The organism is Variovorax stachyos, from assembly GCF_051400855.1.
In the GTDB taxonomy this organism is placed as follows: domain Bacteria; phylum Pseudomonadota; class Gammaproteobacteria; order Burkholderiales; family Burkholderiaceae_C; genus Variovorax.
On sequence record NZ_JBLFFN010000008.1, the window covers coordinates 1 to 109144 of the forward strand.

General features: G+C 68.8%; 107 protein-coding genes and 2 pseudogenes (1 of these 109 cut by a window edge). 40 read left to right on the top strand and 69 right to left on the bottom strand.

The window, feature by feature from the left end:
• The 9 genes and pseudogenes from ACMGEZ_RS16190 to ACMGEZ_RS16230 all read right to left on the bottom strand — a co-directional run.
• Window positions 1–74: pseudogene (locus ACMGEZ_RS16190) on the bottom strand (GTP-binding protein); the annotation flags it as partial.
• A 151-nt stretch (window positions 75–225) separates the two neighbouring features.
• Entirely contained in the window at window positions 226–2325 is a 2100-nt protein-coding gene (fusA, locus tag ACMGEZ_RS16195; RefSeq protein ID WP_436823295.1) for an elongation factor G, read from the bottom strand.
• 84 nt (window positions 2326–2409) lie between these two features.
• Window positions 2410–2883, bottom strand: a complete 474-nt coding sequence (gene rpsG / locus ACMGEZ_RS16200) for a 30S ribosomal protein S7 (protein ID WP_028249583.1) — start codon at window positions 2881–2883, stop codon at window positions 2410–2412.
• Between the two features lie 145 nt (window positions 2884–3028).
• Window positions 3029–3406 carry a 30S ribosomal protein S12 gene (rpsL, locus tag ACMGEZ_RS16205; RefSeq protein WP_028249584.1) on the bottom strand — a complete coding sequence of 126 codons (378 nt, stop codon included), beginning with the start codon at window positions 3404–3406 and terminating at the stop codon, window positions 3029–3031.
• Window positions 3407–3665: 259 nt separating this feature from the next.
• The gene (locus ACMGEZ_RS16210) at window positions 3666–4835 is read right to left on the bottom strand and encodes a D-alanyl-D-alanine carboxypeptidase family protein (protein WP_436823296.1); all 1170 of its coding nucleotides are present in this window, start codon (window positions 4833–4835) and stop codon (window positions 3666–3668) included.
• Window positions 4836–4858: 23 nt separating this feature from the next.
• Window positions 4859–5491 carry an alpha/beta hydrolase gene (locus ACMGEZ_RS16215; protein WP_436823297.1) on the bottom strand — a complete coding sequence of 211 codons (633 nt, stop codon included), beginning with the start codon at window positions 5489–5491 and terminating at the stop codon, window positions 4859–4861.
• 5 nt (window positions 5492–5496) lie between these two features.
• Window positions 5497–5850, bottom strand: a complete 354-nt coding sequence (locus ACMGEZ_RS16220; protein WP_436823298.1) for a (2Fe-2S) ferredoxin domain-containing protein — start codon at window positions 5848–5850, stop codon at window positions 5497–5499.
• Window positions 5851–5895: 45 nt separating this feature from the next.
• Complete coding sequence (locus tag ACMGEZ_RS16225) at window positions 5896–7008, bottom strand: VanZ family protein (RefSeq protein WP_436823299.1); 1113 nt, start codon at window positions 7006–7008, stop codon at window positions 5896–5898.
• 3 nt (window positions 7009–7011) lie between these two features.
• The gene (locus ACMGEZ_RS16230; protein ID WP_436823300.1) at window positions 7012–7440 is read right to left on the bottom strand and encodes a CopD family protein; all 429 of its coding nucleotides are present in this window, start codon (window positions 7438–7440) and stop codon (window positions 7012–7014) included.
• Window positions 7441–7745: 305 nt separating this feature from the next.
• Here ACMGEZ_RS16230 and hemB point away from each other — a divergent pair, with 305 nt between their 5' ends.
• Complete coding sequence (gene hemB / locus ACMGEZ_RS16235) at window positions 7746–8750, top strand: porphobilinogen synthase (RefSeq protein WP_436823301.1); 1005 nt, start codon at window positions 7746–7748, stop codon at window positions 8748–8750.
• Window positions 8751–8793: 43 nt separating this feature from the next.
• A complete protein-coding gene (locus ACMGEZ_RS16240) occupies window positions 8794–9927 on the top strand; it encodes a magnesium transporter CorA family protein (RefSeq protein ID WP_436823302.1) in 1134 nt (377 codons plus the stop codon).
• 64 nt (window positions 9928–9991) lie between these two features.
• Here the strand turns inward: ACMGEZ_RS16240 and ACMGEZ_RS16245 are convergent, their stop codons facing one another.
• Entirely contained in the window at window positions 9992–10360 is a 369-nt protein-coding gene (locus ACMGEZ_RS16245; protein ID WP_436823303.1) for a DUF4148 domain-containing protein, read from the bottom strand.
• 234 nt (window positions 10361–10594) lie between these two features.
• Here ACMGEZ_RS16245 and ACMGEZ_RS16250 point away from each other — a divergent pair, with 234 nt between their 5' ends.
• Window positions 10595–11581 carry a LysR family transcriptional regulator gene (locus ACMGEZ_RS16250; protein ID WP_436823304.1) on the top strand — a complete coding sequence of 329 codons (987 nt, stop codon included), beginning with the start codon at window positions 10595–10597 and terminating at the stop codon, window positions 11579–11581.
• Between the two features lie 21 nt (window positions 11582–11602).
• On the opposite strand, the gene ACMGEZ_RS16255 is transcribed toward ACMGEZ_RS16250, so the two are convergent.
• From ACMGEZ_RS16255 to ACMGEZ_RS16265, 3 genes are read right to left on the bottom strand one after another with little or no spacing between them, the layout of a single operon-like run.
• Window positions 11603–12478: an amidohydrolase family protein gene (locus ACMGEZ_RS16255; protein WP_436823305.1), complete on the bottom strand. Its 876-nt coding sequence runs from the start codon at window positions 12476–12478 to the stop codon at window positions 11603–11605.
• A gap of 29 nt (window positions 12479–12507) precedes the next feature.
• Window positions 12508–13191, bottom strand: coding sequence for a dienelactone hydrolase family protein (locus ACMGEZ_RS16260; protein ID WP_436823306.1), 684 nt, complete (start codon window positions 13189–13191; stop codon window positions 12508–12510).
• Window positions 13192–13225: 34 nt separating this feature from the next.
• Window positions 13226–13828 (bottom strand): 2-hydroxychromene-2-carboxylate isomerase, encoded by a 603-nt coding sequence (locus ACMGEZ_RS16265; RefSeq protein ID WP_436823307.1) that lies wholly within the window; start codon window positions 13826–13828, stop codon window positions 13226–13228.
• Window positions 13829–13901: 73 nt separating this feature from the next.
• Between ACMGEZ_RS16265 and ACMGEZ_RS16270 the strand changes: the two genes are divergently transcribed.
• Window positions 13902–14648, top strand: coding sequence for an SDR family oxidoreductase (locus tag ACMGEZ_RS16270; protein WP_436823308.1), 747 nt, complete (start codon window positions 13902–13904; stop codon window positions 14646–14648).
• 15 nt (window positions 14649–14663) lie between these two features.
• Window positions 14664–15305 (top strand): MarC family protein, encoded by a 642-nt coding sequence (locus ACMGEZ_RS16275; RefSeq protein WP_436823525.1) that lies wholly within the window; start codon window positions 14664–14666, stop codon window positions 15303–15305.
• A 4-nt stretch (window positions 15306–15309) separates the two neighbouring features.
• Here the strand turns inward: ACMGEZ_RS16275 and ACMGEZ_RS16280 are convergent, their stop codons facing one another.
• Genes ACMGEZ_RS16280 through ACMGEZ_RS16300 form a run of 5 tightly spaced genes read right to left on the bottom strand, consistent with a single transcriptional unit; the run spans window position 15310 to window position 19494 of the window.
• Window positions 15310–15774: a metallophosphoesterase family protein gene (locus ACMGEZ_RS16280; protein WP_436823309.1), complete on the bottom strand. Its 465-nt coding sequence runs from the start codon at window positions 15772–15774 to the stop codon at window positions 15310–15312.
• A 12-nt stretch (window positions 15775–15786) separates the two neighbouring features.
• Entirely contained in the window at window positions 15787–16476 is a 690-nt protein-coding gene (locus ACMGEZ_RS16285; protein WP_436823310.1) for an ABC-type transport auxiliary lipoprotein family protein, read from the bottom strand.
• An 11-nt stretch (window positions 16477–16487) separates the two neighbouring features.
• Complete coding sequence (locus ACMGEZ_RS16290) at window positions 16488–17465, bottom strand: MlaD family protein (RefSeq protein WP_436823311.1); 978 nt, start codon at window positions 17463–17465, stop codon at window positions 16488–16490.
• A gap of 5 nt (window positions 17466–17470) precedes the next feature.
• Window positions 17471–18328 (bottom strand): ABC transporter ATP-binding protein, encoded by an 858-nt coding sequence (locus ACMGEZ_RS16295; protein WP_436823312.1) that lies wholly within the window; start codon window positions 18326–18328, stop codon window positions 17471–17473.
• Window positions 18325–19494, bottom strand: a complete 1170-nt coding sequence (locus tag ACMGEZ_RS16300) for an MlaE family ABC transporter permease (RefSeq protein WP_436823313.1) — start codon at window positions 19492–19494, stop codon at window positions 18325–18327. Before ACMGEZ_RS16300 ends, ACMGEZ_RS16295 begins: the two co-directional genes overlap by 4 nt.
• A gap of 218 nt (window positions 19495–19712) precedes the next feature.
• Here ACMGEZ_RS16300 and ACMGEZ_RS16305 point away from each other — a divergent pair, with 218 nt between their 5' ends.
• The gene (locus ACMGEZ_RS16305) at window positions 19713–21347 is read left to right on the top strand and encodes a GMC family oxidoreductase (RefSeq protein ID WP_436823526.1); all 1635 of its coding nucleotides are present in this window, start codon (window positions 19713–19715) and stop codon (window positions 21345–21347) included.
• Window positions 21348–21672: 325 nt separating this feature from the next.
• On the opposite strand, the gene mrdA is transcribed toward ACMGEZ_RS16305, so the two are convergent.
• The 4 genes from mrdA to ACMGEZ_RS16325 all read right to left on the bottom strand — a co-directional run bounded on the left by mrdA (window position 21673) and on the right by ACMGEZ_RS16325 (window position 26370).
• Entirely contained in the window at window positions 21673–23640 is a 1968-nt protein-coding gene (gene mrdA / locus ACMGEZ_RS16310) for a penicillin-binding protein 2 (RefSeq protein WP_436823314.1), read from the bottom strand.
• Window positions 23641–23695: 55 nt separating this feature from the next.
• The gene (gene mreD / locus ACMGEZ_RS16315; RefSeq protein ID WP_436823315.1) at window positions 23696–24217 is read right to left on the bottom strand and encodes a rod shape-determining protein MreD; all 522 of its coding nucleotides are present in this window, start codon (window positions 24215–24217) and stop codon (window positions 23696–23698) included.
• Window positions 24214–25197, bottom strand: a complete 984-nt coding sequence (gene mreC / locus ACMGEZ_RS16320; RefSeq protein ID WP_436823316.1) for a rod shape-determining protein MreC — start codon at window positions 25195–25197, stop codon at window positions 24214–24216. The genes mreD and mreC overlap by 4 nt, the downstream gene beginning before the upstream one ends.
• A 129-nt stretch (window positions 25198–25326) precedes the next feature.
• Window positions 25327–26370, bottom strand: coding sequence for a rod shape-determining protein (locus tag ACMGEZ_RS16325; protein WP_028249609.1), 1044 nt, complete (start codon window positions 26368–26370; stop codon window positions 25327–25329).
• Window positions 26371–26607: 237 nt separating this feature from the next.
• On the opposite strand from ACMGEZ_RS16325, the gene gatC reads away from it, so the two are divergent.
• From gatC to gatB, 3 genes are read left to right on the top strand one after another with little or no spacing between them, the layout of a single operon-like run.
• On the top strand, window positions 26608–26907 hold the full coding sequence (gene gatC, locus ACMGEZ_RS16330; protein WP_436823317.1) for an Asp-tRNA(Asn)/Glu-tRNA(Gln) amidotransferase subunit GatC: 300 nt from the start codon (window positions 26608–26610) through the stop codon (window positions 26905–26907).
• Window positions 26904–28391 carry an Asp-tRNA(Asn)/Glu-tRNA(Gln) amidotransferase subunit GatA gene (gatA, locus tag ACMGEZ_RS16335; RefSeq protein WP_436823318.1) on the top strand — a complete coding sequence of 496 codons (1488 nt, stop codon included), beginning with the start codon at window positions 26904–26906 and terminating at the stop codon, window positions 28389–28391. The genes gatC and gatA overlap by 4 nt, the downstream gene beginning before the upstream one ends.
• 1 nt (window position 28392) lies before the next feature.
• Window positions 28393–29871 carry an Asp-tRNA(Asn)/Glu-tRNA(Gln) amidotransferase subunit GatB gene (gene gatB, locus ACMGEZ_RS16340; protein WP_436823319.1) on the top strand — a complete coding sequence of 493 codons (1479 nt, stop codon included), beginning with the start codon at window positions 28393–28395 and terminating at the stop codon, window positions 29869–29871.
• A 6-nt stretch (window positions 29872–29877) separates the two neighbouring features.
• Here gatB and ACMGEZ_RS16345 read toward each other — a convergent pair whose 3' ends face one another.
• Complete coding sequence (locus ACMGEZ_RS16345) at window positions 29878–30546, bottom strand: DUF4124 domain-containing protein (protein WP_436823320.1); 669 nt, start codon at window positions 30544–30546, stop codon at window positions 29878–29880.
• A 21-nt stretch (window positions 30547–30567) separates the two neighbouring features.
• On the bottom strand, window positions 30568–31260 hold the full coding sequence (pyrE, locus tag ACMGEZ_RS16350; protein WP_436823321.1) for an orotate phosphoribosyltransferase: 693 nt from the start codon (window positions 31258–31260) through the stop codon (window positions 30568–30570).
• Window positions 31261–31273: 13 nt separating this feature from the next.
• On the opposite strand from pyrE, the gene ACMGEZ_RS16355 reads away from it, so the two are divergent.
• Window positions 31274–32077 (top strand): exodeoxyribonuclease III, encoded by an 804-nt coding sequence (locus tag ACMGEZ_RS16355; protein WP_436823322.1) that lies wholly within the window; start codon window positions 31274–31276, stop codon window positions 32075–32077.
• Window positions 32078–32089: 12 nt separating this feature from the next.
• Here the strand turns inward: ACMGEZ_RS16355 and ACMGEZ_RS16360 are convergent, their stop codons facing one another.
• The gene (locus tag ACMGEZ_RS16360; protein ID WP_436823323.1) at window positions 32090–32992 is read right to left on the bottom strand and encodes a LysR family transcriptional regulator; all 903 of its coding nucleotides are present in this window, start codon (window positions 32990–32992) and stop codon (window positions 32090–32092) included.
• 96 nt (window positions 32993–33088) lie between these two features.
• On the opposite strand from ACMGEZ_RS16360, the gene ACMGEZ_RS16365 reads away from it, so the two are divergent.
• Both ACMGEZ_RS16365 and ACMGEZ_RS16370 read left to right on the top strand, forming a co-directional pair.
• The gene (locus tag ACMGEZ_RS16365; protein ID WP_436823324.1) at window positions 33089–34345 is read left to right on the top strand and encodes a flavin-dependent oxidoreductase; all 1257 of its coding nucleotides are present in this window, start codon (window positions 33089–33091) and stop codon (window positions 34343–34345) included.
• Between the two features lie 25 nt (window positions 34346–34370).
• Entirely contained in the window at window positions 34371–35333 is a 963-nt protein-coding gene (locus tag ACMGEZ_RS16370; RefSeq protein WP_436823325.1) for a tripartite tricarboxylate transporter substrate binding protein, read from the top strand.
• A gap of 17 nt (window positions 35334–35350) precedes the next feature.
• Here the strand turns inward: ACMGEZ_RS16370 and ACMGEZ_RS16375 are convergent, their stop codons facing one another.
• The 14 genes from ACMGEZ_RS16375 to ACMGEZ_RS16440 form a co-directional block, all read right to left on the bottom strand.
• Complete coding sequence (locus tag ACMGEZ_RS16375) at window positions 35351–36085, bottom strand: GntR family transcriptional regulator (protein WP_436823326.1); 735 nt, start codon at window positions 36083–36085, stop codon at window positions 35351–35353.
• Window positions 36086–36095: 10 nt separating this feature from the next.
• Window positions 36096–36776: a cysteine hydrolase family protein gene (locus tag ACMGEZ_RS16380; protein WP_436823327.1), complete on the bottom strand. Its 681-nt coding sequence runs from the start codon at window positions 36774–36776 to the stop codon at window positions 36096–36098.
• Window positions 36777–36986: 210 nt separating this feature from the next.
• Window positions 36987–38585, bottom strand: coding sequence for an ABC transporter ATP-binding protein (locus ACMGEZ_RS16385; protein ID WP_436823328.1), 1599 nt, complete (start codon window positions 38583–38585; stop codon window positions 36987–36989).
• 15 nt (window positions 38586–38600) lie between these two features.
• Entirely contained in the window at window positions 38601–39317 is a 717-nt protein-coding gene (gene biuH / locus ACMGEZ_RS16390) for a biuret amidohydrolase (protein WP_436823329.1), read from the bottom strand.
• On the bottom strand, window positions 39314–40321 hold the full coding sequence (locus ACMGEZ_RS16395) for a formamidase (RefSeq protein ID WP_436823330.1): 1008 nt from the start codon (window positions 40319–40321) through the stop codon (window positions 39314–39316). Before ACMGEZ_RS16395 ends, biuH begins: the two co-directional genes overlap by 4 nt.
• Before the next feature lie 14 nt (window positions 40322–40335).
• Complete coding sequence (locus ACMGEZ_RS16400) at window positions 40336–41256, bottom strand: ABC transporter permease (protein WP_436823331.1); 921 nt, start codon at window positions 41254–41256, stop codon at window positions 40336–40338.
• Window positions 41253–42332, bottom strand: coding sequence for an ABC transporter permease (locus ACMGEZ_RS16405; RefSeq protein WP_436823332.1), 1080 nt, complete (start codon window positions 42330–42332; stop codon window positions 41253–41255). The genes ACMGEZ_RS16400 and ACMGEZ_RS16405 overlap by 4 nt, the downstream gene beginning before the upstream one ends.
• A 20-nt stretch (window positions 42333–42352) precedes the next feature.
• Window positions 42353–43468 carry a BMP family ABC transporter substrate-binding protein gene (locus ACMGEZ_RS16410; RefSeq protein ID WP_436823333.1) on the bottom strand — a complete coding sequence of 372 codons (1116 nt, stop codon included), beginning with the start codon at window positions 43466–43468 and terminating at the stop codon, window positions 42353–42355.
• A gap of 54 nt (window positions 43469–43522) precedes the next feature.
• Window positions 43523–43918, bottom strand: a complete 396-nt coding sequence (gene hpxZ / locus ACMGEZ_RS16415) for an oxalurate catabolism protein HpxZ (RefSeq protein ID WP_436823334.1) — start codon at window positions 43916–43918, stop codon at window positions 43523–43525.
• Between the two features lie 56 nt (window positions 43919–43974).
• Window positions 43975–45402, bottom strand: coding sequence for an AtzE family amidohydrolase (locus ACMGEZ_RS16420; protein ID WP_436823335.1), 1428 nt, complete (start codon window positions 45400–45402; stop codon window positions 43975–43977).
• Complete coding sequence (locus ACMGEZ_RS16425; RefSeq protein WP_436823336.1) at window positions 45399–45602, bottom strand: AtzG-like protein; 204 nt, start codon at window positions 45600–45602, stop codon at window positions 45399–45401. The genes ACMGEZ_RS16420 and ACMGEZ_RS16425 overlap by 4 nt, the downstream gene beginning before the upstream one ends.
• A gap of 188 nt (window positions 45603–45790) precedes the next feature.
• Entirely contained in the window at window positions 45791–47509 is a 1719-nt protein-coding gene (atzF, locus tag ACMGEZ_RS16430; RefSeq protein ID WP_436823337.1) for an allophanate hydrolase, read from the bottom strand.
• A 155-nt stretch (window positions 47510–47664) separates the two neighbouring features.
• A complete protein-coding gene (locus ACMGEZ_RS16435; RefSeq protein ID WP_436823338.1) occupies window positions 47665–48093 on the bottom strand; it encodes an SDR family oxidoreductase in 429 nt (142 codons plus the stop codon).
• 142 nt (window positions 48094–48235) lie between these two features.
• Entirely contained in the window at window positions 48236–49063 is an 828-nt protein-coding gene (locus ACMGEZ_RS16440; RefSeq protein ID WP_436823339.1) for a M48 family metallopeptidase, read from the bottom strand.
• Between the two features lie 36 nt (window positions 49064–49099).
• Here ACMGEZ_RS16440 and ACMGEZ_RS16445 point away from each other — a divergent pair, with 36 nt between their 5' ends.
• The 8 genes from ACMGEZ_RS16445 (at window position 49100) to ACMGEZ_RS16480 (ending at window position 57135) form a co-directional block, all read left to right on the top strand.
• Window positions 49100–50458, top strand: a complete 1359-nt coding sequence (locus ACMGEZ_RS16445; RefSeq protein WP_436823340.1) for an AmpG family muropeptide MFS transporter — start codon at window positions 49100–49102, stop codon at window positions 50456–50458.
• 22 nt (window positions 50459–50480) lie between these two features.
• The gene (locus ACMGEZ_RS16450) at window positions 50481–50792 is read left to right on the top strand and encodes a FitA-like ribbon-helix-helix domain-containing protein (protein WP_436823341.1); all 312 of its coding nucleotides are present in this window, start codon (window positions 50481–50483) and stop codon (window positions 50790–50792) included.
• A 58-nt stretch (window positions 50793–50850) separates the two neighbouring features.
• Complete coding sequence (locus tag ACMGEZ_RS16455; RefSeq protein ID WP_436823342.1) at window positions 50851–51291, top strand: type II toxin-antitoxin system VapC family toxin; 441 nt, start codon at window positions 50851–50853, stop codon at window positions 51289–51291.
• Between the two features lie 84 nt (window positions 51292–51375).
• A complete protein-coding gene (locus tag ACMGEZ_RS16460; protein WP_436823343.1) occupies window positions 51376–52572 on the top strand; it encodes a beta-ketoacyl-[acyl-carrier-protein] synthase family protein in 1197 nt (398 codons plus the stop codon).
• A complete protein-coding gene (locus ACMGEZ_RS16465) occupies window positions 52569–53438 on the top strand; it encodes a beta-ketoacyl synthase chain length factor (RefSeq protein WP_436823344.1) in 870 nt (289 codons plus the stop codon). Before ACMGEZ_RS16460 ends, ACMGEZ_RS16465 begins: the two co-directional genes overlap by 4 nt.
• Before the next feature lie 6 nt (window positions 53439–53444).
• Window positions 53445–55076 (top strand): NAD(P)/FAD-dependent oxidoreductase, encoded by a 1632-nt coding sequence (locus ACMGEZ_RS16470; protein WP_436823345.1) that lies wholly within the window; start codon window positions 53445–53447, stop codon window positions 55074–55076.
• Between the two features lie 148 nt (window positions 55077–55224).
• The gene (locus ACMGEZ_RS16475; protein ID WP_436823346.1) at window positions 55225–55941 is read left to right on the top strand and encodes a response regulator; all 717 of its coding nucleotides are present in this window, start codon (window positions 55225–55227) and stop codon (window positions 55939–55941) included.
• Window positions 55942–55950: 9 nt separating this feature from the next.
• Entirely contained in the window at window positions 55951–57135 is a 1185-nt protein-coding gene (locus ACMGEZ_RS16480; RefSeq protein WP_436823347.1) for a sensor histidine kinase, read from the top strand.
• A gap of 313 nt (window positions 57136–57448) precedes the next feature.
• Here the strand turns inward: ACMGEZ_RS16480 and ACMGEZ_RS16485 are convergent, their stop codons facing one another.
• Entirely contained in the window at window positions 57449–57790 is a 342-nt protein-coding gene (locus tag ACMGEZ_RS16485) for a hypothetical protein (protein ID WP_436823348.1), read from the bottom strand.
• A 75-nt stretch (window positions 57791–57865) separates the two neighbouring features.
• Here ACMGEZ_RS16485 and ACMGEZ_RS16490 point away from each other — a divergent pair, with 75 nt between their 5' ends.
• A complete protein-coding gene (locus tag ACMGEZ_RS16490; protein ID WP_436823349.1) occupies window positions 57866–59140 on the top strand; it encodes an O-antigen ligase family protein in 1275 nt (424 codons plus the stop codon).
• Here the strand turns inward: ACMGEZ_RS16490 and ACMGEZ_RS16495 are convergent.
• Both ACMGEZ_RS16495 and ACMGEZ_RS16500 read right to left on the bottom strand, forming a co-directional pair.
• Entirely contained in the window at window positions 59106–59315 is a 210-nt protein-coding gene (locus ACMGEZ_RS16495; RefSeq protein ID WP_436823350.1) for a zinc-finger domain-containing protein, read from the bottom strand. The genes ACMGEZ_RS16490 and ACMGEZ_RS16495 overlap by 35 nt on opposite strands.
• 8 nt (window positions 59316–59323) lie before the next feature.
• Complete coding sequence (locus ACMGEZ_RS16500) at window positions 59324–60262, bottom strand: branched-chain amino acid transaminase (RefSeq protein ID WP_162578097.1); 939 nt, start codon at window positions 60260–60262, stop codon at window positions 59324–59326.
• Window positions 60263–60381: 119 nt separating this feature from the next.
• Between ACMGEZ_RS16500 and ACMGEZ_RS16505 the strand changes: the two genes are divergently transcribed.
• Complete coding sequence (locus ACMGEZ_RS16505) at window positions 60382–61359, top strand: recombination-associated protein RdgC (protein ID WP_436823351.1); 978 nt, start codon at window positions 60382–60384, stop codon at window positions 61357–61359.
• A gap of 6 nt (window positions 61360–61365) precedes the next feature.
• Here ACMGEZ_RS16505 and ACMGEZ_RS16510 read toward each other — a convergent pair whose 3' ends face one another.
• Together ACMGEZ_RS16510 and radA are read right to left on the bottom strand one after the other, a co-directional pair.
• Entirely contained in the window at window positions 61366–61854 is a 489-nt protein-coding gene (locus ACMGEZ_RS16510; RefSeq protein WP_436823352.1) for a glycerate kinase, read from the bottom strand.
• Window positions 61855–61886: 32 nt separating this feature from the next.
• Window positions 61887–63275, bottom strand: coding sequence for a DNA repair protein RadA (gene radA / locus ACMGEZ_RS16515; RefSeq protein ID WP_436823353.1), 1389 nt, complete (start codon window positions 63273–63275; stop codon window positions 61887–61889).
• A gap of 117 nt (window positions 63276–63392) precedes the next feature.
• Between radA and hpaR the strand changes: the two genes are divergently transcribed.
• From hpaR to ACMGEZ_RS16580, 13 genes are all read left to right on the top strand, one after another.
• Window positions 63393–63824: a homoprotocatechuate degradation operon regulator HpaR gene (gene hpaR, locus ACMGEZ_RS16520; RefSeq protein ID WP_436823354.1), complete on the top strand. Its 432-nt coding sequence runs from the start codon at window positions 63393–63395 to the stop codon at window positions 63822–63824.
• A complete protein-coding gene (locus ACMGEZ_RS16525; RefSeq protein ID WP_436823355.1) occupies window positions 63821–64444 on the top strand; it encodes a fumarylacetoacetate hydrolase family protein in 624 nt (207 codons plus the stop codon). Before hpaR ends, ACMGEZ_RS16525 begins: the two co-directional genes overlap by 4 nt.
• Before the next feature lie 118 nt (window positions 64445–64562).
• Entirely contained in the window at window positions 64563–65315 is a 753-nt protein-coding gene (locus ACMGEZ_RS16530) for a fumarylacetoacetate hydrolase family protein (protein WP_436823356.1), read from the top strand.
• A 42-nt stretch (window positions 65316–65357) separates the two neighbouring features.
• Window positions 65358–66335 (top strand): Bug family tripartite tricarboxylate transporter substrate binding protein, encoded by a 978-nt coding sequence (locus ACMGEZ_RS16535; RefSeq protein WP_436823357.1) that lies wholly within the window; start codon window positions 65358–65360, stop codon window positions 66333–66335.
• Between the two features lie 6 nt (window positions 66336–66341).
• Window positions 66342–67799, top strand: coding sequence for a 5-carboxymethyl-2-hydroxymuconate semialdehyde dehydrogenase (gene hpaE / locus ACMGEZ_RS16540; RefSeq protein ID WP_436823358.1), 1458 nt, complete (start codon window positions 66342–66344; stop codon window positions 67797–67799).
• Between the two features lie 2 nt (window positions 67800–67801).
• Window positions 67802–68677, top strand: coding sequence for a 3,4-dihydroxyphenylacetate 2,3-dioxygenase (hpaD, locus tag ACMGEZ_RS16545; RefSeq protein WP_436823359.1), 876 nt, complete (start codon window positions 67802–67804; stop codon window positions 68675–68677).
• 10 nt (window positions 68678–68687) lie between these two features.
• Window positions 68688–69092: a 5-carboxymethyl-2-hydroxymuconate Delta-isomerase gene (locus ACMGEZ_RS16550; RefSeq protein WP_436823360.1), complete on the top strand. Its 405-nt coding sequence runs from the start codon at window positions 68688–68690 to the stop codon at window positions 69090–69092.
• 1 nt (window position 69093) lies between these two features.
• On the top strand, window positions 69094–69897 hold the full coding sequence (gene hpaH, locus ACMGEZ_RS16555) for a 2-oxo-hept-4-ene-1,7-dioate hydratase (protein WP_436823361.1): 804 nt from the start codon (window positions 69094–69096) through the stop codon (window positions 69895–69897).
• A gap of 11 nt (window positions 69898–69908) precedes the next feature.
• Window positions 69909–70718: an aldolase/citrate lyase family protein gene (locus ACMGEZ_RS16560; protein ID WP_436823362.1), complete on the top strand. Its 810-nt coding sequence runs from the start codon at window positions 69909–69911 to the stop codon at window positions 70716–70718.
• A gap of 61 nt (window positions 70719–70779) precedes the next feature.
• The gene (gene ilvD / locus ACMGEZ_RS16565) at window positions 70780–72501 is read left to right on the top strand and encodes a dihydroxy-acid dehydratase (RefSeq protein ID WP_436823363.1); all 1722 of its coding nucleotides are present in this window, start codon (window positions 70780–70782) and stop codon (window positions 72499–72501) included.
• A gap of 28 nt (window positions 72502–72529) precedes the next feature.
• Complete coding sequence (locus tag ACMGEZ_RS16570) at window positions 72530–73522, top strand: Bug family tripartite tricarboxylate transporter substrate binding protein (protein ID WP_436823364.1); 993 nt, start codon at window positions 72530–72532, stop codon at window positions 73520–73522.
• Window positions 73523–73541: 19 nt separating this feature from the next.
• On the top strand, window positions 73542–74333 hold the full coding sequence (locus ACMGEZ_RS16575; RefSeq protein ID WP_436823365.1) for a class II aldolase/adducin family protein: 792 nt from the start codon (window positions 73542–73544) through the stop codon (window positions 74331–74333).
• A 10-nt stretch (window positions 74334–74343) separates the two neighbouring features.
• Window positions 74344–75321 (top strand): 2-dehydropantoate 2-reductase, encoded by a 978-nt coding sequence (locus tag ACMGEZ_RS16580; protein ID WP_436823366.1) that lies wholly within the window; start codon window positions 74344–74346, stop codon window positions 75319–75321.
• Window positions 75322–75387: 66 nt separating this feature from the next.
• On the opposite strand, the gene alr is transcribed toward ACMGEZ_RS16580, so the two are convergent.
• Window positions 75388–76476: an alanine racemase gene (gene alr, locus ACMGEZ_RS16585; protein ID WP_436823367.1), complete on the bottom strand. Its 1089-nt coding sequence runs from the start codon at window positions 76474–76476 to the stop codon at window positions 75388–75390.
• Window positions 76477–76633: 157 nt separating this feature from the next.
• Between alr and lplT the strand changes: the two genes are divergently transcribed.
• The 3 genes from lplT to ACMGEZ_RS16600 are packed head-to-tail and all read left to right on the top strand — an operon-like array spanning window position 76634 to window position 79348.
• The gene (gene lplT, locus ACMGEZ_RS16590) at window positions 76634–77938 is read left to right on the top strand and encodes a lysophospholipid transporter LplT (RefSeq protein ID WP_436823368.1); all 1305 of its coding nucleotides are present in this window, start codon (window positions 76634–76636) and stop codon (window positions 77936–77938) included.
• Window positions 77939–77951: 13 nt separating this feature from the next.
• Complete coding sequence (locus ACMGEZ_RS16595; protein ID WP_436823369.1) at window positions 77952–78866, top strand: DMT family transporter; 915 nt, start codon at window positions 77952–77954, stop codon at window positions 78864–78866.
• On the top strand, window positions 78863–79348 hold the full coding sequence (locus ACMGEZ_RS16600; protein WP_436823370.1) for a glutathione peroxidase: 486 nt from the start codon (window positions 78863–78865) through the stop codon (window positions 79346–79348). The genes ACMGEZ_RS16595 and ACMGEZ_RS16600 overlap by 4 nt, the downstream gene beginning before the upstream one ends.
• Window positions 79349–79360: 12 nt before the next feature.
• On the opposite strand, the gene ACMGEZ_RS16605 is transcribed toward ACMGEZ_RS16600, so the two are convergent.
• Window positions 79361–79798: a carboxypeptidase-like regulatory domain-containing protein gene (locus ACMGEZ_RS16605; protein WP_436823371.1), complete on the bottom strand. Its 438-nt coding sequence runs from the start codon at window positions 79796–79798 to the stop codon at window positions 79361–79363.
• Window positions 79799–80367: 569 nt separating this feature from the next.
• Between ACMGEZ_RS16605 and ACMGEZ_RS16610 the strand changes: the two genes are divergently transcribed.
• Entirely contained in the window at window positions 80368–81399 is a 1032-nt protein-coding gene (locus ACMGEZ_RS16610; protein WP_436823372.1) for an NHL domain-containing protein, read from the top strand.
• A gap of 46 nt (window positions 81400–81445) precedes the next feature.
• On the opposite strand, the gene glcF is transcribed toward ACMGEZ_RS16610, so the two are convergent.
• The 6 genes from glcF to ACMGEZ_RS16640 all read right to left on the bottom strand — a co-directional run bounded on the left by glcF (window position 81446) and on the right by ACMGEZ_RS16640 (window position 87689).
• On the bottom strand, window positions 81446–82672 hold the full coding sequence (gene glcF / locus ACMGEZ_RS16615) for a glycolate oxidase subunit GlcF (RefSeq protein ID WP_436823373.1): 1227 nt from the start codon (window positions 82670–82672) through the stop codon (window positions 81446–81448).
• Window position 82673: 1 nt separating this feature from the next.
• Window positions 82674–83768, bottom strand: a complete 1095-nt coding sequence (gene glcE, locus ACMGEZ_RS16620) for a glycolate oxidase subunit GlcE (RefSeq protein ID WP_436823527.1) — start codon at window positions 83766–83768, stop codon at window positions 82674–82676.
• Between the two features lie 69 nt (window positions 83769–83837).
• Entirely contained in the window at window positions 83838–84764 is a 927-nt protein-coding gene (locus ACMGEZ_RS16625; RefSeq protein ID WP_436823374.1) for an SMP-30/gluconolactonase/LRE family protein, read from the bottom strand.
• Window positions 84765–84900: 136 nt separating this feature from the next.
• Window positions 84901–86436, bottom strand: a complete 1536-nt coding sequence (locus ACMGEZ_RS16630) for an ammonium transporter (RefSeq protein WP_436823375.1) — start codon at window positions 86434–86436, stop codon at window positions 84901–84903.
• Window positions 86437–86462: 26 nt separating this feature from the next.
• Window positions 86463–86801, bottom strand: a complete 339-nt coding sequence (glnK, locus tag ACMGEZ_RS16635; RefSeq protein ID WP_436823376.1) for a P-II family nitrogen regulator — start codon at window positions 86799–86801, stop codon at window positions 86463–86465.
• A gap of 66 nt (window positions 86802–86867) precedes the next feature.
• Window positions 86868–87689 carry a TorF family putative porin gene (locus ACMGEZ_RS16640; RefSeq protein WP_436823528.1) on the bottom strand — a complete coding sequence of 274 codons (822 nt, stop codon included), beginning with the start codon at window positions 87687–87689 and terminating at the stop codon, window positions 86868–86870.
• A 160-nt stretch (window positions 87690–87849) separates the two neighbouring features.
• Here ACMGEZ_RS16640 and ACMGEZ_RS16645 point away from each other — a divergent pair.
• Window positions 87850–89384, top strand: a pseudogene (locus ACMGEZ_RS16645) (YifB family Mg chelatase-like AAA ATPase).
• Here ACMGEZ_RS16645 and ACMGEZ_RS16650 read toward each other — a convergent pair.
• The 17 genes from ACMGEZ_RS16650 to ACMGEZ_RS16730 all read right to left on the bottom strand — a co-directional run.
• Window positions 89385–90494, bottom strand: a complete 1110-nt coding sequence (locus ACMGEZ_RS16650; protein WP_436823377.1) for an ABC transporter substrate-binding protein — start codon at window positions 90492–90494, stop codon at window positions 89385–89387. It lies immediately after the preceding pseudogene.
• A 129-nt stretch (window positions 90495–90623) separates the two neighbouring features.
• Window positions 90624–91610: a Bug family tripartite tricarboxylate transporter substrate binding protein gene (locus ACMGEZ_RS16655; RefSeq protein WP_436823378.1), complete on the bottom strand. Its 987-nt coding sequence runs from the start codon at window positions 91608–91610 to the stop codon at window positions 90624–90626.
• Between the two features lie 49 nt (window positions 91611–91659).
• Window positions 91660–92679, bottom strand: a complete 1020-nt coding sequence (locus tag ACMGEZ_RS16660) for an aromatic ring-hydroxylating dioxygenase subunit alpha (protein WP_436823379.1) — start codon at window positions 92677–92679, stop codon at window positions 91660–91662.
• A gap of 92 nt (window positions 92680–92771) precedes the next feature.
• Window positions 92772–93581 carry a helix-turn-helix transcriptional regulator gene (locus ACMGEZ_RS16665; protein ID WP_436823380.1) on the bottom strand — a complete coding sequence of 270 codons (810 nt, stop codon included), beginning with the start codon at window positions 93579–93581 and terminating at the stop codon, window positions 92772–92774.
• Window positions 93582–93703: 122 nt separating this feature from the next.
• Entirely contained in the window at window positions 93704–94891 is a 1188-nt protein-coding gene (locus tag ACMGEZ_RS16670; protein ID WP_436823381.1) for a fumarylacetoacetate hydrolase family protein, read from the bottom strand.
• A 143-nt stretch (window positions 94892–95034) separates the two neighbouring features.
• Window positions 95035–98781 (bottom strand): molybdopterin cofactor-binding domain-containing protein, encoded by a 3747-nt coding sequence (locus ACMGEZ_RS16675; protein ID WP_436823382.1) that lies wholly within the window; start codon window positions 98779–98781, stop codon window positions 95035–95037.
• Window positions 98778–99257, bottom strand: a complete 480-nt coding sequence (locus ACMGEZ_RS16680) for a (2Fe-2S)-binding protein (RefSeq protein ID WP_436823383.1) — start codon at window positions 99255–99257, stop codon at window positions 98778–98780. The genes ACMGEZ_RS16675 and ACMGEZ_RS16680 overlap by 4 nt, the downstream gene beginning before the upstream one ends.
• 16 nt (window positions 99258–99273) lie before the next feature.
• Entirely contained in the window at window positions 99274–99999 is a 726-nt protein-coding gene (gene pncA / locus ACMGEZ_RS16685) for a bifunctional nicotinamidase/pyrazinamidase (RefSeq protein ID WP_436823384.1), read from the bottom strand.
• 35 nt (window positions 100000–100034) lie between these two features.
• Window positions 100035–100769 (bottom strand): ABC transporter ATP-binding protein, encoded by a 735-nt coding sequence (locus ACMGEZ_RS16690; protein WP_436823385.1) that lies wholly within the window; start codon window positions 100767–100769, stop codon window positions 100035–100037.
• Window positions 100770–100800: 31 nt separating this feature from the next.
• Entirely contained in the window at window positions 100801–101607 is an 807-nt protein-coding gene (locus ACMGEZ_RS16695; protein WP_436823386.1) for an ABC transporter ATP-binding protein, read from the bottom strand.
• An 871-nt stretch (window positions 101608–102478) separates the two neighbouring features.
• Window positions 102479–104395 carry an ABC transporter permease gene (locus tag ACMGEZ_RS16700; RefSeq protein ID WP_436823387.1) on the bottom strand — a complete coding sequence of 639 codons (1917 nt, stop codon included), beginning with the start codon at window positions 104393–104395 and terminating at the stop codon, window positions 102479–102481.
• Window positions 104396–104412: 17 nt separating this feature from the next.
• The gene (locus tag ACMGEZ_RS16705; protein WP_436823388.1) at window positions 104413–105624 is read right to left on the bottom strand and encodes an ABC transporter substrate-binding protein; all 1212 of its coding nucleotides are present in this window, start codon (window positions 105622–105624) and stop codon (window positions 104413–104415) included.
• 53 nt (window positions 105625–105677) lie between these two features.
• Window positions 105678–106262, bottom strand: a complete 585-nt coding sequence (locus tag ACMGEZ_RS16710) for an amino acid synthesis family protein (RefSeq protein ID WP_436823389.1) — start codon at window positions 106260–106262, stop codon at window positions 105678–105680.
• A 40-nt stretch (window positions 106263–106302) separates the two neighbouring features.
• Entirely contained in the window at window positions 106303–106947 is a 645-nt protein-coding gene (locus ACMGEZ_RS16715) for an amino acid synthesis family protein (protein ID WP_436823390.1), read from the bottom strand.
• 21 nt (window positions 106948–106968) lie between these two features.
• Complete coding sequence (locus ACMGEZ_RS16720) at window positions 106969–107892, bottom strand: UPF0280 family protein (protein ID WP_436823391.1); 924 nt, start codon at window positions 107890–107892, stop codon at window positions 106969–106971.
• A complete protein-coding gene (locus ACMGEZ_RS16725) occupies window positions 107889–108425 on the bottom strand; it encodes a tetratricopeptide repeat protein (RefSeq protein ID WP_436823392.1) in 537 nt (178 codons plus the stop codon). The genes ACMGEZ_RS16720 and ACMGEZ_RS16725 overlap by 4 nt, the downstream gene beginning before the upstream one ends.
• A gap of 7 nt (window positions 108426–108432) precedes the next feature.
• Window positions 108433–109144, bottom strand: partial view of a 6-hydroxynicotinate reductase gene (locus tag ACMGEZ_RS16730; RefSeq protein WP_436823393.1) — the 3' end only. The gene runs 896 nt beyond the window's last position; only the last 712 of its 1608 coding nucleotides appear in the window; its start codon lies off the right edge, out of view; its stop codon occupies window positions 108433–108435.

Genomic DNA, 109144 nt, shown 5'->3' on the forward strand with positions numbered 1-109144 from the left:
TTGCCGTGGTCCACGTGACCGATCGTGCCCACGTTCACGTGCGGCTTCGTGCGGGTGAATTTTCCTTTTGCCATTTTTCAATCCTTGAAAGAGCAGGCCCGTGTGTTGGTTTTACGTCTGCACCTTGTTGCTGATTCCTCCGCCACGGGCAACGAAGGGCACAAGATCGCAGACAGAACTGGGAAGAACAAGGACGGCCGGGCCGCCCTCGTTCGATGCGCACGCTTACTTGGTGCGCGCAGCGACGATGGCTTCGGCAACGTTTCGCGGAGCTTCCGCGTACTGCTTGAATTCCATCGTGTAGGTGGCGCGGCCTTGGGACATAGAGCGCAGCGTCGTCGAGTAGCCGAACATCTCCGACAGCGGGACTTCGGCCTTGATCGCCTTGCCGCCGCCGACCATGTCTTCCATGCCCTGGACCATGCCGCGGCGGGAGGACAGGTCGCCCATCACGTTGCCGGCGTACTCTTCAGGTGTCTCGACTTCCACGGCCATCATTGGCTCGAGAATCACGGGGTTGGCCTTGCGGGCACCTTCCTTGAAACCGAAGATGGCGGCCATCTTGAAGGCCATTTCGTTCGAGTCCACATCGTGGTACGAACCGAAGTGCAGCGTCACCTTGACGTCCACGACCGGATAGCCGGCCAGCACGCCTTGCGTCAGTGCTTCCTGCACGCCCTTTTCGACCGCCGGGATGTACTCGCGCGGCACCACGCCGCCCTTGATGGCGTCGACGAACTCGAAGCCCTTGCCGGCTTCCTGCGGCTCGATCTTGAGCACGACATGGCCGTACTGGCCCTTGCCGCCCGACTGGCGCACGAACTTGCCTTCAGCCTCCTCGACGGTCTTGCGGATGGTTTCGCGGTAGGCCACTTGCGGCTTGCCCACGTTGGCTTCCACACCGAACTCGCGCTTCATCCGGTCCACGATGATTTCGAGGTGCAGTTCGCCCATGCCCGAGATGATGGTCTGGCCCGATTCCTCGTCGGTCTTGACGCGGAACGACGGGTCTTCCTGCGCGAGACGCTGCAGGGCGATGCCCATCTTTTCCTGGTCGGCCTTGGTCTTGGGCTCGACGGCCTGCGAGATCACCGACTCGGGGAACACCATGCGCTCGAGGGTGACGATGGCATTCGGATCGCACAGGGTTTCGCCCGTAGTCACTTCCTTCAGGCCCACGCACGCGGCGATGTCGCCGGCGCGGATCTCGCTTACTTCCTCGCGGTTGTTGGCGTGCATCTGCACGATCCGGCCGATGCGCTCCTTCTTGCCGCGCACCGGGTTGTAGACGCTGTCGCCCTTGGACAGCACGCCCGAGTACACGCGCACGAAGGTCAGCTGGCCCACGAAGGGGTCGGTCATCAGCTTGAACGCGAGGGCCGAGAACTTCTCTTCGTCGTCGGCCTTGCGCACCACCGGCGCATCGTCTTCGTCGGTGCCGGCCACCGGGGGAATGTCGGTCGGCGCGGGCATGTACTCGATGACAGCGTCGAGCATCGCCTGCACGCCCTTGTTCTTGAAGGCCGAGCCGCACAGCATCGGCTGGATCTCGCCGGCGATGGTGCGCTGGCGGATGGCCTTCTTGATCTCTTCCTCGGACAGCGTTTCGCCTTCGAGGTACTTGTTCATCAGCTCTTCGCTGGCTTCGGCAGCGGCTTCCACGAGCTTCTCGTGGTATTCGTTGCAGACATCGACCAGGTCGGCCGGGATCTCACCATAGGTGAAGGTCACGCCCTTGTCCTCGTCCCAGATGATGGCCTTCATCTTCACGAGGTCGACGACGCCGCGGAACTTGTCCTCGGCGCCGATCGGGATCTGGATCACGACCGGATTGGCCTTCAGGCGATCGATCATCATTTGGCGAACGCGCAGAAAGTTGGCGCCGGTGCGGTCCATCTTGTTGACGAACGCAAGACGGGGCACCTTGTACTTGTTGGCCTGGCGCCAAACGGTTTCCGACTGGGGCTGAACGCCACCGACGGCGTCATAGACCATCACGGCGCCGTCGAGCACGCGCATGGAGCGCTCCACCTCGATGGTGAAGTCCACGTGGCCGGGGGTGTCGATGATGTTGATGCGGTGCTCGGGGAAGTTCTGCGCCATGCCCTTCCAGAAGCAAGTGGTGGCAGCCGAGGTGATGGTGATGCCGCGCTCTTGCTCCTGCTCCATCCAGTCCATCGTGGCGGCACCGTCGTGCACCTCACCGATCTTGTGATTCACACCGGTGTAGAACAGGATGCGCTCGGTCGTGGTCGTCTTGCCGGCGTCGATGTGCGCAGAGATACCGATGTTGCGGTAGCGCTCGATGGGGGTCTTGCGGGACATGAAATTACTCCATTAACGGATGAAAGCCCGCCCACCACACGGTGGGTCGGGCTTCCAGCCAGTGCTCTTGTTGAGGGCGGTTTCTTAGAAGCGGAAGTGACTGAAAGCCTTGTTGGCCTCGGCCATGCGGTGCACTTCGTCGCGCTTCTTCATGGCGCCGCCACGGCCTTCCGTGGCTTCCATGAGCTCGTTGGCCAGGCGCAGGGCCATCGACTTCTCGCCACGCTTGCGGGCGGCTTCCTTGATCCAGCGCATCGACAGCGCCAGGCGGCGCACCGGGCGCACTTCCACAGGCACCTGGTAGTTCGCGCCGCCGACGCGACGCGACTTCACTTCGACCATCGGCTTGACGTTGTTGATGGCCATGGTGAAGGCCTCGAGCGGGTCCTTGCCCGGGTTCTTCTTCTCGATCTGGTCGAGGGCACCGTAGATGATGCGCTCGGCCACGGCCTTCTTGCCGCCTTCCATGATCACGTTCATGAATTTGGACAGCTCGACATTGCCGTACTTGGGATCCGGCAGGATTTCACGTTTGGGGACTTCGCGACGACGTGGCATTTCTCTAACCTCTTTGCTTCAGTTGGCGCCTCTTTCAGAGACACCGCGAGAACCGACGGGAGTTCTCACTTACTCGACCCGACAGTGGGTCACTTCGTTCGATGCACCGCCAGGCGCGCCGAACACCGATTGAATGTTCGAAGGCTCAAGCCTTCTTGGGACGCTTGGCGCCGTACTTGGAACGCGACTGCTTGCGATCCTTCACGCCCTGCAGGTCCAGCGAGCCACGCACGATGTGGTAGCGCACACCGGGCAGATCCTTGACACGACCGCCACGAACCAGCACCACGCTGTGCTCCTGGAGATTGTGGCCTTCACCGCCGATATAGGAAATGACTTCGAAGCCGTTGGTCAGGCGCACCTTGGCGACCTTGCGCAGCGCCGAGTTCGGCTTCTTGGGGGTCGTGGTGTAGACCCGGGTGCAGACACCGCGTCGTTGCGGCGAGTTCTGCATGGCAGGGCTCTTCGACTTGATCTTTTCGACCTCGCGACCCTGACGCACCAGTTGATTGATGGTTGGCATGAATGAATAAGTCCCAAAACACCCCGGTCGAAACCCTCACCGTGACATGAGGCAACCGAGAGATGACGAAAACGTGAAGCCCTTCGGAAATTTCCGAAAAGCCCGCGAGTATAGCACTCACCTCCGGGCTCGCCCACTCCTCGGGGGCTGGCTCCTACCGAGGTCGCGGCGAACGAGCCGCGAAGCCGGGCCGGCGAAGCTGTTCCGCGGCGCCAGCGAACGGGCGTGCTGCGCGGCAAGGGAGCGCCGCAGGCGAGCTCTACTTGATCCAGAGGCGAATGGCGTCCCAGGCGCGGCCCAGGACGCCGGCCTGCTCCACCGGCTCGAGCGCAACCAGGGGGACGTCGGCGACCGGCTGGTCGGCCAGCGTGATCTTGAGCGAACCGATCGGCTGGTTGCGGGTGAAGGGGGCGACCAGGGGATCGGGCCGCGCCACTTGCGTCTTGATCTTGCTTGCAGAGCCCGCCGGCACCGCCACCACGATCGGCTCGGCGCGGCCGAGCTTGACCGTGTTCTCCTTGCCCTTCCAGACCGGCGGCGTGGCAACCGGCTGGTTCGCGTCGAACAGGCGGACCGCGTCATACGCGGTATAGCCCCAGTTCAGCAGCTTCTGCGATTCGTTGGCGCGCGCATTCTCGCTGGCCGCCCCGAGCACGATCGACAGCAGGCGCCGGCCACCGGCGAGGTTGGGAAAGTCGCGCTTGGAGGTGACGATCATGCAGTAGCCCGCTGCATCGGTATGGCCAGTCTTGAGGCCGTCGACCGTCGGGTCGCGGAACAGCAGCAGGTTGCGGTTGGTGTCGTTGGTCGAGGGGGTGCCGGGGTAGCGGTACTTCTTGATCGAGTAGTAGTGCACATACTCGGGGAAGTCGCGCATCAGCCGCATCGCGAGAATGCTCAGGTCGCGCGCCGTGGTCGTATGACCCGGTGCGGTCAGGCCCTCGGGGTTCCTGTAGCTGGTGTTCTTCATGCCAAGCGCCTTGGCCTGGTCGTTCATGAGCTCGACGAAATGCTCCACCGTGCCGCCCACGCCCTCGGCCAGTGCAACAGTGGCATCGTTGCCCGACTGCACGATCAGGCCCTTGATCAGGTCCTCGACCGGCACCTGCATCTTCGGGTCGATGAACATGCGCGAGCCGGGCATCTTCCAGGCGCGGGTGCTGACCGGCAGGGCCTGCTGCAGGGTGATCTTCCTGGCCTTGAGCGCGTCGAAGACGAGGTAGGCCGACATCAGCTTGGTGAGCGAGGCGGGCTCGACGGGGGTGTCGACGTCTTTCTGCGCCAGCATCTGGTTGGCAGTCACGTCGAGCAGCAGGTAGCTGCGCGCAGCGACTTCCGGCGGTTGCGGCACCTGGGCCGCGGCGATCAGGCAGAAGGATGCGGCCGCGGCCGCTGCGAAGGCGCGCAGCGCGCCGAGAAGACGATTCATGGAGATGCGAAGAGAGACGAACACTAGCCCGCGCGCAGATGGCGAACGACCAGACTTTTGAGCAGCGGCAATTGTCCGTGAAAGAAATGGCCGCCCCCGGGAACGACCGTAACAGGAAGTGACTGCGGCCGCGCCCAATCCAGCACCGCAGCCAGCGGAACGGTGTCGTCCTGCTCGCCGTGCACGACCAGCGTGCGCTCGTGCACCTCGGCCGGCAGAGTCGCCACCGAGAAGCGGGCGGCGGCAGTGCCCACCAGCACCATTTGGCGGATGTCCCGCCGCGCCCACAGCGGCTCGGCCGCGCGGCTCGCCACGAAGGCCCCGAAGGAAAAACCTGCGATGGCCAGCGGCCCCTCCGGCGCTACCTGTTCGATGACCTGGAGCATGTCCTCGCGCTCGCCGCGCCCCTCGTCGTGCACGCCCTCGGTGCCGCCAACGCCGCGGAAATTGAAGCGCACCGCGGTCCAGCCGCAGGCGACGAAGGCCCGCGCCAGCGTCTGCACCACCTTGTTGTCCATAGTGCCGCCGAAGAGCGGATGAGGATGCGCGATCACGGCGACGCCGCGCGGCGCAACGTCCCCGGCAGCGGCATCGCGCAAGGCAGCGATCGCGCCCGTGGCGCCCTGGAGCCGAATCTTTTCCGTTTGCGAATTCATGACCTTCAACGCCCTACGTCCGGCGGCAGAAGCAAGCGCTCGACCACCTCGCCGTCGCGCAGGTGCGAATCGACGATTTCGTCGATGTCCTGCTCGTCGACGAAGGTGTACCAGACGGCTTCCGGGTAGACCACCGCGACGGGCCCGCCGGCGCAGCGGTCGAGGCAACCGGCCTTGTTGACCCGCACCTTGCCGGGCCCCGCCAGCCCCGCTGCCTTGACGCGCGCCTTGCAGTGGTCGAAGCCCTGCTGCGCGTTGTGCTTCGAGCAGGAATCCTCCCCGTTCTTGCGTTCGTTCAGGCAGAAGAAGATGTGGCGGCCGTAGTAGCCGCGCGGCGGCGCAGTGCTGGACGTGGACATCGGCTCATTCTATTGAGCGTGCACGGCCAGTGCGCCGCAAAGGGCCTAGGGGCGCGCCCGGCGCGACAAGGCCGCCAGCACATAAAGCAGCGTGGCGAAGGGCCACAGCCAGCCCAGCCACTGCGCCAGCCCGTGGAAGCGAATGAAGCGCCCCTGCTCCCAGGTCGCCAGGGTTTGGGCGAAGTAGGCGCTTTCGGGTGCCTGGTTGAGCAGGCTCAGATGCACCACGAGCGCGACCAGCAGCAGCGCCGCGCACAGGCGGCGCGGCGCGGGCAGCAGCAGCACGCCCAGAAAGAAGGCCGCCGCGATGCCGACCTGCACCGGAAGGCTGAGCCATGCCCAGGCATGCTCGGGCCCATAGCTCAGGGCCGCCGACAGCGCGGAGGCCGCCACGCCGCTGAACAGCACCAGTGGCAGCAGCATGGCCCGGCGCGCCACGGACCGTGTCACCAGAAAGCCCAGCAGGCAGGGCACGAGTGCACCCAGGGCGACGCACAGGAGTTCGACCCCCGGCACCAGCGGTTCCAGTTCGAACTGGCGTACGGGCATCCAGTCGATGAACGGCGTGTCCAGCAGCCACTCGGAGATGGCCGCCTCGAGACGCTCGAACACCTGGCCGAGCCCGAAAGTGACCGCCGCCGGAAACAGCAGCGCCAACGGCCACAGCGCCAGCAGCACCAGCGCGCCGCGCGAATCCTCGACGAACCAGTTCGAACGAGTGCGGTGCCAGTGCGCCACCGCGCCCAGACGCTCGAGCGCCGCCGCCAGCACCGCGCCCGCCAGCGCGCCCAGGCTGTTGAGGCCCAGATCCACGTTGGACGGAATGCGCGCCGGCAGGTAGCTCTGCAGCGTCTCCATGATGAAAGCGATGGCGGCGCCGATCAGCGTCGCGGCCAGCACCGCGCGCACCGACCCGATCCCGGGCTGCGTGCGCAGCACGGCAAGCGCCGTCAGGAAGCCCAGCGGCATGTAGCCGGCCACGTTGACGCCGAAGTCGAACCCCGTCCAGTACCTGGGCCAGGGCGCCGCCAGGTAGGACCAGGGGGCGATGCCCTGGTCGCGCCAGTCCGCGAAGGGGTATAGGCTCGCGTAGACGATCAGCGCCGCATAGGCGAGCGCCAGTGGCAGGGCTGCGGACTTGTGTTGCTGCGTGGCCACCGCTCAGAACGGCTTGACCACGACCAGCACCACGATGGCCAGCAGCAACAGCACCGGCGCCTCGTTGAACCAGCGGTACCAGCGCTCGCTGCGCCGGTCCTGGCCCGCCACGAACCTGCGCAGCAGCACCCCGCAACCGTGGTGGTAGCCGATGACCCCCAGGACCAGTGCCAGCTTTGCATGCATCCAGCCATTGCCCGGACCGCGCCCGATGCCGTAGCCCAACCAGAGCCAGAGGCCGAAGCCGATCGCCGGGACGGCCAGGAGGGTGGTGAAGCGGAACAGCTTGCGCGCCATCAGGATCAGCCTGGCGCGCTCTGCCACCGACTCCGGCGCGACCATGGCCAGGTTCACGAAGATGCGCGGTAGATAGAACAGTCCCGCGAACCAGCTGGCGACGAAGACGATGTGCAGCGATTTGACCCAGAGCATGCCGGCAGTTTAGTGGGGCCCTCTTTCGCAGACGGGGGGCGATCGCCGGGGCAAAAAAAAGCCCGGCGCCAAAACGCCGGGCTGGGAAGCCCTTTTGCTGTCACACATCAAGGCACCCGCTCAGGGAGGAAAAGCGGGGAGCGGCAAGCCGCCCACCGCGGAATTTAGCAAAGGCATTACGTGCGATCAAGCGAGTTCTAATTTTCTGTCGACTTTTTGCAGATTAGGTAGTTCTAACGTATTACCAAACGGAGCAATCCTGGCCTGCCCCGTGGCTCGGAAGCACTTGGGGCACAATTTTCGTCATGACCCTCCACGCCTCCTTCCCGTCGGGCCGGCCGCGCCGGCTCCGCCGAGACGCCTTCACGCGCGATCTTGTACGTGAGCACACGCTCAGCGTTCATGACCTGATTTATCCGGTGTTCGTGCAGGAAGGGCACAAGCGGCGTGATGCCGTGGCGTCGATGCCCGGGGTCGAGCGGCTCAGCCTGGACCTGCTGCTGCCGGTGGCCGAGCAATGCCTTTCGCTGGGCATTCCCGTCATGGCGCTGTTCCCGGTGATCGACGCCAGCCTGAAGACGCCGGCCGGCGACGAGGCCTTCAACCCCGAGGGCCTGATCCCGCGCGTGGTCGCAGGGCTCAAGTCGCGCTTCCCCGAACTGGGCGTGATGACCGACGTCGCGCTGGACCCCTACACCAGCCACGGCCAGGACGGCCTGCTCGACGAAACAGGCTACATCCTCAACGACCCGACCGTCGAGGTGCTGGTCCGGCAGGCGCTGGTGCAGGCCGAGGCCGGCGTGGACATCGTGGCGCCCAGCGACATGATGGACGGCCGCATCGGCGCGATCCGTGGCGCCCTCGAATCGGCTGGCCGGGTCCACACCCGGATCATGGCCTACAGCGCCAAGTATGCGAGCGCCTTCTACGGTCCCTTCCGCGACGCCGTGGGCTCGGCCGCCAACCTCGGCAAGAGCGACAAGAAGGTCTACCAGATGGACCCGGGCAACAGCGACGAGGCGCTGCGCGAGGTCGCCATCGACATCGCGGAAGGCGCCGACATGGTGATGGTGAAGCCCGGCATGCCCTACCTGGACATCGTGCGCCGGGTGAAGGACGAATTCCACGTGCCGACCTTCGCCTACCAGGTCAGCGGCGAGTACGCCATGCTCAAGGCCGCGGCGCAGAACGGCTGGCTGAACCACGACGCGGTGATGCTCGAGAGCCTGCTGGCCTTCAAGCGCGCCGGCGCCGACGGCGTACTCACCTACTTCGCGCTCGACGCCGCGCGGCTGCTGCAGAAGCGCTAGCCCGGGACCACCCGGGGGCCGGCACAACAACAGCACCGCACGAATGCGCATCTTCGAGATCAGCGGCTCTCGCGTCACCGAGCACCCCGCGCTGGCACCGATGGCTGCGCCCGGCGCCTGCGCGGGCTATCTCTGGCTGTCGCTCACGCGCGATGAGCTCCGCGGCGCTCTCGCCGAGGTGCAGGGCATCCTGCAGTCCCTGTGCGGCACGCACCTGGTCGATCTCCACGTCGCAGACCTTCTCAACGACCAGTTGCCGTCCCGCTACGACTTCACGTCGCAGTACGATGTGCTGGTGTTTCGCCGGCTCGCCGCCAGCAACGGCCTTGCCGCAGCAAGCGCAGACGCCGGCCCGCCGCGCGGCGGGCCGCCGGTGCTGCGGCGCATCGACACGCGGCCGGTGGGCTTCGCCATCTTCGACCGGGTGCTGCTGTCCGTGCACCCGGAAGACGGCACGGTGCGCGACGCCTTCGCGGCCCGCCTGCTGAACGCGGCAGCGCCCGACGCACGCGGCGGCGCGGCGACGCCCGCGCTCGACGTGCGCGCCGTCTCCACCCGCGTGCCGACCGGTCCGGCCGACCTGATGCTGCGCGTCATCAACCTGATCGTCGACACCTACCTGGATCTGCGCCGCGACCTGACCCGGCAGCTGGACCATTGGCAGGCCGAGCTGATCGATCCCCGCAGCCGCTTCATGAACTGGAGCGCGCTGATGCAGGCGCGGCAATCGCTCCATCATCTGGACGAGATCTGCGAAGACCAGCGCGGCGCGGTGCAGGACTGGATCGACGCCCTCGAAACCCTGCCCCAGCCCGAGAGCGCGGCCGAATCGCGCGACCGCGAGCTGATCATGGTGCGCAGCCGCGACGTGCTCGAGCACATCCAGCGCGTGGTGCATCACGTCCGGCGGCTGGAGCAGAACGCCGAGACCGCGGTGCAGTTGCACTTCAGCGTGCAGAGCCACCGCACCAACGACATCATGCGGGTGCTCACCGTGCTCACCGCGGTGTTCCTGCCGCTGAACCTCATTGCCGGAATCTTCGGCATGAACTTCGAGTTCGTGCCGCTCGTGCACAAGGCCGGCGGCTTCTGGATTGCCATGGCGGCGATGGCCACGATCGCACTGCTGCTGGTGCTCGTGTTCTGGCGCAAGCGCTATCTGGAGAGAAACAGGTAGCGGCACACAAAGAAAGACCGGGCAGCACTGGCGCGCTGCCCGGTCTTTGTTGGGAGCCGGCGGATTACTTGGCCGCGGGCGCGCCCTGCTTCTGTGCCTGCTGCAGCGTGTCGGCGCGGTTCGGCATCGTGGAGATCACGCGGCTGTTGACGCGCGAGCCGCCGGTCACGTTCTGGTCCGGCGCGTTGGCGGTCGCGACGGCTTGGGCGTACACGGCCTCGGGGTTGGCAACCGACTTGAACGGCTCGGCGCCGCGCGAGCCGCGCACCACGTTCTGGTTGGGGGCGGCAGCCGTGCGAGCGGCTTCTGCTTCGACGTCGGCGCGGCTCATTGCGGAGACCGGCGCTGCCACGCCATGGTAGGTTTCTGCGTGCGCGCCGGCGGCGGCAAGAAGGGAGAGTGCGGCGGCGGCGAGTATGTGAGAGGTCTTCATGTCAGGTCCTTGATTCGTCGGAGGTGGCTTCAAAACCAGGCTCGCAGTAGGGCTGGCCTGTGCGAGCGAGTGTGCTGTCGAACATCCCCGGGGAAATACCTAGAAAGGAGACACGGCGTTTCCCTAATCGAAACAATCCGGCGGCGATTCCGGCTAGGCGCATGGCGAGAATGCGGATGCAAAAACCGGCGCGTCGACCCGGCGCATTCACGAGATTGAAACAATGGAAGCTCAATGGACGGCCTCGACCTGCTGAAAGCCTTTCGCGAGGTTGCCGAGCGCGGCAGCTTCTCCCGTGCGGCCAAGGCGCTCGGCACCTCGAAAGCCACCGTCAGCAAGTACGTCGCGCAACTGGAGGAGCGCTTCGGCGTGCGGCTGCTCAATCGCTCCACACGCTCGGTCAGCCTGACGGACGCCGGCCAATTGCTGCTGGAGCGCAGCAAGCCACTGATCGAGATGATCGAGCTGACGCAGAACGAACTGCAGGAACATGCGGGGCATCCGCGAGGACGCCTGCGCATCACGGCGCCGCACGGTTTTGCCCAGAGCGCCTTCCCCAGCGTGCTGGGCGAGTTCATGAAGACCTACCCGGATGTCCACGTGAGTCTGCACCTCAGCAACCGCGTGATCGACCTGGTGGAAGAAGGCGTGGACATCGCCTTGCGGCTGGGCCGAATCCGCGACGAGAACCTGATCGTGCGGCGCCTGCGGCAGATGGAGCTGGTGCTGTGCGCGAGCCCAGCCTATTGGTCCCGGCGCGGCCTGCCGAAGAAGCCCGACGACATGCGGCGCCATGATGTGCTGACCTACTCGCTGACCGAAGGCCCGCCGCAGTTGCCCTTCGAGGTCGACGGCAAGCCCTATGCCGTGCCGGTGCACAGCCGCATGGACGCCAACGATGCCGCGCCGCTGATCGCCGCCGCGCTCGCCGGCCTCGGCGCGATCTGCGTGCCCGCGATGATGGCGCAGGCGCATGTGGAGCGCGGCGCGCTGGTGCCGGTGCTCAAGGACTACATGCCGCGCGACATGTGGCTCTATGCGGCCTACGCGCAGCGCCGCCACAACAGCGCAGCGATGCGAGCCCTGCTGGACTTTCTCGAGACGCACGGGAAGATGCAGGAGCCGACGGGGCTGGTGCCGCCGCCCTCTTCCACCGTTGTCGAGCCGGTCGAGCCAGGCAAGGCAGCCAAGCGCGCGCGGCAGCCGGTCGCGGTGGCTTGAATCTCCCTCGAAGGCTGCCGCTCAGCGCAACCCGAACAGCCCAGCCGCGTTGCCCCAGGCGATGCGCTGCGCCACCTCCGGCGGCAGCTCGCCGAGCCAGCGGCGGTAGCCGCCCATGATCTCGTCGTAGGCGCTCCAGCGCTGGTTGACCCAGGTGTCGGAGCCGACCAGGAAGCGGCCGGGATACTTGAGGATCAAGGCCCGCCACTCGGGGCAGAGCGTGCCGCCCTCGCAGGTCAGGCCCGGCCGATAGGAGAGCTCGCCCATCAGCAGCGGATAGCGCTCCAGCAGCGCCTGCACCCGCTGCACCGGCGGCCCGCCGATGCCGGTATGCGCCCAGATCAGCCGCAGCGACTGCCCGCCGGAAGGCGCATGCGCCATCAGCAGATCGATGGCCACATCGTCCACATGCGCAAGCACGGCCAGCTTCTTCTCTTCGGCGAGCATGATCAGCTTGCGGGCCACCGGTCCGTTGGCGTTCGCGCTGTCGTAGAGGTGGAACTCGCCCAACCCACGGTACGGCCCGCTGGCGGTGCCGCGGGCGAGCTCGGACTGCACCATGTCGTAGATGCTCTCGTCGCGAAACCAGTTGCCGTAGTCGTCGCGGTTGCGGTAGAGCCGCACGAAGGGCACCACAGCGACACCGGCCTCGCGCGTCTCGCGCGCCGCCGCCAGCGTCTGCGTGCCTGCATTCGGCCGCGAGTTGGCGATGATCGCCTTCACGCCATTGCGCTGCATCCGCGCCAGCGCCTGGGCCGGCGGGTAGGGGCCGGCGTTGCCGTCCCACGCTTCCTGGTTGTAGTGCAGGTGGGTGTCGAACAAGGGACCTGCGTAGTCCGCCGCGTGCGCCGTCGAGAACAGCGCGGTGGCCACCAGCATGGCGGCCGCCATGGCCATCGAATGCCGCAGGCCCATGCCCTGCCCGATCAGCCGAGGTGCTTGGCGAAGAAAGCCAGCGTGCGCTCGCGCGCCAGCTTGGCGGCCTCGGCGTTGTACGAGCCGCGCTGGTCGCAGTTGAAGCCGTGGCCCGATTCATAGACATGCACCTCGACTTCGGGGTGCGCCTTCTTGAAGGCCTCGATGGTGTCGAGCGGAATCCAGTGGTCGTTGTTGCCGAAATGCGCCAGCACCGGCACCTTGGGCGTGATCGCGCTTTCCTCGGGCGTGGTCATGCCGCCGCCGTAGTAGGGCACCGCGGCCGACAGGCCCTGCACCTTGGCCGAGGCACGCCAGGTCAGGAGGCCGCCCCAGCAATAGCCGACGATGCCGACCTTGCCGCCACGCGCCGCGTACTCGACCGCTGCCTGCAGATCCTGCAGAACGCCCGGCGCCGGCAGGGCCTCGACGGCCGTCTTGAGCGCGAAGCCGGCCTTCATGTCCTCCTCGCTGTAGCCGAGCTCGACGCCGGGCTTGACGCGGTGGAAGGTCGAGGGCGCGACGGCAAGATAGCCGTCGGCCGCGTAGCCGTCGGCCACCGAGCGGATGTGCGAGTTGACGCCGAAGATCTCCGGCACGACGACCACCGCGCCCTTCGGCTTGCCCGAGGGCTCTGCCACGTAGGCGGGAAAGCTGAAGCCATCCTTGGCGGTGAGATCGATGAACTGGCCCATGGTCATGCTCCTGTGTTGGTGAGGGGGTTGCTGTTCAATGCGCGTTCAATGCGCGGGCGACGAAATCCAGCCGGTCCTGGCCCCAGAAGATCTCGCCGTCGATCACATAGCTGGGAGCGCCGAAGACCTTGGCGTCGATCGCCTGCTGCGTGTAGTCCTCGTAGCGCTCCTGCACGGTCTGGCTCAACGACTGTTCGATGCGCTTGGCAGGCAGACCGCATTCGGCGGCCAGCGCCTCCAGCACCTTCGGGTCCGCGATGTTGCGCTCCTGGGCCCACACCGCGGCGAATACCGCGCCGCACAGCTTCATCGCGGCCTCGCAGCCGTCGTGCAGGTCGACCGCGATGATGAGCTTGGCGGCGTCGTCGCCCGCGACCGGAAAGAACTTCGGCGTGGGGTTGAGCGGGATGTCCAGGTGCCGCGAGAAGCGCGCCAGGTCGACCAGCCGGTAGGCCTGGCGCTGCGGGGCACGCTTGCCGAGCGGCAGGCCGCCGGAGACGGGGAAGATGGCGCCGAAATCGACGGGTCGCACGCGCACGGTGGCGCCGGCCGCCTTGGCAAGCGCGGTGAAGCGCGCATGGCCCAGGTAGGTCCAGGGGCTCTGGGGTGTGAAGTAGTAGTCGACGCTGCGGGTCACAAGCCTCTCCTCGATGATGTAATCGACGCGATCGGTTTTAACTGAGGCACGGCTTTCGTGCAGGAGGCGGGATTTGGACCAGGTACTCTTGATCACGGGCGGCAGCCGCGGCATCGGTGCCGCCACCGCCCTGCTCGCGGCTCAGCGCGGCTTCGCGGTGGCCGTCAACTATGCCAGCAATTCGCTGGCCGCCGACGAGGTGGTTCGCACCATCCGCGAGCGCGGCGGCCGCGCCATCAGCGTGCAGGCCGACGTGGGCGACGAGGCGCAGGTGAAGGCGATGTTCGACAAGCTCGATGCCAAGTTCGGCCGCCTCGGCGCGCTGGTCAACAACGCCGGCGTTGTCGACGTGCAGGCGCGGGTCGATGGCATGAGCGTCGAGCGGCTCGAGCGCATGTTTCGCGTCAACGTGATCGGCAGCTTTCTCTGCGCGCGCGAGGCGGTGCGCCGCATGAGCACGAAACACGGCGGCAGCGGCGGCGCCATCGTCAACCTCTCCAGCGCCGCGGCGCGCCTGGGCTCGCCCGGCCAGTATGTCGACTATGCGGCCAGCAAGGGCGCGATCGAGAGCTTCACCATCGGCCTGGCCAAGGAGGTCGCGGAGGAAGGCATCCGCGTCAACGCGGTCCGCCCGGGCCTCATCGACACCGAGATCCATGCCTCCGGCGGCATGCCCGATCGCGCCTTCCAGCTCGCTTCCACCGTGCCGATGAAGCGCACCGGCAGTGCGCAGGAGGTGGCCACCGGCATCGTGTGGCTGTTGAGCGAAGAGGCCAGCTACGTCACCGGCACCTTCCTGGACATCACCGGGGGACGCTGAGTGCCCACCCCCGCCATGGACCTGGTCAAGCCGCTCATCACGCTGCTGGCCATCGTCAACCCGCTGGCGATCGTGCCCTTCTTCATCCACTACACGCAGGGCTATACCGAGGCGCAGCGCAAGCGAACGGCCTGGGTGTCGGCCTTCAGCGCTTTCGTGGTGATCGCGATCAGCGCGCTGCTCGGGCTGCAGCTTCTGTCCTTCTTCGGCATCTCGATCGCGAGCTTCCAGGTCGGCGGCGGCATGCTGCTGCTGATCAGCTCGCTCAGCATGCTGAACGCGCAGCCGGCGGAGGCGAAGACCAGCCAGGAGGAAATCCGGGCCACGGAGATCAAGGCCTCGCTGGGCGCATCGATCGCCGTGGTGCCGCTCACCATCCCGCTGCTGACTGGACCGGCCACGATGTCGACCGTCGTGATCTACGCCGACAAGACTCAGCACATCTGGGAGCTCGCGGTGCTGGTGGGCTACGGCATGGTGATCGGCGCGGTGACCGGCGTCATCTTTTCCCTGGCCGACCCGATCGCGCGCGTGCTCGGCAAGACCGGCATCAACGTGATGACCCGCCTCATGGGCCTGATCCTCGCGGCGCTGGCCGTCGAAGTGATGGCCGACGGGCTGTCCACGCTGTTCCCGGCGCTGGCGCGGGCGCACTGAGCGATCAGCGCTTCACCAGCTCGACGATGCGAGGCGTGACGATGCCGTCGTCCAGCTTCAGTTCCGCCGCGGAGATCGGCAGCCGGAAGCGCGGCGGGCCCGCGCTTCCGGGGTTGACGTACCAGACGCCCCCGCGCTCCTCGGCCTTGGGCCGGTGCGAATGGCCGCTCACCACCACGCGCACCCCCTCTGCGGCCGGATCGATCGCCAGCTCGGCGAGATCGTGGATCACATAGAGCCGCAGCCCTTGCAGCTCCACGCGCGCCGTGTCGGGCACGCTGTCGGCCCAGCCATCCCGGTCGTTGTTGCCGCGCACCGCCGTCACCGGCGCAAGCGCCGCCAACTGCTCGAGGATGCGCGGATCCCCGATGTCGCCGCCGTGCACGATGTGCTCGCAGCCCCGCAGGAAGGCCAGCGCCTCGGGCCGCAGCAGCCCGTGCGTGTCGGAGATCAGGCCGATGCGGTACATGGCCGGCCTGCCTCAGCGCAGTTGCTCGACCCAAGCTACGAGCTCGGCCACCGCGGCATCGCTCGCCGCCGCCAGGCCCTTGACCCCGCCGGCCGCGTCGGCGCTCGGCGCCGGCCGCTGCACTGCAAAGCTGCGCTGCGCCAGCACGCGGTCGCCGCCGCTGCCGCCGCGGATCAGCGTGGCGCGCAGCCGCACCAGGCCCACGCTCGTGGCGGGCGACTCGAAGTAGTGGCTGAATTCGTCGAGCGAGACCCGCAGCGTGTCCGGCACCCGCCCCTCGGCCCGTGAGAGCGTTGCGCTTTCCTCCGGGCCCAGCACGGTGCGGCGCGCGGCCAACGCGTCGCGCAGCCGCTGGTGCAGCAACTGCGCCGGCGCCAGGCTCCAGCGCGCTTGGCCATAAGGCCGCAGCTCGTTGGCGTCGGCATAGCCCAGGCGGTAGAGCAGCTGGGTGCCTTCGAGGCGCGTGCTGGCGTCGATCTCGGCCAGCGCGATCGGCGGCAGCACCGAAGGGTTCGCCGATGTCGGCGCGGCCACCGCAGCCGCCGCGAGATTGGGCCCGAAGTCGTAGAGCGTCGCGCGGGCAGGCTTGTCGGGCAGCGCGCCACAGCCCGCGACGAGCAGCGCTGCGCCAGCGGCGAGCACGGCAAGGTTCGGAAGGCGCCGGGCGGGCGCAGGCGTGTGCAGGTGTGCGTCGTTCTTCATGTTCGTCACGGTCAGGGGCGCGCGGCCGGGGCGGAGAAGCCGGGCTCGCCCGGCCCCGCCACCACGCCGCCATTGCCGAAGAGCAGCGATTGCGGGTTGTCGTTGATGCTGTCGGCCGTCCGGCCCAGCCGGCGCACGGCGCGCGAGGTGTCGTCGGCCACGCGGTTCACGCGCGGCAGGGTGGCGGCGTTGAAGGAGTCGACCGCCTGCGCCAGCGCCCGGGTGCCCTCGCTCAGGCGCTCGACCGGCCCATCCTTGGCGTTCAGGCGGGTCACCGTGGTGTTCGCGTTGTTGGCCACGCGCGAGACGTCGGAGGCTGCCGTCTTCACCGTGCCCATCGTGTCCTTGGTCCGCTCGATCAGCGGCGGCAACGCCGCCAGCGCCGGGTTGAGCCCGTTCTTGACCGTGTTGTCGAGCGAGCGCGTGAGCTGGTTGGCACTGGCCGTGGCCTGCGCGATGCTCTCCAGCGCGTCGGCGATGCGCTTCTGGTTGGGGTCGCCCAGCAGGACGTTGGCACGCTTGGTCACCTCCTCGATCTGGCCGATGATCGCTTCGCCGCGGTCCTGCAGCTGGGCCAGCACCGAGGGCCTGAGCGGGATGCGCGGCGGGTCGTCGTTGTCGGGCGCCAGCGCCGTCTGCGATTCGCCCTTGTCGTCCAGTGCGATGAAGGCCAGGCCGGTCACGCCCTGGTAGGCCAGGGTGGCATAGCTCGAGGTGGTGAGCGGCACCCGCTGGTCGACCGTGATGCGCACCCGCACATTGCCCCTGACCTTCGGATCGAAGTCGATCGACGTCACCTTGCCGACCGCAATGCCGCGGTAGCGCACCATGGCCTGCGGCTGCAGGCCGCTGACGGCGTCGCGCGTGGACAGCTCGTAGACGTTGCGCACCGTGTTGTCGCGCGTGAGCCAGAGCACCAGCGCGATCAGCGCAGCGACCAGGCCGAGCACGAAGGCACCGGCGGCGATGGCATGGGCCTTGTTTTCCATGGCAGCTACCTTTCAGTGGATGGGACCGCGCCCGCGCCGGTGCGCCCCGCGACGAGCGCCGAGGGCGCGCCTTCGTGCAGGGCCTCCATGGCGCGCTGGCCGCGGCCGCCGAGGAAATACTCGTGGATGAAGGGATGCGGATAGGCGATCACGTCGCGCGCCGTGCCCGCGACGATCACGCGCTGGTCGGCCAGCACGGCAATGCGGGTGCTCAGGTCGAACAGCGTGTCGAGGTCGTGCGTGACCATGACCACCGTGAGCCCCAATTCGCGGTGCAGGCCGCGCAGCAGGTCGCAGAAGCCGTCGGCGCTCTCGGGATCCAGCCCCGCGGTAGGCTCGTCCAGCAGGAGCAGCGGCGGATCCATGATCAGCGCCCGCGCCAGCGCCACCCGCTTGATCATGCCGCCGGAGAGGTCCGACGGGCTCTTGGTGGCGTGCTGCGGCTCGAGGCCGACCATCTGCAGCTTGACGAGTGCGGCATCGCGGATCAGGTCATCCGGCAGCAGCTTGAGCTCGCGCAGCGGGAACGCGATGTTGTCGAGCACGCTGAAGGCCGAGAACAGGGCGCCGTGCTGGAACAGCATGCCGACGTTGGCGGCCCCGGTCGCGCTCAACCGCCCGGGCGGATGACCGAGCACCGAGACCTCGCCCTTGTCGGGATGCTCCAGGCCGAGGATCTGGCGCAGCAGCACGGTCTTGCCGGTCCCCGAGCCGCCCACCAGCGACAGCACCTCGCCGCGGTAGATCGTCAGGTCGAGGTCGCGGTGCACCACCTGGTCGCCGTCCGGCGACTCGAAGACAGTCCAGAGCTTGCGGATCTCGACGACCGCGGGTGTTTCGCCGGCGTTGTTCCCGTTGCTCATGCCCTGAACCCCACGCCCTTGAACAGCACCGCGAACAGCGCATCGACCAGGATCACGACGGTGATCGAGGCCACGACGGAAGATGTGGTGCCGCGGCCCAGGCTCTCGGTGTTGGGCTTGACCTTCATGCCGAAGTAGCAGGCGATCAGCGCGATCATCACGCCGAAAACAGCCGACTTGCCCATCGCCAGCCACAGGTTGGTCAGCGGCACCGCGCGCGGCAGCGCCGTCATGAAATAGGCCGGCCCGATGTCCAGCGTGAGATCGGCCGCGATCATGCCCCCGAACAGCGCCGCCATCGAGGTCCACATGCTGATCAGCGGCATCGCGATGGCGAGCGCCAGCACCCGCGGCATGACCAGGCGAAAGCCGTGCGGGATCCCCATCACGCGCATCGCGTCGAGTTCCTCGGTCACGCGCATCACACCGATCTGCGCGGTGATGGCCGAGCCCGAGCGGCCGGCGATCAGCACCGCCGCCAGCACCGGGCCCAGCTCCCGGATCAGCGACAGCCCGAGGATGTTGACGATGAAGGCCTCGCCCCCGTACTGGCGCAGCTGCTGCGAGGTCAGGTAGGCCAGCACCACGCCGATCAGCAGGCCCACCAGCGCGGTGATCGGCAGCGCGGTGGCGCCGAAGTGGTAGAGGTGGCCCGAGAAATCGCGCCAGGGCGCGCGGTGCGGTGCGCGCAGGAGCTTGCCGATGTCGAGGGTGAGCTGCCCGATCAGGCGCAGGAAGTCGCGCGCGACGAACAGGGTGCGGGGGCCGATGTGGGCGAAGTCGCGCAGGCGCTCGGCCAGGGTCTTGCCCGGCTCGGCCGGCGCGCGGCAGGTGTACTGCGCGACCTGGTCGAGCACCGCCTTGTGCTGCGGCTCCATCTCCAGCCGCGCCGGCCATTGGTGCTGCCAGTGGTTCCACAACAGCTGGGCGCCGATGTGGTCGAGCTGATCGATGGGGCGCAGGTCCCAGGCCCGGCCGTCCTGCGCGGGCGTGCCCTTGAGGCTCTTCTCGAGCGCTTCCCAGCTGGTCCGGGAGGACATCGCCAGCGCGGTCCAGCAGCCGCTGGCGACCGCCCAGCGGGCGCCAGCCTCCTCGCGCTGCTCGACGCGGGGACGCACGCTATCGGCGTCTTGCGCGGCGGCGGTCGGCAGCGGGACAGTCGACATGGAGGGTGGGCGCTTCTGCAGAACGGAGATCGCGACATCGTAACCGCCGCACTTGACAGCTCCCCACCCTTTCGCCGCGCCCGGGCGTAGGCAGTCGCGCAATGCCCGGGCCTTTGACACAATGCCGATCCGGCCCGCGGCCCGCAGCGGGCAAGCCGGACCACAACGACAACGACAACGACAACGACAACGAGATCGAGATCGAGACAGGCCCAGGCATGAGCGACGACACCACCTTCGACTACATCATCGTCGGCGCCGGCACCGCCGGGGCCCTGATGGCCAACCGCCTGAGCGCCGACAGGAACCGCCGCGTGCTGCTGATCGAGGCCGGCCGCAAGGACGACTACCACTGGATCCACATCCCGGTGGGCTACCTCTACTGCATCGGCAACCCGCGCACCGACTGGCTCTACACGACCGAGCCGGACGCCGGCCTCAACGGCCGCACGCTGCGCTATCCGCGTGGCAAGACGCTGGGCGGCTCCTCCTCCATCAACGGCATGATCTACATGCGCGGCCAGTCACGCGACTACGACCAATGGGCGCAGATCACCGGCGACGACGCCTGGCGCTGGGACCAGGTGCTGCCCGCCTTCAAGCAGCACGAGGACTACTACCTGGGCCCCGACGAGATGCACGGCGTCGGCGGCGAGTGGCGGGTCGAGCGCCAGCGCCTGCGCTGGGACATCCTGGACGCCTTCGCCGAGGCCGCGCAGCAGGCCGGCATCCCGCATTCGACCGACTTCAACCGCGGCAACAACGAAGGCGTGGGCTATTTCCAGGTCAACCAGAAGAACGGCTGGCGCTGGAACACCGCCAAGGCCTTCCTGCGGCCCACCTGCTACGGCCGCCCCAATTTCGAGCTGTGGACCGGTGCGCAGGTCTCCCGCCTGCTGCTCGATACCGCAGCCGACGGCCGGCGGCATTGCAGCGGCGTGCAGGTCTGGGACGGCCACGAGATGGTCTTGGCCCACGCGACGCGCGAGGTGATCCTGTGCGCCGGCAGCATCGGCTCGCCCCAGCTCCTGCAGCTCTCGGGCATCGGGCCGGCCGAGCTGCTGCGCCGGCATGGCATCGAAGTCGCGCTCGACGCGCCGGGCGTCGGCGCCAACCTGCAGGACCATCTGCAGATCCGCGCGGTCTACAAGGTCAAGGACGCCGCCACGCTCAATGTGCTGGCTTCCTCCTACTACGGCAAGGCGAAGATCGGCTTCGAGTACCTGATGAAGCGCAGCGGTCCGATGAGCATGGCCCCCTCGCAGCTCGGCGCCTTCACCCGCAGCGGGCCCGAACACGCATGGCCGAACCTCGAATACCACGTGCAGCCGCTCTCGCTCGATGCATTCGGCGAGCCGCTGCACAGCTTCCCTGCCTTCACCGCGAGCGTGTGCAACCTGAACCCGACCAGCCGCGGCACGGTGCAGATCAAGAGCCATCGCTTCTCGGATGCGCCGGCGATCGCCCCCTGCTACCTGAGCACCGAGGAAGACCGCAAGGTGGCCGCCGACTCGCTGCGGGTGACGCGCCGCATCGTGGCGCAGCCCGCGCTGGCGAAGTACCGCCCGGAGGAATGGAGGCCCGGCCCCGAGTACCAGAGCGACGAGGAACTGGCCCGGCTGGCCGGCGACATCGCGACCACCATCTTCCATCCGGTGGGCACCACGCGGATGGGTGCCGACGGCGATCCGATGGCCGTGCTGGATTCGCGGCTGCGGGTGCGCGGCATTGCGGGCCTGCGGGTGGTCGATGCCGGCGCGATGCCCACGATCACCAGCGGCAACACCAACAGCCCCACGCTGATGATCGCGGAGAAGGCCGCCAGCTGGATTCGCGAGACGGATGGCAGCTGAGTGCCCCGGGTGGCGCTTCTTGTTTCGAGTTGTTGCGCAGTGGCGGGTAATCCCCGATGCACTGGCACGGTGCGTCCGCCTAAAGTCTCGCCACTCGCAAACGGGCCTGCCCGCAGCGCGGGGGACCGAGGAGACAACTAGGAGAAGAACTAGAACAGGCTTCAGACAAGGCATCCGCACGAGATGCCGGCTTTTTGACAAGGCGCCGCTGGTCGGCGCCTTTTTCTTTTGCGATCGATCAACGCCGGTTCGGCATCGGCCGCGCGCCCGCACCAACAAGCGAGCAGAGCGCCTCCATCTGGGGCCGCCGCCGAAAGGAGAATGTTCAGGGCGCCGTTGCTGCGCCGCTGACGATAGGCCAGGGCATCTCGCTCGCCACCCGCGGCTTGCCCAACGGCGCGGCGGCCTTGCCAGCCTGCACCGCCGCCAGGTCCTGCTCATTGGGGTACTGGTCGGCCAGCCAGTAGTCGAACACGCGGCGCACGATGGGCGCCGCCGCCGCGGCGCCGAAGCCGGCGTTCTCCACGATGATCGCGACCGCGATCTTCGGCGCTTCGGCCGGGGCGAAGGCCGCGAACAGCGAGTGGTCGCGCTGGTGCTCCTCCAGCGCCTTGGCGTTGTACTTCGTGTTCTGGCCCCATGCCACCGCCTGTGCGGTGCCGGTCTTGCCGGCCGAGCTGTAGGGCGCGCCGGCGAAGACGCGCGTGCCGGTGCCGCCCTTGTTCACCGCCACCAGCGCGTTGCGCACCACGTCCACATGCTTGGGCTGGTAGCCGAGGTTCTCGCCGGGCGGCTGCGGGAGTTCGGTGACCTCACCGGTGACCGTGTCCTTGATGGCCTTCACCACGTGCGGGCGGTGCCTGATGCCGCCGTTGGCCAGCGTGGCCTGGGCCACCGCGAGCTGCAGCATGGTGAAGCTGTTGTAGCCCTGGCCGATGCCCAGCGAGACGGTCTCGCCCGGGTACCACTTCTTCATCTCGGGACGCTTGTAGGCCTCGCGCTTCCAGCTGGTGCTGGGCAGCAGGCCGCGCACCTCGCCCTGCAGGTCGATGCCGGTGATCTGGCCGAAGCCCAGCGGCTTCATGAAGTCGTGGATGGCGTCCACGCCCATCTCGACGGCGAGCGAATAGAAGTAGGTGTTGCTCGACATCTGGATGGCGCGGTGCATGTCCACGCCGCCCAACCCGCCCTCGTGGCTTCGAAAGGTGTGGCCGCCGAAGGTGTAGAAGCCAGGATCGCTGACCACCACGTTGGGTGCACGCTTGTTGAGCTGCAGCGCGGCCATCGCCATGAAAGGCTTGTAGGTGGAGCCCGGTGGATAGGTGCCGCGCAGCGCCCGGTTCAGCAGCGGCTTGTCGATCGACTCGTTGAGCGCCTGCCAGCTCTCGCTGTCGATGCCCTCGACGAACAGGTTCGGGTCGAAGGTGGGCTTGGAGACGAAGGCCAGGACCTCGCCGTTGCTGGGGTCGATCGCCACCAGGGCGCCGCGGCGCTCGCCGAACATGTCCTCCACCAGCTTCTGGAGCTTGATGTCCAGCGAGAGCTGGACCGTGTTGCCGGGCGTCGCCGGATGGCTGCCCAGGCGGCGCACCGCGCGGCCGCCGGCCGAGGTTTCCATCTGCTCGACACCGGTCTGGCCGTGCAGCGTCTTTTCGTAGCTCTGCTCGATGCCCAGCTTGCCGATGTAGTCGGTGCCCTTGTAATTGGCCTGGTCTTCCTCGCTCCACTCCTCCATCGCCGCCTTCTCGCGCTGGTTGATGCGGCCGATGTAGCCGAGCACGTGGGCGGCGAGCTCGCCGTTGGGATAGTTGCGGAACAGCCGCGCCTTGATCTCGACGCCCGGAAAGCGATAGCGCTGGGCCGCGAAGCGGGCGACTTCCTCGTCGCTCAGGCGGGTGCGGATCGGGATCGAGTCGAAGCTGCGCGAGTCTTCGCGCAGGCGCTTGAAACGGCGGCGGTCGCGGTGCGAGACCTCCACCACCTCGCCCAGGCTGTCGATGGTCTCCTCCAGGCTGTCGACCTTGGAAGGCGTGATCTCCAGCGTGTACGCCGAGTAGTTGGAGGCCAGCACGATGCCGTTGCGGTCGAGGATGAGGCCGCGGTTCGGCACCACCGGCACCACCGCCGTGCGGTTGCTCTCGGCCTGCTCCGCCAGGTCGTCGTGGCGCACCACCTGCAGGAAGAAGAGCCGCGCGCACAGCAGCCCGAAAGCCACCAGCACGACCAGGCCGATCACCAGCACGCGACGCCTGAAGCGTGCGAGATCGGCGGCGACGTTGCGCAGTTCGGTCATGGCGCGCGAAGCCTACGCTGCCGGCGGCCGCGGGGCAAGACGGCCTCGGGGTCTGTTACAGCGGCCGGTTGGCATCGGGTTCGGGGGCGCGGCGTTGCGGCGCCAGCAGCAGCAGGGTCACGAAAGGCCACAGGGCCGCCTCCACGGCAGGCGCGATCAGGAAGCCCCAGCCCGGGAAGATCCCGCCGCCGAGCATGCGGATCGCCACCTCGATCAAATGCGAGATGGCGAACAGCGGCAGCACCTGCAGCGCCTGCGAGAGCAGCGGATACCAGAGCAGCCGCCGGTGGACCATGATCGCGAAGAAGCCCAGCGTGGTGTACGACAGCGCATGCTGGCCCAGGAGTGCGGTCTGGTGCACGTCCATCAGCAGCCCGAACACGAAGGCCGCGCCGATGCCGATGCGTGCCGGCTGGTGCACGCTCCAGAACACGATAGCCAGCGCCAGCAGGTCGGGCAGCCAGGCGGCGCGGCCGATCGGCACCATGTTGATCAGCAGTGCCACGATCAGGCTGGTCCAGATGAACAAGGGGTTGACCGGCAGCAGCAGCTGCTGATGGCCGGGACGCATGATCATGGGGTGCGGCCCTCCTTCTTCTCTGCCTTGCCGGCCCTGTCCGCCTTGGAGCCGGCCCGGTCGGTCTTCTTCTTCGCCGCTGGACTGGCGTCGGCGGCTGCCGGGGGCGCCGGCTTGGGCATCTGGTTGCCCGTGGGCGACAGCACCAGCACGTAGCGCGCGGCCGCCACATGGGCCATGGGCAGGCAGTGGATGCGGGCGAAGGCGGAATCGGCCCGGCGATCGATGCGGTCGATCTTCGCGACCGGCAGGCCCGGCGGGTAGACGCCGTCGACCCCGCTGGTGGTGAGCAGGTCGCCCTCCTGCACATCGGCGTTGGCGGCCGTGAAGCGCAACTCCAGTCCGCCGCCATGGGCGCTGGCATCGCCGAAGGCCACGCTGCGTGCACCGGTGCGCACGTTCTGCACCGGGATCGACAGGTCGCGGTCGATCACGAGCGTGATCTCGCTGGTGAAGGGCTGGACCTGCGTGACCTGCCCCACCACGCCGTGCTCGTCGATCACCGGCGAGCCGGCCGCGATGCCGTTGGCCAGGCCCTGGTCGATCACCAGCTTGCGGGTGTAGGGGTCGGCCGCGTCGTAGAGCACCTCGGCGGCGCGGCCCGGCGTCTGCGTGGTCTGGCGCAACTCGAGCAGCGAACGCAGCCGGGCGTTTTCCTGCGCCAGGGTGTCGGCCTGGCCGGCGCGTTCGGACTGCAGTGCCAGCGCCTTGCGCGCATCGGCCTCCCTGGCCTGCGCGGTCTGGAGGTCTTCCAGGTAGCGGCCGCCGCCAACCGCCAGCTGCACCGGCTTCAGGGCGAGCCACTGCACCGGATAGAGGACCGCGCCGATGGCCGCGCGCAGCGGCTGGACGATGTTGAAGCGGGCGTCGGCCACCATCAGGAACAGCGCCAGCGCGCTGAAGAAGATCAGCTTGCTGAGTGCCGACGGGCCCTGGTTGAACAGGGGCGGCGCGGTACGGTCAAGGGTGCCGAGCGGCATGCTGCTTTATGCCACGAGCAGGACTGTTCAGGGGGCGCCGCGGGGCCGGCGTGCCGGACCGCAGGCGCCGCCCCCGGTCGGGGGTGGGAGCGCAACACGAAGTGCGCGCGACCTGGGGGCGAGCAACATTTATTCGCTGGTGAAGATGCTGCCCAGGCGGTCCATGCGCTCGAGGGCGATGCCGCAGCCGCGCACCACGCAGGTCAAGGGGTCTTCGGCCACCAGGACCGGCAGGCCGGTTTCCTCGGCCAGCAGGCGATCCAGGTCGCGCAGCAAGGCGCCGCCGCCGGTCAGCATCATGCCGCGCTCGGCGATGTCGGCGCCCAGCTCGGGCGGGGTCTGCTCCAGGGCATTCTTGACGGCCGAGACGATGTTGTTGAGCGGATCGGTCAGCGCCTCCAGCACCTCGTTGCTGCTGATGGTGAAGCTGCGCGGCACGCCCTCGCTGAGGTTGCGGCCCTTGACTTCCATCTCCTTGACTTCGGAGCCGGGGAAGGCCGAGCCGATGCTCTTCTTGATGACCTCGGCCGTCGGCTCGCCGATCAGCATGCCGTAGTTGCGGCGGATGTAGTTGATGATGGCCTCGTCGAAGCGGTCGCCGCCGACGCGCACGCTGCCCTTGTAGACCATGCCGCCCAGCGAGATCACCCCCACCTCGGTGGTGCCGCCGCCGATGTCCACCACCATCGAGCCGCTGGCTTCCGACACCGGCAGGCCGGCGCCGATCGCAGCGGCCATGGGTTCTTCGATCAGGTAGACGGAGGTGGCGCCCGCCGCCTCGGCCGCATCCTTGATGGCGCGGCGCTCGACCTGGGTCGAGCCGCAGGGCACGCAGATGATGATGCGCGGGCTGGGCGTGAGCAGCGATCGCGGGTGCACCATCTTGATGAACTGCTTGATCATCTGCTCGGTGATCACGAAATCGGCGATCACGCCGTCCTTCATGGGACGGATGGCCTCGATGTTCCCTGGCACCTTGCCGAGCATGGCCTTGGCTTCGCGGCCCACCGCCTGGATCACCTTCTTGCCGTGCGGCCCGCCCTCGTGGCGGATGGCAACGACCGACGGCTCATCGAGCACGATGCCCTTGTTCCGGGCAAAGATCAAAGTGTTGGCGGTGCCGAGGTCGATCGCGAGGTCGGTCGAGAAGTACCGACGGAAAGCTCCGAACATTCTGGAATCCTCTGGAGCACGGCATGCGCGTCGGCATGTCGTCGCCCTCTTGCTGGGTCGTTTTTGGACGGGATGGATGGACGTTTTTGCAGCAAATGCCGGCGCGTTCGCGGGGGTTGCGGCAAAGGCGGGATAATACCCGAATCCCCCCCGCATCCCGCTCCCGGCGCACCCTCCCAAGGTGCAAAGTACGACGTTTGACCGCTCCGGGGGCTCTGCCCTTTCTCGTTGTTTCCGATGTCCCTCACTTCTTCAGATATCGCGCGCATCGCATCGCTCGCCCGATTGGAGCTCGCGCCCGACGAGAGCGAACGCATGCTCGGCCAGATCAACGGCTTCTTCGAACTCGTGGAGCGCATGCGCGCCGTCGACACCACCGGCCTCGAGCCGCTGTCCCATCCGGTGGCGGCCGTTCAGGACGTGACGCTGCGCCTGGCGGAGGACGTGGCCAGCGAGCCGAACCAGCGCGAGCTCAACCAGCGCAGCGCGCCCGCAGTCGAGAACGGGCTGTTCCTGGTCCCGAAGGTGATCGAATGAGCGGAGAACTCCACCAGATGGGCGCGGCCGAGCTCGCCCGCGCCCTGCGCGAGCGCAAGGTCTCGGCCGTGGAAGCCGCCCAGCACCAGCTGGCCCGCATCCGCCAGCACCAGGACCTTGGCGCCTTCGTGGCCCTGGACGAGGGCCTCGCCCTGTCGCAGGCCCGTTCCGCCGATGCGCAACTGGCGGCCGGCAGCGCGCGGCCCCTGACCGGCGTGCCGATCGCGCACAAGGACATCTTCGTCACCGCCGACCTGCCGACGACCGCCGGCTCGCGCATGCTGGCCGGGTACCGCTCGCCCTTCGATGCGACCGTCGTGCGCAAGCTGGCCGAAGCCGGCGCCGTCACCCTGGGTAAGCTGAGCTGCGACGAGTTCGCCATGGGTTCGTCCAACGAGAACGTGGCCGTGCCGGCCATGGGCTTCGAGCACGCGGTCCCGGTGCGCAACCCCTGGGACCGCGCGCGCATTCCCGGCGGCTCCTCCGGCGGCAGCGCCGTCGCGGTGGCCGCGCGCCTGGTGCCGGCTGCCACCGGCACCGACACCGGCGGCTCGATCCGGCAGCCGGCCTCCTTCTGCGGCGTGACCGGCATCAAGCCCACCTACGGACGCGCCTCGCGCTACGGCATGGTGGCCTTCGCCTCCAGCCTGGACCAGGCCGGCCCCTTCGCCCGCTCGGCCGAGGACTGCGCCCTGATGCTGTCCGCCATCTGCGGACCGGATCCGGAGCGCGACTCGACTTCGCTCGACACCCCGGCCGAGGATTTCACCCGCGGCCTGGGCGATTCGCTCGAGGGCCTGCGCATCGGCGTGCCGCGCGAGTTCCTGGGCGACGGCGTGGCCCCCGGCGTGCGCGCCGCCGTCGAGTCGGCGCTGGCCGAGTACGAGAAGCTGGGCGCGAAGCGGGTCGAGGTCACGCTGCCGCGCACCGAGCTTTCGATCCCGGTCTACTACATCATCGCGGCGGCCGAGGCGAGCTCGAACCTGAGCCGCTTCGACGGCGTGAAGTTCGGCCATCGCGCCGAGAACTACCGGGATCTGGCCGACATGTACGCCAGGACGCGCGAGGAAGGCTTCGGCGACGAGGTCAAGCGCCGCATCATGATCGGCACCTACGTGCTCTCGCACGGCTACTACGACGCCTACTACCTGCAGGCGCAGAAGGTGCGCCGCATGATTGCCGACGACTTCCAGCAGGCCTTCGCGCAGTGCGACCTGATCGCCGGCCCGGCCGCGCCCACGGTCGCCTGGAAACTGGGCGAGCATGGCGACGATCCGGTGGCCGACTACCTCGCCGACATCTTCACGCTGCCCGGTTCGCTGGCGGGGCTGCCCGGCATGAGCGTGCCGGCCGGTTTCGACGGCGGCATGCCAGTGGGCCTGCAGCTCATCGGCAACTACTTCGGCGAAGCGAAGCTGCTGAACGCCGCGCACCGCTTCCAGCAGGCCACCGACTGGCACCAGCGCACGCCGGAGGGCTTTTGACATGAACTCCTTCGAACAGATGCAGGAAGGCCGCCCTACCGGCCCGCTGGTGCAGGGCTACGAGGTCATCATCGGCTTCGAGACCCATGCCCAGCTCTCGACCGCAAGCAAGATCTTCAGCCGCGCCTCCACGGCCTTCGGCGCCGAGCCCAACACGCAGGCCTGCGCCGTCGACCTGGCCCTGCCCGGCACGCTGCCGGTGATGAACAAGGGCGCGGTCGAGCGCGCCATCCAGCTCGGGCTGGCGCTCGGCTCGCAGATCGCGCCGCGCAGCGTGTTCGCGCGCAAGAACTACTTCTACCCCGACCTGCCCAAGGGCTACCAGATCAGCCAGTACGAGATCCCGGTCGTGCAGGGCGGCTCGGTGAGCTTCTTTCTCGGCGACGAGAAGAAGACCGTGCGCCTGGTGCGCGCCCACCTGGAGGAAGACGCGGGCAAGTCGCTGCACGAGGACTTCGTCGGCCAGTCGGGCATCGACCTGAACCGCGCCGGCACGCCGCTGCTGGAGATCGTGACCGAGCCCGACATGCGCTCCACCGCCGAGGCCGTTGCCTACGCGCGTGAGCTGCACAAGATCGTGACCTGGATCGGCATCTGCGACGGCAACATGCAGGAAGGCAGCTTCCGCTGCGACGCCAACGTCTCGGTGCGGCGGCCCGGCGCGCCGCTGGGCACGCGGCGCGAGATCAAGAACCTCAACAGCTTCAAGTTCATGCAGCAGGCGATCGACTACGAGATCCGCTGGCAGATCGGCGAGCTGGAGGACGGCCGCGCCATCCAGCAGGCCACCGTGCTGTTCGACCCCGAGACCGGCGAGACCCGCGCCATGCGCACCAAGGAAGACGCGGCCGACTACCGCTACTTCCCCGACCCCGACCTGCCGCCGCTGGCGATCGCACCCGAGTGGATCGAGCGCGTGCGCGCCGAGATGCCCGAGTTGCCGCGTGCCATGGCCGAACGCTACGTCCGTGAGCACGGACTGTCGGACTACGACGCCGCGCAGCTCACCCAGAGCCCGGCCCTGGCCCGCTACTTCGACGAGGCCGTGCGCGCGGGCGCCGCGCCCAAGCTCGCGAGCAACTGGATCACCGGCGAGATCGCGCGCCGGCTGAACCTGCAGGACATCGACATTGCCCAGGCCCCCGTCACCGCCACCCAGCTCGCCGCGCTGATCGGGCGCATCGGCGACGGCACCGTGTCGAACAACGCCGCACGCCAGGTCTTCGACGCGCTGTGGACCGGCGAGGGCCAGGAGGTCGACGCCATCATCGACGCCAAGGGCCTGAAGCAGATGAGCGACACCGGCGCGCTCGAGAAGATCGTCGACACCGTGCTGGCCGCCAACCCGAAGAACATCGACGAATACCGCGCCGGCAAGGACAAGGCCTTCAACGCGCTGGTCGGCCAGGTCATGAAGGCCAGCCAGGGCAAGGCCAACCCGGCGCAGGTCAATGCGCTGCTGAAGGCGAAGCTGGGATAGGGGTCGTCAGCGCGTGGTGACGGCCGGCGCGGTGCCGGCCCACAGCGGCCGCAGGCGCGCGCGCTCCTCGTCGAAGCGCGCGTTCACGCGCTTCTTCTCGTCGTCCTGGTCGGCAATGAAGCGGTTCTGCACCGTCATGCTCTTGGTGTTGTCGTCCACCTTCCGCCGCAGCGAGTCGGGCGCCTTGCTCACATCCCTGGCGTAGAACTCGAGTTCGTCGTCAATCTTGCGGCGCTCCTCGGCCAGCTCGCTCAGGCGCTTGCGCGCAGCGGTGATCACCGCATCGATCTGGACCAGCGCCTCGGCGCGCTCGCGATCGTGCGCCGCGGGGTTGGGGTAGCGGATCAGCAGTGCGCGCTCGCGCCGTCGTTCCTCGAGCAGGCGCGCGGCCTGCAGCTGCGCCTGGCGCTCGCGCTCCTCGCGCTCGGCCTGCTCGCGCGCCGTGTAGGTGGGTTCGAGCTTGCGCCGCACGCCACCGCTGGGGCTGAGCTCGCGCTGCTCGCGGTCGGCGCAATCGGGGATCGGCCGGTCGGCCGTGATGGTGCGGCCGCGGGCGTCGGTGCAGGTATAGATGCCGGGGCCGGCGGCGGTCTGCTGCGCGTGGACCACGCCCACTGCGGCCAGCGGCAGCAGCGCCAGCAATCCGATGCGTATGTACTGCGTGGGCGCCAACATCGATCCTTCAAGCGGTTGAGGTCAACCCGCGCCGTAGCGGGCCCGATAGTCCAGCACTCCCTGCCGGTGGGCGCTCAGCTCGTCGTCCGCGCGCCCTGACAGATACTGTAACAAGTCGTCAAGCGTGGCGATCGCCACCACCTGCATTCCGAGCTGCTGGCGGACATATTGCACGGCGCTGTGGTCGACGTCGACACCGTTCTCGGTCGCCTTCTCCTGGCGATCCAGCGCGATGGCCACCGCATGCGGCGTGGCGCCCGCACTGCGGATGGCGGCGATCGACTCACGCACTGCGGTGCCGGCTGACATCACGTCGTCGACGATCAGCACCCGGCCGGACAGCGGCGCACCGACCAGCGTGCCGCCCTCGCCGTGGTCCTTGGCTTCCTTGCGGTTATAGGCAAAGGGCACGTTGCGCCCGCGCCGGGCCAGCTCGGCCGCGACCGTTGCGCCCAGCGGGATGCCCTTGTACGCGGGGCCGAAGATCATGTCGAATTCGAGCCCGCTGGCGATCAGGCGGTCTGCATAGAATGCCGCCAGCCGCGCGAGCTTGGCGCCGTCGTCGAACAGCCCTGCGTTGAAGAAGTAGGGGCTCATCCGGCCGGCCTTGGTCTTGAACTGACCGAAGCGCAGCACCCCGGATTCGAGCGCGAATTGCACGAAAGCCTGGGCCAGCGCGCCTTCTTCTCCTGTCATTGCCATCTCTTCAGCCATCGGGAACGTCCTCGTGTTCAAACTCACCAGCCTCAACCTCAATGGCCTGCGCTCGGCCGCGACCAAGGGCGTCGCCGACTGGGTGGCCGAACTGGCGCCGGATTGTATTTGCATGCAGGAAATCCGCGTCCAGGCGAGCGACATCGAGGGCCGCTTCGAGGCCATGGCCGGCCTCAAGGGCTACTTCCATTTTGCGGAGAAGAAGGGCTACGCGGGCACTGCGATCTACACCAGGCACGAGCCCGGCGACGTCGTGACGGGCTGGGGCGACAGGGAGTTCGACGCCGAGGGACGCTACCTCGAGCTGCGCTTCGACACGCCGCAGCGCAAGTTCTCGGTGATCAGCTGCTATTTCCCGAGCGGCTCCTCGGGCGAGGAGCGACAGGCGGCGAAGTACCGCTTCCTCAAGGGCTTCTTCCCGCATCTCATCGCCCTGAAGCGCGAGCGGGAGTTCGTGCTGTGCGGCGACATCAACATCGCGCACAAGGAGATCGACCTCAAGAACTGGCGCGGCAACCAGAAGAACAGCGGCTTCCTGCCCGAGGAGCGGGCCTGGATGACGAGGCTGCTCGACGAGGGCGCCGAGGGCGCGGGCCTGGTCGACGTCTACCGCATGCTCAAGCCCGACACCACCGAAGAGGCCTACACCTGGTGGAGCAACCGCGGCCAGGCCTACGCGAAGAACGTGGGCTGGCGGCTGGACTATCACCTGGCCACCCCGGCCATCGCCAGGCTCGCGCGCAACGAGCAGATCTTCAAGACCATCAAGTTCAGCGACCACGCGCCGATCACGGTCGACTACGACTTCACGCTCTGACTGCGAGGCGAGCTATCGCGACAGGGCCGGCAATGCCTTGGCCAAGGTCTTGCAGAAGGCCTGCATGGCCTCCGTCTCCTGCACCCCGCGCTTGGTGATGCGATAGAAGTCCAGCTCGACCTTCGGCTTGACCAGCAGGTCGGTGCGCACCCTGTGGCGCCGGCAGGCCGCGAGTGCGAAGGTCGGCATCACGGCGCTGCCGAAGCCCGCCTCGACCATCGAGATCAGGGTGCCGAAGAAGTTGAAGGCCGGGCGGCTCGGATCGGCCTGGCCGATGCTTGCCAGGTGGCCGTCGATGAGCTTCTGGATCGGGTTGCCCGGGGGCAGGCCCAGCAGTTGCACGCCGCGCAGCGAAGACCACGGGGCGCTGCCGATGAGCGTCGTCTGATCGTCCTCGGCCGGTGTCACGCGCATCAGCTGGAAACGTCCGACCGGCGTGCGATCCAGCCCCGGCGCGGCCTTGAAGAAGAAGCCCAGGCCCATGTCGGCCTCGCCCTCGACCACCATCGCCTCCACGGTGCGCAGATCGGCATCGAAGAGCCTGAGCCGGATGCGCGGATGGCTTTCGCGGAAGCGGGCGAAGACCTGCGGCAGCAGGTTCGAGGACACCAGCGGGGTGGCCGCGACACGCAGCGTCTGCCGAGCCTCGTCGCCCTCGGCGCCCAGGCGGCCCGTCACTTCGTCGAGCTCGCCCAGCACGCGCTCGACCACCGGCAGCAGGCGCCGCCCCGCTGCCGTCAGGCCGACCATGCGCGTGGTGCGATCGAACAGGCGCACGCCGAGTTGGCGCTCCATCTCGCGCACCAGCGTGCTGAGGCCCGCCTGCGTCATGTGGGCCTGCTCGGCCGCTCGGGTGAAGTTGCCGATCCGCGCCACGTGCAGGAAGGCGCGCATCTGGCGCATGGAAAGATTCATACCTGTTCATGATAAATCCATACAACATCTAAATTTCACCGATGAACGCCGGGCCTGTCTAATCCTGCTATCCCCATTGCGAAGAGATCCGGAGACATGAACGAGACTCAAGTGATCGTGCTGGGCGCCGGCATCGGCGGCCTGACCTTGGCACTGAGCCTGCACCAGGCCGGCATCCCCTGCCGCATCCATGAAGCCGTGCCGGAGCTGAAGCCCCTGGGCGTCGGCATCAACCTGCTGCCGCATGCGGCCCGCGAGCTCGGCGAACTCGGGCTGCTGCCAGCGCTGGATGCCGTGGGCGTGCGCACGCAGGAGGCGGTGTTCTTCAATTCCCATGGCCAGCTTGTGTTCCGCGAAGCCGCCGGGACAGCGGCGGGCTACGACTGGCCCCAGTACTCCATCCACCGCGGCGACCTGCATACCGTGCTTCTGAATGCGGTGCGCGAACGCCTCGGAGCGGACAGCGTGGTCTGCGGGCACCGATGCGCTGGCGTCGAGCAGGACGAGCACGGCGTCACCGCCCGCTTCACCGCGCCCGATGGCACCGCGCTGCCTCCCGTGCGCGCCGCGCTCGCGGTGGGCTGCGACGGCATCCACTCGGTGTTGCGCAAGCAGCTCTATCCGAACGAGGGCGCGCCGCGCTATTCCGGCGTCAACATGTGGCGCGGGACCGCGAAGCACAAGCCCTTCCTGTCGGGCGCGAGCATGGTGCGCGCGGGCTGGCTGGACGAAGGCAAGATGGTGATCTACCCGATCCGCAACAACATCGACGCCGAAGGCAACCAGCTGATCAACTGGGTGGCCGAGATCCACGCGCCCCAGCCCGCGCTGCAGGACTGGAGCCGTCCGGGCCGGCTGGACGACTTCATGCCCGCCTTCGAGGACTGGCATTTCGACTGGCTGGACGTGCCGGCGCTGATCCGTTCTTCGGACGCGATCCTCGAATACCCGATGGTCGACCAGGACCCGCTGCCGCGCTGGACCCATGGCCGCCTCACGCTGCTCGGAGACGCGGCGCACCCGATGGTGCCCCGCGGCTCCAACGGCGCCGGCCAGGCCATCATCGATGCCCGTTACCTCGCGGGCGCACTGAAGCGGCTCGGCGTCGGCACGGAGGCGCTGGAGGACTACGACCGGGTGCGCGTCCAGGCCACGACCAACGTGGTGCTGACCAACCGCAGCAACCCGCCCGACACCATCCTGCGCGAGGTGTTCGAGCGCTCCGGCGGCAAGCGCTTCGAGCGGCTGGAAGACATCGTCAGCACCGCGGAGCTGCAGGCCATCTCTGACAACTACAAGCGCGTCGCCGGCTACGACCCGGCGGCGCTGAAGGCGCGGCCTTCCTACCTCTGAACACAAGACCGACGGAGACGACACCATGCTTCCATTCAAGAAGATCCTCGCCACCCTGCTGCTGGCGGCCGGCGCCGCGGCCGCCCACGCCTGGCCCGACCAGCCGATCACGCTGGTGGTGCCCTACACGCCCGGCACCGGCATCGACCTGATCGCACGCCAGCTGTCGGCCCGCTTGCCGGCCGTGCTGGGCCAACCCGTGGTCGTCGACAACGTGGCCGGCGCCAGCGGCAACATCGGCAGCGAGAAAGTCGCGCGCGCCAAGCCCGACGGCTACACGCTGCTGGTGCAGGTCAATACGCTGGTGATGAACAAGAGCCTCTACAAGTCGCTCGCCTACGACCCGCTGAACGCCTTCACGCCGGTCTCGCTCACCTCCTGGGGCACGCTGCTGCTGGTGACCAACCCGAACGTGCAGAAGACCACCTCGGTGGCGCAGGTGGTGGCCGCGGCCAAGGCCAGTCCCGGCAAGCTCACCTATGCCACGCCGGGCGTGGGCACGCCGCATCACCTGTCGATGGCGCTGCTGCTGCAGAGCACCGGCACGGAGATGCTGCACGTGCCCTACAAGGGCACGGCCGGTGCGGTGACCGACCTGCTCGGCGGACGCATCGACTACATGTTCCTGCCCGTGCACGTGGCGCTGCAGCACATCCAGGCCGGCAAGCTGAAGGCCATCGCGACCGGCAGCGACAGGCGGCTCGCGCCGCTGCCCGAGGTTCCGACCCTGGCCGAGGCCGGCATCAAGGGCGGCAACGTCGACATGTGGTACGGCGTGCTGGCGCCCAAGGGAACGCCCAGCGCGGTGGTGACACGGCTCAACAAGGAGATCGCCGCAGTGTTGAAGCAGCCCGAGGTCGCGACCGCCTTCGAGTCGCAGGGCATGGTGCCGGCGAGCTCGACGCCCGACGAGTTCAAGGCGCTGATGGCCAAGGACGCACAGCGCTGGGCCGGCGTGGTGCAGCGCGGCAACATCACCGCAGAATAAGCGCCCCCAGGCGGGGGTTATCGGCGGCCGGCGGTCCTCGCCATGTGGACCTGGTGCAGCGTGATCTTGCGCACCTCGGCCTGGCTGGTCTCGATGTGGGCGCGCAGCAGCATCGCGGCCTGGTCGCCGCGGTTGGCGCGGATGGCCTTGAGGATCTTGGCGTGCTCCTCGTAGGTGGCTGCAATGCGCGACTGCTGCGTGAAGTCGAGCCGGCGGATGATGCGGATGCGCTCCGTCACGTCGCGGTGCACGCGCGCCATCTCGGCATTGCCGGCGGCGGCGACCAGTGCGCAGTGGAATTCCTCGTCCCATTGCGCGACCTGCACCGTGTCGGCGCTGCGCTGCGCCACGGGCACCAGCCAGATGCCTGCCAGGCTGTCGAGCAGGCTGCGGTCGACCCGATGGTCGCTCTCGCAGAGCCGGTGCACGGCGGTGGTCTCCAGCACCATGCGCAGGTCGTAGAGCTGCTCGAACTGGTCGAAGTCGAAGGGCAGCACGCGCCAGCCGCTGCGAAACAGCACCTCGACATAGCCCTCCTGCTGCAGCCGGAACAGCGCCTGGCGCACTGGCGTGCGCGAGACGCCCAGGCGCTCGCTGATCTCGCTCTCGGTGAAGCGGTCGCCCGGCACCAGGCTGAACTCGGCGACGTCGCGCTTGAGCTGGGCGTAGACCTCGTCGGCGCGGGTGCGGAACGCCGGGTCTTCGGGCGCGGGGCGGGCGGACGGGGGGCGGGTCTTGACGGAGGTGGGCACGGGGAAGATGTTAGGGCCTGTCAACCCATGAATCACCCAATGCGGCGAGCAATTGCCAGCTCGGCGCCGTCCAGCCGACGATCGCGCCCTGGGCGCGGATCATTTCCAGCGCCGCGGCCTTGAACGCGGGGAAGTAGCTCTCGGTGCAGTCTTCCAGCAGCAGGCTGTCGTAGCCGCGGTCGTTGGCCTCGCGCATGCTGGTCTGCACGCAGACCTCGGTGGTGACGCCCATGAAGACCAGGCTGCGGATGCCGCGCTGCTGCAGCAGGGACTGCAGGCCGGTGGCGTAGAAGGCGCCCTTGCCGGGCTTGTCGATCACGATCTCGCCGTCGATCGGCGCGAGGGCGTCGATGATGCGGTTGCCGGGTTCGCCGGCGATCAGGATGCGGCCCATCGGGCCCGGGTCGCCGATGCGCAATGTGGGCTTTCCGCGGTTGCGCTTGGCAGGCGGGCAGTCGGCGAGGTCGGGGCGGTGGGCTTCCCTCGTATGGACCACGAGGCCGCCCCTGCTTCGCCATGCTTGGAGCACCGACTGCGTGGCGGGGACGATGGCCTGGAGCAGCGAGACGTCGTTGCCCAGGGTTTCGCCGAAGCCGCCGGGTTCGATGAAATCGCGTTGCATGTCGATGATGACGAGGGCTGTGCGAGGGAAGTCGAATTCGAAGGTGAAGGGGTTGGCATCGAGCTGCATGCTGGCTTCAGGTATTTCTCCGTCTCCCTTGGGAGAGGGTTGGGATGAGGGCACTCGTTTCGTTTGATTCGTACGTTGCTGTTGTGTTGAGTGCGGAGCCGGGAATTCGCCCCGGCTCCGGCCTCAAGCCAAGCACACGGTACGACTCGACAGCCCGCGTGCCCCCACCCCAACCCTCCCCCGGCAGGGGAGGGAGGAAATCGGGAACCGTCATGCGTGATGCCCTCCACCCATATGCGCCCCCAGCACATGCCGCTCCGCAGACGCAGCAGAGGTCTCGAACACGATCCGCCCCTCGCTCATCACCACGATCCGGTCCGCCATCTCCATCAGCTCATCCAGATCCTCGCTGATCAGCAGCACCGCGCCGCCCCGCGCCCGCACCTGCCGGATGCGACCATGAATCTCGGCCACCGCCGCAAAGTCCAGCCCGAAAACAGGATTGGCCGCGATCAGCACATTGATCTCCCCCGCAAGCTCGCGCGCCAGCACCGCCCGCTGCACGTTGCCGCCCGAGAGGCTGCGGATCGGCGCGCCCTCGCCCCGGGTCTTCACGCCGTACTCGGCGATCCATTCGCGGGCACGGCTGCGCCAGGCCGCGAAGCTCAACACGCCGGCGCGCGCCAGCGGGGGCTGGTCGAAGTCGCGCAGTGCCATGTTTTCCGCGACGCTGAGATCACCCACGCAGGCGTTGCGCAGCGGCTCCTCGGGCAGGCTGCGCACCTTGAGGCGCCGGTTCTCCTCGCGGCGCGCCGCATAAGGCTCGCCCATCACCCGCACCTCCCCGGCCAGCCGCGCGCGCTGGCCGACGAGCGCCTCGACCAGCTCGCGCTGCCCGTTGCCCGAGACGCCAGCCACGCCGAGGATCTCGCCCGCGCGCACCGCGAGGCTCAGGTCGTGCACCGCCAGGGTCCCGCGATCGCCCTGTGCGCGCAGGGCGTCGACCTGCAAGGCCACGCAGGCATCGGCGCGCGCCGCAGGCCGTGCCTCGCCCGATGCCGCGGCAGCCGCGGTTTCGCCTTCGGGCGGCGGCGCCGCGCCTTCGCCCATCATCGAGGCGGCCAGGCGCGCCGGATCGGTGTCGGCGACGCGGCAGTGATGCACCGCCTTGCCTCGACGCAGCACGGTCACGCTATCGGCATAGGCCATCACCTCGCGAAACTTGTGCGTGATGATGAGCACGGTGCACCGCCCGCTCTGCGCGATGGCGCGCACATGGCCCAGCACCTCGTCGGCCTCCTGCGGCGTGAGCACGGAGGTCGGCTCGTCGAGGATCAGCAGGCGCGGCTTCAGGTACAGCTGCTTGAGCAGCTCCAGCTTCTGCTTCTCGCCGGCGGCCAGCTCCGAGGGCCGCAGGTCGAGGTCCAGGCGGAAGGGCGTGGTCGCCAGAAAGGCCTCGAGCTCGGCGCGCTTGCGCTTCCAGTCGATCACCGCCGGCGTCCGGCCGCCGGCCAGCAGCAGGTTCTCGGCCACGGTCATGCCGGGGGCCAGCGTGAAATGCTGGTAGACCATGCCGATGCCGAGGGCCCGCGCCACCACGGGATTGGCGATCTCCTGCTCGCGCCCGTCGATCAGGATGCTGCCCTCCTCCGCGCGCTGGTAGCCGGCCACGCACTTGACGAGCGTGCTCTTGCCCGCGCCGTTTTCGCCGAGCAGCGCGTGCACGCTGCCGGGCTCGACGCACATGCTCACGCTGTCCATGGCGGTGAAGTCGCCGAAACGCTTGGTCAGGCGGTAGGTGTCGAGCGCGAGCGCGCCGGTGGCGACGGGCAAGGCGCCGATGGGCTGCTGCTGGAGTGGGTCGGGCATGAGCAAGGCTCCCTGCTACATGTCGGCCAGCGCATCGAGGAGCGCGGCCGAGCCGGCGTGGGCACCGAACACGCCGCCCTGCATGGTGATCATCTTCAGCGCCGCGAGGTGGTTGCCATGGTCGGTCGCGGCGGTGCAATCCGACAGCAGCAGGCACTCGAAGCCGCGGTCGTTGGCATCGCGCATGGTGGTGTGCACGCAGACGTCGGTGGTGATGCCGGCGAGGATCAGGTTCTCGATGCCGCGCGTGCGCAGGACCAGCTCGAGATCGGTGGCATAGAAGGAGCCCTTGCCGGGCTTGTCGATCACCACCTCGCCTGGCAGCGGCGCGAGCGCGGGAATGATCTCCCAGCCCGGCTCGCCGCGCACCAGGATGCGTCCGCAAGGGCCCGCGTCGCCGATGCCCACGCCGCCGGCGCCGATCTGGCGCGAGCGCCAGCGCTTGTTGGCCGGCAGGTCGGCCAGGTCCGGGCGGTGGCCTTCGCGCGTGTGGATGACGTGGAAGCCCAGCGCGCGCATCCGCGCCATCGTCCGCGCGATCGGCTCGATCGGCGCCTGCACCAGCGACAGGTCGTAGCCCATCACGTCGACGTAGCCGCCCTTGCCGCAGAAGTCGGTCTGCATGTCGATCACGATCAGCGCGGTGTTGTCCGGCTGAAGCGCGCCGTTGTAGGGCCAGCGGTAGGGGTCGGCATGGACGAAGCGCCCGATGCCCTGCGTCGGATTGCTCATGCCGTGTTCTCCGGTCCCTTGTAGGCGCGCACCGGGGGCTCGAAGCCGAAGCCGCTGCCGTCCTTCACCTTCACTTCCTCGCTCCACGGCAGGCGATAGCGGCCGGCAGCCATGTCCTGCATGTAGGTGTACGGGCAGTCCTGCGCGCCGCCCTTCACCGCGACGTAGCCGCGGTGATAGAGCTGGTAGATGTTGTTCTCCACGCCCCAGCCGATGCGCGCCTCGCGCAAAAGGTCGGGCCGCAGCTCGGCGGTGACGATCTCGTCGGGCCGGCCGCCGCCCTCGACCAGCACCGTGCCGTCGAAGTTGCAGAACATGCCTTCGCCCATCGAATCGAAGGTGCCGTCGCTGCCGCACATGCACACGCTCGCGGTGTACGCCAGGTTGCAGAAGGCATTGGCCTGGTTGGTGATGCGCCAGGCATGGCGGATCGGCGCGGTGTAGCCGGCCGTGCGGATGATGATCTCGGCGCCCTTGTATGCGGCCTCGCGCGCCATCTCGGGCAGCATGCCGTCGTGGCAGATGATCAATGCGAGCTTGCTGCCGTTGGGGCCGTCGCATACGGGCACGCCGATGTTGCCGGGCTCCCACGGCTCGACCGGCACCCACGGATGCATCTTGCGGTAGTAGAGCCGGATCGCCCCCTGGTCGTCGATGACCAGCCCGCTGTTGTACGGGTTGCCGCCAGGGTTGGCCTCCATGATCGAGAAGCAGCCCCAGATCGCGTTGTCGATACACGCCTGCCTGAAGGCCGCCACTTCGGGACCGTCCAGCGTGCACATGATCTCGGGCGTGGTGTCCATCGACAGGCCGTGCAGCGAATACTCCGGGAAAACCACGAGATCCATCGTGCCCTGGTTGCGCCGCGCCTTGGCCACGAGCGCGCAGATGCGCTGCGTCTGCGCCGCCAGGTCGGCAGGCGTCTTCACGACCGGCAACTGCAGCTGCACCAGCCCGAGGACCACGCCATGGGCCGACTTGTTCAAACCACCCAGACCGCTCATCGTTGTCTCTCCTTTCAACGGGTCGATGAAAGCTCGCCGGGGCTTCCGGCGGCCACGCTGCCCGGCTTGCAGGTCAGCACCAGGATCACCAGCGTCAGCACATAAGGCACCGTGTTGAAGAGGTGGTAGCCCCATCCCACCCCGATGGACTGCAGCGCCGGCCCGATCGCGCCGGCACCTCCGAAGAGCAGCGCAGCGCCGATGCAGCGCAGCGGGCTCCAGCGCGCGAAGATCACCAGCGCCACCGCGATCAGCCCCTGCCCGCTCGAGATGCCCTCGTTCCAGCTGCCCGGGTAGAAGAGCGTCAGCGATGCGCCGCCCAGCCCCGCGATGAAGCCCCCGGCCGTGGTGGCCGCGATGCGCAGGCCTGCCACCGAATAGCCCAGCGCCCGCGTCGCGTTGGCCGAGTCGCCCGCCATGCGCACCAGCAGCCCGATGCGCGTGCGCGCGAAGGCCCACCACAACACCAGCGCCAGCACGATGCCCAGCGGCACCAGCGCATTGACCTGCAGGGCAGAGCGCACCACCGGGTTATCGCTCCAGTTGCCGAGCGGAATGGCCGGCAGCTGCGGCGCCTGCGGCTGGATCAGCGGCTTGCCGAGATAGAAGGCGAGCCCGGTGCCGAACAGCATCAGCGCGATGCCGGTCGCCACGTCGTTGACGCGATCGAGCGAGCACAGCAGGCCATGCAGCAGCGCCAGCAGCGCGCCGGCGGTGGCGCCGATCAGCACGCCGAGCCAGGCCGACTCCGTGAGCCACGCTCCCCCGAAGGACGCCATGGCGGAAAGCACCAGCACGCCTTCGAGGCCGAGGTTGATGCGGCCCGATTTCTCGGTGAGGCATTCGCCGAGGCTCACGAACAGGAAGGGCGCGCCGACGCGCAGGGCGCCGCCGACGATACCCGCGACGAGCGCGATCCACTGGTCCGGCGTCATACGGGCTCCTTGCGCATCCGGGGCTCGGCGACTTGCGGCATGCGATTGCGCAGCAAGGTCTTCCAGTCGACCATGCGCAGGCCCTCACTCGCCAGGATCAACACGAAGGCCAGGCCCTGCAGCACCAGCACCGAGGCATCGGGCAGGCCCACGCGCCGCTGCAGCAGGCTGCCCGCGGCGCCGAAGCCGCCGAACAGGATCGCCACCGGGATGACGGCCACAGGGTTGTGCCGCGCGATGAAGGACACCAGGATGCCGGCATAGCCGTAGCCCGCGATCAGCGAGGCGTTGGCATTGGTATGGACCGCCGCCACCTCCACCGCACCGGCCACGCCGGCGCAGGCGCCGCCGAGGCCGCAGGCCGCGAGGATCAGCCGGCTGGCGGGCAGGCCTACCAGCTGCGCGGCGCGCGGGTTGCCGCCGACCACGCGCACCGCGAAGCCCGAGGCGGTGGCGCGCAGCCACAGCCCCGAGGCCAGGCAGGCCACGATGCCGATCGCCAGGCCCCAGTGCACATCGGAGCCGCCGATGCCGCCGATCGCCAGCCCCTCGGCGAGCGAGCGCGTGGCCGGCTTGTTGAGGCTGGCCGGATCGCGCAGCACGCCCTCGACCAGGTGCTTGAAGAGGCCGATCGCCACATAGGCCAGCAGCAGGCTGCTGATGGTCTCGTTGATGCCGCGGTACTGCCGCAGCCAGCCCGCCAGCATGATCCACAGCGCGCCGGCCAACGCGCCGGCGATGCACAGCGCGAGCGAACCGAAGACGTCGGCCGGCAGCGGCAGCACATAAGGCAGGGCCGCGCAGGCCAGCCCGCCCAGCACCACCGCGCCCTCGCCGCCGATGACGACCAGGCCGGCGCGCGCCGGAATGGCGACGCACAGCGCGGTGAGCATCAGCGGCGCCGCGCGCTGCAAGGTGTTCTGCCACGAGAACCAGTCGCCGAAGGCGCCCTTGAAAAGGATCACCCACACCTCCAGCGGGCTGGCGCCGGCGAACCACACGAAGACGCCGAACAGCAGCAGCGCCGCCGCGATGGCGAACGCCGGCAGGGCCGCTTCTCTCAATGCGCCGCGCATGGTCGGACTCGCGATGAAGATCAGCCGATCGAGCCGACGACGCCCTCGACCAGGTAGTTCATCTTCTCGAGCTCGAGGTCGGTCTGCTTCAGCGCCTTGCCGGCCGGGATGACCACCACGCCCTTGTTGTCCTTCAAGCCACCCTGGAAGATGTCGAAGGTGCCGGCCAGCATCTTCGCCTTGATGTCGTCGGCGTTCTTCTTCGCCGCATCGCTCACCATCGGCCCGTAGGCGGACATCTTCACGTAGCCTTCCTTCAGTCCGCCGCGCAGGAAGTTGGGATGCGGCTTGCCGGTCTGCGCCGCCTCGACCGCGGTCTTGTAGGCGGTGAGCCAGTTCCATTCGGCACCCGTGAGATAGGCGTTGGGCACCAGCTTGGCCTGGCTGGCGTGATAGCCGCAGACCATCTTGCCGCGCTTGGCCGCGGTCTCGACCACCACCTTGGGCCCGTCCACGTGCATGGTGAACACGTCGCAGCCCTGGTCGGCCAGGCTGTTGGTGGCCTCGGCTTCCTTCACGGCCATCGACCAGTCGCCGGTGAAGATCACGCTGCAGGTGATACCGGGCTTGACCGAGCGCGCGCCCATGGTGAAGGCGTTGATGTTGCGCAGCACCTGCGGGATGGGCTTGGCTGCGACGAAGGCGATCTTGTTGCTCTTGGTCATGTGGCCGGCGACCACGCCGTTGAGGTACTGGCATTCGTCGATGTAGCCGAAGAAGCTGCCGGCGTTCCTCGGATGCTTGCCTTCGGACCAGAGGCCGCCGCAGTGCGAGAAGCGCACGTCGGGGTTCTTCGGCGCGACCGCGAGGATGTGCGGGTCGAAGTAGCCGAAGGAGGTGGGGAAGAGCAGCCTGGCGCCGTCCTGCGCGATCATGCCGGCCATGGTCTTCTGCACGGCCGCGGTCTCGGGCACGTTCTCCTCCTCGACTAGCTTGATGCCGGGCATCTTCTTCAGCTCGGCCGCCGCCTGCGCGTGCGCCTGGTTGTAGCCGTAGTCGTCGCGCGGGCCGACGTAGATCACGCCGACCGTCAGCGGCTTCTGCGCGTTCGCGAGCGCGCTCCAGCCGCCCAGCGAGGTGGCGGAGGCGAGTGCGGCGAGGGACTTGAGGGAATCGCGGCGATTGAACTGGCTCATGGTGTGCTCCAAGTGTTTGAGGGCTGGTGGGGGATCGACTTAGGCTTGTTGACGCTATGCAAGCAGGCTCACGTGCGCGGCCACCACGCGCCAGCCCTGGCCCGTGCGCATCCAGGTCTGGCTCTGGCGGCCGGTGCGTGCGCTGCCTTCGCGGCGGAACTCGCAGTTGGCGGTGGCGAGATCGCGGCCATAGGTGGTGATGACGGTGCGCAGCAGCTCGCGCGCCAGGCCCTGCGATGGGCGCGATGCGCGGAAGGCCCGGATGGCCTCGTAGCCGTAGAGGTTCTCGGTGGCGCCGTAGCGCAGCGTGTGCGGGCTGTTCCAGAACAGTTCGTCGAGCACCTCGACCTTGTTGCGGACCAGCGCGTCCTCGTAACGGGCAAAGGCGGCCGTCACTTCGGCCAGCACCTCGGGAAGGTTGATTTCGAGGATCGTTATGGATTCGCTCACTGGAGTACCTTCGCCTGCGGCTACGGTGCTATTCGCCTTCGGAGCGGCCGTGCGGCTCATGCCAGCCTGGCGACCGGCGCCTGTGCCACCCCGGCCGATTCGAGCGCCGCGGCCACGCGCAGCACCAGGTCCTCGCGCCACGGCGCGCCGATGACCTGCACGCCGATCGGCAGGCTCGCATGCGCGCCCCACACCGGCACCGCACAGACCGGCAGCCCGATGCACGAGATCGGCTGGGTCAGCACGCCCATGTTGGCGCGCAGGGGGACGCGCTGGCCGTTGAGTTCGAGCCACTCCGTGCCGATCGGCGTCGCGGCGCAGGGCGTGGCCGCGGCCAGGAGGATGTCGAAGCGCTCGAACACGCGCGCCGCCTGTTGCGCGTAGAGCCGGCGCACGCGCTGCGCGCGCGCCACCCAGGCCGCCGGCAGCAGCGCACCGGCCAGGAAGCGGTCGCGCGACAGCGGCTCGAAATCCTGCGGCCGCGTGCGCAGGTCGTGCAGATGCAGCGCCGCGCCTTCGGCATTGGTGATGAGGAAGGCGGCGGCACGGCCGGCCTCCACCATCGGCAGCTCGACCGTGCGGACGGCGCCGAGCGCGAGGGCCACGGCATCGACCGCGCCCCGCGCCTCCGGCAGCGCGCGCTGCCGGAACCAGCCGCCCAGCACGCCGATGCGCAGGCCTCGCACGCCACGGGATAACGATTGGAAGACCGGCTCGACCGGCCGCTGCGCGCAGCCGGGGTCCCGCGGCGCCAGGCGCTCCGGGCCCTGCATCGCGTCGTAGGCCAGAGCCAGGTCGCGGGCCGTGCGCGCGAAGGGGCCGAGATGGTCCAGGCTGGAGGCGAAGGGATAGCTGCCGGTGCGCGGCAGCCGCCCGAAGGTGGGCTTGAGCCCGAACACGCCGGTGAGCGATGCCGGCACGCGGATCGAGCCGTTGGTGTCGGAGCCCAATGTCAGCGGCACCTGGCCGGCTGCCACAGCGGCGCCCGAGCCGCCCGAGGAGCCGCCGGCAATGCGGTCCAGGTCGTGCGGGTTGTGGGTGGCGCCGACGTGGCTGTTCTCGGTGGTGAAGCCGTAGGCGTACTCGTCCATGTTGAGTGCGCCGACCAGCACCGCGCCGGCGCTCTCGAGGCGGCGCACCAGCGTGGCGTCGCCGCGCGCGGGCTCGCGCTCGCGCTCGATCTTCGAGCCGGCCAGCGTCGGCAGCCCGGCGATGTCGAAGAGGTTCTTGACCGCGAAGGGCACGCCCAGCAGCGTCAGCTCGCGCGTGCGCACGCCGTGCTCGGAGGCCAGCGAGGCATCGACCTGGGCGGCACGCCGCAGGGCGCGCTCGCGGACCACGTCGGTGAACGCATTGATGCGCGCGTCGGTGGCGGCGATCCGCTCCAGGCTCGCGTGCACCAGCGCGACCGCACTCACCCCGCCCGAGCGCACGGCCTGCGCCATGGCTGCGGCGTCCTGCAACAGGAGCGTGGCCGGCGTCATTCCCGCGACTCCGTCGGCACGGGCGAGAAATGCACCGCGGTCTCGTCGTGGGCGTCGAGCGGCACCGCCTCCACGACGGCCGCGAACTCGGCCGCCAGCCCGAAGTAGCGCAACACGCCGGCGCGGTGGTCCGGCCGCAGCCGCAGGTTCAGCGCCGTTGCGGCTGCATCGACATAGGCCTCGATCTGCTTGGGTGTCATGGACTGTCCTCTCGTTCTGGCTCCACCCACGCGAGGACCATGCCAAGGACACCTCGGAAATTGTGGGCGCGGGCTGAGTCAGCACGGCCTGCCCTCGCAGCGCGGCGATGCCCGCCGCGCCGGCTTGCAGCACACGTCGTCGCGGAGTGCCGGGGATGTGTCGGGGAGCGCTCATTGGGAACTATTTGTCAAGCCTGGCGGGACTCGATGTAGCGGCGCCAACCGCCCAGATGCGTGATGTCCTCGGCGCCCTCGAGCGCCAGCCCTTCGCACAGGAAGCCCTGCACGCTGCTGCCGTCGGCCAGCGCGAGGGTGCCGATGCCGAGCGGCGCGGGGATCAGCGAGACGAAGCTGCCGTAGTGCGCGAGCGGCATCTGCCACACCTCCACGGCGATCGAAGCGCCCTGTGCGGGCGCAACGCGCACCAGGCCGGGCTTGGGCGGCACCGTGCCGGGCAGCGCATAGAGCCGGTACTGCGGCGCGGTCGAGGTCTGCGCCACCAGCGTGGCGCCGCGCTCGGTAAGCTGACCGTTCAGAGGCATCCCCGAAAGATGGGCGCCGACCACGGCGAGCTTCACCGAAGGCTCGGGCGGCGCTATCGGCAGCGGCTCGGGCGCGGGGAGCGGCCGCCCGGTGGCACCCTGCGCCAAGCCCGTGGCGTGATGGAAGCGCTGGCCCAGCTCCGCCAGCTGCAGGTCGCTGCCGCACGGTCCGATCAGGGTGACACCGAAGGGCAGTCCGTCCTCGCGCAGGTTTGCAGGCACCGAGAGCGCCGAGTAGTCGAGCAGGTTGACGAAGTTGGTGTACTCGCCGAGGTTGCGGTTGAGCAAGGTCGGCGCCGCGCGCATCGCCTCGATGGTGTAGTGGGCAGGCGCGGTGGGCACGAGGAGCAGGTCGATCTCTTCCCACATCGCGGCTGCGCGCTGGCCCAGCGCGTGCAGCCGGGTGCGGGCATCCACGAAGTCGGCCGCGCTGTAGCCCCGCCCTGCGGCCAGGATGCTGCGCACCGGCTCGACGACGGCCTCCTCGTTCGCATCGAAGAAGCTGCGCACGGCGGCATAGCGCTCGGCCACCAGCGCGCTGTCGTAGAGCAGCGCTGCGGCATCGGCCAGCGGCGCGTAGTCGATGGCGACGGGCGTGCCGCCCAGCGCCTGCATCTGTGCGAGCGCGCGCTCGAAGGCGGCAGCCGACAGCATGTCGCCGAAGAAGCGCGGCGCGCGCGGCACCCCGAAGCGAAAGCGCGCGGGCAGCGGTCGCGTGGCGAGCACCAGCGGGCGCGCGTAGGGGTCTTCGGCGTCGAAGCCCATCGCCGCCTGCAGCACGCGCACCGCCAGGCCGACGGTCGGCGCGAAGATCGACACGCAATCAACGCTCTGCGCCGCCGGGACCACGCCGCGCGCGCTGATCAGGCCGCGCGAGGGCTTGAGGCCGACGATGTTGTTGAGCCCGGCCGGCACGCGGCCCGAGCCTGCGGTGTCCGTGCCCAGCGCGAAGTCCACCTCGCCGGCGGCGACCGCATAGGCCGAGCCCGAGCTCGACCCGCCGCTCACATAGCGCGCATCGAAGCTGTTGGGCACCGCGCCGTAGGGCGAACGCGTGCCGTTGAGGCCGCAGGCGAACTGGTCGAGGTTGGTCTTGCCGGCCAGGCTTGCACCGGCATCGAGCAGCCGCTGCACCACATGGGCGTGGGCGGCCGGCGTGTAGGCGAAGGCGGAACAGGCGGCGGTGGTGGGCACGCCGGCGACATCGATGTTGTCCTTGGCCGCGAAGCGCAGCCCGGCGAGCGGACCCTGCGCCGCGCCGGCCACGGGCGGGTCGAGCCGTGCGATCCAGGCTTGCGCGGCTGTCGCTGCACCGTCCGTCGCCGGGGCCTTGCCGCGAGGCGAGGCTGTTTCATGCACCATCATCAAGCATCCTGTCTTGTGTACAAGACGAGATGCAAGGTGCGTGCCAGTGACCTGCTGGGCCAGTCAGTCAAGAAAGAGAAGCACGAACCGCACGGCCGCTCCGAGGGCTCGTGGCAGCCCGGCCGGCAAAGCGGAGGTTGTCGCCCCCCGCCCGCCTAGGCGAGGTGAGCAAGGCGGGGGAAAGCGATCTCGCTGGCGCCCATATTCGACGGCTGATCGATCGCGAGGGCGATGGCGCGCTCGATGGCTTCGGGCGCAGTGATGGCGCGCACCGCACGCGTGGTGGTGCAGGCAGCGGCCGGGGCGGACGGAACCGCATGGACGATCACGTCGACGCGGCCGAAGACCTCGTTCGCCTCGTCGATGAAGCACTGCATGCTCGCACGCTGCGTCACGTCGAGCGCCTGGTAGTGCGCCGAGCCGCCGGCGTCGACGATCTCCCTGGCGAGTGCGTTCAACCGGCCGATGCGGCGCGCTCCCAGCATCACCTTGGCGCCGCGTCCGGCCAGTACCCTGGCCACGGCTTGGCCGATGCCGCCGCTGGCGCCGGTGATGGCGATGACCTTGTCCTGGATTCCCGACATGCTGCGCTCCTTGATGAAGACCCCGGCGCAGGTGCGGCGGGGCTTGGAACGAGTCTAGGAACGAGGCGCCGGCAGGCGGTAGCCAATTCGAGGACGCTTCTTGCCCGATCCTGCAAAGGCGCAGCGACCGGCAACGCGGGACCTATCTCGCCGCGCGGTAGAGGCCTTCGACCTTGGGCACGTTGGCCTCGAGCTTGGCGATCCGATCAGGGCCGCTCGGGTGCGTCGACAGGAAGCTCAACCCACCTTGGTTCTTCGAAGCCTGGCCCATCTTCTTCCACAGCGACACCGCGGCCTGCGGGTTGTAGCCGGCGCGCGCGGCGAGCTCGAGCCCGACCAGGTCGGCATCGGTCTCGTCGCTGCGGCTGAACTTGAGGGTGAGCAATTGCGTGCCGGCGCGCGCCGCGAGGTCGCCGGCCTGGCCGAGGCCCAGCAGCTGCGCCCCGATCGACAGCGCGGCGCCGGTGCCCGCGCTCTTGGCCAGGCGCGCACGCGCATGCTCGCGCAGGGCGTGCGCCATCTCGTGGCCCATGACCATCGCGACCTCGTCGTCCGTGAGCTTGAGCTGGTCGAGGATGCCGGTGAAGAAGGCGATCTTGCCGCCGGGCATGCAGAAGGCGTTGATCTGCTTGCTGCCGATCAGGTTGACCTCCCACTTCCAGCGTGCGGCGCGTTCGTTCCACTGGGCCGCGAAGGGAATGATGCGCCCCGCGATGGCGTGCAGGCGCTGCAGCTGCGGGTTGCCGGCACCGGCCAGCGCGCCCTTGGCCTTGGCCTGGGCCAGCAGCTCGCCGTACTGCTGCACGCCGGCCTGCTCCACGTTCTCGGCCGGCACCAGGTTGCGCGCCACGGAGGCCTTGCCCACCTCCACCTGCGCCAGGGCCGGCGTGGCTGCCGCGGCAGCGGCGGCAAGCAGGAAGGCACGGCGACCTTGCCAGCGGCCGGATCGGGAGGGGCAGTGCAGACACATGCGGGAATAATAAGAGAGCCTCAAAGACCTTCCTTCATGCCCCTACCCCCGGCTGACCAGACTCCCCCCACCCTGCCGTGGCGCGATGCGCTCAAGGTGTATCTCGAACCCGCGACCCTGCGCATGCTGGCGCTGGGCTTCTCCGCGGGCCTCCCCCTGCTGCTGGTGCTGGGCACGCTCAGCTTCCGGCTGCGCGAGGCCGGCATCGACCGCACGACCATCGGCTACCTGAGCTGGGTGGGCCTGGCCTATGGTTTCAAGTGGGTGTGGGCGCCGCTGGTGGACCGCCTGCCGCTGCCGCCGCTGACCACGCTGCTCGGGCGACGGCGTGGCTGGCTGCTGCTGTCGCAGCTGGTCGTGATGGCCGGCATCGTCGGCATGGCGTTCAACGATCCCCGCGCCGGGCTCGCGCCGCTGGTGTGGTGCGCAATGCTAGTGGCCTTCGGCTCGGCCACGCAGGACATCGCCCTCGATGCCTTCCGCATCGAATCGGCGGCCACGCGCAAGCAGGCGGCGCTCGCGGCGGCTTACCAGACCGGCTACCGGCTCGCGATGATCTGGGCCGGCGCCGGCGTGCTGTGGATCGCGGCCTGGGCCGAGCTGGCCGGCAGCCCGGGCTACCAGAACGGCGCCTGGAAAGCCGCCTATCTCGCGATGGCTGCGTCGATGGTGGTGGGGGTGATCACGGTGCTGCTGTCGCCCGAGCCCGCGCGCGTGGTGCTGCCGAAGGCGAAGAACGCCGCCGAATGGCTGGAGAGCGTCCTGGTCGAGCCCTTCGCGGACTTCTTCCGCCGCTACCGCTGGCAGGCGGCGCTGATCCTGGCGCTGATCGCGGTCTACCGCATCAGCGACGTGGTGATGGGCATCATGGCCAACCCGTTCTACGTCGACATGGGCTTCACCAAGGACGAGGTGGCCACGGTGAGCAAGATCTACGGCGTGGTGATGACGCTGGCCGGCGCCTTCGTGGGCGGCGTGCTCTCGATGCGGCTGGGCGTGATGCGGGTGCTGATGCTTGGCGCGGTGCTGAGCGCCGCCAGCAATCTGCTGTTTGCCGCGCTCGCCACGCGCGGACACGACCTGACGGCCCTGGTGCTGGTGGTCTCGGCCGACAACCTGGCAGGCGGCATCGCCTCGGCCGCCTTCATCGCCTACCTGTCGAGTCTCACCAACATCAGCTACTCCGCCACCCAGTACGCCTTGTTCAGTTCGCTGATGCTGCTGCTGCCCAAGTTCATCGCGGGCTATTCCGGAGTCTTCGTCGACGCCTACGGCTATCACGCCTTCTTCACCGGCACGGCGGCACTCGGGTTGCCGGTGCTCCTTCTGGTGGCGCTGGCGGCCAGGCACGCCCCTGCGCGGAAGCCCTCGGTCGTCTCCGAAGTGGCGCCATAATGGCTCCAAACTGGAGGTATTCATGGCAAATCTTTCCGTCAAGGACGTGCCCGACGATCTTGCAGAGCGGCTGCGGCAGCGGGCCGCGCGCAACCACCGGTCTTTGCAAGGCGAGCTGATGGCCATTCTCGAGCAGGCCATCTACGAGCCGGCGCCAGCCCCCGTTCCGCGCCCGGGCATCGTGAGCATCGGCTGGAGCGGCCGGCCGGTCCTGCGGCGCGGCGGCAAGCCCATCGAGCAGATCGCAGCCGAACACCGGGTGCGCTTCCCGGAGCCCATTCGCAGCGGGCCCGCCGCGGTGGACATCCTTCGCGCCGAGCGCGATGCCCGATGAGCCGCCGGGCCGCTCCCAAGGCGAATAGCGCCGCAGCGCGCAGCGCGGGCGTAGCGCTGTGAGCGCTTCGGCCCTGGCCTTCTACGTCGCCGAGCCGCCAGCGCCCTTCATGGCGCGCCCGCCGATGGTGGTGGATTGCAGCGCGCTCAGCGCCATCCTCTTCGACGAGCCGGCGCGCGACGAAGCGCTGGCGCGGCTGATCGGTCGCAGCCTGCATGCCCCCAACCTGCTCGACCATGAGATCGTGAGCGTCGCGCTCAAGAAGCGCCGACAGGATGGCCCGGCCGAAACGATCGCGCAGGTGCTGCGCGACTACGCCACTTCCGACATCGACCTTCACCCCGTCGACTCGATCGCCCAGTACGAGCTGGCGGCGCGCTACGAGCTCACCGCCTACCAGGCCGCCTACCTCTGGCTCGCCGCCGAGCTCAAGGCGCCGCTCGCCACTTTCGACCGCCGGCTCGCCGAGGCGGCACAGGCGCACCTCGGCACCTTGTGAGGGCGTAGGACATTCACGCCCACGCGACCGACGAAGTAGCTGGTAGGCTGTGACGTTTTTCACGCCACGCATCACCGCCCTACCGTGCCGCCCTCCCGCATCCCACCCCTCAAGATCAGCGCCTTCACTGCGACCTCGGCCGTCGGTGTCGGCAAGGAACCCCTGCTCAGCGCACTCGAACAATCGACGAGCGGCCTGCGCGCCAACGACTTCGGCGCCACGCCGCTCCCCACCTGGATCGGCCGCATCGACGGCCTCGAGGACATGAGCCTGCCGGAAGACCTCGCCGGCTGGGACTGCCGCAACAACCGCCTGGCCTGGCTCGGGCTGCAGGCCGACGGCTTCATCGAGGCGGTGGCCGCGGCGCGCGAGCGCTACGGGCCGGCGCGCATCGCGCTGATCCTGGGCACCTCCACGTCGAGCATCGGCGAGACCGAGCTCGCGTACACCCAGCTCGAAGCCGACGGCGGCTTCCCGCCGGAGCAGCGCCGGCCCCGCGTGCACACGCCGCATTCGCTCACGATGTTCGTGCAGGAGGCGCTGGGCCTCGAAGGGCCGGCCGAGACGCTCTCCACCGCCTGCTCCTCCAGCGCCAAGGTCTTCGCCTCGGCCGAGCGGCTGATCCGCCTGGGCCTGGTCGACGCGGCCGTGGTCGGCGGGGTGGACACGCTGTGCGGCAGCGTGCTGTTCGGCTTCAACTCGCTCGAGCTGGTCTCGCCCGAGCCCTGCCGCCCGTTCGACGCCGAGCGCAACGGCATCAGCCTGGGCGAGGCCGCGGGCTTCGCGCTGCTGGAGCGCGGCCCGGGCCGGCTGGAGCTGCTGGGCTACGGCGAGGCCAGCGACGCGCACCACATGTCCACGCCGCACCCTGAAGGCCTGGGCGCCGAGCGCGCGCTCGACGACGCGCTGGCGCGCGCAGGCCTGGCGGCCGAGGCCATCGACTACATCAACATGCACGGCACGGCCAGCGCCAAGAACGACGAGGTCGAGGGCGCCCTGGTGGCGCGCCGCTTCCCGCCCGGCACCCATGCCAGCTCGACCAAGGGCTTCACCGGCCACACGCTGGGCGCGGCCGGCATCGTCGAGGCAGTGATCAGCCTGCTGGCCATCGAGCACGGGTTGATGCCGGGCACCGTCAACACCGCCGTGCTCGACCCGGTCTGCGGCCCGCAGATTCGGCTGGAGCCCGCGCGCGGCGAGGTGCGCTACGCGCTCTCCAATTCCTTCGGCTTCGGCGGCAACAACTGCGCGCTGCTGTTCGGCAAGGGAGCCACGGCATGAGCCGCACGGCCGCTCCGAAGGCGAATAGCACCGCAGCCGAAGGCGAAGGTACTCCAGTGAACGCGTCGACGCCGACCCTCTACATTGAAGGCCCGGCCTTCTGGGCTTCCACGCTGCCCAGCTGGAGCAGCGCCCGCGCGGTCTTCCGCGGCGAGGCCGCGCCCGCCGATCCACCGGCCAAGCGGCCCTCGCCGCAGATGCTGGCGCCGGCCGAACGGCGGCGCGCGCCCGACACTGTCGCGCTCGCGCTGGAGGTCGCGGCCGCGGCGGTCGAGGCTTCGGGGCGCGCGGCGAAGGACCTGCCGTGCGTGTTCGCCTCGGCCCACGGCGACCTGGGTATCAACGACTACATGTGCGCCACGCTGGCCAACGACCCCAAGCTGCTGTCGCCGATCAAGTTCCACAACTCGGTGCACAACGCCGCGGTCGGCTACTGGACCATCGGCACCGGGTGCACGGCTGCGAGCAATTCGCTGGCGGCCTACGAGCACAGCTTCGCGGCCGGCCTGCTCGAAGCCGCAACGCAGTGCGCGGCCGATCAGCAGGCGGTGCTGCTGGCCGGCTTCGACATCCCGTCGGTGGGTGCCCTCGGGTCGGTGATCAAGAGCCGCGAGCTGCTGGCCGTGGCCCTGGTGGTCGCGCCCGCACGCACGGAGCGCACAGTGGCGGCGTTCGAGTGGTCGCTGGCGACCGGCACACCCGCACCGCAACGTCCGCTCCCGGATGCGGCGGCGGCGCTGAAGGCCAACGCAATGGCCGACGCGCTCCCCTTCTTCGAGGCGCTGGCGCGCGCCGAGGCGGACTCGCTGGACCTGCCGCTGGGCGCATCACTGTCGCTGCGCCTGCGGCTGGAACCAAAGGGCTGATCCACCGTGGAGACCACGCCCTCCCACCACGATGTCGTCATCATGGGGGGAGGGCTCGGGGGACTCACCCTCGCGCTGCAGCTCAAGCGACGCTTCGGCGACATCGACGTGGTGGTGCTGGAGCGCCGTGCCCACCCGGTGCCGCATGCCGCGCACAAGGTGGGCGAGTCCTCCGTCGAGATCGGTGCCCACTACTTCGACACGGTGCTGGGGCTGAAGGCCCATCTGCACGGCGCCCAGCTGCGCAAATTCGGCTTTCGCTTCTTCTTCAGCGAGGGCCGGCGCGACATCGACCAGGTGACCGAGATCGGCTCGAGCCGCTACTTGTCGGTGCCCAGCTACCAGATCGACCGCGGCATCTTCGAGAACTACCTGGCCAAGGAGGCCACGCGGGCCGGCGTGCGCTTCATCGACGGCGCACTGGTGCGCCGCATCGAGCTGGCCGAGGATGCCCATGCGCCGCACCGGCTGGAATGGACGCGCGACGGCGAGACGCACGTCGTCGGCGCCCGGTGGCTGGTGGACGCCTGCGGCCGCGCCGGCCTGCTCAAGCGCAAGCTGGGGCTGGCGCAGCCGAACGCACATGTGTGCAACGCGGTCTGGTTCCGCATCGGCGAGCGCATCACCATCGACCATTGGTCCGACAGCGCCGAATGGCGCGGACGCTGCGAGCCGCAGGCGCGCTGGCTGTCGACCAACCACCTGGTCGGCACCGGCTACTGGGTGTGGCTGATCCCGCTGGCCTCGGGCTCGCATTCGGTGGGCATCGTGGCCGACCCGCGGCAGCATCCGCTCGACGCCATGGACAGCTTCGACAAGGCGATGGCATGGCTGCGCACCTGGCAGCCGCGCCTCTTCGACGAGCTCGACGGCAAGCGGCACCTGCTGCAGGATTTCGCCTTCTTCCGCGACTTCTCCTACGGCTGCAAGCAGGTGTTCTCGGGACAGCGTTGGGCACTGACCGGCGAGGCGGGGCTCTTCCTCGACCCCTTCTACTCACCGGGCAGCGACTTCATCGCGATGAGCAACACCTACATCACCGACCTGATCGCGCACGACCGCGCCGGACACTCGGTGGAGGCGCGCGCCCGGCTCTACGACCAGATCTATCACTCGTTCTACGAGAGCACGCTCGCGCTCTACACCGACCAATACGCGCTCTTCGGCGACCCGGAGGTGCTGCCGGTGAAGGTGATCTGGGACTACACCTACTACTGGGGCGTGCTCTCGCAGATCTTCTTCCAGCAGCGCCTCACCGATCTGGCGCTGCTCGGCAGCCTGCGCGAGGAGCTGCAACACTGCCAGCACCTGAATTTTGCGATGCAGGACTTTCTGCGCGCCTGGTCGGGGAAGAGCGCCAAGCGCAACCCGGCCGTGATGCTGGACCAAGCCGCCCTGCCGTGGTTTGCCGAACTCAACCGCAGCCTGGGCGACCGGCTGGACGACGCGGCCTTCCAGGCGCGCATGCGGGCCTCGGCGGAGCAGCTGCGGACCCTGGCCGGCGAGATCCTGCGTCGCGCAGGCGGCGAGCATCCGGACCTGGACGACCGGACCCTGCGCGCCGTGCTCGCCGAAATGGCCTGCGCCGCGCCGCCGCCGGCCGGTGCCGCAACCCCGCTGCTGTTTGCTCCCCCATGACGAGGGATACCATCGGCTGCGAGGTTTACGCCAACTTTACGGAGCGTTCAAGCCTTCTTGTCTCCGTGCGGCGACGCTAGGCTTCAGCATTGCCCCCGGCCTCCTGCCGGGCCGAACAAACCGGCGAAAGCGCCGGCCGAGGACCCCGATGAGCACACCCCAACTCCTGATGATCGAAGACGACGCCCGCCTGGCTCAGATGGTCGGCGAGTACCTGGCGCAGTCGGGCTTCGGCTTCCACCACGCGCTCGACGGCGCCAGCGGGCTCGAGATGCTGCAGCAGCGCTCGCCCGACCTCGTGATCCTCGACCTGATGCTGCCCGACACCGATGGCCTCGAGGTCTGCCGCCGCATCCGTGCCCTGCCCAACAGCGCGCTCGCCAAGGTGTCGGTGCTGATGCTCACCGCCAAGGGCGACCCCATGGACCGCATCATCGGCCTGGAGATCGGCGCCGACGACTACCTGCCCAAGCCCTTCGAGCCTCGCGAGCTGCTGGCGCGCATCCGTGCCGTGCTGCGCCGGCGCAGCGAGGGCGGCAGCGAGGCGGCGCCCGCCGCCGTGATGCGCTTCGGCACCCTGGAGATCGACCGCAACGCCCGCAGCGTGACGGTCGGCGGCGCGCCCGCCGACCTCACCTCCTACCAGTTCGACCTGCTGGTCGCCATGGCCGAGCGCGCGGGCCGCGTGCTCACGCGCGACCAGATCATGGAAGCCGTGCGCGGCCGCGAGCTGGAGGCCTTCGACCGCTCCATCGACGTGCACATGGGCCGCATCCGCGCGGCGATCGAGGCCGATGCCAAGAACCCCAAGCGCATCCTGACCGTGCGCGGCGTGGGCTACGTCTTCGCCAAGCAACAGGACTAGGCGGGCGCCATGCTGCTCAACCTGTACCGGCGCCATCTCTACGTCCGCATCTGGCTGGCGGTGGTGGGCGGTGTCGTCATCCTCACGCTCTGCGCCAACTGGATCGTGCGGGAAGCCGCCGAGAACGAGCGCGAGCGGCTGTCGGCCGTGCCGCGCGAGGTGGTGGTACTCGACGACAAGGACCGCGCCATCGGCACCGGCAGCGCCGTGCGTGTACCTGGCCAGGGCCTGGAGTTCGATGTGATGCTCGAGGACGGCCGCTCGATGTCTCTGCGCGTCGCGCCGCGCGCCCGCCCGACGGGCAGTACCGGCCTGGCAGCCTGGCGCACGCCTTTCGGACTGGGCTGGATGGTCGCGCTGGTCGGCATGGCGGTGGCGCTGGGCGTCTACCCGATCGTGCGCCGCCTCACCAAGCGGCTCGAAGCGCTGCAGCGCGGCGTGCAGCGCTGGGGCGAAGGCGACCTGTCCGCGCGCGTGGCGGAAGAGGGGCAGGACGAGGTGGCCGACCTCTCCAATCGCTTCAATGCCGCCGCGGCCCGCATCGAGGAGCTGGTGCGCTCGCACAAGTCGCTGCTGGCCAATGCCTCGCACGAGCTGCGCTCGCCGCTCGCGCGCATCCGCATGGGCCTGGAGCTGATGAGCGAGCGGCCGAGCCCGACCGCACGCGACGAGATAGCGCGCAACATCGCCGAGCTCGATCAGCTGATCGACGAGATCCTTCTGGCCAGCCGCCTGGATGCCAAGGAAGCCGACATGGGCACGGTCGAGACGGTGGACCTCACCGGCCTGGCCGCCGAGGAGTGCGCGCGCGTCGACGCCGAGCTCGACGTGGCCGAGGACGCCAGCAGCGAGGCGCTCACGGTACGCGGCGTGCCGCGCCTCCTGCGCCGCGCGATCCGCAACCTGCTCGAGAACGCGCGCCGCTACGGCGCCGGCGAGATCAGCGTGGAGCTCGGCAACCGGCACGGCGCGGCGGAAATCCGCGTCAACGACCGCGGCCCCGGCGTGCCGGCTGCGCTGCGCGATCGGATCTTCGAGCCGTTCTACCGCCTGCCGGGCGCAAGCGAGCGCAACGGCGGCGTGGGCCTCGGCCTCGCGCTGGTGAAGTCGATCACCGAGCGGCATGGCGGCACGGTGCGCTGCGAGGACCGGCCCGGCGGCGGCGCCAGCTTCGTGATCGCGCTTCCGACCTAGAAGGCAATGACATGCCGCCAGCAGCCGGGAGCAGGGTGGGCGGTTGTGGAATTCACGAGTGTGGCGGCCCCTCAGCTCCCACAAGAAAACCGCCGGGGACACCTGGTTGTCAAGCGTCTCGTCCGCCTGCAGGATCGCGGGGCGCGTCCGAGGGATCGAAGAGTTGCCTCACGCCGGTGACTGCGGCTTGGACAGCTGCGGCAGTGTTGGCGATTGCTCGAAGACGCGGGGAGGAGCCAGTTCGCCGGCGTAGTTGGATCGCACAATGTGCCGGAACCCCAGTACTTCCTTCAAGCTCCTGACTCCTGCGGCATCAAGGAGCGGGTCGGAAATGCTCCTTCATAAGGGCCACCTTGCGAGCTGGCAATCGGTCCGCAAACACGAGGTCAACATCGACGTCGGTGAGGTGCGTCCATGCGATATCCCAGATGTCGCCTTCAGTCAGCGGCCCCTTTTGCTCGACCAGCACGTCCAGGTCCGAATCCTCGTCGACCAATTCGCCGGCGCGCGCGAAGGAGCCGATCACTTCGCAGACAACGCCCATCCGCCTCATTTCAGCCAGCGTCCGCTCGATTTGTGGACGCAGGAATTCGCGCCGGGCGTTGCTGCGGTCCCGGAGAATTTCACCGATCGGACGACGAAGGCGGGTGGACATGCGTGGATATTAGATGTACGTAGATGAACGGCTCGGATTCAGGGTGCCTTCGGCGGCCCCCTAGAATCCGCCCCCATGCAGAGATCGCAACTCGTCCGCCCCGCGGCCATGTTCTGGGGGCTGACGGTGTTCATGCCGGTCGGCGTCCCCTATCTCGCCGCGCTCCTGATGCTCCTCGCCCTGCTGGCGGCCGGCGACTGGCGCGAGCGCGCGCGGCGGCTGCGCGCCAGTCCGATGTGGTGGCCGATCGTGGCCTACGTGGCGTGGACGCTGGTGGTGCTGGCGCTGCGGCCCTGGTATCCGCAGACGCCGTCGAACCTGACGCACGGCCTGCGCATCGCCGCCACGCTGCTGATGGCACTGGCCCTCACGCGCGAGGAGGCGATCTGGGCGCTGCGGGGCTTCCTGCTGATGGCGCTCTTCAACATCGTCCTGATCGCGACGTTCTGGTCGGCGATCTTCCTGAAGATCTATTTCCCGGTGCTGGAGCCCTGGCGCGGCGTGATTTTCCTGATCGGCAACAAGTCCATCAGCAACGCACTGCTGTTCACCATCCTGGGCGCAACCGCGGCCGTGTTCGGCCTGCAGGCGCTCTCGGAGCGGCGGCCGCTGCGCGCGGTGGCCGCCTTCGCGGCGACGCTGGCGGTGATCGTGGTCATCACCTTCAGCCTGCCCTCGCGCACTTCGCTGCTGGCCCTGCTGCTGGTGATTCCGGCCGCCTGCGTGCACCAGTGGCGGCGGCAGCTCAAGGTGCTTGCGTTGGCGATGGTGGCGGGCGGCGCGATCGTGGCCGTGGGCCTGTGGAACTCGCCTGCGGTGCAGCAGAAGTTCGAGCTCGGCGTGCAGGAACTCGAAGCCGCCCAGCAAGGCGCCGTGTCCGAGGGCAGCTGGGTGGTGCGCTACTACATGTACCGCGACACCGGCCGCATGATCCTCGACCGGCCGCTGACCGGCTGGGGCATCGGCGGCTGGACCGAGCAGTGGCACCTGCGCGGCCCGAAGCTCCTGGCCGACTACAACATGCCCCACAACGACTTCCTGTGGATGGGCTCGCAGGCCGGCATTCCGGGCGCGCTGACACTGCTGGCCATCCTGCTGACGGGCGTCTGGGTGGCCTGGCGGCGCGACGACCTGTACGGGCGCTACGCCTTCGCCGCGCAGTTGATCGCACTGATCGCGACCAATGCCAACTCGGCCCTGCGCGATGCGCAGATCGGGCTCAGCCTGCTGTGGGTGTCGACGATCTACCTGCGGCTGGCGCAGGAGCCGGGGGATTCATGGCGCGGATTGATCCCGAGCCGGGCGAGAGCCGCTTTCAGTGGCGATGCCCTGCCACCTCGCCGGCCTTGAGCCGGTAGACGGTGCCGCAGTAAGGGCACTTGGCTTCGCCGGTGCGCGCCACGTCCAGGTAGACCTTGGGGTGCGCGCTCCACAGCTTCATGTCGGCCTTGGGGTTGGGGCAGAACACACCGCCCTGGTGGTTCAGGTCCTGGCCCGACAGTTCGATCACGGCTTTGGGACTCATTTTTTCTCTCAGACCTTGGTGAGCCAGTGGGCGTACTTGGGATTGCGCCCGTTCACGATGTCGAAGAAGGCGCTCTGGATCTTCTCGGTGACTGGCCCGCGCGAACCCTGGCCGATCTCGATGCGGTCGAGCTCGCGGATGGGCGTGACCTCGGCCGCGGTGCCGGTGAAGAAGGCTTCCTCGGCGATGTAGACCTCGTCGCGCGTGATGCGCTTCTGCACTACCTCGATGCCGAGGTCCTTGCAGATGTGGAGGATGGTGTTGCGCGTGATGCCGTTCAACGCTCCGGCCGACAGGTCGGGCGTGTAGACCACGCCGCCCTTGACTACGAAGATGTTCTCGCCCGCGCCTTCGCTCACGAAGCCGGACGCGTCGAGCAGCAGCGCCTCGTCGTAGCCGTCGTCCAGGGCTTCCATGTTGGCGAGGATGGAGTTGCTGTAGTTGCTCACCGCCTTGGCCTGCGTCATCGTGATGTTGACGTGGTGGCGCGTGTAGCTCGAGGTCTTGACGCGGATCCCGCGCTTCATGCCTTCGTCGCCCAGGTAGGCGCCCCAGGCCCAGGCGGCGACCATCGCGTGGATGCGGTTGCCCTTGGGGCTCACGCCGAGCTTCTCGGAGCCGATCCACACCAGCGGGCGCAGATAGCAGCTCTCCAGCTTGTTGGTGCGCACCACCTGCTTCTGCGCCTCGTTGAGCTGCTCGGGCGTGAAGGGGATCTTCATGCGCAGGATCTTGGCGCTGTTGAAGAGCCGCTCGGTGTGCTCGGCCAGGCGGAAGATCGCGGTGCCGTCGACCGTCTTGTAGGCCCTGACCCCCTCGAAGGCGCCGCAGCCGTAGTGCAGCGTGTGGCTCAGCACGTGGATCTTGGCGTCGCGCCAGTCCACGAGGTCACCGTCCATCCAGATCTTTCCGTCACGATCGTCCAGTGCAGGGGGCAGCGCGCTCATTTCTTTGTCCTTTTGGGGGAGGGATGTCGCAAAAGCTTGCGATTTTACGGCGCGGCCCCGGGTCGTCCCGCCGACAATGCTCGGCTTTGCCAAACAGCCAGGAAAAGGGTTCTCTTCTCGTGTCCGTCTTCAAGAACGTCATCGTCTATCGCATCGAATCCACGTGGTCGCAAACGCTCACCGACGCCGAGCAGCGCCTGGACGCCTTTCGCTTCGTGCCCTGCAGCCCTTCGCAGGAAAAAGCCGCCGGCTGGACCGAGCCCCGCGGCCAGGAGCACGGGCCGCTGGTCGAATCCGTCGGCGGCCAATGGCTGCTCGAATACATGATCGAGAGCAAGACCCTGCCGGGCTCCGTGGTGCGCCGCAAGGTCGAGGAGCGCGCCGCGCAGATCGAGGCCACCACCGGCCGCAAGCCCGGCAAGAAGGAGAAGAAGGCGCTCAAGGAGGACATCACGCAGGAGCTGTTGCCGCTGGCCTTCACCCGCCACGTGCGCATCGCGGTCTGGATCGACCCGGCCGCGCGCCGGCTGGTCGTGAATGCGAGCAACGCGGCGCGGGCCGACGAAGTCGTGACCAGCCTGGTGAAGGCGCTGGAAGGCTTCGCCGTGGCACAGATCAACACGCAAGTGGAGCCGGCGGTCGCGATGTCGGATTGGCTGTCGACGCAGGAGCCGCCGGCCGGCTTCACCATCGACCGCGAATGCGAGCTCAAGGCCACCGACGAATCGAAGGCGGTGGTGCGCTACGCCAAGCACCCGCTGGACATCGACGAGGTCCGCCAGCACATCGCGGACGGCAAGCGGCCCACGCGCCTGGCGATGACCTGGGACGACCGCGTGTCCTTCGAGCTGACCGAGGGCATGCAGCTGCGCAAGATCGTGTTCCTCGAAGGCACGCTCGACGAGGCGCCGGGCTCGGCCAAGGAAGACAACTTCGATGCCGATGCCGCGATCGCGACCGGCGAGCTCGGGCAGCTGGTGCCGGAGCTGATCGAGGCGCTGGGCGGAGAGATGCAGCTGGGCGCTGCGCCCGTCGACGAAGCACCGAAGGCCTCGGCACCCACGGAAGAACTGGCCGACGAATCGGCGCCGTTCTAGCCGCGACTAGACGGGCGGGCGCAGGGCGTCGGCGGCCCCGGGCTTGACCGCGTCGGCGCTCGGCGGGTCGGCCGGCTGGTCTTCGTTCTCGCCCGGTGCCTCCGGGCGCACCAGCTTCCACTCGGTCAGCTTGCCGTTGACGAAGGTGGCGTCGACCCAAGAGCCGCCGTTGTCCGTCCAGCGATAGACCTCGGGCTGCGCATCCTTGGGTGTGCGCTGCTCGCCAAGCGCGCGGGTCATCGCGATCACATGGAGCAGGGTCACCTTGGGCTTGAGCTTGGCATTGAGCATCACGGCGCTCGCCACCGTGCCGATGGGCCGGTCGGCGGCGCGCTTCAGGACCTGCATGGTGCGATTGAAATGCATCAGCAGGAACATGATGATCGCCCCGCCGGCGAAAGCGACGCCGGGCCAGCCATAGGCACGGTAGGACGCGCCGAGCAGCAGCAGGCCCGCGAGGGGCACGAAAACTTTCCCGAAATTCATGGCTTGCATTGTCGCCGGGGTCGAAACGGGAGGCGGGCGGTTCAATCGAGGCCGCGCACCACCTCCATCGCTTCCTCGATGCGCTCCACGGCGTGGATCGTCAGCCCCTCGATCTCCTTGGCGCCCTTGCGCGGCGCGTTGGCCTTGGGCACCACGGCCACGCTGAAGCCCAGCTTGGCGGCTTCGCGCAGCCGCTCCTGCCCGCGCGGCGCCGGCCGCACCTCGCCGGCCAGGCCCACCTCGCCGAAAGCGATGAAGCCCTTGGGCAGCGGCTTGCCGCGCAGGCTGGAGGTGATGGCCAGCATCACCGCCAGGTCGGCCGCCGGCTCGCTGATGCGCACGCCGCCCACCGCGTTGACGAACACGTCCTGGTCCATGCAGGCCACGCCCGCATGGCGGTGCAGCACCGCCAGCAGCATGGCGAGCCGGTCGCGGTCGAGGCCGACCGACAGGCGCCGCGGGCTGGGCCCGCCGTCGTCGACCAGCGCCTGGATCTCGACCAGCATCGGCCGCGTGCCTTCGAGCGTGACCAGCACGACGCTGCCGGGCACCGGCTCGGCATGCTGGCTCAGGAAGATCGCGCTAGGATTGGCCACGCCCTTGAGGCCGCGCTCGGTCATCGCGAACACGCCGATCTCGTTGACCGCGCCGAAGCGGTTTTTGATGGCGCGCACCAGGCGGAAGCTCGAATGCGTGTCGCCCTCGAAGTACAGCACCGTGTCGACCATGTGCTCGAGCACGCGCGGGCCGGCCAGCGCGCCCTCCTTGGTCACATGGCCCACCAGCACCACCGCCGTGCCGCTGGCCTTGGCGAAGCGCGTAAGGTGGGCCGCGCATTCGCGCACCTGCGCCACCGAGCCGGGGGCCGAGGTCAGCTGGTCGGAGTACACGGTCTGGATCGAATCGATCACCGCGATCGCCGGCCGCGTGGCGTCGAGCGTGGCGAGGATTTTCTCCAGCTGGATCTCGGCCAGCACCTGCACCTGCGACTGCTCCAGGCCGAGCCGCCGCGAGCGCAATGCGACCTGGGCGCCGCTCTCCTCGCCGGTGACATAAAGCGCATTGCGCCCCGCGCGCTGCAGCGCATCGACCGCCTGCAGCAGCAGCGTGGACTTGCCGATGCCCGGGTCGCCCCCGATCAGCGTGACGCCGCCGTCGACGATGCCGCCGCCCAGCACGCGGTCGAGCTCGTCCAGCCCGGTGGGCGTGCGCGGGACCTCGCCGGCCTCGATCTCGGAGAGCATCGCCAGTTCGGACGAACCCGCGAGCGATGCGAAGGGGGCGCCGAAGCGGTTGTTGCCGCCGCCAGCCGCTGCGGCCACCTGCTCGACCAGCGTGTTCCAGGCGCCGCAGCTGGGGCAGCGGCCCAGCCACTTGGGGCTGGTGCCGCCGCATTCGGAGCAGACGAAGAGTGATTTTTCCTTGGCCATCGCCCGAGTGTAGGGAGGGCTCCCGGACGCAATCCCTTCGAACCCAGGGAAAACCCGCCCGAAGAGTTGATCGGAAGGACTTGCAATAAATTTAACATGTTAAATAATCGGGGCTTCATGAGCACTCCCTTCGTCCACCGCAACCTGCCCCGCCTGCTGCTGCAGGCACGCGAGGCCGTCATGGCGCACACCCGGCCCAGCCTGCGCGAACACGGTCTGAGCGACCAGCAATGGCGCGTGCTGCGGGTGCTGGGCGAGCACGGGGTGGTCGAGACCGGCCGCGTCGCGCGCGAGGCCTTCATCCTCGGCCCCAGCCTGACCGGCGTGCTCGCGCGCATGGAGCGCGACGGCCTGATCCGCCGCGCGCGCGATCCCGCCGACCAGCGCCGCACCGTCGTCGAAGCCACGGCCAAGGGCACGCGCATGGTCCAGAAGCTCTCGCGCAGCATCGAGGATCACTACGCGTGGATGGAGAAGTCGCTGGGCAAGCAGAAGCTCTCGCAGCTCTATGTGCTGCTCGACGAAGTGATCGAACTGGAGCAACCATGAGCTTTCTGCCCACCGGCACGGTGTACGGGGTGCTGCTCAACTTCCGCGCGGAGGTCGAGGCACTCGCGCCGCAGATGACGCAGCCGCCCTACAAGGCACCCCCCAAGGCCCCGGTGCTGTACGTGAAGACGGCCAACACCTGGAGCCAGCACGGCAGCGCGATCCCCGTGCCCGCCCGCGTTCCCGAGGTCGAAGTCGGCGCCACCATCGCGATGGTGATCGGCGCCGACGGCGACGTCGAAGGCTTCGTGCCGATGAACGATCTCTCGATCCCGCACGCGAGCTTCTTCCGCCCGCCGGTCAAGTTCAAGTGCGTGGACGGCTTCCTCGGCATCGGCCCCGCGATGCGCGACGCGCAGGAGGTGGCGGACCCGGCCGAGTTCAGGCTGGAGGTGCGCATCAACGGCGAATTGCGCCAGTCGGTCGACTTCTCGCAACTCGTGCGCAACGCGGCGCAGCTGCTGGCCGACGTGAGCGAGTTCATGACGCTCGCGCAAGGCGATGTGCTGATGCTGGGCTGCGACGCCGGCCGCCCGCTGGCCCGCCCCGGCGACCGCATCGAGATCAGCGCGCCGGGCTTCGAGACGCTGGTCAACACGCTCGAGGGAGAGGCGGCATGAGGCGCACGGCCGCTCCGAAGGCGAATAGCACCGTCGCCGAAGGCGAAGGGACTCCAGTGAGCCCCGCCCGGCCGCCCGAAGGGGCTCGCACCGCAGTGCATGGCACGGAGGTTGCCCAATGAGGCACGCACGCATCGCCTTCGAAGGCGTCGAACAGCCCGCCGTCGAGCGCGATGGCCGGCTGTTGCTGGACGACGGCCGCAGCATCGCCTTCGACGATGCGCTGTGGCTGCCGCCGCTGGCGCCCACGCCGCGCCCGCGCACCATCCTCGCACTCGGCCTCAACTACGCCGACCATGCGAAGGAGCTGGAATTCAAGGCGCCCGAGGAGCCGCTGGTCTTCGTCAAGGGCCAGAGCTCGCTCATCGGCCATCGCCAGAAAACGCAGCGCCCTGCCGGCGTGTCATTCATGCATTACGAATGCGAGCTCGCGGTCGTGGTCGGAAGGACGGCGCGCAAGGTGCGAAGCGACGACGCCTACGATTTCATCGCCGGCTACACGGTGGCCAACGACTACGCGATCCGGGACTACCTCGAGAACTGGTACCGCCCCAACCTGCGCGTGAAGAACCGCGACACCTGCACGCCCATCGGCCCCTGGCTGGTGGACGTGCAGGACGTGCCCGACCCGATGTCCCTTGCGCTGCAGACCACCGTCAACGGGAAGGTCACCCAGTCGGGCAACACGAAGGACATGATCTTCGACGTGCCCTTCCTGATCGAGTACTTCTCGAGCTTCATGACGCTCGCGCCCGGCGACCTGATCCTCACCGGCACACCCGACGGCGTGGTCGATTGCAGGCCGGGCGACGTGGTCGTGACGGAGATCGAGCACATCGGCGCGCTGGTCAGCACGATCGTCGCCGGCTGAAAACAGACATCCGTCCCGTTCCGAACTACAAGGAGACACACCATGATCAAGACACCGAGGCTCGCCGCAGCCTTGCTCGCACTCTGCGCATCGGTGGTCGCAATCGATGCCCCTGCCCAGTCCTACCCGAGCCGGCAGGTACGCTGGGTGGTCGGCTACCCGGCAGGCGGCGGAACCGACTTCCTCGCGCGCACCGTCGGCGCCCAGCTCTCGCAGCAGCTGGGCCAGCCGGTCGTCATCGACAACCGTCCCGGTGCCGGCGCGATGATCGCGTCGGAGCACGTGGCCCGCGCTACGCCCGACGGCTACACGGTGTTCTCCGCCGACAACGGCGTGCTGGTCTACAACCCGGTGCTCTACAAGAAGGTGCCCTACGACGCTGAGAAGGACTTCGCGCTGCTCGGCATGATGGGCCGCTCGGCGCTGGTGATCACCGCCGGCCCCAACGCCGGCTTCACCGATGCCAAGGCGCTGCTCGCCGAGCTCAAGCGCTCGCCTGGCAAGTACAGCATCGGGACGCCTGGCAACGGCAGCCCGCACCACCTGGCGCTCGAGCTGTTCCAGCGCGAGGCGGGCGTCTCGCTGCTGCATGTGCCTTACAAGGGCGGCGCACCGGCCATGCAGGACCTGCTGGCGGGGCAGGTGCCGCTGATCGTGCTGGACCTGCCCAGCGGGGTCGGCGCCGTCAAGGCCGGCAAGATCACGCCGCTGATCGCGCTCTCGGCCGAACGCATGCCGCAGCTGCCCAACGTGCCGACGGCCAAGGAGCTCGGCTTTACCAACGTCGAGGCCTACGCCTGGCAGGGCCTGGTGGCGCCGGCCGCCACGCCCAAGGACGTGCAGGCCCGGCTCGGCACCGAGCTCGGCAAGGCCATGAACGATCCGGCCGTGCGGCAAAAGCTCTTCGATGCCGGCTGGGAGGCACGCCCGGCCGATGCCGCCGAGATGACGCGCTACGCCGAGTCCGAACGCAAGAAGTGGCATGCGCTGATCAAGGCGCGCGACATCAAACTGGACTGAGAGCCCATGAAGATCGATCACCTCATCGACGGCAAGCCGATCGCCGGCACCGACTATTTCGAGACCGTCAATCCGGCCACGCAGGAGGTGCTGGCCGAGGTCGCGTCGGGCGGCGAAGCGCAAGTCAATGCGGCCGTTGCCGCCGCGAAGGCCGCCTTTCCGAAGTGGGCCGGCATGCCCGCGCCGCAGCGCGCGAAGCTGATCCGCAAGCTGGGTGACCTGATCGCGGCCCACGTGCCCGAGCTGGCGCGCACCGAGACCGACGACTGCGGCCAGGTCATCGCCCAGACCGGCAAGCAGCTGGTGCCGCGCGCGGCCGACAACTTCTACTACTTCGCCGAGATGTGCACGCGGGTCGATGGCCACACCTATCCGACCGAGACGCACCTCAACTACACGCTGTTCCACCCGGTCGGCGTGTGTGCACTGATCTCGCCCTGGAACGTGCCCTTCATGACCGCCACCTGGAAGGTCGCGCCCTGCCTCGCCTTCGGCAACACCGCGGTGCTCAAGATGAGCGAGCTGTCGCCGCTCACCGCCGCGCGCCTGGGCGAGCTGGCGCTGGAAGCCGGCATTCCGCCGGGCGTGCTGAACCTGGTGCACGGCTACGGCAAGGAAGCCGGCGAGCCGCTGGTGGCGCACCCGGACGTGCGGGCGATCTCCTTCACTGGCTCCACCGCCACCGGCAACCGCATCGTGAAGAGCGCGGGCCTGAAGAAGTTCAGCATGGAACTGGGCGGCAAGAGCCCCTTCGTGATCTTCGACGACGCGGACCTGGACCGCGCGCTCGACGCGGCCTTGTTCATGATCTTCAGCAACAACGGCGAGCGCTGCACCGCGGGCTCGCGCATCCTGGTGCAGCAGTCGATCTACGCGGACTTCGCGGCGAAGTTCGCCGAGCGAGCCAGGCGCATCGTGGTCGGCGATCCGCTGGATGAGAAGACCATCGTCGGCCCGATGATCTCGCAGGCCCACCTGGCCAAGGTGCGCAGCTACATCGAGCTCGGTCCGAAGGAAGGCGCGACGCTGCTGTGCGGCGGCCTCGAGGTGCCGCAGCTGCCGGAGCGCGTGCGCCGCGGCAACTACGTCGCACCGACGGTCTTCGCCGACGTGGACAACCGCATGAAGATCGCGCAGGACGAGATCTTCGGACCCGTGGCCTGCCTGATCCCTTTCAAGGACGAGGCCGACGCGATCCGCCTGGCCAACGACATCCAGTACGGGTTGAGCAGCTACGTGTGGACCGAGAACATCGGCCGCGCGCACCGCGTCGCCGCGGCCGTCGAGGCCGGCATGTGCTTCGTCAACAGCCAGAACGTCAGGGACTTGCGCCAGCCCTTCGGCGGCACCAAGGCCTCGGGCACCGGCCGCGAGGGCGGCACCTGGAGCTACGAGGTCTTCTGCGAGCCGAAGAACGTGGCGGTGTCGCTGGGTTCGCACCACATCCCGCACTGGGGAGCTTGACCATGGGCACGCTCGCACTCGCCGCCAAGATCACGCACGTCCCTTCGATGTACCTGTCGGAATTCCCTGGCCCGAACTTCGGCTGCCGCGACGCAGCGATCAACGGCCACAAGGAAATCGACCGGCGCTGCCGCGAGCTGGGCGTCGACACCATCGTGGTCTTCGACGTGCACTGGCAGGTCAACAGCGAATACCACATCAACTGCGGCCCGAAGTTCGAGGGCGTCTACACCAGCAACGAGCTGCCGCACTTCATCAAGAACATGCCCTATGCCTACCCGGGCAATCCGGCGCTGGGCCACCTCATTGCCGACGTGGCGAACGAGATGGGCGTGAAGAGCCGCGCCCACAGCGACACCACGCTGGAGCTGGAATACGGCACGCTGGTGCCGATGCGCTACATGAATGCCGACCAGCACTACAAGGTGATCAGCATCAGCGGCTGGTGCGACTGGCACGACCTCACCGAATCCGGCCGCTTCGGCCTTGCCGTGCGGCGCGCCATCGAGGAGCGCTACGACGGCACGGTGGCGGTGTTCGCCAGCGGCTCGCTGTCGCACCACTTCGCGGACAACGGCCGCGCGCCGGAGTTCATGCACAAGGTCTACGACCCCTTCCTCGAGCAGGTCGACCATCGCGTGGTCGAACTGTGGAAAGCCGGCGAATGGAAGACCTTCGTCGGCATGCTGCCGATGTATGCCGAGAAGTGCTGGGGCGAAGGCGACATGCACGACACGGCCATGCTGCTGGGCCTGCTGGGCTGGGACCGCTACACCGCGCCGGTGGAGATCGTCACGCCCTACTTCGGCAGCTCGGGCACGGGGCAGATCAATGCGATCTTTCCAGTGACGCCGCTGCCGGCACAAGCCAACGCCTGAGAAGCCACCCATGCCTCATCTCGTGATCCTCTACACGCCCGACGTCGAAGCCGACGCCGACATGCCGGCGCTGTGCCGCGCCCTCGCCGACACCATGCTCGAACAGCGCGACGACCAGGAGCGCCCGGTCTTTCCCGTCGGCGGCACGCGTGTGCTGGCCTATCCGGCCGCGCACTTTGCAGTGGCCGACGGCTCGGGCGAGCATGGCTTCGTCTACCTCAACCTGCGCATGGCGGCGGGACGCGCCGACGCGGTGAAGAAGCGCATCGGCGATGCCTTGCTCGCGCGGCTGAAGCGGCATGTCGAGCCCTTGCTTGCGAAGCGGCATGTCGGCATCACGCTGCAGATCGACGAAGCGCCGGGCCAGGTTTACGACGGCAAGTGCGGCAACCTGCATTCACTTTTTCAACCCTGACATGCTCGACAAGAAGCTGATCCAGCAACTCGCGGCCGAGCTGCACGAAAGCGAGAAGTCGCGCGTACAGCTGCGGCATTTCTCGACGCGCCATCCCGAGATGACGGTCGAGGATGGCTACGCCATCTCGCGCGAATGGGTGAAGGCCAAGCTGGCCGAAGGCCGCGTGGTCAGGGGCCACAAGATCGGCTTGACCTCGCGCGCCATGCAGCAGGCCAGCCGGATCACCGAGCCGGACTACGGCACGCTGCTGGACGACATGTTCTTCGAGCAGGGTGGGGACATCCCCTTCACCCGCTTCATCGCGCCGCGCATCGAAGTCGAGCTCGCCTTCGTCCTGGGCAAGCGGCTGCAGGGGCCGAACGTGAACATCTTCGACGTGCTCGCCGCCACCGACTACGTGGTGCCGGCCATCGAGATCATCGATGCGCGCATCGAGCAGCTCGACCGCGAGACCGGCGCCATGCGCAAGGTCTTCGACACCATCGCCGACAACGCGGCCAACGCCGGCATCGTGACCGGCGGCCGGCCGGTGAAGCCCGACGCGGTGGACCTGCGCTGGGTCGGCGCCCTGCTCTACAAGAACGGCGTGATCGAGGAGTCCGGGCTGGCCGCGGCCGTGCTCAACCACCCGGCCACCGGCGTGGCCTGGCTGGCCAACAAGCTCGCGCCCTGGGGCGAGTGCCTGGAGGCCGGCGAGGTGGTGCTGGGCGGCTCGTTCACCCGGCCGACCACCGCCAAGCCGGGCGACACCTTCCATGCCGACTACGGCCCCCTGGGCTCCATCGCCTTCCGTCTCGTTTGAAAAAGAACACCATGCAAACCCCCACCAATCCCTTCAAGCAAGCCCTGGCCGAGAAGCGTGCGCAGATCGGCCTCTGGCTCGGCTTGGCCGACGGCTACAGCGCGGAGATCTGCGCGGGCGCCGGCTTCGACTGGCTGCTGATCGACGGCGAGCATTCGCCCAACGGCCTGCGCAGCGTCCTGCAGCAGGCGCAAGCCATTGCGGCCTATCCGGGCGTGAACGCCATCGCGCGCGTGCCCGTCGGCCATGGCGACGCAGGCACGGCGCTGATCAAGCAATACCTCGACCTCGGCGTGCAGACCCTGCTGGTGCCGATGGTCGATACGCCCGAACAGGCGAGCGCCATCGTGCGTGCCATGCGCTATCCGCCGCAGGGTATTCGCGGCATGGGCGGCGCCCGCGCCTCGCGCTGGGGCCGCTACCCGGCCTATGCCAGGGAGGCCAACTCGCAGGTCTGCCTTCTGGTGCAGGCCGAGTCGCGCGAAGCGCTGGCGAACCTGGACGCGATCGCCGCAGTCGACGGCGTCGATGGCGTTTTCATCGGTCCGGCCGACCTGTCGGCCTCGCTCGGCCATGTCGGCGACTCGAACCATGCCGAGGTGCAGGCGGCCATCGACGACGCGATCGCACGCATCCAGGGCGCCGGCAAGGCCGCCGGCATCCTGACGCCCGACGAGACACTGGCGCAGAAGTACCTGGAGCTGGGCGCACTCTTCGTCGCGGTCGGCCTGGACACCAATCTCCTGGTGCGCAGCACCAACGCGCTGGCCGCCCGCTTCAAGGGCGCTCCGAAGCCGACATCCGCGGGCGGCACGTACTGACAACACCACGAGCCGCAGGGCCGCTCCCAAGTCGAACAGCACCGTAGCCGAAGGTATTCCAGTGACCGATCCCAAGCGCTTCCGCTCCGCGATCATCCGCGAGGGCACCATCCGCGCCACCACGCGCAGCTTCCTGCATGCGCTGGGCCAGGACGACGAGGACATCGCGCGTCCGCACATCGGCGTGTTCCACACCGGCGGCGAGATGAGCCCCTGCAACCTCAACCTGCGCGAGCAGGCGCAGCATGCCAAGACCGGCATCTACGCCGGCGGCGGCACGCCGCACGAGTGCCCGGTGGTGTCGGTGAGCGACGGCCTGACGATGGCGCACTCGGGCATGCGCTTTTCGTTGATCTCGCGCGAGCTGATCGCCGACAGCGTGGAAGCATCGACGCGCGGCCATCAGTGGGACGGCATCTTCGCCATCGGCGCCTGCGACAAGAACCTGCCCGGCCTGATGATGGGCATGGTCCGCTGCAACGTGCCCAGCGTGTTCGTGCACGGCGGCTCGGCCCTGCCCGGCCAGATGCCGGGGCCGGACGGCCGCGACCTCAACGTGGTCGACACCTACGAGACCATCGGCAAGGTGCTGGCCGGCGACGCGACGCATGAAGAGCTCGACGCCATGAGCCGCGCCTGCCTGCCCACCGCCGGCGCCTGCGCGGGCCAGTTCACCGCCAACACCATGGGCATGGTGTCGGAGGCGCTGGGGCTGGCGCCGATCGGCTCCAGCATGGTGCCGGCCGTGTTCAGCGAGCGCGCGCCGCTGATGCGCCGCGCCGCGAAGCAGCTTATGAAGGCCGTGATGGGCGAAGGCCCGCTGCCGCGCGATGTCGTCACGCGCCAGGCGCTGGAGAACGCCTGCGCCCTGGTCTCGGCCACCGGCGGCTCGACCAATGCGGCGTTGCATCTGCCGGCCATTGCACACGAAGCCGGCATCAAGTTCCACCTCGACGACGTGGCCGAGGTCTTCGCGCGCACGCCGCTCGTCGCCGACCTGCGCCCGGGTGGGCAGTACCTGGCGCGCGACGTGTTCTACATCGGCGGCGCCGGCGTGATCCTGCGCACGCTGCTCGAACAGGGCCACCTGCATGGCGACGCGCTCACCTTCACCGGCCGCACGCTGGCCGAGGAAGTGGCCGGTGCGCCCGCACCCGACGGCCGCGTGGTGCGCAAGGCCGGCGACCCGATCTCGCGCGATGGTGGCCTGGCCGTGCTCAAGGGCAACCTGTGCCCGGACGGAGCCCTGCTCAAGACCGCGGGCCTGAAAACGCTGGTGCACCGCGGGCCGGCACGCGTCTTCGAGTCCGAGGAAGAAGCGCAGGCCGCCGTGCAGAACCGCCGCTACCAGGCCGGCGACGTGATCGTGATCCGCAACGAAGGCCCCAGGGGCAGCCCCGGCATGCGGGAGATGCTGGGCATCACCGCGCTGCTCTACGGCCAGGGCATGGGCGACAAGGTCGCGCTGCTGACCGACGGCCGGTTTTCCGGCGCGACGCGCGGCCTGTGCATCGGCTATGCGGGGCCGGAGGCGGCCGAGGGCGGCCCGATCGCGGCATTGCGCGACGGCGACATCGTCTCCATCGACGCGCGTCCCGAGGCGCGCAGCATCACGGTCGAACTGAGCGACGGCGAGATCGCCGCGCGGCTGGCCGGACGTCAGGTAAACGCGGGGGTCCGGCACACCGGCTTGCTGGAAAAATATGCCCTCACCGTGCGCCCCAGCCATCAGGGCGCCGTGACCCATTCGGGCGCAGTCACCTGGCTGCGCGACGAATCCTGAAACGCCCTCACACGGAGACTCCCGCATCATGACCATCACACGCCGCCACCTGCTCCAGACCACCGGCGCCTCGGCCCTGCTTGCCAGCCTGGGCCAGCAAGCCTTCGCGCAGGCGCAGCCCTTCGAGACCGCGCGCCTGATCACCGGCTTCGCGGCCGGCGGCACCTCCGACACCCTGTGCCGCCGTGTCGCAAGCCGCCTGCAGCCCGACTACGGCAAGGCCGTGGTGGTGGAGAACCGCACCGGCGCGGGCGGCCAGATCGCCGTCACCTACGTCAAGGGCCAGCCGGCCGATGGCGCCACGATCCTGCAGACGCCGACTTCCATCCTCACCATCTATCCGCACATCTACAAGAAGCTGCCGTACGACCCGCTGGTGGACCTCACGCCGCTGACGGTCGCCTGCCAGTTCGACTTCGGCTTTGCCGTCGGCCCGGCCGTGCCGGCCTCGGTGAAGTCGGTGCCCGAGTACCTCGCCTGGGCCAAGACCCATCCGGAAGGCGCCAACTACGGATCGCCGGCGGCCGGATCGACGCCACACTTCATCGGCGCGCTGCTCGGCAAGAACGCGGGCGTGGATCTCAAGCACGCGGCCTACCGCGGCACGCAGCCGGCCATGCTCGACCTGCTGGGCGGCAACGTGGCCGCGGTGTCGGGCCCCATCGGCGACATCACGCAGCACCTGGCCTCGGGCAAGGTGCGCATCCTCGGGGTCTCCGGCGCCAAGCGCAGCCGCTTCGCGCCGGATGTGCCGACCTTCGAGGAGCAGGGCGTCAAGAACGTCACGCACAGCGAATGGTTCGCCTTCCTGCTGCCGGCCAAGGCATCGCCCGAAGTAGTGGCGCGCGCCAATGCGGCCATGAAGACGGCGCTGGCGCAGAAGGACGTGATCGACGGGCTTGCCACCTTCGGGCTGGAGGCGATGTCCTCTTCGCCGGCAGAGCTGACCGATCTGATCAAGAAAGACACCGCCAAGTGGGCCCCCATCGTGAAGCAGATCGGCTTCACCGCAGAGGGCTAGACATGCAAAGGAACTGCCGATGAACACGCCACTCGCCATGCCGGCCGCCGCCGCGGCCCGCCCCGCCATCCATCCCGACGAGCAGGAGGCGCGCCTGCAACTGGCCGCCTGCTACCGCGTGTTCGCGATGCTGGGCTGGACCGAGATGATCTACAACCACATCACGGTGCGGCTGCCCGACAGCGTGACGGGTGGCGAGAAGCAGTTCCTGATCAACCCCTTCGGCTTGCACTACAGCGAGGTCACGGCCAGCAACCTGGTCAAGATCGACCTGCAGGGCAAGGTGCTCGACGGCTCGCGCCATCCGGTCAACCCGGCCGGCTTCACCGTGCATGCCGCCATCCATGACGGCCTGCCCGATGCGCATTGCGTGATGCACACGCACACCACCGCCGGCGTGGCCGTCGCCTGCCTGCAGGGCGGCCTGCAGCAGAGCAACTTCTACACCGCGCAGCTGCACGACATGGTGGCGTACCACGACTTCGAGGGCATCACCATCCATGCCGACGAGGGCCCGCGCCTGCTGAAGAGCATCGGCAACCGGCCGGCCGTGATCCTGCGCAACCATGGCCTGCTGGCCTGGGGCCACACGCTGCCGCAGACCTTCGCCATCCTCTGGACCCTGCAGCGCGCCTGCGAGATCCAGATGGCCACCCTGTCGATGGGCGCGCCGATTCCCGTGTCTGAAGAGATCGCGCGCAAGTGCACCCGCGACGCGCTGCAGTTCAACCCGAAGCACGGCGGCGGGCAGGACGTGTTCGATGCGCTGGTAAGGCAGATCGACCGCATCGACGACTCCTACAAGCACTGAACGGACAGCGATGAAAGTCTGCATCTACGGCGCCGGCGCGATCGGCGGTTGGATCGGTGTCGGTCTCGCGCAGGCAGGCTGCCGTCTCGACGTGGTGGCGCGCGGCGCGACGCTCGAAGCCCTGCAGCGCGAAGGCTTGAGCGTGGTGCGCGGCGATCAGCGCACGCGCGTCGCGGTCCATGCGGTGGCAGACCCGGCCGAGCTGGGCGTGCAGGACCTGGTGGTGATCGCGGTGAAGGCGCCGGCCCTGCCCGCTGTCGCCGCGCGTATCGCGCCGCTGCTCGGGCCCGAGACGATCGTGTTGACCGCGATGAACGGCGTGCCGTGGTGGTTCCTGCAGGGCGGCTTCGGCGGCCCGCTCGCAGGCACGCAGCTGGAGGCGGTGGACCCGGGAGGGAAGATCGACGCCGCCATTCCTGCGCGCCATGTGATCGGCGGCGTGGTGCACGCCAGCTGCTCGCTCGACGGCCCCGGCGTGGTCCGGCATCACTTCGGCAATGGCCTGATCATCGGAGAGCCCTCAGGCACAGCGACGCCGCGCGCGCAAAAGCTCGAGGCCCTGCTGAAGCAGGCCGGCTTCGAGGCCCGCCTTTCGGCGCAGATCCAGAAGGACGTCTGGTACAAGCTCTGGGGCAACATGACGGTCAACCCCATCAGCGCGCTGACCGGCGCCACCACCGACCTCATCCTCAACGACGAGCTGGTGCGCGGCTTCATCTCGACCATCATGCTGGAGGCGCGCGACATTGGCGAACGCATCGGCGTGCCGATCGCCGAGAGTCCCGAGGACCGGCACGCGGTCACGCGCAAGCTGGGCGCGTTCAAGACTTCGATGCTGCAGGACGTCGAAGCCCACAGGCCGGTGGAGCTCGATGCGCTGGTGTCGGTGGTGCGCGAGCTGGGGCAACGTGCGGGTGTGGCGACGCCGTTTACCGATGCGCTGCTGGGATTGGCGCGGTTGCAGGCGCGGCAGCTTGGGTTGTACTGAAGCGAAGGCCGCTCAGCGCTTGACCAACAACGGCAAGGTCCGGGTCAGTGGCCATCCGCGCCTTCGTCAGTCCACCGTCACCGGCACGCGCGGCGCCACGGCGCACATCAGCTCGTAGCCGACGGTGCCCGCGGCCTGCGCGACCTCGTCGATGGGCAGCACGGCGCCATTCGACGCACGCCCCCACAGCGTGACCTCGGCGCCGAAGCGCGCATCGGGCACCGGCGTGAGGTCCACCGTGATCATGTCCATGCTGACGCGCCCGACCATGCGCGTGCGCACGCCGTTCACCAGCACCGGCGTGCCGGTGTCGCAGTGGCGCGGATAGCCATCGGCATAGCCGACCGCGGCGACGCCGATGGTGAGCGGCCCTTCGGCGGTGAAGCGGGAGCCATAGCCGACGGTGTCGCCCGCGGCCAGGGTCTGCACCGAGATCAGCCGCGTGGAGAGCGTCATCGTCGGCTGCAGCTGCCAGTGCGCCGCATCGTGCGCGGGAAAGTCGGGCGCGCTGCCGTACAGCAGGATGCCGGGACGCACCCAGTCGGCGCGGGTCGTTGCGGCATGGCGCAAGGTGGCCGCGCTGTTGGCGATCGAGCGCTCGCCCGGCAGGTCGCGCGTGAAGCGTTCGAAGACCTCGAGCTGATGGGCCACGCCGCGCTCGCCGTCGGCGTCGCTGAAGTGGGTCATCAGCGAGATCTCGTCGACCTGCGGCAGCGCGTCGAGGCGCGTCCAGGCGGCACGGAAGCGCTCGGGCGGGAAGCCGAGGCGGTTCATCCCCGAGTTCATCTTGAGGAACACGCGCTGCGGCGCCTGGGTCTTGTGGGCGGCCAGCATGTCGATCTGCGCGTCGCAGTGCACGGTGTGCCAGAGCTCGAGGCGCGAGCACAGCTCCAGGTCGCGCGGCTCGAACACGCCTTCCAGCAGCAGCACCGGGCCGCGCCAGCCGAGGGCGCGCACGCGCTCGGCCTCGGCCAGGTCGAGCAGCGCGAAGCCGTCGGCGGCACGGAAGGACTCGAACACGCGCTCGATGCCGTGGCCATAGGCATTGGCCTTGACCACGGCCCACACGCGGGCGTCGACAGCGGCGCGGCGCGCGCGCTCGAGGTTGTGCGCCAGCGCGGCGCGGTGGATGGTCGCGAGGATCGGACGAGGCAAGGCGAAACCCGTTCAGGACATGAGGACAAACACCCGCACGACGCGGGGCGTGGCGTCATTTTGACACTGCACCCCCATGCTATAACCGCGCATTTCCGCCAGTACCGCGGCCCACTTCCACTATCGCCAGCAGCCCCTCTGGCCAGCCAGCCCATCGATGAAGCGCGGTTTCTACACGATCATGTCGGCCCAGTTCTTCTCGTCGCTGGCCGACAACGCGCTTTTCGTTGCGGCGGTCGAACTGATGCGAGCCAGCGGCGCGGCCGAGTGGCAGCGCGCCGCGCTGGTGCCGATCTTCACCATCTTCTATGTGGCGCTGGCACCGCTGGTCGGAGCCTTCGCCGATGCGCTGCCCAAGGGGCGGGTGATGTTCATCAGCAATGCGATCAAGGTGGTCGGCTGCGTGATGATGCTTTTCGGCACGCATCCGCTGCTGGCCTATGCGGTGGTCGGCCTCGGAGCGGCGGCCTATTCGCCGGCCAAGTACGGCATCCTGACCGAGCTGCTGCCGGCCTCGCAGCTGGTCAAGGCCAACGGCTGGATCGAGGGCCTGACCATCGCCTCCATCATCCTGGGCATCGTGCTGGGCGGGCAGCTGGTGGGGCATGCGCTGTCGACCCGGCTGCTGGCGCTGGACTTCCCGGTGATCGACACCGGCATCGACACCCCGCCCGAGGCGGCGATCGCATCGCTGATCTTCATTTACATCATCGCGGCCTGGTTCAACACGCGCATCCCCGACACCGGCGTCGAGATGCGGCCGCTGCGCGCCAATCCGCAGCAGGGCATGCTGCGCAACCTGGTGGCGCTGCTGCCCGACTTCTGGCATTGCAACTCGCGCCTGTGGCGCGACAAGCTGGGCCAGATCTCGCTGGCGACCACCACGCTGTTCTGGGGCGCGGGCGGCAACCTCAAGTACATCGTGCTGGCGTGGGCTTCGCTGGCGCTGGGCTACAACACGGCGCAGGCGTCTTCACTGACCGGCGTGGTGGCGATCGGCACCGCGGTGGGCGCGGTGGTGGCGTCGATGCGCATGCGCCTGGACATGGCGACGCGCGTGATCCCGCTGGGCATCGGCATGGGCGTCCTGGTGATCGGGATGAACTTCATCGGCAACATCTGGGTCGCGGTGCCTTTCCTCATCCTGCTGGGCGGGCTGGGCGGCTTCCTGGTGGTGCCCATGAATGCGCTGCTGCAGCACCGCGGCCACAACCTGATGGGCGCCGGCCGCTCGATCGCAGTGCAGAACTTCAACGAGCAGGCCTGCATCCTGATCCTCGGCGCCTTCTACAGCGCCTGCACCGGCCTGGGGCTGTCGGCGTATTCGGCGATCACGGCCTTCGGGCTGGTGGTGGCGGGCTTCATGTGGCTCATCAAGCGCTGGCATCGCAACAACCTGCAGCGCTATCCCGAAGAGGTCGAACACCTGCTCGCGATCGCCCGCAGCGACAAGCATCACTGAGTCTGTCGCCGCCTTGCCTGCATTAGCGCTCGTCTTCAACGCCTTCGTCTGGGGCGTCTCGTGGTTTCCCTTCCGCCAGATCGAGGCCCATGGGCTGCACCCGGTCTGGGCCACAGCGCTCATCTATGCGGTGATCACGCTGGCGATGGGATCGCTGCGCCGCCATGCCTGGCAGGCCTTCGCGACGTGGCCGGGGCTCGCGCTGCTGGGGCTGGCGGCCGGCTTCACCAACGTGGGCTTCAACTGGGCAGTGACGCAGGGCGACGTGGTACGGGTGGTGCTGCTGTTCTACCTGATGCCGTTGTGGAGCGTGCTGCTGGCCTGGATCTTCCTCGGCGAGCGGCCCGGCCCTGCGGCACTCGCGCGCGTGGCGCTCGCGCTGGCCGGCGTGGCTGTCGTGCTCAAGACGCCGGAGACCGACTGGCCGGTGCCGGCGAGCCTGCCCGACTGGCTGGGCGTGGCGGCCGGCTTCTGCTTCGCGGTGACCAACATCCTGCTGCGCCGGCTGCGCGCGGCCCCCGGCGAATCGCGTGCCATCGCCATGTTCGGCGGCTGCGCGCTGGTGGCGGGGCTGGCGGCGGCGGCCGGCACGGCGCTGGGCGCCATCGCGCCGCCGGCATTGCAATTGCCTGCCGCAGCAGGGTGGGCGGGCTGGGCCGCGCTGCTGGGCGCGGGCTTCGTCTTCGCCAACGTCTGCCTGCAGTACGGCGCCGCGCGGCTGGCGGCCAGCGCCACCGCGGTGATCATGCTGTCCGAGGTGCTGTTCGCCAGCGTCTCCTCCGTGGCGTTGGGCGCGGCCACGCTGGATGCCCGCATCTGGGCCGGCGGCGCGCTGATCGTGGTGGCGGCCTTGTGGTCCTCGTTTGCACGAACGAACGGCCGCGAGGATGATCGGCATTCCCGCATCCTGGAGGACACGCCATCATGACCAGCGTCTACGACTTCGAAGCCCGGCAGATCGACGGCACCGATGTGCCGCTGTCGCGGTACAAGGGGCAGGTGCTTCTGATCGTCAACACCGCGAGCAAGTGCGGCTTCACGCCGCAGTTCGAGGGCCTCGAGGCGCTGCACAAGAAGTACGCCGGCCAGGGCCTCGCGGTGCTCGGCTTCCCCTCCAACCAGTTCGGCAACCAGGACCCGGGCACAAACGAGGAGATCGGCGCCTTCTGCGTGAAGAACTACGGCGTGAGCTTCCCGATGATGGAGAAGATCGAGGTCAATGGCTCGGGCGCGACGCCGCTCTACAAGTGGCTCACGAAAGAGGCGCCGGGCCTGCTGGGCAGCACGGCCATCAAGTGGAACTTCACCAAGTTCCTGATCGGCAAGGACGGGCGGGTGCTCAAGCGCTATGCGCCGCTGGACACGCCGGCCTCGATGGAGCGGGACATCGAGAGGGCGCTGGCGGCCTGAGGAGCCGGGCGCTCAGAAGCGGAAGTCGGCAGTCTGCGAGCCGCGGCCGACGGTGACGGTGTGGGTCTTGACCATGCCTTCGGTCGACGCCTCCACCGTGTAGCGGCCGGCCGGCAGGTCGACCAGGCACACGGGACCGGAGGCACGCATTGCCAGTGCCGTGTCGCCACCGGCGGACTTGATGGTGACGTCCACGTTCGCCAGGTAGGCGCCGTCGGCGCGCGCGAACAGCAGCGCGAGCGGATGGTCCTTCATCGCGGCACGCATGGCGTCGGATTCGTCCGAGCCGATTCCTCCACATGCGAAGCGTGCGTTGCCTTGCACCTTCATGGCGGGTAGCGTGCCGGTGCCTGGATTCGTGGTCTGCGCGTGGGACGCCAGCGGTACCGCCGCGCAGGCACAGGCGAACGCCGCGCCGCGGAACAGCCGATGAAGACATAGGTTTCGCATGGTCATGCTCCCGAGGTGAAGAACAGGACATCGTGCCGCGCCAGCGCGGGACGGTGGGTCGGACCACGGCTCCTTCGCTTGTGCGATCCGCGGAAATCAGGGTTTGCACTGTCCTCTCTGGCGAACATTCGTCAGATTTGACGCCGGGATTCGCGACAAGAATTTCGCCGTCCATCTCGGCGCAGGGATGCATGAACAGAGGTCGGCATGTCCGGCCTCGGCGCCAACAACCATCGGGTCCGAACATGAGCCTCCTCAGTGCATCTCTTCGTCCCTTGGCTTGCGCCGCCCTCTGCCTGTCTCTCGCTGCATGTGGCGGCGGGGGTGATGGCGGGTGCTCGACATGCGCGCTCCTGGCTTTGACGACGAGTGCCCCGGCATCGACGACAACGCCCCCGGAGCCGGCGGGCAACCCGCCGCCTTCGACGGAAAGTCCAGTACAGCCGTCGAATCCCGCAAGCCCCGTGAACCCCGCGAATCCTGCGGAGCCCCCCGTACCCGACAGTCCTGCAGTGGGGGATCCGGCACCTCCGACTCCCAGCTACGCCATCGGCGGCACCCTCACCGGCTTGGCCGGCAACACCAAGCTGGTCCTGCTCGCCAACGGCGGCGACGCGCTGACATTGGCAGCCAATGGCGCCTTCAGTTTTGCTGCGCCCATCGCCTTCAATACCGCGTATGCGGTGACGGTAGGCACGCACCCTCTGTGGCAGAACTGCAGAGTGAGCAACGGCAGCGGGACGGCCACCGCCGATGTGAACAGCGTGCAGGTGAACTGCGACGGGGCGCAGGCACTAGTCACGACGCTCGCCGGCTCCGCGACGTCAGGTTCAAACAACGCCACCGGCGCTGCCGCGTCGTTCGCTGCGCTTACAGCCGTCACTATGGACATCAGCGGCAATCTCTACGTGGCGGATTACGGCAACAACCTGATCCGCAAGATTTCGCCGAATGGGGATGTCAGCACCCTGGCCGGGGCCGGCCCAACGATGCCGGGCTCGACCGATGGCTCAGGCATCAATGCGCGTTTCAGCGGGCCGTGGAGTGTGGACGTCGATGCCAGCGGCAATCTCTACGTGATCGACGGCAACAACCTGCTGATCCGCAAGGTGACGCCGGATGGCACCGTCACAACCTTGGCGGGCTCCATGACATCGGGCTGGGTCGACGGCCAAGGTACCGCTGCGTCGTTCATACAGCCGAACGGGCTGAGAGTGGATGCCAACGGCAATATCTATGTCGCCGATGGCAACATGATCCGCAAGATCACACCAGAGGGTGTCGTCAGCACCCTGGCCGGCTCCACGACAGCAGGCTTTGCCGATGGCACTGGGAGCGCCGCAAGATTCAATAAGGCATGGGGCCTCGGTATCGACGCCAGCGGCCATCTCCATGTGGTAGATCGTGGCAACAACAAAATCCGGAAGGTCACGCCGGGCGGGGTTGTCACTTCCCTGGAAAGCTCTCAAACGCCAGGCTCGGCCGACGACATTGGTGCCGCCGCACAGTTCAGCGATCTTTACGATGTAACGGCGGATCTCGACGGCAATCTCTATGCGGTTTCCAGCACCGTGATCCGCAAGATCACACCGGTGCGCTGATTCAATTGATCGCAGCGATGCAACAGGCAAGTTGGATTGAACGCTGTCACGCCTTCAACGCCTCGTCCAGCACTTCCACCCAATGCCGCACCGGCACCCCGCTGCCGCTTTGCAGGTGCGTGATGCAGCCGATGTTGGCCGAGATGATTGCTGCGGGCCGGAGCTGGTCGAGGTGCCCCAGCTTGCGATCGCGCAGCGCATAGGCCAGCTCAGGCTGCAGCACGGAGTACGTCCCGGCCGAGCCGCAGCACAGGTGCGACTCGTTCTTCGCGACCTGGATGTCGAAGCCGAGCGCCCGCAGGTTCACCTCGACCCCGCCGCGCAGCTTCTGCCCGTGCTGCAGCGTGCAAGGCGGGTGGTAGGCGAAGACGCCGGGCGGTGCGCTCATACGGTCCTTCAACAGCGGCACCAGCTCGGGCAGCAACTCGCTCAGGTCGCGCGTGAGTGCGCTGATGCGCTCGGCCTTCGGCGCATAGGCCGGTTCGTCGCGCAGCAGGTGGCCGTACTCGCGCACGGTGACGCCGCAGCCCGAAGCATTCATCACGATCGCCTCGACCGCACCTTCTTCGACGAAGGGCCACCACGCGTCGATGTTGGCGCGCATCTGCGCCTTGCCGCCTTCCTGGTCGTTGAGGTGGAACTTCACCGCGCCGCAGCAACCCGCGGCCGGCGCAATGACCGCCTCGATGCCCGCCGCATCGAGCACGCGCGCGGTCGCGCTGTTGATGTTGGGCGCCATCGAAGGCTGCACGCAGCCGGCCAGCATCAGCACCTTGCGCGCATGGCTGCGCGCGGGCCAGGGCCCGGCGGACTGCGGCGCCGGCACCTTGGCCTTGAGCTTGGCGGGCAGCAGGCCGCGCATCGACTGGCCCAGCTTCATCGCGGGACCGAAGAGCGGTGAAGGCAACGCCTCCTTCAGCGTCCAGCGCAGCGCGCCTTCCATCGCGGGCCGCGGCACCTTCTCGTCGACGATCCTGCGGCCGATGTCGACCAGGTGGCCGTACTGCACGCCGCTCGGACACGTGGTCTCGCAGTTGCGGCAGGTCAGGCAGCGGTCCAGATGCAGCTGCGTGCTGCGCGTGGGCTCCTTGCCCTCGAGCACCTGCTTGATCAGGTAGATGCGCCCGCGCGGGCCGTCGAGCTCGTCGCCCAGCAGCTGGTAGGTAGGGCAGGTCGCGGTGCAGAAGCCGCAATGCACGCACTTGCGCAGGATGGCCTCGGCCTCCTGGCCGTCGGCGGTGTTCCGGAATTCGGGGGCGAGCTCGGTTTGCATCTCAAGTCGTTGGCAAGAGCCGCGCGCGATCGAACACGGCATGGGGATCGAACTCGCGCATCAGCGCTTCGTGGATGCGCCGCAGCGGCGCGCTCAAGGCATCGAAGCGGCGTGTGACGGTGCTGGCGCCGTCCGCCGTCATGAACAGCGTCGCATGGCCGCCCGCGGAGCGAGCCGCTTCCCTGAGTCGTTCGCCCTCGCCGGGCGACACCAGATACCAGCGCTGCGCGCCATGCCACTCGATCAACGGCGGCTCTTCCAGCGGGAGCACCGGCGCGGTCTGCGGCAAAGACAGGCGCCACAGCTCGCGCCCTTCGCGCGCGGCGAACCAGGACAGGCGCAGGTCGCGCGTGGCCTCCCAGTCGGCCCGGGCCTGCGCATCGTCCTGCCGCTCGCCGCCGAGATGGGTGCAGGCCGCCGCCACCGCAGCCGTCGCACCGCGCAGGCGCAGCCAGAGGCGGCCCCGGCCCTGCTCGTGCGCCCAGCGGCTGGCGTTGAGCGGCAGCGGCTGGCCCCCCCAGCCGTTGAGCAGGCGCAGCGCGTCGGCCTGGTGGCAGTCGAAGATCAGCGTGGCCTCGGCGGGCGGCACGGGCAGCACCTTGAGGCTGACTTCGGTGATCAGCCCCAGCACGCCCAACGAGCCGGCCAGCACGCGCGACACGTCGTAGCCGGCGACGTTCTTCATGACCTGGCCGCCGAAGGTGAGCAGCTCGCCGCGGCCGTTGAGAAGCTGCGCGCCCAGCACATAGTCCCGCACGGCCCCGACGCTCGCGCGTGCCGGGCCGCTCAGGCCGGCAGCGACCATGCCTCCGACCGTACCGCCGCCGCCGAAGCGCGGCGGCTCGAAGGGCAGGCACTGGCCCCGCTCGGCCAGCAGGGCTTCCAACTCGACCAGCTGCGTGCCGGCGCGCGCGGTGACGACGAGCTCGCTGGGCTCGTAGCTCACGACGCCCTGCAGCCCGGCGGTAGGGAGCGGTTCGCCGCGCGGCGGCTCGCCGTAGAAGTCCTTGGTGCCGGCGCCGCGGATGCGCAGCACGGCGCGCTCGGTGGCGGCGGCGCGGATGCGTTCGGAGATCTGGCGGAGGGCTGGATCCATGCGGGGATGGTAGCGCCCGGTCAGGCCCACGCCGGGCCGCCCCGGCGCGGCCTGCGAGCGTGGGGGCATTCACGATTCCGCGAAGAAATTGACGGGCAGTCCCGGCACGTCCGCACGCAACGCGATCACGTGGCCGGAGGCCGGCCGCTGCTCGAGCTCCTCGGCGGACCGCCCGTGGCGAGCGCTGGTGACGAACAGCGTGCGCAGGTCGTCGCCGCCGAAGCAGGGCATGGTCGGGCATTGCACCGGCACGGGCAGCGCAGCCACGAGCTCGCCGGCGGGCGAGAAGCGCAGCAGCTGGCCGCCCTCGAACATCGCGACCCAGTAGTGGCCCTCGGCATCGACCGTGGCACCGTCCGGCCGCCCTTGGTAGCCCCGCGGCGACGCCGGCGACCAGCCCTCGGGCTTGGCGCCGAACTGGCGGAACGCGCGCGGACGCGACAGGCGGCTGGCCTCGGCGTCCCAGTCCCAGGCGCTCACGCAGTGCGCGGCCGTGTCGGCCCAGTAAAGCGTGGACGCATCCGGCGCGAAGGCCAGGCCGTTCGCGGTAGTGACGCCATCGGCCATCCGCGCGAGGAGCGGCGCGCCGCCGCGGCGCGCATCGAGGCAGTAGAGCGCACCGCTGGCGCGGTCCTTCGCCTCGTTGAGCGTGCCGGCCCAGAAGCGGCCCTGCGCGTCGCACTTGCCGTCGTTGAAACGCATGGTGCGCGCGTCGTGGTCCACCCCCGCGAGCACCTCCAGCGCCCCGCCCCATTCGCGCGCCCGGTAGATGCCGTCACGCAGCGCGATCACCAGGCCACCGCGGGCCGCAGGCGCCATGCAGCCGGGCTCGGTGGGCAGGCTCCAGCGTTCGACGGTGGGCCCGCCCGCGATCTCGCCGCGCGTGCGCAGCACGGCGCGGCCGGGGATGTCGAGCCAGTAGAGCGAGCGCTCACGGGGATGCCAGAACGGCGATTCGCCGAGCTGGCAGAGGCTGTCGTTCAGGATGGTCCACATGCCGCCAGCTTAGGGCCTGTTGCAAAAAAAAGCCCGCTCGCGCCGAAGCACTTGCGGGCTGAACATCCAAAGGAGACTCTTGCTTTGATTGTTCCTGCAGGCGATGCCGCAGGCCGCGCGAGGCGGCCCGCTCGCCTCAGCGGTTGTAGGCTGTTTCGCCGTGGGCCGAGATGTCCAGGCCCTCGCGCTCTTCCTCTTCGCTCACGCGCAGGCCGATGGTGAGGTCGACGATCTTGTAGGCGACGAAGGAGACCACGGCGGACCACACGATGGTCAGCAGCACGGCCTTGAGCTGGATCCAGACCTGCGCGCCGATGCCGTTGGAGACGATGCCGGCCGTGACCCAGTCGCCCACCAGGCCGGGGCCGCCCAGCGCCTGGGTGTTGAACACGCCGGTCAGGATCGCACCCACGATGCCGCCCACGCCGTGCACGCCGAACACGTCCAGCGAGTCGTCCGCGCCGAGCATGCGCTTGAGGCCGTTGACGCCCCAGAGGCAGGCGAAGCCCGCGACGAAGCCGATCACGATCGCACCCATCAGGCCGACGTTGCCGGCCGCAGGCGTGATGGCCACCAGGCCGGCGACCGCACCGGATGCGGCACCCAGCATCGAAGCCTTGCCCTTCATCAGCGCTTCGCCGATGGACCAGGCGAGCACCGCCGCGGCCGTGGCCGAGAAGGTGTTCATGAAGGCCAGCACGGCGCTGGTGCCCGCTTCGAGCGCGGAGCCGGCGTTGAAGCCGAACCAGCCCACCCACAGCAGCGAGGCGCCGACCATCGTGAGCGTCAGCGAGTGCGGCGTGAAGGCTTCCTTGCCATAGCCGATGCGCTTGCCGATCAGGATGGCGCCCACCAGGCCCGCGACCGCCGCGTTGATGTGCACCACCGTGCCGCCCGCGAAATCGAGCGCGCCCCATTGCCAGATCAGGCCGGCCTTGGCGTTCATTGCGTCGACCACGTCCTTGCTGGCGTAGGCATCGGGGCCCATCCAGAACCAGACCATGTGCGCGATCGGCGTGTAGCTGAAGGTGAACCACAGCGCCATGAAGAGCAGCACGGCCGAGAACTTGATGCGCTCGGCGAAGGCGCCCACGATCAGGCAGCAGGTGATGCCGGCGAAGGTGGCCTGGAAGGCGGCGAACAGCAGCTCGGGGATGTAGACGCCCTTGCTGAAGGTCGCGCCCGGCGCGAAGGTGCCGGTGGCGGGGTCGAAGATGCCCTTCATGAAGAGCCGGTCGAAGCCGCCGATGAATGAGTTGCCCTCGGTGAAGGCCAGGCTGTAGCCGTAGATGAGCCACAGCACGACGACCATCGAGAAGGTGACCATCACCTGCATCAGCACCGACAGCATGTTCTTGCTGCGCACCAGGCCGCCGTAGAACAGCGCCAGGCCGGGAATGGTCATCATGATGACCAGCAGGGTCGACAGCAGCATCCAGGAGGTATCGCCCTTGTTGAACGAAGGCGCGGGAGCAGCGGCCGGCGCTGCTGCGGCGGCATCGGCGGGTGCGGCGGCAGCCGGAGCCGCTGCGGCGGGTGCTGCGGGCGCGGCGGCCGCCGGGGCCGTGGCGGCGGGCGCTTCGGCCGGCGCAGCCGGGGTCTGGGCGAAGCCCGCGGTGCCGGCGAGGAGCACGCCGAGCCCGAGGGCGAGAGAGACAAGCAGTTTTTTCATTGGGTCTGTTCTTTCGTGCCTCGAAGTCAAAGGGCTTCGCGGCCTGTTTCTCCGGTGCGGATGCGCACGACCTGCTCGAGGTCGTAGACGAAGATCTTGCCGTCGCCGATCTTGCCGGTGCGTGCGGCGCTCTCGACCGCCTCGATCACGCGCTCGACAAGCTCGTCGGCCACGGCCGCCTCGATCTTGACCTTGGGCAGGAAGTCGACCACGTACTCCGCGCCGCGGTAGAGCTCGGTGTGGCCCTTCTGGCGCCCGAAGCCCTTGACCTCCGTCACGGTGATGCCTTGCACCCCGATCGCCGAGAGCGACTCGCGCACCTCGTCGAGCTTGAACGGCTTGATGATGGCTGTGACCAGCTTCATGATGCTTCCCTCATAGATTCCATGATGTTTCTCCTCTGGATCGCTCTGGACGACGCGCTGTCGTGATCAGAGCGTCTTGGTCAGCGTGACGATGAATCGCGCCTTGTTGGGCGACCAGGTGCGCTCGCCGATGGGCCCGAAGCCCAGGTCGAGGCCCGGGTCGGCCACCAGCAGGTACGAGCTCTTCCTGTTGGCGCCCTGCACCGAGCCGGCCAGCGACAGGCCGTTGCCGAAGTCGTAGGAGGCGCCGACGTTGTAGTCCACGTAGCTGCGATAGCCCAGGCTGCGGATGTCGCTGCTCATGTGCGTGTAGCCCACCGCCGCCTTGAAGGTCACCTTGGGCACGATTTCCTTGGTGTAGCTCAGGTTCAGGTAGCCGGTGTTGCGGCCCTTCAGGCCCGAGCCGTCCCGCTCGCCGGCATAGTTGAAGTAGTCCTTGGACACGGTGTGCGAGTACTTCAGCGTGAACGCACCGATGGCTTCGTTGGCCCAGGTGCCGGCACCATAGAGCTCGGTGGTGTTGCCGCGGCTGTTGCCCGGGTAGATGTACGTGAGCACGCCGACGTCGAGGTCGAAGATGCCGGCCTTGAACTTGTAGCCGCCGTAGAGGTCGGTCTCGATGCTGTTGCCGTTGAGCCAGTTGACGCTGGAGTTCCAGTTGCCGATGTAGAAGCCGCTCTCGCCGAACGCATAGTCGAAGCCGCCCTGGATGGCGGGCTTGAAGGCCTTGGTCTTGGCGAAGTCGTTGTTGCCGAGCACGTCCTGATCCTGACCGCGGAACTTGTAGTTGCTGGTCAGCGCGACGTTGCCTGTGAGCTGGGCGCTCGCCAGCATCGGCAGCGCAGCGAGGGCAGCGACTGCCAGGGCAGGCGCGGTTTTACGATGCATCATCGGGAGACTCCTCGGTCGGTTTTGAAATGGTTGGATACCGATTCAAAGCAGGGAGCGTGCCAAATCGCGCGACCCGTGTGCGACGGAGCCTGGGACAGGTGCATGACGGCGACATGAACAAAAGATGGGCGCACCATCTTGGTGAAAGGGAGAGGAAATGAGCTTATCTTTGGTGCAAAGCCGTGCTTTGGTGGGTCTGGAAGCAGCAAGCGTCACGGTCGAGGTGCATCTGGCCAACGGGCTGCCCAGCTTCACGCTGTGGGATTGGCGGACGTGGAAGTGAAGGAGGCCCGGGAGCGGGTTCGTTGCGCCATCCAGAACGCCGGCCTCGAATTCCCGAGCAACAAGCGCATCACGGTCAACCTGGCGCCGGCCGACCTGCCGAAGGACTCGGGCCGCTTCGACCTGCCGATCGCGCTGGGCATCCTGGCGGCGGCAGGGCAGATCGAGGCGGCCCGGCTGGCCGGCCACGAATTCGCGGGAGAGCTCTCGCTTTCAGGGCATCTGAGGCCCGTGCGTGGTGCGCTCGCGATGGCGCTGGCGCTGCATGGCCGCGGCGTTTCGACGAAGCTGGTGCTGCCGGCAGAAAGCGCGCGGGAGGCCGCCCTGGTGCCCGGCGCCGACATCTACGGTGCGGCTCACCTGCTCGACGTGGTGCGGCAGTTCCTGCCGGGCGGCCCGGCACCGGCCGACGCGGCGGAAGATGGCTGGCATCGTGCGCAGCCCGCCGCCGCCGGTCCGGTAGCGGCGGGGGCCGATCTGTCGGATGTCAAGGGCCACGCGGGCGCCAGGCGCGCGCTCGAGATCGCAGCGGCCGGCCAGCGCAGCCTGTTGATGGTGGGCCCGCCGGGTTCCGGCAAGTCGATGCTGGCCCGGCGCTTCGCCGGCCTGCTGCCCGCCATGAGCGTGGACGAGGCGCTCGAAAGCGCCGCCGTCGCCAGCCTGCACGGCCGCTTCGCCGTCGAGCGCTGGCGCGTGCGGCCGACCTGCAGCCCGCACCACAGCGCCAGTGCGGTGGCCCTGGTCGGAGGCGGCTCGCCGCCGCGGCCGGGCGAGATCTCGCTGGCGCACAACGGCGTGCTGTTCCTGGACGAATTTCCCGAGTTCCAGCGTGCCGCGCTCGAGGCGCTGCGCGAGCCGCTGGAGACCGGCACCATCACGATCGCGCGGGCCGCGCGGCGCGCCGAGTTCCCGGCCCGCTTCCAGCTGGTCGCAGCCATAAATCCCTGCCCGTGCGGCTACCTGGGCTCCTCGCTCGAGTCCTGCCGCTGCACGCCGGACCAGGTGGCCCGCTACCAGGGCAAGCTCAGCGGGCCGCTGCTGGACCGCATCGACCTGCACATCGAGGTGCCCGCGGTCCCGGCCACCCAACTGCTGGAGACACCCACGGGCGAAGCCAGTGCCGAGGTCCGGGCTCGCGTGGTCGAGGCGCGCGAGCGCGCCCTCCGCCGGCAGGGCAAAGCCAACCAGGGACTACAGGGCGCGGAGATCGACCGCCACGCGCAGCTCGATGCAGCGGCCCTGCAGTTCCTGCAGACCGCAGCGACGCGGCTGGGCTGGTCGGCGCGCGGAACGCATCGCACGCTCAAGCTGGCCCGCACGATCGCCGACCTGGCCGGCGCCGGCACGGTGCAGGCGGCGCATGTGGCGGAGGCGGTGCAGTACCGGCGTGCGCTGCAGACCGCGGAATGATCAGCGCTTGAAGCGCCCCCCGCTGATGATCGACAGGTCGACGTAGTCGATGCCCGTGTGGTCCTGCGGCGAGTAGCTCACCTCGAGTCCGCCGCCCGGGTCGTAGCGGAAGTCGTTGAGCACGGCCAGCAGCCTGGCGCGCGTCGGCTTCGGGCCGGCGCGGCGCAGCGCCTCGACCATCACCTTGGTGGCGACGAAACCCTCGAGCAGCGCCGGCGAGAGTTCGATGTCGCCCTTGGCCTTGGCCAGGTCCGAGGCCTCCTTGACCAGCGGATGCGCCATGCCGCGCTCCGACGGCAGCACCTGCATCACGACGACGCCGCCGCTGGCGTTGCCCAGCTCCTTGATGAAGCCCGATGCCGCGTTGTTCGACAGCGTGATGACCTGGGCGGCCGAGCCGGTGGCGCGCAGCGCCTTCACGCCTTCGGTCACCGCGGTGCCGGAGCCGATCCACAGCACGGCTTGCGCATCGGCGGCGGCGAGCTTGGGCACGATCGCCGCGTAGTCGGGCTTGTTGCGATCCGCCAGCGCCAGCACGACCGGCTTCAGGCCGGCCTTGTCGAAGCCCTTCATCGCGCCTTCCATCGCGTCCTTGCCGAAAGAGTCGTCGGCCTGGACCACGGCGATGCGCTGCATGCCCACGGTGTGCAGATGCTGCACCGCCTTCTCGGCTTCGCGCTGATAGGTGGAGCGCACGTTGAACACATGCTTCTGCACGGGCTTGTGCAGGGACATCGCGCCGGTGGAAGGCGCGATCAGCGGAGTGCCGCTCTTGTCGAGCAGCGGAATGACCGCCAGCGCATTGGGCGTGCCGCGATTGAGCAGCAGCGCGATGACCTTCTTCTCCTCGACCAGGATGCGCGAGTTCTCGGCCGAGCGCTTGGGGTCCAACCCGTCGTCCAGGCGGATCACCTCGATCTTCTCGCCGTGGATGCCGCCCTGCGCATTGACGTGGTCGATGACCAGCTGCGAGCCCAGGATGGTCTCCTTCACGCTGGCCGCGACCGGCCCCGACATGTCGGCCGACTGGCCGATGAGGATCTGGGCCGCTGCGTTCGCGGCGCTCAGCACCAGCGCGGCGGCGCAGAAAAATACTCGCACGGACTCCATGGGCTGCTCTCCAGAAGGCCGGGCCGAAAACGCGCGGCGCAATTTGTGTTGAATTGTTACCGCCGCTCGCCTTGCCTCCCGCCAGAACAAACCCTTGAGTCGTTTGTCTTAGTTTTCAGACCATCCGCGTTACTGCGCCTCGATGCCGAAGGCGCGGATGCGCTGCGTGATCACCTCGTACTCCGCCCTGTAGCCGCTTGCGAACTGCTCGGGCGTGGTGTTCATGATCTCGAAGCCGCGCTCGACCAGCACCGGGCGCACGTCCTCTGCCGCGACGATGGCGCGGATCTCGGCCGCGAGCCGTTCCACCATGGGAGGCGGCGTGCGCGCCGGCGCCAGCACGCCGAGCCACACATTGGTGTCGTAGAGCGGATCGGCAAAGCCGAGCTCGCGCAGCGTCGGCACCTGTGGCAAGGCCGTCGAGCGCTCCCGGCCCAGGACCGCCAGCGGCACCAGCTTGCCCGCCTGCACATGCTGCTTCCCGCTCGCCACCGATGACAGGCCGATGCTCACGGTCTTCGACAGCAGGTCGGTCACCACCGGGCCCTCGCCCTTCTGCGGTACATGAACCATGCCGGCCTTGAGCTCGCGATTGAGCGATTCGCCGGCCAGGTGCCCGAGCCCGCCGACGCCCCAGGAGGCGTAGCTCAGGCTCGCGGGCTGCCGCGCGGCGAGGCGGCGCAGCTCGTCGATGCTCTTCGCCGGCAGGTCGGCGTTGGCGGAGATCAGCGCCGGGCTGCGCACGATCTGCGTGACGAAGGCGAAATCCTTCCGCGGGTCGTAGGGCAGCGTCTTGAAGAGGGCCGCGTTGTTGATCTGCGAATCGGTGATGGTCAGCAGCAGCACGCTGCCGTCGGCCGGCGCCCGCGCCACCTCGGCGGCGCCCAGCGCGCCGGCGGCACCGGGCTTGTTGTCCACCAGCACGGGCTGCCCCAGCCGCTTGGCCAGGCGCTCGCCGACCAGCCGCGCGACGAAGTCGGTGGCGCCACCGGCCGCATAGGGCACCACCAGCCGCACGGGCTTGGCGGGCAGCGGCGACGGTGTGGTGGTGGTCTGCGCGGGCGCGCAAAGCGGCAGGGCAGCCAGGCAGCAGGCCGCCATCCAGGTCCTGAACATGATGAATCTCCGGTGGTGGATGAAGGGGCGGTGAAGAGAGGGCAACGCCTCAGGCGCGCTCGGCCTCGACCGCCTGCGCCAACAGGCGGCGGAACTGCAGGAGGGCCGCGTCCATCGCGAGCGGCAGCATAGGGGCCTCGGGCCCGCGCTCGATGTTGCGGGCCTGCGCGGTGATCATGTCGCGGTCCTCGTTGAAGGCGACGATCAGGCCGTCGTGGATCATCTTCGTCAGCCATTCGCCGCCCAGCTCGGCCCGGTGCGATTGCTGGAAGAAGTAGTGGGTGCTGGTCTCGGTCTCGGGCGTCAGCGCCTGGCAGCTGTGCAGCTCGACCGCGCGCCGCATGTCGCCCTCGGCATCGCCGGTGGGACGGCCGCCCGAATGCATCAGCAGCGTGCCGGGCAGCACGAAGTCGTAGATGAACCAGCGGTCCACATGGCCGCCGCCGAAATCGCGCGCCCGCGCCCAGTAGGCGGGCGGCGGCACGTCGTGGACCTTGCGGGTGACGCGCAGGCCGCGCGGGATCTTCTCGATCAGGGGCCGCGCCTGCGCGATCGCGGTGGAGCCGCCCAGCGTCTTCTCGTGCACATAGCTCAGGTGCGAGAAGTCCAGGAGGTTGTCGCAGATCAGCAGGTAGGGCGTGTCGTAGTGCAGGTAGCCCGGAACGTTGCGCCAGGCCGGGTCGTCGCACGAGAAGTTGTCGGGCAGCAGCGCCGGGTCGGCCAGCGCCGGATCGCCCATCCACACGAAGACCCAGGCATGGCGCAGCGCCACCGGATAGCTGCGCACGCGCGCCTTGGGCGGCACGCTCTCGAGGCCGGGCACCTCGATGCAGGTGCCCTCGGCATCGAACTTGAGGCCGTGATAGCCGCAGCGCACGCAATCGCCTTCCTTGCGGCCCTTGGACAACGGCGCCAGCCGGTGGCAACAGCGATCCTCGAGCGCGACGATGGTGCCGTCGGCACGCCGGAACAGGAGCAGCGGCTCGCCGATCACGGTGCGGTTGAAGAGGCCGTCGGCCGCGATCTCGTGATCCCAGGCGACGACATACCAGCAGTTGCGCAGGAACATGCGCTCGTCTCCATCGGTAGTTGTGTGTGAGCCGATGGTGGCGCGCACGGCCGCACGCCCGCGTCCCCTGCGCAGGGGACAGGCAACGAGGCTCAGGCGGCCAGGCGGATGAGCTCGGCGCGATCGTGGATGCCGAGCTTGAGGTAGGCGCGCTTGCGCAGCGTGAGCACGGTGGAGGCGGCGACGTCCAGGTCGGCCGCGATGCCGTCGGCCGTCATGCTGCAGGCGATGCGCGCGCAGACGTCGAGCTCGCGCGGACTGAGCGCGGCGGCGCGGGCGTCGAGCCGGGCCCGCGCCAGCGCGATGCGCGTGGCCATCTGCCGTGCGGCCGCGCCGGTGCCGACGGCATTGCGGTGCACCTGGCGCAGGAGCGGCGCGACCGCCAGCACGCGCTCGATCTCCTGTGTAGCGAACGGGCCCTTGGCCTCGCTGCGGTAGAGGTTGATGGAAAAGGCGGTACGCGGTGCCGGCGTGAACAGCACGGTGAGCCGGTCCGACAGGTGCTCGCGCTCGTAGATGCGGTGGCGCCAGCCCGAGTCGGGGATCTCGCCGGCCCGGATGCGCAGCGCCGTCACTTCGGCGTTCTCGCCAGCTTCGGCGCGCATGCGGCCGGCGATGCGGATCGCGTCGTCGAAGACGTAGAAATGGCGGCGGTACTTGTCGAAGCACTGGCTGGTGACGTTGCGCAGCCCTGGGCCGAAGGCATGCCCTTCGAGCAGCGCCGGCGGATCCTCCATGTGCGACACCAGGCTGATGTAGTCCACCGGCAGCAGCGCGTTGAGGAAATGCAGCATGGCGCGCGTCGGCTCGGCCTCGCGCGGCGCTTCGAGCAGCAGCGAGACCGCGCGCAGGTCGAGCGTGTGCTGGTGGGGGACGGCGGGGACGCGCCAGGGGGCGGACATGTGGCCATTGTCCGGTCGCGGCCGCGCCGCGCGAAGCCCGCGTGGCTCGGGACAAACCCGCTTCCCACCCTTCCTGGCCAGCGTGGGAAGGCCGAGTGCCAGGGTTGGTTGCAGTGCAGGTACTAGAGAAGACCGCGCCCTGCCAGGTTGCGCATCAGCGCCCCGATGCCGAAGGACCAGCGCGCCGCCTGGTCGGCATGCACCACGCGGTTCTCCAGCGCGCCGAGCTCGGGCGCCGAGATGGTGACGCGGTCGCCCACCACGTGGGTGAAGCCCTGCCCCGGCCCATGGCGGTCCTGCGTGGGCGCGAACATGGTGCCGAGGAAGAGCATCAACCCGTCCGGATAGGCGTGGTGCGGACCGATGGCCTGCGACACCAGGTCCAGCGGATCGCGGCTGATCTGCGCGAGCGAGCTCGATCCTTCGAGCACGAAGCCCTCGGGCCCGGTGACCCGCAGCGCCACCGTGATGCGGCGCACGTCGTCGATGCCGAAGTGCGTGTCGAACAGACGGATGAAAGGCCCGATCGCGCAGGAGGCGTTGTTGTCCTTGGCCTTGCCCAGCAGCAGCGCGCTGCGGCCTTCGAAGTCGCGAAGATTGACATCGTTGCCGAGCGCCGCGCCCAGGGCGCGCCCGCGGCTGTCGACCGCCAGCACAACTTCGGGCTCGGGGTTGTTCCAGACGGAGCCTGAATGGATGCCCACGTCGGCCCCGGTGCCCACGGCCGACAGCACCGGCGCCTTGGTGAAGATCTCGGCGTCGGGACCGATGCCAACTTCGAGGTACTGCGACCAGGCGCCCTGCGCGATCAGCACCTCCTTGACCTGCGCCGCCTGCGGCGAGCCGGGCACGATGCCGGCGAGGTTGTCGCCCAGCACACCGCCGAGCGCGGCACGGATGGCTTCGGCGCGGGACGCGTCCCCGCGCGCCTGTTCCTCGATCACGCGCTCCAGGAGGCTGGCAACGAAAGTCACGCCGCTGGCCTTCACCGCCTGCAGGTCGCAGGGCGCGAGCAGCCAAGGCAGTTCGGGATCGCGCCGGGCCTCGTCGCTGTTGGCGAGCGCCGCGTCGAGCGCCGCGATGCGTGGCGCATCGTTGTCACGCAGGGCCTGGCGCACCAGGCCCACGGGATCGTCGAGCTCGAGCAGCTGGCTGGTGGTGGGCGCCAGACGCGTGAGGTCGTGCAGGCCGCCGTCATGCACCGCCACCGGCGTGGGCCCGACATCGGGCTGCCAGAGGCGGCCGATCAGGGCGGCGCGCTCGGCATCGCGGGGGAGGCTGGTGGCTGACGAGAGGGGGGTCTGGGGCATGCTGTCTCCAAGAAGTCGGGTACCGGACGCAGAGGACGTGAGGTTTCGCAGAGGATGCAAAAGCGTCCAGCCGCAAGAACATTCTGTCTGTCTTTTCTGCGTGCTGCGTTTCTTTGCGTCCCCTGCGTCCGGTCAGTCCGTGTTCATTCGCCCCTTCGAACGCGCGCCACCTCCGACGCCAGATCCTTCCACGCCGGCTCCTGCGGCGCGAAGCGTGCGCGCATGTAGTCCGCCAGCTCGGCGATCTGCGCATCGCTCAGCGCATCGCGGAAGGCAGGCATGAAGCCGATCTCGCGCGTGGCGGGCTCGCGCACGCCATCGAGGATGGTGCGCAGCAGGTTGTCGGGGCGCTCACTCGTGAGATTGCTGTTGAGCGCGAGCGGCACGTTGGCGCCGAGCAGCGTGGGGCCGTTGCCGTCGTGATGGCACGCGGCGCAGGCCCCATCGAACAGGCGCTGGGCCGGGCCGAGCAGCTGGCCCTGGCGCGCCGCGGCGGTGGCGACGGCGCGCTGCGCCTGCGCGCTGGCCTCGCCCTCGCTGGTTTCGGCGTGGAAGGACGCGAGATAGCTCGCCATCGCCCGGATGTCGGCGTCGGGCACCGCGGCCAGTTCGCGCACCACATCGGCCATCGGGCCGCCGGCCGTGCCGTGCTGCGGGCTGTGGCCGTTGCGCAGGTAGCGGTAGAGCGACTCGGCGTTCCAGGGCACGGCTGACTTCGAGGCCGCGCCGGTGAGCGCCGGCGCTTCCCAGCCCTCGACCATCGCGCCAGACAGGTAGGCCTTGCCGCCCTGCTCCGCGCCCAGCGCATTGCGCGGCGTGTGGCAGGCACCGCAATGCCCCAGGCCGTTGACGAGGTAGGCGCCGCGGTTCCATTCCGCGCTCTGCTGCGCAACCGGCTGCAGGGGGGCGGGGTCGTGGAAGAGCGCGTTCCAGCCGGCCATCAGTGGCCGCAGGCCGAAGGGGAACTTCAGCTCGGACTTGGGCGTGGGCGCGTGCACCGCAGGCTGCGACATCAGGTAGGCGTACAGGGCCTGCAGGTCGTCGTCGCTGGTCTTGGCGAAGGCGGTGTACGGAAAGGCCGGGTAGAGATGGTGACCGTCGCGCGAGACGCCTTCGCGCATGGCACGCTGGAAGGCGCTGAAGGACCAGCGGCCCAGGCCCGTGTCGGGGTCGGGCGTGAGGTTGGTGGTGTAGAGGGTGCCGAAGGGCGTCTCCATGGCGCGCCCCCCGGCGTTGGGCACACCACCTGGGGCGGTGTGGCAGACGGCGCAGTCGCCGACGGCGGCCAGGGTGCGGCCGCGGTCGACGGTGGCCTGGCTGTAGACGGGGGCGCTGAGGGTGACGGGGGCGATGGTGGAACGCCAGCCGAGGAGGCCGGCGACGACGCCCAGGCCGCCGATGGCGAGGGCGGTGGCCGTGGCCCAAAGACCGCGCGATGCGGGCCACGGCGCTTCGGTTTTGCTCCTTCCCCCTTTGGGGGAAGGTTGGGATGGGGGCACGGCAGCCTCCCCATCGACACGCCGCGTGCCCCCACCCCCGCCCTCCCCCGGAGGGGGAGGGAGTGAAGAGGGATTCAGCGCAGCGCGCACCACTTCCGGCGTGAACGGCGGCGCCCTGAACCGCACCCCCGTCGCATCGAAGATCGCATTCGCAATGGCCGCCGTCCCCGGCACCGAGGACGACTCCCCCGCCCCCAGCGGCGGCTCGCCCGGCCGCTGCATGTGCACGACCTCGATCACCGGCACCTCGCGGAAGCTGAGGATCGGGTAGCTGCCCCATTCGCGGCTCGCGACCACGCCCGTCGGCAGCACGCCCGGCAGTGTCTCGCCGCCGGACAGCCCCCCCGACGGCGCGAACTGCACGCGCTCCTTCAATGCACGGCTGGTGGTCTGGATCACGTTGCCGTGGATCTGGTGCTCGACGCCGGCCGGGTTCACCATCAGCCCCGCGTCATGCCCGACGACCACGCGGCGCACGTGCACCTCGCCGGTGGTCTTGTGAACTTCGACGTCGGCCACCCAGGCCGACCAGGCCGCGCCGAAGCCGGGCCACTTGCTGTGCACGTAGCGGGCATAGGCGAAGCCCTGGCCGAAGAGCACGTCGCCGCCCGGTCCCAGGCCGCCATCGACGTTCTCCTGCGGCCCGGTGCGCATGCGCCAGCCGGCCTTCTGCGCCGTCTCGCGCACCAGCTCGGCAGCGCGCGGATCGCGCAGGTGGCGCAGGCGGAAGGCCACCGGGTCCACGCCGGCCGCGGTGGCCAGCTCGTCGACGTAGGACTCGTGCGCGAAAGAGCTTGGCAGCGCGGAGACGCCGCGCAGCCAGGAGGCGCGCACGATGGGCGCCATGTCGTTGACCTTGACCCGCAGGTTCTCGTAGGCATAGGGCGGGCGCGCGGTGCGGTCGCCCATCTCGAAGGCCTGCGCCACCGGCTCGACGGTGCGCGTCAGCAGCAGCGCCAGCGTGGGCGCGCCGTTCGAGGGGTAGGAGGTCTCGAAGTCGTAGGCCGCCACCCCGCCCTCGGCATCGAGCCCGCCGTTGACCTGCATCAGCTGCGCTGCGCCCTTCGGCTCCCACGCATGCTCCTGCTCGCGCGTGAGCTGCACGCGCACCGGCGCGCCGGCCGCGCGCGCAAGCAGGGCCGCGTCGGCCGCCACGTCGTCGGCGCTGTTGCGGCCGTAGCAGCCTGCAGCCTCCATGCGCACCACGTCGACGGCCACATCCTCCAGGCCCATGAGCCTGGCGAGATCGGCCCGCAGCACGTGCGGGTTCTGCGAGCCGGCCCAGACGCGCAGCTGCACGCCAGGCTCGCCTTCAGGCTGCCAGAGCGCGAGCGCGCAGGAAGGCCCGATCGAGGCATGCATCTGGTAGGGCCAGACATAGGTGCGCGGCATCGGCTGGGCCGCGTTCGCGAGCGCCTCTTCGACCCGGCCCTCGTCGACCAGCAGGCGCTGTGTCGCCGGGTTGGCACGGATCGCGCCTTCGAGGTCATCGAGCGCGGGCAGGCCAGGCCAGGGCTTCCAGCGCACGCGCAGCTCGCGCAAGGCCTGCTCCGCATGCTCCTCGCGCTCGGCCACGATGCCGACGAAGTCGCGGATCACCACCACCGCGCGGATGCCGGGGATGTGGGCGATGGAGGATTCGTCCACCGATTCCAGCGTGTTGCCGATGAAGTCGCCGTGGTCGGCGCCCGCATAGGGCGGCCGCACGACCCGGCCGTGCAGCATGCCGGGCACGCGCATGTCGTGCACGAACACCGTCTCACCCGCCAGCTTGGCCGGAATATCGACGCGCGGGACCGCGGTGCCGACAAGGCGATAGTCCTTCGGGTCCTTGAGCCGGGCCGCCCCGTCCAGCTGCAGCACCGTGCGCGTGCCGGAGACCAGCTCGCCGAAGGCCACACTGAAGGCCGGATCCTCGCCGGCATGGATGCGGCCCTCGCGCACCTCGAGCAGCGACGGCTGCACGCCGAAGCGTTCGGACGCCTGCGCCAGCAGCCAGGCGCGCGCCTGCGCCGCCGCCAGCCGCAGCGGCGCGGCGTGGATCTGCAGCGAGGCGCTGGCGATAGTCGCGCCCTGGTTGGGCGCGCGCGCCGTATCGCCCAGCACCATGTGCACCTGCGAAAGCGGCAGGTCGAGCTCCTCGGCCACCACCTGTGCCAGCGCGGTGCGGATGCCGGTGCCCAGGTCCACGTGGCCGTTGAGCGCGGTCGCGCTGCCGTCGCTCCACAGCGCGAGCAGGATTTCGGGGCCTTCGGCGGGGTTGCCGAATACCGCAGGGGGCTGGCCCTTGGCGGCCGGCGGCGGAGCCGGCGTCTCGCGCACCACCACCAGCACGTCCTTGGCGTGGAGGAAGTCGCTGCGGGTGCGCGGCTGCTCGGCGCGCCGGGTCACGTCGTCTCGTCCCTGGCCATCCGCAGCGCCGCAGCGTGCACCGCGGCCAGGATCTCCACGTGCGTGCCGCAACGGCACAGATTGCCCGACAGCTCGGCGCGTATGCGCGCATTGCTGGGGTGCGGATCACGCGCCAGCAGCGCGGCGGCCTGCATCACCATGCCGTTGAGGCAGTAGCCGCACTGCGCGGCCTGGGCCTGTTCGAAAGCCTGCTGCACGGGATGCCAGCTGTCGCGCGATCCGAGTCCTTCGAGCGTGGTGATCGCGCGCCCGGCCACGCCCTGGGCCGGAATCACGCAGGCCCGCGCCGCCACGCCGTCGACCCACACCGTGCACGCCCCGCACTGGCCGAGGCCGCAGCCGTACTTGGGGCCGTTGAGCGAGAGGTCGTTGCGCAGCACATGCAGCAGCGAGGCCTGCGCGGATACGGAAAGCTCGATCTCGCGTCCGTTGACCTTGAAGGCGAGTTCCGGCATCGGGCGCGCAGGTCTTTCAGGCACTGATCTCGATGTCGCCGGACTGGATGCGCTTGACGCCCTTGGCCTGCATCTCCTTCCAGGCCTTCGCGAGCGAGCCATTGAGGTCGATGGCCCGCGTCGCGTCCTCGATCACGTAGGCCTCGAAGCCGGCCTTGCGCGCATCGAGCGCGGTCCAGGCCACGCAGAAGTCGGTGGCCAGCCCGGTGACGAACACGGTCTTGATGCCGCGCTGCTTCAGGTAGCCGCCCAGGCCCGTGGGCGTCTTGCGGTCGGCCTCCTCGAAGGCCGAGTAGCTGTCGACGCCCTTGTGGTAGCCCTTGCGGATGATCAGCTGCGCGCTCGGCAGCTTCAGGTCCTTGTGCAGCGCGGCGTCTTCCGTGCCCTGCACGCAGTGGTCGGGCCACAGCACCTGGTTGCCGTAGCCGAGCTTGATGCTGCTGAAGGGCTTCTGCCCCGGATGCGCGCTCGCGAAGGAGGCGTGGCCCTGGGTGTGCCAGTCCTGCGTGAGCACAATGTTCTCGAAGGCAGTGGAGAGCTTGTTGATCACCGGCACCACGTCCGCGCCGCCCTTCACCGGCAGCGTGCCGCCGTCGACGAAGCAGTTCTGCACGTCGACCACGATCAGCACCGACTTGTCGGAGGGCCTGATCTTCGCCGCCGCGAACAGCGGCGCCGACAGGCCGGCCAAACCGAATGCGGCGGCGGACTGGAGAAAGGTTCTGCGGTGCGTGTCGTGCATGGTGTTCGCTCCTCGGTTGATCAAAATGCCCTGGCTCAAACGGACAGGTAGGCCCGCCGTACTTCCTCGTTGGTCGCCAGGTCGGCCATCGAAGCCTGGTAGCGGATCTGACCCTTCTCCAGCACGTAGGCGCGGTCGGAGACCAGCTCGGCGAAGTGCATGTTCTGCTCCGACAGCAGGATGCTCACGCCCTGCGCCTTGAGCTCGAGGATCATGTTGGCCATCTGCTCGACGATCACCGGCGCCACGCCTTCGGAGGGCTCGTCCAGCAGCACGAGGTAGGGGTTGCCCATCAGCGTGCGCGCCACCGTCAGCATCTGCTGCTCGCCGCCGCTCATGCGCCCGCCGGGACGCTGCGGCATTTCGCCGAGGTTGGGGAAGAGCTTGAACAGGCGCTCGGGCGTCCAGAGCGGCGCATCGCTGCCGTCGGACCAGCGGCGCGGGGCCTGCTTGCCGACTTCGAGGTTCTCCATCACGGTGAGGTCGGTGAAGACGCGCCGGTCCTCGGGCACGAAGCCCAGGCCCAGCTTGGCCGCCTGGTGCGGCTCGCTCTTCGAGATGTCGTGGCCCAGGAAGCGCACGGCGCCGCGCCGCTTGGCGAGCATGCCGATCAGCGCCTTGAGCGTGGTGGACTTGCCCGCGCCGTTGCGGCCCATGAGTGCGACTACCTCGCCGCGGCGAACTTCGAGGTCGACGTCGTACAGGATTTGCGCGGCGCCGTACCAGGCGCACAGGGCCTTGGCTTCGAGCAGTGTTTCGTGGGTGCTCATCAAGAAATACCTTCGCCTTTGGCTGCGGCGCTCATGCAGTTTCTCCCGCGACGGCGGCATTCACCGCGGCCGCCTTCTCCGCGATCTTCTCGAAGGTCTTGCCGCTGCCGAAGTAGACCTCCTGCACCTTGGGATGGTCGCGGATCTCCAGCGGCTTGCCCTGGGCGATCAGGCGGCCGCGCGCCAGCACGATCATGCGGTCGGCGTACGCGAAGACCACGTCCATGCTGTGTTCGGTGAAGAGCACGGCCATGCCGCGGTCGATCACCAGCTGCTTGGTGAGGGCCATCAGCGAGTTGCGCTCCTTGGGGGCCATGCCGGCAGTGGGCTCGTCCATCAGCAGCAGCTTGGGCGAGTTGGCCATCGCGATCGCGAGCTCGACGCGCTTGACGTCGCCGTAGGCGAGCACGCTGCAGGGTCGGTCGGCCTGGGCCTTCATGCCGACCTGGTCGAGCAAGGCCAGCGCCTCTTCGCGCTTGTGGTCGGCAGCGCGGCGCCAGGTCGAGAACAGCTTGTGGTCGTGCGAGAGCAGAGCCATCTGCACGTTCTCCACAACGGTGAGCGAGGCGAAGGTCTCGGCGATCTGAAAGGTGCGGCCCACGCCCATGCGCCAGATCTCGCGCGGCTTGCGGCCGACCAGCTCCTGGCCATCGAGCAGGATCGAGCCGCGGTCGGCCTTGAGCTGGCCGTTGACCATGTTGAAGGTGGTGGACTTGCCGGCGCCGTTGGGGCCGATGAGCGCCAGCAGCTCGCCGGGGGCGAGGTCGAAGCTGATGCCGTCGACGGCTTTGACGCCGCCGAAGGACTTGCCGAGTTCTGTGACTTTGAGGAGGCTCATGGTCTTGCTTCCTCCCCCGGCGGGGGAGGGTTAGGGTGGGGGCACTCGGTTCGTTTGATTTCGTACGGTGCTGTTGTGTTGAGTGCGGAGCCGGGAATTCGCCCCGGCGGGCGAGTTACTTTCTTTGTCTCGCCAAAGAAAGTAACCAAAGAAAGGCGACCCCACTGCGCGTGTCCCTCCGCTTCGCTACGGGCAACCTGCGGTGCTCGCTTTTCGCGGGGTCCGCGCAAACTCGCCTTCGGCTCAAACACGCGCGGCCCTTTATCCGCGAAAAGCTCCGCTCCTCGGCACGCGCAGAGGGGACTTGGAGTCCAACGCGCCATGGCGCGTCCTTGTGTGGGGTGCAGGTTGGCGTGAGCTCCGGGTCTTCGCTCACGTTGGCTCTCGCGCACACGCTCACGCGCACGCGCACGCTCGTGCGGCTGCTCGTGCTCGTGCTCGTGTGGGTGCTGGTGCTCGTAGCCATGCTCATGCTCACGTCCGAGCCCACACGCATGCACCTGTTCCAGGCCTCGCGCAGCGAGGCCGTTGGCGGCCGAGCGAAGCAATGGCCCGACCCATCCCCAATCCCCTCTGCGCGCGCCGAGGAGCGCAGCTTCAGGCGGATTAAGGGCCGCGCGTGTTTGAGCGAAGCGAGTTTGCGCGGACCCCGCCTGAAGCGAGCACCGCAGGTTGCCCGTAGCGAAGCGGAGGGACACGCGCAGTGGGGTCGCCTTTCTTTGGTTACTTTCTTTGGCGAGACAAAGAAAGTAACTCGCCCGCCGGGGCGAAATCCCGGCTCCGCACTCAACACAACAGCAACGTACGAAATCAAACGAAACGAGTGCCCCACCCCAACCCTCCCCCGAAGAGAGAGGAAGGAAGACCGCGCTCATGCCTTGGCCTCCTTGAGTTCACCCGAATCCTTCGCATGCCGCTTCCGATCGAACAACTGCTTCGCAAACCCCGCAATCCCCTGCGGAAACAGCAGAACCAGCAGCAGGATGATCCCACCCAGCATCGCCCGCCAGTAATCGGTATTGCGTGCCACCGTGTCATGCAGCCAGGTGAAGGTCACGGCCCCCACCACCGGCCCCGCCAGCGTCTGGATGCCGCCCAGCAGCACCATCACCAGCCCATCCACCGATTTGCCCACGCTCAGCGATTCCGGCGAGATGCTGCCCTTGGAGAACGCATAGAGCGCCCCGGCCAGCCCCGCCGCCATGCCCGCGATCACGAAGGCGGCCCACTGCATGCGCTTGACGTCGATGCCGATCGCGTCCGCGCGCAGCACCGAGTCGCGGCCTGCGCGCAGCGCATAGCCGAAGGGCGAGAACAGCACGCGGCGCAGCCACAGCACGCCAAGGGCCACGAGCACCAGCGTGAGCCAGTAGTACACGCGCTTGTCCGAAAGCCACTCCGCCGGCCACACGCCCGTGAGCCCGTTGCTCCCGCCGGTGAAGCCGTCCCACTGGTAGGTGACGGCCCAGGTGATCTGCGCGAAGGCCAGGGTCAGCATCGCCAGGTACACACCCGACAGCCGCACCGCGAACCAGCCGTAGACGAAGGCGCCGGCGGCAGCTACCAGCGGCGCGACGACGAGCGCCAGCTCCATCGGCATGCCGCTCGCGCGCACCAGCAGCGCGGCGCCGTAGGCCCCGAGCCCGAAGTAGGCCGCATGCCCGAAGGAATGCATGCCGGCCGGGCCCATGATGAAGTGCAGGCTGGTGGCAAACAGCGCGGCGATCATCAGGTCGATCATCAGCACCATCGTGTACGGCGAGCCGGCCGTGAAGACCGGCAGGGCCGCGAGCACCAGGCCGAAGACGGCGGCGGCCACCAGGTAGGCCCGGCTGGGCCGGCGCAAGGGCTCCTCCTGCATGCCCACGTACCGGCTGGGCGCCTGCGGCCGGCCGAACAGGCCCCAGGGGCGCCACACAAGCACCACGGCCATCACGAGGAAGTCCACCACCAGCGTGAGCTTGGAGAAGGACACGCTGACGCCGAAGACATCGACCACGCCAAGCCAGATGCAGATCGCCTTGATCTCGGCGATCAGCAGCGCGGCGGCGTAGGCGCCGGGGATCGAGCCCATGCCGCCGACCACCACCACGACGAAGGCAGCGCCGATGGTGTTGAGGTCCATCTCCAGCGTGGCGGGCTCGCGCGGCAGTTGCAGCGCGCCGCCCAGGCCCGCGAGCATGGCGCCGAGGGCGAACACGGCGGTGAACAGCCAGGCCTGGTTGACGCCGAGCGCGCTCACCATCTCGCGGTCCTGCGTGGCGGCACGCACCAGGGTGCCGAAGCGGGTGCGCGTGAGCAGCATCCACACCAGGCCCAGCACCACCGGGCCAACCACGATCAGGAACAGGTCATAGGACGGGAACTGGCGCCCGAGGAGGGTGACCGAGCCGGAAAGCCCGGGCGCACGCGGGCCCAGCAGCTCGTCCGGGCCCCAGAGCCACAGCACCGCGTCCTTGATCACCAGCACCAGCGCGAAGGTCGCCAGCAGCTGGAACAGCTCGGGCGCCTTGTAGATGCGGCGCAGCAGCACCACCTCGATCAGCGCGCCGAGCACACCCACGGCGAGGGCCGCCAGCACCAGCGATGGCCAGAAGCCGAAGCCGGTGCCCAACCGCTCGACCAGCGTGTAGGCGATGTAGATGCCCACCATGAAGAACGAGCCATGCGCGAAATTCACGATCCGCGTCACGCCGAAGATCAGCGACAAGCCCGCGGCCACGAGGAACAGCGAGGACGCGCTCGCCAGCCCGTTGAGCAGCTGGACGATGAAACCTGAAAAGCTCATGACTCGTTCGCCTCAGCTCAATCGTTGGCGCGGGACTTCTTCAGCTCTTCGACCGGCGGCTGGTACTTGGGGTCGGCACCATCGAGGTACACGTAGTTGACCATCACGCCCTTGCCACCCTCGTTCTTGGTGCGGCCCACGAAGGCGCCCATGGTGGACTGGTGATCTTCCGGGCGGTAGCTGATCTTGCCGAAGGGCGTGTCGACCTGCAGGCCCTTGAAGGCCGCGACCAGCTTGTCGGTGTCGGTGCTTTTGGCCTTGGCGATGCCGGCGGCGGCCGACTTGATCATGCTGTAGCCCACCACCGAGCCCAGGCGCGGGTAGTCCTTGAACTTGGCCTGGTAGGCCTGCTCGAACTTCTTGTGCTCGGGCGTGTTGATGCCGTACCACGGGTAGCCGGTCACGATCCAGCCGTTGGGCGCCTCGTCCTTCAGCGGGTCCAGGTACTCGGGCTCGCCGGTCAGCACGCTGACCACCTCGCGGTCCTTGAACAGGCCGCGCGTGTTGCCCTCGCGCACGAACTTCGAGAGGTCGGCGCCGAAGAGCACGTTGAAGATCGCGTCGGGCTTGGCGTCGGCCAGCGCCTGCACCACGCTGCCGGCGTCGACCTTGCCGAGCGGCGTGGCCTGCTCGGCCACGAACTCCACGTCGGGCTGGGCCGCCTTCATCAGGTTCTTGAAAGCCGCCACGGCCGACTGGCCGTACTCGTAGTTGGGATAAACCACGGCCCAGCGCTTCTTCTTGAGCTTGGCGGCCTCGGGCACCAGCATCGCGGCCTGCATGTAGGTGCCGGGGCGCAGGCGGAAGGTGTACTGGTTGCCGCCCTGCCAGGTGATCTTGTCGGTAAGCGGCTCGCCGGCCAGGAAGAAGAACTTCTTCTGCTTGGCGAAGTCGGCGACCGCCAGGCCGGTGTTCGACAGGAAGGTGCCTGCGAGCATGTCGACCTTCTCGCGCGAGACCAGCTCCTCGGCCACGCGCACCGCGTCGCCCGGGTTGGCGTTGTCGTCGCGGGTGATGAGTTCGATCTTCTTGCCGTTGACTCCGCCGGCGGCGTTGATTTCATCAACCGCCAGCTCCATGCCCTTCCTGTAGGGCTCGAGGAAGGCAGGCTGGGCCTTGTAGCTGTTGATCTCGCCGATCTTGATCACGCCCTGCGCGTGCGCGGCGGGAATCAGTGCGAGAGTGAGAGCGGCAATCGACACCGCGCTGAACGCGAAACGCATGGTCATGGGAGAACTCCTCGTTGGAATGGTTGATGGGATACGACAGGTGGCAGTGAGGCTCAGCGGAGTCCGTCCTCACCCTTGATCTCGGAGGCCTTCAAGCCGCCGATGCGCGGCAGCGGACGTCCGCTGTCGGTCACGGCGACCGCCACGACGATCTCGTTCGCGCGCGGAGCATCGGAGACACGCGCCTCGACGGCGTCGAAATGGCTGCGAACAAAAGCGGCGTCCTTGTGGCCCAGCGGCACGTCGATGGCGGTGCCGAGCGTGCCCCGCTTCTTGGCCGAAGGCACCAGCGCCGCACCCTTTTCGACCGCCACGCGCAGCGGCGCGCCGAGCTTGGGATGCAGGATGGCAGCGGCATGCTCGAGCTCGCCGGATTCGCCGACGATCGCGGCCTTGCCGTAGCTCTGCGCCTGGCCGGGCTGGATGCCCAGCGCCTGCACGGCCTTCTGCCCAAGCAGCGCGCCGAGCTCCTCGCCGATGTCGATCAGCTCGTCGAGCGATTCGCTGTAGCGGCCGGCGTAAGGGTTCTCGATGACCGCGATGGCCACGGCACGGCGCGTGGGCGGCTCGATGGTCTTGCCCATTTCCTTGCGGGTTTCGTCGACCTGCACGACGAGCTTGCGGATGTTGGCACTCATGGTTGTTTCCTTGTGTCTCTGAATGAGGGACGTTGCGGCTTCAGCGCAGGCCATCCCACTTGGCGACGTTCTCGGCGCGCAGGCCGCCGACACGCTCGTGCACGCGGTAGCCCGTGCTCATCGCGAGGATGAAGACGATCTCGTCGGCCGCCGGCGCACCGGGCACGCGGACCTCGATCGCGTCGAACTGGCCGCGCACGTAGCTGGCATTGATATTGGTGAGCGGCACATCCAGCGTCGCGCCGGGCGGCCCCACCTTCTTGGTCGAAGGCACGATCGACAGCGCGTTGCCCGGCTGGCCGGTCTTCTTCTCGTCCACGGTGCCGGCGGTGTAGGCCGCGCGGTCGCCCTTCCAGCCCAGCAGCTCGCGCATCGCGTAACCGCCCGGCACATGCCACAGAGCGCCATGCTCGAGCTCGCCGGCGGCACCGACGATGGCGCCCTTGCCGTAGGTCGCGATGCGATCGAGCGGCACGTCCATCGCGCCGTGCAGGCGGTGCGCCATGTCCACGCCCACGGGATCGAGCAGGCTCATCATCGGCAGGATGTCCGGTTCGTAGCGCCCGGCGAAGGGATTGGTCAGCACCGCGGCAATGGCGCCGCGCACCAACGGCGTCGCGGCGCGCGGGCCGAACTCGTGGTGGATGTGCTCGACCTGGGTGAAGACACGACGGATATCGATCATGAAAACAAGTCCTGCTTTTCGTTAAGCAAATACTGAACCAACTGCAGCGGCCTGCGGCGAATTCCCGAGCGCGAACACACCCGACGCTTGCGAGCTTAAAGGCTCCACCAGCCTCCATTGCCCCTGGCAAACGAGCATGGCGGACCAGATCAAGCTGGAGCGCTGCAGGTCGGCGGCGCGGGCGGCGCCCGCGTCCAGTGCGCGCTGCACCTGCGCCGGCGCGAGCGCCTCGACATCTACCGTGACCGGAAGATCGCCAAGGTCGCTGTCGTCCTTGCATTCGCTGGCGGGGCGGCGATGGATGCCCGCGTCTTCCACGTCGACCGCGTTGGCGATCACCGTGGCGGCCGCATCGGCCTGCGCCGCCGTCGCCGCGAGCACGGTCACGCTGTCGGCGATGCCCAGCGAGAAACTGCGGCCGCGCCAGCCGCTGGTGGCGACGCCGCGCACGGGCATCTCGGCGCGCAGCTCGAACTGGCCGTCGGTGGCAAGCGGTCCGCGCTCGCGGATGTCGAAGCGCGCCAGGTCGGCGAAGAGGCCGACGCGGGCGGACTGGCCGGGAGCGAGGTGCAAGGCGATGTCGCCGCCGTTGTTGATCCAGGCGCGCTCGATGCCATCGCGCCGATAGCAGGCCACGAGCTCCTGGGCGACGGCGCCCGCCACTGCGGCCATCGGCGTGATGAAGCCGGCGCGGAAGGGCGCGCAGGCCTCCCACATGCGCCGTGCGATCGGGCCCTGCAGCGCACAGGTCTCGCCCACCGGCTGGCGCAGCAGGCGCAGCTCGGCCACCAGTTCGTCGAGCACCGTGCCGAAGCGCCGCCACGCGAGCTCGTGCGCGACGGCAACCTCGATCTCGCTGCCGTGCGCCTCGGCCACGATGTCGATCGGGCCGTGGTTGAGGTGCCATCGGCCTTGGCCGATCGGCTGACGTTGTGCGCCATTCATGCGAGTGCGCAGCCGGCCAGCGATTGCACGCTCGCGCGGCTCGCCAGCGTGTCGGGGTGCCCGGCGCCGAGCGTCTGCACGCGCCGGCGCCAGGCCTGGCGCGCCTGCTCGCAGGCAGGCTGAGCCTGGCCGCGCCGGCCCAGCACCACGCCGAGGTTGTGGCGCGACAGCAGCGTGGGGGCGGCCAGCGGGCCGAACAGGCGCTCGCGGATCTGCAGGGCCTCCGAAAAAGCCTGCTGTGCCTCCACCAGCGCGCCGAGCGTCGCCAGCGATGCACCGAGGTTGTTGAGCGTGGCGGCGCGGTTGGCGGCGCTCGCTCCATCGGCGGGCATCATCGGCAGGGCCTCGCGGTACAAGGCCACGGCCGCGGCATGCTGCCCCTGGCCCGCGAGCGCATGGCCTCGGTTGTTGAGCTGCACTCCACGCGAGGACGAGGCACCGCCGCCCTGTTGCGGCGGCGCCGTGTTCGCGCAAGCGCTCAGCGCCAGGGCCAGCGCAAGGGCGACGCACGGGAGCAGCCAGGGTGTCGACATGGGCGCCTCAACCCAGCATCGGCGGATGGCCGAGCGGCCACGGGTTGGCATCGTCCATGCGGCGCCATTGACGCGCCAGCGGTGCGCCGTCGTTCTGCCAGGCGCCGCGCGCCAGCGCCTGCTCGAGCGAGAACACGTGCTCCATGTGGCCGCCGAGCGCCGCGTAGTCCTCGCGCCGCATGCTGAACTCGATGGGCGCCACGATGGCCGGCGTAGGTACGGTGCCGAAGCTGTTGTCGGGCATGCGCAGCACATCAGCCATGATGGTGATGCCGCCACCCGGCCACACATAGGCCGGCGCGCCGCCGCAGGTCACGTTGACCAGCGCGCGCTTGATGGCACGGGTGAGCAGCACCGGGTTCTCGGTCACGCCGGCGCGCAAGGATCCGCCGGCGCCGCCGAGGAAGAGCACGCTGCACAGCGAGGGCTCGCAGTTCTCGCCGATGCGCTCGACGACGCGGCGCACCTCGGCCGGCATCTGCTGCTCGACGGGCTTGAGCTCGTCGTCGAGCACGTACCACTGCGCATGCTCGCCTGTTGTGGAGGTCATCAGCAGGCGCAGGCCGGGCCTGGCCACGCCCTCCTCCCAGCCCTCGATGATCGAGAGCGGGTCGTCGATGTCGGTGCCGCCCCAGCCATTGCCCGGATTGGCCACCTGGAAATAGCGCCCAGGTGTGGATTTGCGCCCGCGCATCTGGATGCCCGATGGCCGCATGTCG

What these genes read in the sequence shown, in the direction of transcription:
- fusA (WP_436823295.1), bottom strand. Translation starts at nt 2,325, where the DNA reads ATGTCCCGCAAGACCCCCATCGAGCGCTACCGCAACATCGGTATCTCT.
- rpsG (WP_028249583.1), bottom strand. Translation starts at nt 2,883, where the DNA reads ATGCCACGTCGTCGCGAAGTCCCCAAACGTGAAATCCTGCCGGATCCC.
- rpsL (WP_028249584.1), bottom strand. Translation starts at nt 3,406, where the DNA reads ATGCCAACCATCAATCAACTGGTGCGTCAGGGTCGCGAGGTCGAAAAG.
- ACMGEZ_RS16210 (WP_436823296.1), bottom strand. Translation starts at nt 4,835, where the DNA reads ATGAATCGTCTTCTCGGCGCGCTGCGCGCCTTCGCAGCGGCCGCGGCC.
- ACMGEZ_RS16215 (WP_436823297.1), bottom strand. Translation starts at nt 5,491, where the DNA reads ATGAATTCGCAAACGGAAAAGATTCGGCTCCAGGGCGCCACGGGCGCG.
- ACMGEZ_RS16220 (WP_436823298.1), bottom strand. Translation starts at nt 5,850, where the DNA reads ATGTCCACGTCCAGCACTGCGCCGCCGCGCGGCTACTACGGCCGCCAC.
- ACMGEZ_RS16230 (WP_436823300.1), bottom strand. Translation starts at nt 7,440, where the DNA reads ATGCTCTGGGTCAAATCGCTGCACATCGTCTTCGTCGCCAGCTGGTTC.
- hemB (WP_436823301.1), top strand. Translation starts at nt 7,746, where the DNA reads ATGACCCTCCACGCCTCCTTCCCGTCGGGCCGGCCGCGCCGGCTCCGC.
- ACMGEZ_RS16240 (WP_436823302.1), top strand. Translation starts at nt 8,794, where the DNA reads ATGCGCATCTTCGAGATCAGCGGCTCTCGCGTCACCGAGCACCCCGCG.
- ACMGEZ_RS16245 (WP_436823303.1), bottom strand. Translation starts at nt 10,360, where the DNA reads ATGAAGACCTCTCACATACTCGCCGCCGCCGCACTCTCCCTTCTTGCC.
- ACMGEZ_RS16250 (WP_436823304.1), top strand. Translation starts at nt 10,595, where the DNA reads ATGGACGGCCTCGACCTGCTGAAAGCCTTTCGCGAGGTTGCCGAGCGC.
- ACMGEZ_RS16255 (WP_436823305.1), bottom strand. Translation starts at nt 12,478, where the DNA reads ATGGCCATGGCGGCCGCCATGCTGGTGGCCACCGCGCTGTTCTCGACG.
- ACMGEZ_RS16260 (WP_436823306.1), bottom strand. Translation starts at nt 13,191, where the DNA reads ATGGGCCAGTTCATCGATCTCACCGCCAAGGATGGCTTCAGCTTTCCC.
- ACMGEZ_RS16275 (WP_436823525.1), top strand. Translation starts at nt 14,664, where the DNA reads ATGGACCTGGTCAAGCCGCTCATCACGCTGCTGGCCATCGTCAACCCG.
- ACMGEZ_RS16280 (WP_436823309.1), bottom strand. Translation starts at nt 15,774, where the DNA reads ATGTACCGCATCGGCCTGATCTCCGACACGCACGGGCTGCTGCGGCCC.
- ACMGEZ_RS16285 (WP_436823310.1), bottom strand. Translation starts at nt 16,476, where the DNA reads ATGAAGAACGACGCACACCTGCACACGCCTGCGCCCGCCCGGCGCCTT.
- ACMGEZ_RS16290 (WP_436823311.1), bottom strand. Translation starts at nt 17,465, where the DNA reads ATGGAAAACAAGGCCCATGCCATCGCCGCCGGTGCCTTCGTGCTCGGC.
- ACMGEZ_RS16295 (WP_436823312.1), bottom strand. Translation starts at nt 18,328, where the DNA reads ATGAGCAACGGGAACAACGCCGGCGAAACACCCGCGGTCGTCGAGATC.
- ACMGEZ_RS16300 (WP_436823313.1), bottom strand. Translation starts at nt 19,494, where the DNA reads ATGTCGACTGTCCCGCTGCCGACCGCCGCCGCGCAAGACGCCGATAGC.
- ACMGEZ_RS16305 (WP_436823526.1), top strand. Translation starts at nt 19,713, where the DNA reads ATGAGCGACGACACCACCTTCGACTACATCATCGTCGGCGCCGGCACC.
- mrdA (WP_436823314.1), bottom strand. Translation starts at nt 23,640, where the DNA reads ATGACCGAACTGCGCAACGTCGCCGCCGATCTCGCACGCTTCAGGCGT.
- mreD (WP_436823315.1), bottom strand. Translation starts at nt 24,217, where the DNA reads ATGATCATGCGTCCCGGCCATCAGCAGCTGCTGCTGCCGGTCAACCCC.
- mreC (WP_436823316.1), bottom strand. Translation starts at nt 25,197, where the DNA reads ATGCCGCTCGGCACCCTTGACCGTACCGCGCCGCCCCTGTTCAACCAG.
- ACMGEZ_RS16325 (WP_028249609.1), bottom strand. Translation starts at nt 26,370, where the DNA reads ATGTTCGGAGCTTTCCGTCGGTACTTCTCGACCGACCTCGCGATCGAC.
- gatC (WP_436823317.1), top strand. Translation starts at nt 26,608, where the DNA reads ATGTCCCTCACTTCTTCAGATATCGCGCGCATCGCATCGCTCGCCCGA.
- gatA (WP_436823318.1), top strand. Translation starts at nt 26,904, where the DNA reads ATGAGCGGAGAACTCCACCAGATGGGCGCGGCCGAGCTCGCCCGCGCC.
- gatB (WP_436823319.1), top strand. Translation starts at nt 28,393, where the DNA reads ATGAACTCCTTCGAACAGATGCAGGAAGGCCGCCCTACCGGCCCGCTG.
- ACMGEZ_RS16345 (WP_436823320.1), bottom strand. Translation starts at nt 30,546, where the DNA reads ATGTTGGCGCCCACGCAGTACATACGCATCGGATTGCTGGCGCTGCTG.
- pyrE (WP_436823321.1), bottom strand. Translation starts at nt 31,260, where the DNA reads ATGGCTGAAGAGATGGCAATGACAGGAGAAGAAGGCGCGCTGGCCCAG.
- ACMGEZ_RS16360 (WP_436823323.1), bottom strand. Translation starts at nt 32,992, where the DNA reads ATGAATCTTTCCATGCGCCAGATGCGCGCCTTCCTGCACGTGGCGCGG.
- ACMGEZ_RS16365 (WP_436823324.1), top strand. Translation starts at nt 33,089, where the DNA reads ATGAACGAGACTCAAGTGATCGTGCTGGGCGCCGGCATCGGCGGCCTG.
- ACMGEZ_RS16370 (WP_436823325.1), top strand. Translation starts at nt 34,371, where the DNA reads ATGCTTCCATTCAAGAAGATCCTCGCCACCCTGCTGCTGGCGGCCGGC.
- ACMGEZ_RS16380 (WP_436823327.1), bottom strand. Translation starts at nt 36,776, where the DNA reads ATGCAGCTCGATGCCAACCCCTTCACCTTCGAATTCGACTTCCCTCGC.
- ACMGEZ_RS16385 (WP_436823328.1), bottom strand. Translation starts at nt 38,585, where the DNA reads ATGCCCGACCCACTCCAGCAGCAGCCCATCGGCGCCTTGCCCGTCGCC.
- biuH (WP_436823329.1), bottom strand. Translation starts at nt 39,317, where the DNA reads ATGAGCAATCCGACGCAGGGCATCGGGCGCTTCGTCCATGCCGACCCC.
- ACMGEZ_RS16395 (WP_436823330.1), bottom strand. Translation starts at nt 40,321, where the DNA reads ATGAGCGGTCTGGGTGGTTTGAACAAGTCGGCCCATGGCGTGGTCCTC.
- ACMGEZ_RS16400 (WP_436823331.1), bottom strand. Translation starts at nt 41,256, where the DNA reads ATGACGCCGGACCAGTGGATCGCGCTCGTCGCGGGTATCGTCGGCGGC.
- ACMGEZ_RS16405 (WP_436823332.1), bottom strand. Translation starts at nt 42,332, where the DNA reads ATGCGCGGCGCATTGAGAGAAGCGGCCCTGCCGGCGTTCGCCATCGCG.
- ACMGEZ_RS16410 (WP_436823333.1), bottom strand. Translation starts at nt 43,468, where the DNA reads ATGAGCCAGTTCAATCGCCGCGATTCCCTCAAGTCCCTCGCCGCACTC.
- ACMGEZ_RS16420 (WP_436823335.1), bottom strand. Translation starts at nt 45,402, where the DNA reads ATGACGCCGGCCACGCTCCTGTTGCAGGACGCCGCAGCCATGGCGCAG.
- ACMGEZ_RS16425 (WP_436823336.1), bottom strand. Translation starts at nt 45,602, where the DNA reads ATGACACCCAAGCAGATCGAGGCCTATGTCGATGCAGCCGCAACGGCG.
- atzF (WP_436823337.1), bottom strand. Translation starts at nt 47,509, where the DNA reads ATGATGGTGCATGAAACAGCCTCGCCTCGCGGCAAGGCCCCGGCGACG.
- ACMGEZ_RS16435 (WP_436823338.1), bottom strand. Translation starts at nt 48,093, where the DNA reads ATGTCGGGAATCCAGGACAAGGTCATCGCCATCACCGGCGCCAGCGGC.
- ACMGEZ_RS16440 (WP_436823339.1), bottom strand. Translation starts at nt 49,063, where the DNA reads ATGTGTCTGCACTGCCCCTCCCGATCCGGCCGCTGGCAAGGTCGCCGT.
- ACMGEZ_RS16445 (WP_436823340.1), top strand. Translation starts at nt 49,100, where the DNA reads ATGCCCCTACCCCCGGCTGACCAGACTCCCCCCACCCTGCCGTGGCGC.
- ACMGEZ_RS16450 (WP_436823341.1), top strand. Translation starts at nt 50,481, where the DNA reads ATGGCAAATCTTTCCGTCAAGGACGTGCCCGACGATCTTGCAGAGCGG.
- ACMGEZ_RS16465 (WP_436823344.1), top strand. Translation starts at nt 52,569, where the DNA reads ATGAGCCGCACGGCCGCTCCGAAGGCGAATAGCACCGCAGCCGAAGGC.
- ACMGEZ_RS16475 (WP_436823346.1), top strand. Translation starts at nt 55,225, where the DNA reads ATGAGCACACCCCAACTCCTGATGATCGAAGACGACGCCCGCCTGGCT.
- ACMGEZ_RS16480 (WP_436823347.1), top strand. Translation starts at nt 55,951, where the DNA reads ATGCTGCTCAACCTGTACCGGCGCCATCTCTACGTCCGCATCTGGCTG.
- ACMGEZ_RS16485 (WP_436823348.1), bottom strand. Translation starts at nt 57,790, where the DNA reads ATGTCCACCCGCCTTCGTCGTCCGATCGGTGAAATTCTCCGGGACCGC.
- ACMGEZ_RS16490 (WP_436823349.1), top strand. Translation starts at nt 57,866, where the DNA reads ATGCAGAGATCGCAACTCGTCCGCCCCGCGGCCATGTTCTGGGGGCTG.
- ACMGEZ_RS16495 (WP_436823350.1), bottom strand. Translation starts at nt 59,315, where the DNA reads ATGAGTCCCAAAGCCGTGATCGAACTGTCGGGCCAGGACCTGAACCAC.
- ACMGEZ_RS16500 (WP_162578097.1), bottom strand. Translation starts at nt 60,262, where the DNA reads ATGAGCGCGCTGCCCCCTGCACTGGACGATCGTGACGGAAAGATCTGG.
- ACMGEZ_RS16510 (WP_436823352.1), bottom strand. Translation starts at nt 61,854, where the DNA reads ATGCAAGCCATGAATTTCGGGAAAGTTTTCGTGCCCCTCGCGGGCCTG.
- radA (WP_436823353.1), bottom strand. Translation starts at nt 63,275, where the DNA reads ATGGCCAAGGAAAAATCACTCTTCGTCTGCTCCGAATGCGGCGGCACC.
- hpaR (WP_436823354.1), top strand. Translation starts at nt 63,393, where the DNA reads ATGAGCACTCCCTTCGTCCACCGCAACCTGCCCCGCCTGCTGCTGCAG.
- ACMGEZ_RS16525 (WP_436823355.1), top strand. Translation starts at nt 63,821, where the DNA reads ATGAGCTTTCTGCCCACCGGCACGGTGTACGGGGTGCTGCTCAACTTC.
- ACMGEZ_RS16530 (WP_436823356.1), top strand. Translation starts at nt 64,563, where the DNA reads ATGAGGCACGCACGCATCGCCTTCGAAGGCGTCGAACAGCCCGCCGTC.
- ACMGEZ_RS16535 (WP_436823357.1), top strand. Translation starts at nt 65,358, where the DNA reads ATGATCAAGACACCGAGGCTCGCCGCAGCCTTGCTCGCACTCTGCGCA.
- hpaE (WP_436823358.1), top strand. Translation starts at nt 66,342, where the DNA reads ATGAAGATCGATCACCTCATCGACGGCAAGCCGATCGCCGGCACCGAC.
- hpaD (WP_436823359.1), top strand. Translation starts at nt 67,802, where the DNA reads ATGGGCACGCTCGCACTCGCCGCCAAGATCACGCACGTCCCTTCGATG.
- ACMGEZ_RS16550 (WP_436823360.1), top strand. Translation starts at nt 68,688, where the DNA reads ATGCCTCATCTCGTGATCCTCTACACGCCCGACGTCGAAGCCGACGCC.
- hpaH (WP_436823361.1), top strand. Translation starts at nt 69,094, where the DNA reads ATGCTCGACAAGAAGCTGATCCAGCAACTCGCGGCCGAGCTGCACGAA.
- ACMGEZ_RS16560 (WP_436823362.1), top strand. Translation starts at nt 69,909, where the DNA reads ATGCAAACCCCCACCAATCCCTTCAAGCAAGCCCTGGCCGAGAAGCGT.
- ACMGEZ_RS16570 (WP_436823364.1), top strand. Translation starts at nt 72,530, where the DNA reads ATGACCATCACACGCCGCCACCTGCTCCAGACCACCGGCGCCTCGGCC.
- ACMGEZ_RS16575 (WP_436823365.1), top strand. Translation starts at nt 73,542, where the DNA reads ATGAACACGCCACTCGCCATGCCGGCCGCCGCCGCGGCCCGCCCCGCC.
- ACMGEZ_RS16580 (WP_436823366.1), top strand. Translation starts at nt 74,344, where the DNA reads ATGAAAGTCTGCATCTACGGCGCCGGCGCGATCGGCGGTTGGATCGGT.
- lplT (WP_436823368.1), top strand. Translation starts at nt 76,634, where the DNA reads ATGAAGCGCGGTTTCTACACGATCATGTCGGCCCAGTTCTTCTCGTCG.
- ACMGEZ_RS16600 (WP_436823370.1), top strand. Translation starts at nt 78,863, where the DNA reads ATGACCAGCGTCTACGACTTCGAAGCCCGGCAGATCGACGGCACCGAT.
- ACMGEZ_RS16605 (WP_436823371.1), bottom strand. Translation starts at nt 79,798, where the DNA reads ATGCGAAACCTATGTCTTCATCGGCTGTTCCGCGGCGCGGCGTTCGCC.
- glcF (WP_436823373.1), bottom strand. Translation starts at nt 82,672, where the DNA reads ATGCAAACCGAGCTCGCCCCCGAATTCCGGAACACCGCCGACGGCCAG.
- glcE (WP_436823527.1), bottom strand. Translation starts at nt 83,768, where the DNA reads ATGGATCCAGCCCTCCGCCAGATCTCCGAACGCATCCGCGCCGCCGCC.
- ACMGEZ_RS16625 (WP_436823374.1), bottom strand. Translation starts at nt 84,764, where the DNA reads ATGTGGACCATCCTGAACGACAGCCTCTGCCAGCTCGGCGAATCGCCG.
- ACMGEZ_RS16630 (WP_436823375.1), bottom strand. Translation starts at nt 86,436, where the DNA reads ATGAAAAAACTGCTTGTCTCTCTCGCCCTCGGGCTCGGCGTGCTCCTC.
- glnK (WP_436823376.1), bottom strand. Translation starts at nt 86,801, where the DNA reads ATGAAGCTGGTCACAGCCATCATCAAGCCGTTCAAGCTCGACGAGGTG.
- ACMGEZ_RS16640 (WP_436823528.1), bottom strand. Translation starts at nt 87,689, where the DNA reads ATGCATCGTAAAACCGCGCCTGCCCTGGCAGTCGCTGCCCTCGCTGCG.
- ACMGEZ_RS16650 (WP_436823377.1), bottom strand. Translation starts at nt 90,494, where the DNA reads ATGGAGTCCGTGCGAGTATTTTTCTGCGCCGCCGCGCTGGTGCTGAGC.
- ACMGEZ_RS16655 (WP_436823378.1), bottom strand. Translation starts at nt 91,610, where the DNA reads ATGTTCAGGACCTGGATGGCGGCCTGCTGCCTGGCTGCCCTGCCGCTT.
- ACMGEZ_RS16660 (WP_436823379.1), bottom strand. Translation starts at nt 92,679, where the DNA reads ATGTTCCTGCGCAACTGCTGGTATGTCGTCGCCTGGGATCACGAGATC.
- ACMGEZ_RS16665 (WP_436823380.1), bottom strand. Translation starts at nt 93,581, where the DNA reads ATGTCCGCCCCCTGGCGCGTCCCCGCCGTCCCCCACCAGCACACGCTC.
- ACMGEZ_RS16670 (WP_436823381.1), bottom strand. Translation starts at nt 94,891, where the DNA reads ATGCCCCAGACCCCCCTCTCGTCAGCCACCAGCCTCCCCCGCGATGCC.
- ACMGEZ_RS16680 (WP_436823383.1), bottom strand. Translation starts at nt 99,257, where the DNA reads ATGCCGGAACTCGCCTTCAAGGTCAACGGACGCGAGATCGAGCTTTCC.
- pncA (WP_436823384.1), bottom strand. Translation starts at nt 99,999, where the DNA reads ATGCACGACACGCACCGCAGAACCTTTCTCCAGTCCGCCGCCGCATTC.
- ACMGEZ_RS16690 (WP_436823385.1), bottom strand. Translation starts at nt 100,769, where the DNA reads ATGAGCACCCACGAAACACTGCTCGAAGCCAAGGCCCTGTGCGCCTGG.
- ACMGEZ_RS16695 (WP_436823386.1), bottom strand. Translation starts at nt 101,607, where the DNA reads ATGAGCCTCCTCAAAGTCACAGAACTCGGCAAGTCCTTCGGCGGCGTC.
- ACMGEZ_RS16700 (WP_436823387.1), bottom strand. Translation starts at nt 104,395, where the DNA reads ATGAGCTTTTCAGGTTTCATCGTCCAGCTGCTCAACGGGCTGGCGAGC.
- ACMGEZ_RS16705 (WP_436823388.1), bottom strand. Translation starts at nt 105,624, where the DNA reads ATGACCATGCGTTTCGCGTTCAGCGCGGTGTCGATTGCCGCTCTCACT.
- ACMGEZ_RS16710 (WP_436823389.1), bottom strand. Translation starts at nt 106,262, where the DNA reads ATGAGTGCCAACATCCGCAAGCTCGTCGTGCAGGTCGACGAAACCCGC.
- ACMGEZ_RS16715 (WP_436823390.1), bottom strand. Translation starts at nt 106,947, where the DNA reads ATGATCGATATCCGTCGTGTCTTCACCCAGGTCGAGCACATCCACCAC.
- ACMGEZ_RS16720 (WP_436823391.1), bottom strand. Translation starts at nt 107,892, where the DNA reads ATGAATGGCGCACAACGTCAGCCGATCGGCCAAGGCCGATGGCACCTC.
- ACMGEZ_RS16725 (WP_436823392.1), bottom strand. Translation starts at nt 108,425, where the DNA reads ATGTCGACACCCTGGCTGCTCCCGTGCGTCGCCCTTGCGCTGGCCCTG.